Origin of the sequence: Phycicoccus sp. Root563 (assembly GCF_001427915.1) — a bacterium.
Taxonomy (GTDB): domain Bacteria; phylum Actinomycetota; class Actinomycetes; order Actinomycetales; family Dermatophilaceae; genus Pedococcus.
This window is the reverse complement of sequence record NZ_LMGM01000001.1, coordinates 2,878,863-2,971,359: the sequence shown is the minus strand read 5'-3', so window position 1 is coordinate 2,971,359 and position 92,497 is coordinate 2,878,863. Positions and strand designations below refer to the sequence as shown.

The 92,497-nt window shown below is 70.6% G+C and carries 84 protein-coding genes, 1 tRNA gene, 1 pseudogene and 2 riboswitches (1 of these 88 running past the window's edge); of the genes and pseudogenes, 40 read left to right on the top strand and 46 right to left on the bottom strand.

Annotation, left to right across the window (positions count from 1 at the left end):
- The 3 genes from ASD62_RS19845 to ASD62_RS14160 form a co-directional block, all read right to left on the bottom strand.
- Nucleotides 1-990 (bottom strand): LacI family DNA-binding transcriptional regulator (locus ASD62_RS19845; RefSeq protein ID WP_164488420.1); only part of this gene is annotated, 990 nt, incomplete at its 3' end.
- 27 nt (nucleotides 991-1,017) lie between these two features.
- Nucleotides 1,018-1,791 carry a matrixin family metalloprotease gene (locus ASD62_RS14165; protein ID WP_056916506.1) on the bottom strand — a complete coding sequence of 258 codons (774 nt, stop codon included), beginning with the start codon at nucleotides 1,789-1,791 and terminating at the stop codon, nucleotides 1,018-1,020.
- A gap of 250 nt (nucleotides 1,792-2,041) precedes the next feature.
- Nucleotides 2,042-2,920, bottom strand: coding sequence for a universal stress protein (locus ASD62_RS14160; protein ID WP_056917410.1), 879 nt, complete (start codon nucleotides 2,918-2,920; stop codon nucleotides 2,042-2,044).
- A gap of 309 nt (nucleotides 2,921-3,229) precedes the next feature.
- Here ASD62_RS14160 and ASD62_RS14155 point away from each other — a divergent pair, with 309 nt between their 5' ends.
- Both ASD62_RS14155 and ASD62_RS14150 read left to right on the top strand, forming a co-directional pair.
- On the top strand, nucleotides 3,230-4,009 hold the full coding sequence (locus tag ASD62_RS14155) for a hypothetical protein (RefSeq protein WP_056916505.1): 780 nt from the start codon (nucleotides 3,230-3,232) through the stop codon (nucleotides 4,007-4,009).
- Nucleotides 4,010-4,127: 118 nt separating this feature from the next.
- Nucleotides 4,128-4,203, top strand: a tRNA-Arg gene (locus ASD62_RS14150).
- Nucleotides 4,204-4,231: 28 nt separating this feature from the next.
- On the opposite strand, the gene ASD62_RS14145 is transcribed toward ASD62_RS14150, so the two are convergent.
- From ASD62_RS14145 to ASD62_RS14110, 7 genes and pseudogenes are all read right to left on the bottom strand, one after another.
- Nucleotides 4,232-5,368 (bottom strand): site-specific integrase, encoded by a 1,137-nt coding sequence (locus tag ASD62_RS14145; RefSeq protein ID WP_056916504.1) that lies wholly within the window; start codon nucleotides 5,366-5,368, stop codon nucleotides 4,232-4,234.
- Complete coding sequence (locus ASD62_RS14140) at nucleotides 5,365-5,568, bottom strand: AlpA family transcriptional regulator (protein WP_235530779.1); 204 nt, start codon at nucleotides 5,566-5,568, stop codon at nucleotides 5,365-5,367. The genes ASD62_RS14145 and ASD62_RS14140 overlap by 4 nt, the downstream gene beginning before the upstream one ends.
- A gap of 31 nt (nucleotides 5,569-5,599) precedes the next feature.
- A pseudogene (locus tag ASD62_RS21015) lies at nucleotides 5,600-6,947 on the bottom strand (replication initiator).
- A gap of 189 nt (nucleotides 6,948-7,136) precedes the next feature.
- Nucleotides 7,137-8,465: an FtsK/SpoIIIE domain-containing protein gene (locus ASD62_RS14125; RefSeq protein ID WP_056916500.1), complete on the bottom strand. Its 1,329-nt coding sequence runs from the start codon at nucleotides 8,463-8,465 to the stop codon at nucleotides 7,137-7,139.
- Between the two features lie 14 nt (nucleotides 8,466-8,479).
- The gene (locus ASD62_RS14120) at nucleotides 8,480-8,731 is read right to left on the bottom strand and encodes a hypothetical protein (protein WP_157581481.1); all 252 of its coding nucleotides are present in this window, start codon (nucleotides 8,729-8,731) and stop codon (nucleotides 8,480-8,482) included.
- Nucleotides 8,728-9,174, bottom strand: coding sequence for a plasmid replication, integration and excision activator (locus tag ASD62_RS14115; RefSeq protein WP_200956891.1), 447 nt, complete (start codon nucleotides 9,172-9,174; stop codon nucleotides 8,728-8,730). The genes ASD62_RS14120 and ASD62_RS14115 overlap by 4 nt, the downstream gene beginning before the upstream one ends.
- Nucleotides 9,175-9,272: 98 nt before the next feature.
- Nucleotides 9,273-10,049 (bottom strand): GntR family transcriptional regulator, encoded by a 777-nt coding sequence (locus ASD62_RS14110; RefSeq protein ID WP_056916497.1) that lies wholly within the window; start codon nucleotides 10,047-10,049, stop codon nucleotides 9,273-9,275.
- A gap of 52 nt (nucleotides 10,050-10,101) precedes the next feature.
- On the opposite strand from ASD62_RS14110, the gene ASD62_RS14105 reads away from it, so the two are divergent.
- From ASD62_RS14105 to ASD62_RS14090, 6 genes are all read left to right on the top strand, one after another.
- Entirely contained in the window at nucleotides 10,102-10,560 is a 459-nt protein-coding gene (locus ASD62_RS14105; protein WP_056916496.1) for an NUDIX hydrolase, read from the top strand.
- A 37-nt stretch (nucleotides 10,561-10,597) separates the two neighbouring features.
- On the top strand, nucleotides 10,598-13,363 hold the full coding sequence (locus ASD62_RS20185; protein WP_157581480.1) for a hypothetical protein: 2,766 nt from the start codon (nucleotides 10,598-10,600) through the stop codon (nucleotides 13,361-13,363).
- A 395-nt stretch (nucleotides 13,364-13,758) separates the two neighbouring features.
- Nucleotides 13,759-14,037 carry a hypothetical protein gene (locus tag ASD62_RS14100; protein WP_157581479.1) on the top strand — a complete coding sequence of 93 codons (279 nt, stop codon included), beginning with the start codon at nucleotides 13,759-13,761 and terminating at the stop codon, nucleotides 14,035-14,037.
- Nucleotides 14,038-14,274: 237 nt separating this feature from the next.
- Complete coding sequence (locus ASD62_RS20180) at nucleotides 14,275-14,742, top strand: hypothetical protein (protein WP_157581478.1); 468 nt, start codon at nucleotides 14,275-14,277, stop codon at nucleotides 14,740-14,742.
- Between the two features lie 330 nt (nucleotides 14,743-15,072).
- A complete protein-coding gene (locus tag ASD62_RS14095; RefSeq protein WP_056916494.1) occupies nucleotides 15,073-15,717 on the top strand; it encodes a hypothetical protein in 645 nt (214 codons plus the stop codon).
- Between the two features lie 99 nt (nucleotides 15,718-15,816).
- Entirely contained in the window at nucleotides 15,817-16,014 is a 198-nt protein-coding gene (locus ASD62_RS14090) for a hypothetical protein (RefSeq protein WP_056916493.1), read from the top strand.
- Between the two features lie 101 nt (nucleotides 16,015-16,115).
- Here ASD62_RS14090 and ASD62_RS14085 read toward each other — a convergent pair whose 3' ends face one another.
- Nucleotides 16,116-16,637 (bottom strand): hypothetical protein, encoded by a 522-nt coding sequence (locus ASD62_RS14085; RefSeq protein ID WP_157581477.1) that lies wholly within the window; start codon nucleotides 16,635-16,637, stop codon nucleotides 16,116-16,118.
- A 56-nt stretch (nucleotides 16,638-16,693) separates the two neighbouring features.
- A riboswitch (guanidine-III (ykkC-III) riboswitch) is annotated at nucleotides 16,694-16,754 on the top strand.
- Between the two features lie 11 nt (nucleotides 16,755-16,765).
- On the opposite strand from ASD62_RS14085, the gene ASD62_RS14080 reads away from it, so the two are divergent.
- The gene (locus ASD62_RS14080) at nucleotides 16,766-17,080 is read left to right on the top strand and encodes a multidrug efflux SMR transporter (protein WP_056916491.1); all 315 of its coding nucleotides are present in this window, start codon (nucleotides 16,766-16,768) and stop codon (nucleotides 17,078-17,080) included.
- A 61-nt stretch (nucleotides 17,081-17,141) separates the two neighbouring features.
- Here ASD62_RS14080 and ASD62_RS14075 read toward each other — a convergent pair whose 3' ends face one another.
- The 7 genes from ASD62_RS14075 to ASD62_RS14045 form a co-directional block, all read right to left on the bottom strand.
- Nucleotides 17,142-20,300 carry a hypothetical protein gene (locus ASD62_RS14075; RefSeq protein ID WP_056916490.1) on the bottom strand — a complete coding sequence of 1,053 codons (3,159 nt, stop codon included), beginning with the start codon at nucleotides 20,298-20,300 and terminating at the stop codon, nucleotides 17,142-17,144.
- Nucleotides 20,301-20,534: 234 nt separating this feature from the next.
- Entirely contained in the window at nucleotides 20,535-21,830 is a 1,296-nt protein-coding gene (locus tag ASD62_RS14070) for an AGE family epimerase/isomerase (RefSeq protein ID WP_082580828.1), read from the bottom strand.
- A complete protein-coding gene (locus tag ASD62_RS14065; RefSeq protein WP_056916489.1) occupies nucleotides 21,827-23,119 on the bottom strand; it encodes an ADP-dependent glucokinase/phosphofructokinase in 1,293 nt (430 codons plus the stop codon). Before ASD62_RS14065 ends, ASD62_RS14070 begins: the two co-directional genes overlap by 4 nt.
- A gap of 73 nt (nucleotides 23,120-23,192) precedes the next feature.
- Nucleotides 23,193-24,056 carry a ketose-bisphosphate aldolase gene (locus tag ASD62_RS14060; protein ID WP_056916488.1) on the bottom strand — a complete coding sequence of 288 codons (864 nt, stop codon included), beginning with the start codon at nucleotides 24,054-24,056 and terminating at the stop codon, nucleotides 23,193-23,195.
- A 52-nt stretch (nucleotides 24,057-24,108) separates the two neighbouring features.
- Nucleotides 24,109-24,954: a carbohydrate ABC transporter permease gene (locus ASD62_RS14055; protein ID WP_056917408.1), complete on the bottom strand. Its 846-nt coding sequence runs from the start codon at nucleotides 24,952-24,954 to the stop codon at nucleotides 24,109-24,111.
- A gap of 11 nt (nucleotides 24,955-24,965) precedes the next feature.
- Nucleotides 24,966-25,925, bottom strand: coding sequence for a carbohydrate ABC transporter permease (locus ASD62_RS14050; RefSeq protein WP_235530710.1), 960 nt, complete (start codon nucleotides 25,923-25,925; stop codon nucleotides 24,966-24,968).
- Between the two features lie 64 nt (nucleotides 25,926-25,989).
- Nucleotides 25,990-27,300: a sugar ABC transporter substrate-binding protein gene (locus tag ASD62_RS14045; RefSeq protein WP_056916487.1), complete on the bottom strand. Its 1,311-nt coding sequence runs from the start codon at nucleotides 27,298-27,300 to the stop codon at nucleotides 25,990-25,992.
- A 308-nt stretch (nucleotides 27,301-27,608) separates the two neighbouring features.
- On the opposite strand from ASD62_RS14045, the gene ASD62_RS14040 reads away from it, so the two are divergent.
- From ASD62_RS14040 to ASD62_RS14030, 3 genes are all read left to right on the top strand, one after another.
- The gene (locus tag ASD62_RS14040; protein WP_056917406.1) at nucleotides 27,609-28,427 is read left to right on the top strand and encodes a DeoR/GlpR family DNA-binding transcription regulator; all 819 of its coding nucleotides are present in this window, start codon (nucleotides 27,609-27,611) and stop codon (nucleotides 28,425-28,427) included.
- Between the two features lie 115 nt (nucleotides 28,428-28,542).
- Nucleotides 28,543-28,953 (top strand): ankyrin repeat domain-containing protein, encoded by a 411-nt coding sequence (locus tag ASD62_RS14035; RefSeq protein ID WP_056916486.1) that lies wholly within the window; start codon nucleotides 28,543-28,545, stop codon nucleotides 28,951-28,953.
- 130 nt (nucleotides 28,954-29,083) lie between these two features.
- On the top strand, nucleotides 29,084-29,332 hold the full coding sequence (locus ASD62_RS14030) for a hypothetical protein (RefSeq protein ID WP_056916485.1): 249 nt from the start codon (nucleotides 29,084-29,086) through the stop codon (nucleotides 29,330-29,332).
- 3 nt (nucleotides 29,333-29,335) lie between these two features.
- Here ASD62_RS14030 and ASD62_RS14025 read toward each other — a convergent pair whose 3' ends face one another.
- Complete coding sequence (locus ASD62_RS14025) at nucleotides 29,336-29,521, bottom strand: hypothetical protein (RefSeq protein WP_056916484.1); 186 nt, start codon at nucleotides 29,519-29,521, stop codon at nucleotides 29,336-29,338.
- 73 nt (nucleotides 29,522-29,594) lie between these two features.
- On the opposite strand from ASD62_RS14025, the gene ASD62_RS14020 reads away from it, so the two are divergent.
- Nucleotides 29,595-30,089 carry a MarR family winged helix-turn-helix transcriptional regulator gene (locus tag ASD62_RS14020; RefSeq protein WP_235530709.1) on the top strand — a complete coding sequence of 165 codons (495 nt, stop codon included), beginning with the start codon at nucleotides 29,595-29,597 and terminating at the stop codon, nucleotides 30,087-30,089.
- Nucleotides 30,090-30,186: 97 nt separating this feature from the next.
- On the top strand, nucleotides 30,187-31,053 hold the full coding sequence (locus ASD62_RS14015; RefSeq protein WP_056916483.1) for an alpha/beta fold hydrolase: 867 nt from the start codon (nucleotides 30,187-30,189) through the stop codon (nucleotides 31,051-31,053).
- A gap of 24 nt (nucleotides 31,054-31,077) precedes the next feature.
- Here ASD62_RS14015 and ASD62_RS14010 read toward each other — a convergent pair whose 3' ends face one another.
- A complete protein-coding gene (locus ASD62_RS14010) occupies nucleotides 31,078-31,299 on the bottom strand; it encodes a hypothetical protein (protein ID WP_056916482.1) in 222 nt (73 codons plus the stop codon).
- A gap of 168 nt (nucleotides 31,300-31,467) precedes the next feature.
- Here ASD62_RS14010 and ASD62_RS14005 point away from each other — a divergent pair, with 168 nt between their 5' ends.
- Nucleotides 31,468-32,784: a D-alanyl-D-alanine carboxypeptidase/D-alanyl-D-alanine-endopeptidase gene (locus tag ASD62_RS14005; protein WP_056916481.1), complete on the top strand. Its 1,317-nt coding sequence runs from the start codon at nucleotides 31,468-31,470 to the stop codon at nucleotides 32,782-32,784.
- A gap of 10 nt (nucleotides 32,785-32,794) precedes the next feature.
- Here ASD62_RS14005 and ASD62_RS14000 read toward each other — a convergent pair whose 3' ends face one another.
- Entirely contained in the window at nucleotides 32,795-33,010 is a 216-nt protein-coding gene (locus ASD62_RS14000) for a hypothetical protein (protein WP_056916480.1), read from the bottom strand.
- A 122-nt stretch (nucleotides 33,011-33,132) separates the two neighbouring features.
- On the opposite strand from ASD62_RS14000, the gene ASD62_RS13995 reads away from it, so the two are divergent.
- Entirely contained in the window at nucleotides 33,133-34,830 is a 1,698-nt protein-coding gene (locus ASD62_RS13995; protein WP_164488419.1) for an alpha-glucosidase, read from the top strand.
- Nucleotides 34,831-34,931: 101 nt separating this feature from the next.
- Complete coding sequence (locus ASD62_RS20495) at nucleotides 34,932-35,459, top strand: PLD nuclease N-terminal domain-containing protein (RefSeq protein WP_082580827.1); 528 nt, start codon at nucleotides 34,932-34,934, stop codon at nucleotides 35,457-35,459.
- Here the strand turns inward: ASD62_RS20495 and ASD62_RS13985 are convergent.
- Nucleotides 35,438-36,316, bottom strand: coding sequence for a DUF1028 domain-containing protein (locus ASD62_RS13985; protein WP_056916479.1), 879 nt, complete (start codon nucleotides 36,314-36,316; stop codon nucleotides 35,438-35,440). The two genes, ASD62_RS20495 and ASD62_RS13985, sit on opposite strands and share 22 nt — an antisense overlap.
- 90 nt (nucleotides 36,317-36,406) lie before the next feature.
- Here ASD62_RS13985 and ASD62_RS13980 point away from each other — a divergent pair, with 90 nt between their 5' ends.
- Both ASD62_RS13980 and ASD62_RS13975 read left to right on the top strand, forming a co-directional pair.
- On the top strand, nucleotides 36,407-37,504 hold the full coding sequence (locus ASD62_RS13980; RefSeq protein ID WP_056916478.1) for a calcium:proton antiporter: 1,098 nt from the start codon (nucleotides 36,407-36,409) through the stop codon (nucleotides 37,502-37,504).
- A gap of 14 nt (nucleotides 37,505-37,518) precedes the next feature.
- Nucleotides 37,519-38,049 carry an O-acetyl-ADP-ribose deacetylase gene (locus tag ASD62_RS13975; protein WP_056916477.1) on the top strand — a complete coding sequence of 177 codons (531 nt, stop codon included), beginning with the start codon at nucleotides 37,519-37,521 and terminating at the stop codon, nucleotides 38,047-38,049.
- A gap of 5 nt (nucleotides 38,050-38,054) precedes the next feature.
- On the opposite strand, the gene ASD62_RS13970 is transcribed toward ASD62_RS13975, so the two are convergent.
- From ASD62_RS13970 to ASD62_RS13955, 4 genes are all read right to left on the bottom strand, one after another.
- Complete coding sequence (locus ASD62_RS13970; protein WP_056916476.1) at nucleotides 38,055-38,732, bottom strand: DsbA family oxidoreductase; 678 nt, start codon at nucleotides 38,730-38,732, stop codon at nucleotides 38,055-38,057.
- Between the two features lie 158 nt (nucleotides 38,733-38,890).
- Nucleotides 38,891-39,655, bottom strand: coding sequence for a C40 family peptidase (locus ASD62_RS20390; protein WP_082580826.1), 765 nt, complete (start codon nucleotides 39,653-39,655; stop codon nucleotides 38,891-38,893).
- 2 nt (nucleotides 39,656-39,657) lie between these two features.
- Nucleotides 39,658-39,873, bottom strand: a riboswitch (cyclic di-AMP (ydaO/yuaA leader).
- A 180-nt stretch (nucleotides 39,874-40,053) separates the two neighbouring features.
- The gene (locus tag ASD62_RS13960; protein WP_056916474.1) at nucleotides 40,054-40,752 is read right to left on the bottom strand and encodes a metal-dependent transcriptional regulator; all 699 of its coding nucleotides are present in this window, start codon (nucleotides 40,750-40,752) and stop codon (nucleotides 40,054-40,056) included.
- A 44-nt stretch (nucleotides 40,753-40,796) separates the two neighbouring features.
- Nucleotides 40,797-42,020: an MFS transporter gene (locus ASD62_RS13955; protein ID WP_157581476.1), complete on the bottom strand. Its 1,224-nt coding sequence runs from the start codon at nucleotides 42,018-42,020 to the stop codon at nucleotides 40,797-40,799.
- Between the two features lie 88 nt (nucleotides 42,021-42,108).
- On the opposite strand from ASD62_RS13955, the gene ASD62_RS13950 reads away from it, so the two are divergent.
- Both ASD62_RS13950 and ASD62_RS13945 read left to right on the top strand, forming a co-directional pair.
- Complete coding sequence (locus ASD62_RS13950; RefSeq protein ID WP_056916472.1) at nucleotides 42,109-42,861, top strand: hypothetical protein; 753 nt, start codon at nucleotides 42,109-42,111, stop codon at nucleotides 42,859-42,861.
- On the top strand, nucleotides 42,858-43,604 hold the full coding sequence (locus ASD62_RS13945; RefSeq protein WP_056916471.1) for an SDR family NAD(P)-dependent oxidoreductase: 747 nt from the start codon (nucleotides 42,858-42,860) through the stop codon (nucleotides 43,602-43,604). Before ASD62_RS13950 ends, ASD62_RS13945 begins: the two co-directional genes overlap by 4 nt.
- 112 nt (nucleotides 43,605-43,716) lie before the next feature.
- Here ASD62_RS13945 and ASD62_RS13940 read toward each other — a convergent pair whose 3' ends face one another.
- From ASD62_RS13940 to ASD62_RS13930, 3 genes are all read right to left on the bottom strand, one after another.
- Nucleotides 43,717-46,092, bottom strand: a complete 2,376-nt coding sequence (locus ASD62_RS13940; protein WP_056916470.1) for a beta-galactosidase — start codon at nucleotides 46,090-46,092, stop codon at nucleotides 43,717-43,719.
- A 146-nt stretch (nucleotides 46,093-46,238) separates the two neighbouring features.
- Nucleotides 46,239-48,410 (bottom strand): glycoside hydrolase family 3 N-terminal domain-containing protein, encoded by a 2,172-nt coding sequence (locus ASD62_RS13935; protein WP_056916469.1) that lies wholly within the window; start codon nucleotides 48,408-48,410, stop codon nucleotides 46,239-46,241.
- A 1-nt stretch (nucleotide 48,411) separates the two neighbouring features.
- Nucleotides 48,412-51,825, bottom strand: a complete 3,414-nt coding sequence (locus ASD62_RS13930) for a GH36-type glycosyl hydrolase domain-containing protein (RefSeq protein WP_157581475.1) — start codon at nucleotides 51,823-51,825, stop codon at nucleotides 48,412-48,414.
- A gap of 301 nt (nucleotides 51,826-52,126) precedes the next feature.
- Between ASD62_RS13930 and ASD62_RS13925 the strand changes: the two genes are divergently transcribed.
- From ASD62_RS13925 to ASD62_RS13900, 6 genes are all read left to right on the top strand, one after another.
- Nucleotides 52,127-53,698: an ABC transporter substrate-binding protein gene (locus ASD62_RS13925; RefSeq protein ID WP_056916467.1), complete on the top strand. Its 1,572-nt coding sequence runs from the start codon at nucleotides 52,127-52,129 to the stop codon at nucleotides 53,696-53,698.
- Nucleotides 53,699-53,827: 129 nt separating this feature from the next.
- Complete coding sequence (locus ASD62_RS13920; RefSeq protein ID WP_056916466.1) at nucleotides 53,828-54,817, top strand: ABC transporter permease; 990 nt, start codon at nucleotides 53,828-53,830, stop codon at nucleotides 54,815-54,817.
- Complete coding sequence (locus tag ASD62_RS13915; protein WP_056916465.1) at nucleotides 54,814-55,746, top strand: ABC transporter permease; 933 nt, start codon at nucleotides 54,814-54,816, stop codon at nucleotides 55,744-55,746. The genes ASD62_RS13920 and ASD62_RS13915 overlap by 4 nt, the downstream gene beginning before the upstream one ends.
- Nucleotides 55,743-57,713 carry an ABC transporter ATP-binding protein gene (locus ASD62_RS13910; protein ID WP_235530708.1) on the top strand — a complete coding sequence of 657 codons (1,971 nt, stop codon included), beginning with the start codon at nucleotides 55,743-55,745 and terminating at the stop codon, nucleotides 57,711-57,713. Before ASD62_RS13915 ends, ASD62_RS13910 begins: the two co-directional genes overlap by 4 nt.
- Before the next feature lie 108 nt (nucleotides 57,714-57,821).
- Nucleotides 57,822-58,895: a LacI family DNA-binding transcriptional regulator gene (locus ASD62_RS13905; RefSeq protein WP_082580824.1), complete on the top strand. Its 1,074-nt coding sequence runs from the start codon at nucleotides 57,822-57,824 to the stop codon at nucleotides 58,893-58,895.
- Between the two features lie 52 nt (nucleotides 58,896-58,947).
- Entirely contained in the window at nucleotides 58,948-59,613 is a 666-nt protein-coding gene (locus tag ASD62_RS13900) for a malonic semialdehyde reductase (protein WP_235530707.1), read from the top strand.
- Nucleotides 59,614-60,075: 462 nt separating this feature from the next.
- On the opposite strand, the gene eda is transcribed toward ASD62_RS13900, so the two are convergent.
- Nucleotides 60,076-60,738, bottom strand: a complete 663-nt coding sequence (eda, locus tag ASD62_RS13895; protein WP_082553301.1) for a bifunctional 4-hydroxy-2-oxoglutarate aldolase/2-dehydro-3-deoxy-phosphogluconate aldolase — start codon at nucleotides 60,736-60,738, stop codon at nucleotides 60,076-60,078.
- Nucleotides 60,735-62,597, bottom strand: a complete 1,863-nt coding sequence (gene edd / locus ASD62_RS13890; protein ID WP_369818821.1) for a phosphogluconate dehydratase — start codon at nucleotides 62,595-62,597, stop codon at nucleotides 60,735-60,737. The genes eda and edd overlap by 4 nt, the downstream gene beginning before the upstream one ends.
- Before the next feature lie 210 nt (nucleotides 62,598-62,807).
- On the opposite strand from edd, the gene ASD62_RS13885 reads away from it, so the two are divergent.
- Nucleotides 62,808-63,341 carry a phosphate-starvation-inducible PsiE family protein gene (locus ASD62_RS13885; protein ID WP_157581474.1) on the top strand — a complete coding sequence of 178 codons (534 nt, stop codon included), beginning with the start codon at nucleotides 62,808-62,810 and terminating at the stop codon, nucleotides 63,339-63,341.
- Here the strand turns inward: ASD62_RS13885 and pdxH are convergent.
- Nucleotides 63,338-64,018 carry a pyridoxamine 5'-phosphate oxidase gene (gene pdxH / locus ASD62_RS13880; RefSeq protein ID WP_056916461.1) on the bottom strand — a complete coding sequence of 227 codons (681 nt, stop codon included), beginning with the start codon at nucleotides 64,016-64,018 and terminating at the stop codon, nucleotides 63,338-63,340. The genes ASD62_RS13885 and pdxH overlap by 4 nt on opposite strands.
- A gap of 47 nt (nucleotides 64,019-64,065) precedes the next feature.
- On the opposite strand from pdxH, the gene ASD62_RS13875 reads away from it, so the two are divergent.
- Nucleotides 64,066-64,461 (top strand): hypothetical protein, encoded by a 396-nt coding sequence (locus tag ASD62_RS13875; protein WP_056916460.1) that lies wholly within the window; start codon nucleotides 64,066-64,068, stop codon nucleotides 64,459-64,461.
- A 7-nt stretch (nucleotides 64,462-64,468) separates the two neighbouring features.
- Entirely contained in the window at nucleotides 64,469-65,389 is a 921-nt protein-coding gene (locus tag ASD62_RS13870) for an oxygenase MpaB family protein (protein ID WP_082581016.1), read from the top strand.
- Between the two features lie 133 nt (nucleotides 65,390-65,522).
- Here the strand turns inward: ASD62_RS13870 and ASD62_RS13865 are convergent, their stop codons facing one another.
- On the bottom strand, nucleotides 65,523-66,803 hold the full coding sequence (locus tag ASD62_RS13865) for an MFS transporter (protein WP_157581610.1): 1,281 nt from the start codon (nucleotides 66,801-66,803) through the stop codon (nucleotides 65,523-65,525).
- Nucleotides 66,804-66,861: 58 nt separating this feature from the next.
- Between ASD62_RS13865 and ASD62_RS13860 the strand changes: the two genes are divergently transcribed.
- On the top strand, nucleotides 66,862-67,731 hold the full coding sequence (locus tag ASD62_RS13860) for an NYN domain-containing protein (RefSeq protein ID WP_056916458.1): 870 nt from the start codon (nucleotides 66,862-66,864) through the stop codon (nucleotides 67,729-67,731).
- A gap of 3 nt (nucleotides 67,732-67,734) precedes the next feature.
- Here the strand turns inward: ASD62_RS13860 and ASD62_RS13855 are convergent, their stop codons facing one another.
- Nucleotides 67,735-68,325, bottom strand: coding sequence for a pentapeptide repeat-containing protein (locus tag ASD62_RS13855; RefSeq protein WP_056916457.1), 591 nt, complete (start codon nucleotides 68,323-68,325; stop codon nucleotides 67,735-67,737).
- 86 nt (nucleotides 68,326-68,411) lie between these two features.
- Here ASD62_RS13855 and ASD62_RS13850 point away from each other — a divergent pair, with 86 nt between their 5' ends.
- The 4 genes from ASD62_RS13850 (at nucleotide 68,412) to ASD62_RS13835 (ending at nucleotide 73,451) form a co-directional block, all read left to right on the top strand.
- Entirely contained in the window at nucleotides 68,412-69,509 is a 1,098-nt protein-coding gene (locus tag ASD62_RS13850) for a citrate synthase 2 (RefSeq protein ID WP_056917400.1), read from the top strand.
- Nucleotides 69,510-69,726: 217 nt separating this feature from the next.
- Complete coding sequence (locus tag ASD62_RS13845; protein WP_056916456.1) at nucleotides 69,727-70,719, top strand: type IV toxin-antitoxin system AbiEi family antitoxin domain-containing protein; 993 nt, start codon at nucleotides 69,727-69,729, stop codon at nucleotides 70,717-70,719.
- Between the two features lie 199 nt (nucleotides 70,720-70,918).
- Complete coding sequence (serC, locus tag ASD62_RS13840) at nucleotides 70,919-72,040, top strand: phosphoserine transaminase (RefSeq protein WP_056916455.1); 1,122 nt, start codon at nucleotides 70,919-70,921, stop codon at nucleotides 72,038-72,040.
- A gap of 103 nt (nucleotides 72,041-72,143) precedes the next feature.
- Nucleotides 72,144-73,451, top strand: a complete 1,308-nt coding sequence (locus ASD62_RS13835; RefSeq protein WP_056916454.1) for a lytic murein transglycosylase — start codon at nucleotides 72,144-72,146, stop codon at nucleotides 73,449-73,451.
- Between the two features lie 36 nt (nucleotides 73,452-73,487).
- On the opposite strand, the gene ASD62_RS13830 is transcribed toward ASD62_RS13835, so the two are convergent.
- The 3 genes from ASD62_RS13830 to ASD62_RS13820 form a co-directional block, all read right to left on the bottom strand.
- On the bottom strand, nucleotides 73,488-73,736 hold the full coding sequence (locus tag ASD62_RS13830) for a hypothetical protein (RefSeq protein WP_056916453.1): 249 nt from the start codon (nucleotides 73,734-73,736) through the stop codon (nucleotides 73,488-73,490).
- 153 nt (nucleotides 73,737-73,889) lie between these two features.
- A complete protein-coding gene (locus ASD62_RS13825; RefSeq protein WP_056916452.1) occupies nucleotides 73,890-75,191 on the bottom strand; it encodes an MFS transporter in 1,302 nt (433 codons plus the stop codon).
- A complete protein-coding gene (locus ASD62_RS13820; protein WP_056916451.1) occupies nucleotides 75,188-75,658 on the bottom strand; it encodes a MarR family winged helix-turn-helix transcriptional regulator in 471 nt (156 codons plus the stop codon). The genes ASD62_RS13825 and ASD62_RS13820 overlap by 4 nt, the downstream gene beginning before the upstream one ends.
- A 215-nt stretch (nucleotides 75,659-75,873) precedes the next feature.
- Between ASD62_RS13820 and ASD62_RS13815 the strand changes: the two genes are divergently transcribed.
- Nucleotides 75,874-79,002 (top strand): BTAD domain-containing putative transcriptional regulator, encoded by a 3,129-nt coding sequence (locus ASD62_RS13815; RefSeq protein WP_056916450.1) that lies wholly within the window; start codon nucleotides 75,874-75,876, stop codon nucleotides 79,000-79,002.
- Here ASD62_RS13815 and ASD62_RS13810 read toward each other — a convergent pair.
- From ASD62_RS13810 to ASD62_RS13800, 3 genes are all read right to left on the bottom strand, one after another.
- Nucleotides 78,986-79,843, bottom strand: coding sequence for an ABC transporter permease (locus tag ASD62_RS13810; protein ID WP_056916449.1), 858 nt, complete (start codon nucleotides 79,841-79,843; stop codon nucleotides 78,986-78,988). The genes ASD62_RS13815 and ASD62_RS13810 overlap by 17 nt on opposite strands.
- A complete protein-coding gene (locus ASD62_RS13805) occupies nucleotides 79,840-80,886 on the bottom strand; it encodes an ATP-binding cassette domain-containing protein (protein WP_056916448.1) in 1,047 nt (348 codons plus the stop codon). The genes ASD62_RS13810 and ASD62_RS13805 overlap by 4 nt, the downstream gene beginning before the upstream one ends.
- Nucleotides 80,887-81,042: 156 nt before the next feature.
- Nucleotides 81,043-82,554: an NCS2 family permease gene (locus ASD62_RS13800; protein WP_056916447.1), complete on the bottom strand. Its 1,512-nt coding sequence runs from the start codon at nucleotides 82,552-82,554 to the stop codon at nucleotides 81,043-81,045.
- Nucleotides 82,555-82,608: 54 nt separating this feature from the next.
- Here ASD62_RS13800 and ASD62_RS13795 point away from each other — a divergent pair, with 54 nt between their 5' ends.
- Entirely contained in the window at nucleotides 82,609-82,863 is a 255-nt protein-coding gene (locus ASD62_RS13795) for a DUF2530 domain-containing protein (protein ID WP_056916446.1), read from the top strand.
- Between the two features lie 164 nt (nucleotides 82,864-83,027).
- On the opposite strand, the gene ASD62_RS13790 is transcribed toward ASD62_RS13795, so the two are convergent.
- The 3 genes from ASD62_RS13790 to ASD62_RS20950 all read right to left on the bottom strand — a co-directional run bounded on the left by ASD62_RS13790 (nucleotide 83,028) and on the right by ASD62_RS20950 (nucleotide 85,294).
- Nucleotides 83,028-83,963 carry a type IV toxin-antitoxin system AbiEi family antitoxin domain-containing protein gene (locus ASD62_RS13790; RefSeq protein WP_056916445.1) on the bottom strand — a complete coding sequence of 312 codons (936 nt, stop codon included), beginning with the start codon at nucleotides 83,961-83,963 and terminating at the stop codon, nucleotides 83,028-83,030.
- A gap of 195 nt (nucleotides 83,964-84,158) precedes the next feature.
- The gene (locus ASD62_RS13785; protein WP_056916444.1) at nucleotides 84,159-84,896 is read right to left on the bottom strand and encodes a DUF3027 domain-containing protein; all 738 of its coding nucleotides are present in this window, start codon (nucleotides 84,894-84,896) and stop codon (nucleotides 84,159-84,161) included.
- A gap of 2 nt (nucleotides 84,897-84,898) precedes the next feature.
- On the bottom strand, nucleotides 84,899-85,294 hold the full coding sequence (locus ASD62_RS20950) for a cold-shock protein (RefSeq protein WP_056916443.1): 396 nt from the start codon (nucleotides 85,292-85,294) through the stop codon (nucleotides 84,899-84,901).
- 177 nt (nucleotides 85,295-85,471) lie between these two features.
- Here ASD62_RS20950 and ASD62_RS13775 point away from each other — a divergent pair, with 177 nt between their 5' ends.
- Nucleotides 85,472-86,785: an MFS transporter gene (locus ASD62_RS13775; protein ID WP_056916442.1), complete on the top strand. Its 1,314-nt coding sequence runs from the start codon at nucleotides 85,472-85,474 to the stop codon at nucleotides 86,783-86,785.
- A 3-nt stretch (nucleotides 86,786-86,788) separates the two neighbouring features.
- Here ASD62_RS13775 and ASD62_RS13770 read toward each other — a convergent pair whose 3' ends face one another.
- Together ASD62_RS13770 and ASD62_RS13765 are read right to left on the bottom strand one after the other, a co-directional pair.
- Entirely contained in the window at nucleotides 86,789-87,718 is a 930-nt protein-coding gene (locus ASD62_RS13770) for an aldose 1-epimerase family protein (protein WP_056916441.1), read from the bottom strand.
- Between the two features lie 44 nt (nucleotides 87,719-87,762).
- A complete protein-coding gene (locus ASD62_RS13765) occupies nucleotides 87,763-88,674 on the bottom strand; it encodes a hypothetical protein (RefSeq protein WP_056916440.1) in 912 nt (303 codons plus the stop codon).
- Between the two features lie 230 nt (nucleotides 88,675-88,904).
- Between ASD62_RS13765 and ASD62_RS13760 the strand changes: the two genes are divergently transcribed.
- Nucleotides 88,905-91,193 (top strand): helicase-associated domain-containing protein, encoded by a 2,289-nt coding sequence (locus ASD62_RS13760; protein ID WP_235529235.1) that lies wholly within the window; start codon nucleotides 88,905-88,907, stop codon nucleotides 91,191-91,193.
- 17 nt (nucleotides 91,194-91,210) lie between these two features.
- Here ASD62_RS13760 and ASD62_RS13755 read toward each other — a convergent pair whose 3' ends face one another.
- The gene (locus ASD62_RS13755; RefSeq protein ID WP_056916439.1) at nucleotides 91,211-92,152 is read right to left on the bottom strand and encodes a hydroxymethylglutaryl-CoA lyase; all 942 of its coding nucleotides are present in this window, start codon (nucleotides 92,150-92,152) and stop codon (nucleotides 91,211-91,213) included.
- 103 nt (nucleotides 92,153-92,255) lie between these two features.
- Between ASD62_RS13755 and ASD62_RS13750 the strand changes: the two genes are divergently transcribed.
- A protein-coding gene (locus ASD62_RS13750) for a hypothetical protein (protein ID WP_056916438.1) crosses the window boundary here: on the top strand, nucleotides 92,256-92,497 show its 5' portion. The gene runs 454 nt beyond the window's last position; 242 of the gene's 696 nt are visible here — the first part of the coding sequence; the start codon lies at nucleotides 92,256-92,258; its stop codon lies beyond the right edge, outside the window.

Here is a 92,497-nt window from a genome sequence, read left to right as displayed (position 1 = left end):
GACGACCTCGATGAGGTCGTCGCCCGTGGGCAGGCCTTCCTCGTCGCCACCCCGGAGCCCTTCGACCACGACGCCGGCGAGGTGGCGCGCCTGCACCTCCAGGGCCTGCGAGACGGTGGTGAGGGGCGGGACCGTGAAGGGGGCGGCGGGGCCGTCGTCGACACCGATCACCGCGAGGTCCCTCGGCGCCTGCAGGCCCTCGGCCCGCACGGCGGCCAGGACGGCGATGGCGACGTCGTCGTTGTAGGCCGCGACCGCTGTGGCGGCGGGGTCGGCGCTCCGCCAGCCACGCACCGCCGCGACCGCGGACTCGAGGGACGGGTCGACCGAGATCACCTGGGGCGCAGGCAGTCCCGCCTCGGCGCACTCGGCGCGGACACCCTCGAGGCGCAGCTCCACGAAGTGGGCGACGCGCGGGTCGGTCGCGGCGGCATACCCGATGACGCGGTGCCCGTGCTCGCGCAGGTGACGGGCCTGAAGGCGACCGATGCTGCGTTGGGAGGCGGTGAACAGGCCCGCCGCGCCGGGATCGTCGAGCAGGGTCCCGAGGACCTGCACACCGGCTCGGCGCAGCGCGTCGCGGTCGGCAGTCGAGAATGCCGTGAACCCCACGACGGCGCGCGGCGTCACGACCCGCAGCAGGTCGGTGAGGGGCCGCCCTCCCCGCTGGTGGTGGACGAGGAGGGACAGGCCACGTTCCGCGAGCTCACCCGCGAGGTGGTCGAGCAGCGAGTCGACGGCGGGCCCGAGGGGCCAGTCGGGCAGGACGTACAGCACCAGGTCGCTGCGGCCGGTCCGCAGCGTGCGGGCCGCGGCCGACGGCGTGTAGCCCAGGCGTTCGGCCGAGGCGCGGACGCGGGCCCGGGTCTGGTCGGAGATCGTCACACCCGGCGTGTCGTTGAGGACGTAGCTGACCGTCGTGCGTGAGACACCACTGTCCCGAGCGACGTCGGTGCTCGTCACAGATCGGGTCGGGGTGGAGGGGCGCACGACAGGAGGCTAACGCCGCGCCGTGCCCTAGCTGAGGTCGGTGAGCGGCATACCGGAGGTGTTGATGCAGCCTGCGGGCTTGCCGAGCCGGTAGAGACCTCCCCGGTCGCCGGTGGCCATGCCGTTGGGCGAGACGCTGGAGATGCTGGGGTACATCTGCTGGGTGTTCGTCGTGACGTGGGCCAGGCCGAAGGCGTGGCCGAGCTCGTGCAGGACGACGTTGGTGCGGCGCAGGCCGGCGCCGAAGCCGGGCTTGGTCTGGCTGAGGATCTGCGGGGTGTCGAGGACGACGAACCCGCGCAGCGCGGCCGTCGTGTACGTCGTCGTGCCGCCGGACGTCCGCGAGACCCAGGCGGCGTACAGGCCGCCCTGGCCGAGAACGGAACCAGCCAGGCTGTAGTTCGTCTTGCTGGGGGTGGTGTAGGCGATGACGAGCTCGGCCGACTGCTTGGGCATCGACCCCGACTGCGGGACCTCGGTCGTGGATCCCTTGTAGGAGAACGTCATCCCCGTGTACGTGGCGATCCGGCTGACCGCGGTCTTCGTCTCCGCCAGCACGGTCGCGCGCTGGGCGGTGGGCACCGCGGCGAGGTTCGCCTTCCACGTCACGGCGGCCTGGCAGCCGTTCCAGCGCAGCGGCACCTTCGTGCCGTTGGGGAGCGTGAGGTAGGTGAACTTGTACGTCGCCGTCGCGCCCTCCGCGGACTGCGGCGTGGCGGTGGTGACCGCGGTGGCGAAGGCGAGCATGGCGGTGGCCGCGGTGATCGCGGCGAGGGCCTTGCGAGGGAGGGGGATGCGCACAGGGTGTCCTTCGACGAGGTCGAGCGCTCCGGGGGATTGAGTCGCTCTGCGGGCAACGCTAGACCTCGGCCCTGTCCGGTTCGCGCACTCGGGAGGCGTTTGGTCCGTTCGGTTGAGCGCGCGTCGACCAACGGACCGAGCCGTGCCCCACGTTGCCTCCCTTGACCCGCCCTTGACCGAGATTCCGGTATGGCGCGTCGCCGCCCAGGTCGCGGCCGCGGCTGCGCCCCAACCCGCCGGGTCGCGGGGCTCAGCGGACGACCATCACCGGGCAGGATGCCTCGTGGATCACGGTGTGGCTCACCGAGCCGAGGAGGAGTCCGGCGAACCCGCCCCGCCCCCTGCTCCCCACGACGATCAGGCCTGCGTGCGCGCCCAGGTCCGCGAGCACGTGACCCGACTCCCCGAACAGGACCTCGGTCTCGATCTCGAGCCCTGGGTGCCGCTCGAGGGCACGCTCGCGAGCACCTTCCAGGATCGGTATGGCGTGCTCGCGGACGGCGTGCGAGTGCTCGGTCCCGGCCTTGGAGTCCTCGACGTAGGCCCATCCCTCGGGTGAGCGCAGCCGGCCGACGGTCACCAGTCGCAGGGTGGCGTCGGCTGTGGCAGCGAGCAGGGCTGCCGCGTTCACGGCGCGGTGCGAGGCCTCGCTGTCGTCGACGCCGACGACCACCGGGTGGTCCGGGTCGGGTTGGACCGTCGTCTCACCCCGGACCACGACGACCGGGCACAACGCGTGCGCGGCCACGGCATACGAGGCGGATCCGAGCAGACCGGAGGCGATCCGGCCGCGCCCTCGCGACCCCACCACGACCACGTCGGCGTCCTTGGAGGCGCTGACCAGCTCAGCCGCTGCGGTGCCGAGGACGAGGACCCCGGTCACGAGCGACGGGGTGGTGACCGCCTGCGCCCGCTGGACGCCGCGGTCGAGGGTGGCCTGCGCGTCGTCGCGCACCTCGCTGGGCAGAGCGGCGACGGACATGATCGGAACGATGGGTACGGCCCCCATCTCCACGCAGTGGAGGACGGTCAGCTGCGAACCCTGTCGGCGGGAGGTGGCGGCGGCCCAGTCGAGGGCGACCTCCGATCCGGGCGTCCCGTCGTAGCCGACGAGGATGCGTGCATCCATGGAGTCCTCCTTGTCGAGGACCCGGTGGGCTGGTGCGCGCAGGGTGCGCAGGCCCACCGGGTCCCCACCATCGTCTTGGTCGCGCTCCGGGCAGGTCAGGGTCCAAGGTCCCGGTGCGCGACATGCTCCTTCCGCGCACCGGCTTGGCAGCGCGGTGGTCCAACACCCTCACCAAGCGATGGGGCCGCCCGCTGACACCGGAACAAATCCACCGCGGGTACGCCGAATGGTGCATCCGCACCTGCCCTGTCAGCGAGACCATCTCCACAGCAGCAGCGGACGCTCGTCCGGCGCGCAGGGGAGGCAGCCATGGACACGAAGGTCCTGACGGACGCCAGAGTCCGCAGCCTCGTCGATCAGTACATCTCCGCACGCCGCGAGCTCGACGTGCTCCCGGATGCCCTCGAGAGGCAGATCGGCCTGGCCGCGTTGCGGGTGGAGTCGCAGCTGACCCTGGACCAGGCAGCGACGACCGCGAGAGTCGAGGGGCCGCAGACCTTGGCGCCGTTGCGCGACTTCGTCGACCACAACCGCGGCGGAGAGCAGCTGGAGAAGGCCTTGGCGAAGGCCAATGACAAGGCGGCCGCCGCTGCCGCCTCACTGTCGTCCTACGTGGCCACCGGCATCTTCACCGGTGTGTGGGTGTGGCCGGCAATGGCGGGCGTGCTGGGATTCGCCCTGTCGCTGACCGGGACCCTGGAGGCCATGGGACAGGCCGTGTCCGGCGTCGCCTTCGTCGGTGGCGGTCTGTGGATCCTGGGTCGTTTCGTCGCCGCGGCCAGCGAGAGCGCCGCCAATGCGGCGAACGGTTCGTGGACCTGGGCGCAGAGCCTGGGCACCACCGCCGAGCGCACCCTGTCCTCGGCGCGCGCGGAGCAACGACGGGTCTGGACCGAGATCGGCGGACGCGGCGCGAGCGACTCCCCCATTGCCAAGAGGGTGAGGGGGTGGGCGCAGCTCGGGGTGGCCGCCCTCGTGATCGTCTCGGCGGTCGGCGTCATCGCCATGGGCATCGGCTTCGCCAAGGGATTTGAAGAGCGCACGACGCCACCGCCACTCCCCCGGACCACGTTCAACTTCACTCCCTGAGCACCCGACGGCCGCCGGACGGCGATGCCCTTCCCGGGTGGGCTAATCTTCCTGTCGCACAGTTCGTCGCCTGCTCGCCACGCGCTGAACCTGCACTCGCGGCACGCAGTCGCACCCCGCCCTCGTAGCTCAGGGGATAGAGCACCGCTCTCCTAAAGCGGGTGTCGGCAGTTCGAATCTGCCCGAGGGCACCACCACGTTTTCGCAGTTCAGAGGCCATTTTCAGCCCTCGCCGCCACTTCCCGATTCTGACGAATCTGGGCGCTGGGTGCCCGCTGGGTTCCCAAGAGCCTTGTTGACCCGGTCCAGGGCAGCCCGGTCCGCGTCGGTCCCCATCAGGTGTCCGTAGGTGTCCAGCGTGAGCTTCGCCGTCGAATGGCCGAGCCACGACGAGACCGTCTTGATGTCCACCCCAGCCGCGATCCACAGTGATGCCGCTGTGTGGCGCAGGTCGTGAGGACGCCTCCCGAGGCCCGTCGTGTTCCAGTGAATCTGCCGCCGCCAGTTCTGGGCGTGGAGGTACCCGCCTTCGGGCGCAGGGAAGAGCAAGTCGTTCGGCTCCTTGCCCTCCGCCGCTTTCATCACCACCGGCAGGACCAGCTCTGACAGCGGCACCATCCGGGATCGGCCGCTCTTGGTCGTGGCCCGCTCGATGACCGCGCCTGTCAGCCCGGACTGCGGAATGGACCGTTTGACCACGATCCCTGGATAAGGAACCGACACCACGTCTCGGACCCGCAGCCCGCGCAACTCCCCGAACCGCAGACCGGTCAGGGCCAGGACCAATGTGATGTCGGCACCACCGGGCGATTGTTTCCGCTGGGTGTCGACCACATCGAGGAGTGCCGGGACGGTGAACGGGTCGACTTCGACGACCTTGCCTGTCCTCGAGTCCGGATGCGGGAGCGGCACGAGCTCCGCGGGCGAGACCTGCAACCGACGCGTCTTCACGGCATACCTGAACAGACCACGCAGGGTGGTTCGGACCCGAGCCGCTGTCCGCACCGACCGCGACACTGCCAGGTCGACCAGGAATCGCTCGACCAAAGGAGGCGTAACGGACGAGATGGGGAGCTTCCCGAAGGCCGGCACGATGTGGACCCGGAGAGCGCTCTCGTCCGACTCCCAAGCCCGCACCGAAACCTGACCCTTCCGTGCATCGCGGAACTCCTCGGCAAGCTCGCGCACGGTGATCCGACCCGCAGCGGGAGCCACGAACTCGCCCGAGTGCAGCAGCCGCTTCTGCTCGATCTCCCACCGCACCGCGTCGCCGCGTCGGTCGAAGGTCCGATCCGCGACGACGCGGCTGCGGTACTTGACCTGCACGCGCCACTTTCCGTTGGGGCGCTTGATGATCACGCCGGTTCCTTCTGCGACTCTAACCACGCCATCAGGTCGTGCGGCATCCAGAAACAGCGCTTGCCGATCCTGATCGCTGGAGCGAACCGCCCGTGGTACCGCAAATGATTCAGCGTTCCCACGCTGATGTGGCACCACTTCGCCGCCTCATCCGGAGACAGCAGGACCGGAGCCTGCACTTCGTCGACTTCCTTACTCATGACCTTCACCCCTCGATTGTTTCCTTTGTGGTCACTGCTGATTCACACGCTTCGCCTCCGCTCTGTGTTGTGCATACTCACGTGCCCGAGCGGCGGCAGCGCGGGCTAGTTCGACGTCGCCTTCGGTGTCCCACCCGATCCCAGCGAACGACCAGGACCCGATCACCAGCGTCGTTTCGTCCTCGTCGTCCGCGAGCAGCTGTGCTTCCATCGCCGCCAGATCGACGGGTATGCCTGTCCGCTGGGCGTCCGCCAACAGGGACTGGGCGCGTCGACGGGCACGGCGCAGCGCACCGAGGGTGATCGAGTACCGGCGTGACTTGGTGGCGAAGTGGCCCCGAAACCCCAGAGCGGTGTGCCACTTCCCGAGCAGCCCGTAGGTCAGTTCCTTGAGCTCGCAGGGCATGCCTGCGGCGACCCATTCGTCCTCGACGAGCGTGGCGAACTCGGCCGCCACCGCTTGGACGCGGGACAGGTGCGGGTTCGATGCCTCGCCGTCGACAGTGTCGGTGGCGGACTTGGTCGAGTACTTCGCCAGGTAGCCGGCGACCTGCTCCGGGGTCAAGGGTCCGTTTGGGTCGTCGGTGCGGTGCCCCACTTTCACCGGCTGTGAGTCGACCTGGGTCCCGAACGCCAGGACTCTCTCGCCATCGTCGCCGAACACGGGCGGTGCGGTGAACCGGACGGAGCGTGCGGCGTCCTCGACCATCTCGGCCAGGTGTTGCGCGGTCAACCACTCCGGTGCGGGAGCGAAGCCTTCGTCGGTCTTGGGGCCGTCGAGGCGGATCAGGGCGTGGAAGTGGATCAGCCCGCGGCGTTGGTACTCGGCCACCTTGGAGTACTGCACCGTGACGTGGTGGTTCAGCTTGGCCTCGCGAACGTCGAGGCGTTGGGCGAGCAGTCGTTTGAGGGCGATGGTGAGCCGGCGCCACAGCTCGGGGGCCCACCACTGCCACACGATGTGGGAGCCGTAGTCGTAGCACTCCCAGCACAGCGGCTGCCCCAACAACTGGTCCCCGTCCTCGTGCTTAGCCAGGCACGTCGCCGGCCGTCCGTGCTCGCACCGTGGCGACTTCGCGTGGGGGCGGCAGGCTCGTCCGTTGTCGCGTTTGCCGTGGACGTGGCCGAACGACGGTGCGGTCAAGGTGGCGAACACCAGCGGGTTCTCCCCCTCGCTCCGGGACGCCTTTGCCGCCTGCGACGCCGGCCCGGATGAGGTGGAACATGTCGGCCGCGTATACCCGGGAGCAGGAGGGGCACTTGTCCGACCTGCGGTTGCCACATCGAATGAGCGTCGTGCCCAACGGTTCGGAGTCCGAGGAGTACGACGACAGCAACTCCCCCGTTGCCGCGTCCACCCGGGTGGAGGAGCCGGTCAGGTGGATCGGGCTGGTGCACGACCCCACCCGAGCCACCGCGGCCGACCAATCCTCGAAGTCCGGTGACAGCAACCGCTTCACCACCTGAGCGGCGACGCGGGGTGAGGCCAGGTTGAGGTCCAGGCCTGCCTCGTCCCCGAACCCGGTGAAGGGTCGCGGTCGTGTCGTGGTCTGGTCGACGGGCATGGCTCAGGCGACCTGGGACCCGTTGCGGTTGCGCGGCTTGCGGGGCTTCCTGGGCTTGCGCCCCAGCCCGTCCCCCGTGGCTGTCGTCGTCGCCATAGGTCCTGGCGTGGACGTGGCCGTCGACCGGACGGCGTCTGCGGGAGCAGCTGGGCCCGGGCGCGGGGGCCAGGAGTCGAAGGGGTCGACCGGCTTCGGTGCACGCGGCGCCGCCAAGGCCGGGGATGCGGTCACCGACGAGGCGAGGTCGGCGATGTCGGCATCGGTCAGGTACGAGGCTCGAACGCGTCGGATGGCGCGGGTACCTTCGACCCGGATGAAGGCCACACCGGGGGTGCGTTCGGAGATGTGGTCGGCGGTGGCGCCCATGTCGCGGGCTCCGTCGCCGAGGACCATGTCGACCTGGATCGGGTTGTCCAGGCGCATCGCGACCCGGGTCGGGAACAGGTCACGCCAGCCGACGACGTCTTTGCCGGGGTCCTGCACCGCCGCCAAGACGGTGATGCCGACCGCTCGTCCCTTGGTGAGAAGCAGCCCGAGAGCCTGTTCGATGCGGCGCACGGTCGTGCGCTCGGCGAACGCGGTCAGGGTGGCCAGCTCGTCGATCACCGCCAGCAGGTGCGGGGAGTCGACCGAGGGTTGGTGCTTGCGGATGCCCTGTGAGGCGAGGGTCTTGGCGCGGGCGTCCATGACGGCGACGAGGTCTTCGAGCAGGTCGCACATCGTCTCGGGGGTGCCATCCTCGAACCTCGAGAACAGCCGCTGCCCGGGCCGGAGTTCCATGCCGCCCTTGGGGTCGATTGCCCACACCTGCACCGACCCCTCATCGATCGCCGCAGACAGCCCGCGCAGGAGCGACCACAGCACCGACCCCTTCCCCGCGCCCGTGGCCCCAGCGATCAGGACGTGGGTGCCCCACAGAGTGAACCGCCAGTCCGTGCCGTCCTCATGCCGCCCGACCGGGACCGCAGCAAGGTTCAGCTCGTCCGACGCCTTCACCGGCAGGGGTCGGACCGTGGCCGTCAGGACATCGGCGCGGTGCAGCTCGACCCAGACCGAGGAGGTCCCGGCCCGCGTCACCCGTGCTTCCCGGACCCCGAACGCGACCGCGATGGCTTCGGAGCGTCGGGCGTAGTCGTCCATAGCCAGCCCGACCGGAATGACGACCAGGGCCTTCACGATTCCGGACGGGGAGACGTGGACCTTCTTGAGCGCCCCGTAGGTGTAGCCGCTGCGCCGGCCTTCAGGTTCGGGGACGGGGAACGCGGCCCGGAACGTTCCCTTGACCATGATCGCGACCGGGTCGTCACTGCCGAACATCCCCCTGCTGGCCATCCCCCGTCACCCTCTTACGCGGTGCGGCGGGCGTCGGCGGCGATGGCCATCAGCTGGCCCTGGGCGGCACTCCACGCCGACATCGAGCGCCACAACGTGGCCCTGAAGTCCTGCTGCGGTGCGTCGGCCAGCTCTTGGTGCAGCTTGGCCATCTCGTGGCGCAGCCCGTCCATCCGTGACACCTCCAGACCGAGCACGGCCGGGACGTCCTTCACGTCCACGTCCAGGGCATCGGCCCACTGGACTGCCTCGACGGGGCGCATCACGCCGCACCCTTCTCAGACACGGCAGCCGGCCCCTTGCCCGAGGTGGTGACCTCGCCCGCCTTGGGGGCGCGCATCCCGTCCGCGCGGAACGACCAGGCGATGTTCGGACGGTTGCCCCGGTCATCGATCCACGCCGTGACCGTCAGGTTCTCGAACATCACCGGTCGGAACGGCAACCCCTCGATCTTCGGCGGCGGCACCGGCTGCTGGTCCGCGCCGATCTTCACCACGACCTCGGTCTGACCCTTCCGGGCCATCGAGTCACCATCGACCACCCGGACCTGCCAGACCCGCTTCTCGGTCACCTTGTCCCGGGTCTGCACATCCCCAGGCTCGCGACCCGCCTCCCTCGCCGCCCGGATCAGCTCGTAGTCCTCGACCGGCTCCACCTGTCCCACCACGAACGCCCCCTCCGGGAAGACGTCCTCGAACAGGACCCGCATCCTCTGCTGAATCGCCAGCTCAACACCTCTACTTGTCTAGAGCGGTTACCAACAGAAGCCAGTAAGGCACACTCCTCTAGACAAGCAACGGTTCTGGGTCAAACCGCAGGAAAGCGGTACTCCAAGACGTAGCTCGGCGCAGCCCTGACCGCGTCGGTCAACTCGACAGCAGCCCCTTCGCGGTCGAACGCGATGCGACGAACCGTGAGCACAGGCGTACCGGTCGGCAACCTGAGCCGACGACGCTCCTCAGGACTGGGCATCCTGGCCGCCACCTCCTCGGAAAACTCGGCCAGCTCGTGGCCCAACTCCTCCAGCCGGGCATAGATCCCACCAGGCCCGGTGTCCGCGTCGGCGATCTTGGTCCCGTTGGCAATTGCATGCGGGACGAATGACTGTGCGAGCTCGACCGGCTGACCGTCCATCAGGTAGCGGCGCCGGCGCGCGACGACCTTGGCACGAGACGTCAGGCCGAGGGCTTCACGCACATCCGTCGAGGCAACCTCGCTTCCCACCTCGATCTCGTCGACAGAAGGAGCGCCCACCCCCTCCGCTTCAGCCAGGAAGGCGGCCTGCCCCTGATCACGGTGACGCCGAGCGAAACGATCCGACGCCACCCGTCGAACGACAGGCCGATCACGAACGAAGACCCCACGTCCATGCTCGGCACGAAGCAGTCCCTCGGCTCGGAGATCGGCCAATGCCTGCCGCACGGTCATCCGAGCGACGCCGAACTGCTCCATCAGCTGCGCCTCGGATGGCACCTGGTCGCCAGGCTGCAGCCGGCCCAACGACACAGCCTCGCGGATCCCTTGAGCGATCTGTTTGAACGCAGGCGTGTCGGCAGTCTTGTCGACCTGGCCGAGATCCAACATGACTCCTCCAGTCGTCTGTACTGCCTACACTCTGACAGATGAGGAGGACGCCATGACAGACACCCCGCGCCATTCCGTGAGCGTCGCCGCCGCCATCTTCGACGAATCCGGCGAGAACGTCCTGCTCATCAAGCGCCGGGACAACGGCAACTGGGAGCCGCCCGGTGGCGTTCTCGAACTGAACGAGACCATCGAAGATGGCCTTCGCCGCGAGGTCCGGGAGGAAACTGGGGCCGAGATCGAGGTCGGCCCCCTCACCGGCGTCTACAAGAACATGACTCTGGGCATCATCGCCCTTGTCTTCAAATGCAAACTCGCGTCGACCTACTCGGAGAATTCCGATGAGGCGCAGCGCGTCGAGTGGCACAAGTGCGAACTTGGTTACACCCTTGTGGACCACGTCTACTCAAAGCGCCTTCTCGATGCCTCGACCGCAGGTGAGCCAGCGATCAGATCTCATAACGGCAGGAACTTCCTGCCGGCATTTATATCTCCACAGATTGATCCTTGAGGAAGACACTTCAACCCATTTCGGGAAAGGCAACAGAATGAGCGCACTCCTGACCTTCGCGGGAGCGATTCTGAAGCCATTCGCACCAACAATATTTCGCAAGATGTCCAGCTGGACAGGTATCGATCGATACCGAGTCACCATGACTGTTCGGTCCGCTACCGGCTTAAAATTCCCTGCGCGCGAGTTCCGCTCGTGGCTCAAGAAACTTGAGTTGCGCGACTTTGAAGAGCCCGTCGAGACAGCGGCACCGAGGCTAGCGCTATCACTTGACGACTCCCTCGCCCAGAGCGGAGATGTCTGGACGCGCCAACCCGGGCGAGCGTCAGCCTCGTTGAAGCTGGTTCGGGCAACCTATGGCGCCTTTCTGCAACTTGTAGACGATAAGAAGGCACGGGACCTTGCTGAACATTGGGCCGAGAACAGGAATGACGCCGTGCTTGCCCGCCTTGGTGACCTCACCCTTTCCAGGGGAGGATGGGGAAAGTTGGACGGTCCCGACCTCTCCTTCTACCTTCAGCGGCGCTCTTGGGAGCGACGTGCCATTCGACTCGAATCGGTAGGGGTGACGGGCGACTTGCGCCACTCGATAATTGAGATCTTGCAACCGGCCATCCCAAAAGTCCCTATGGGCGCGGTTCGCGTCCTGATAGGCCCCTACGGATCAGGCAAGACGGAGGTTGCGGAAGCTTGGCATTTGGCAGAGACGGAAGCGCTGGCCAACGGTTCTAGCGAGGCAATCCCGATCTGGCTATCTGCGCGCGACATCAGGCGCGAGACCGTCGAGGCGGCCGTCGAAGATGCGGTCGGTAGTCAGGAGTTGCTACACGCCAGAGGCGCCAGCATCGTTATCGACGGTCTGGACGAGGTCGACGGAGCAACCGCAGAGGCGATCGCTGCTGACGCGCGCGTTCTGGTAGCGGGAAGTCCCAGGTGTCGCGTTCTCGTTACCAGCCGGCCACACGTCCTAGTTCCATCACCCGAGGATTCCCACGTAAGTGAACTCGACGAAGATACGATCGGGCGCATCGTCGCGGCGATGGGAGGTAACGCTGTAGTCGTGCATACGTGGCCTGCGGCCTTGAGAACCAGCGCCAAACGACCATTCTTCGCCTTGGCTGCCGCAACCGCCGTTGGCACAGGCCACAGCTTTGGCGGGCAAGCCGGGCTAATCCGGCATCTAGTTGAACTTGCGCTCCAGCGAGGAACGGCGCAGACCGTGACCACCGCTAGCGTCCTCTTCGAAGCGCTAGTTCAGCTGGCGACCCAGATAACCAGCTACGAAGAACCAGAGCACCTTCCCTTCGCCCTGCGCCAACAACTCCTCAGCACCCGGCTTGTCAACGAATCCCCAGCGGGAATCCTACAATTCAGTCTCCCGATTTTTGAACAATGGTTCGCCGCACAACAGCTCGTCTCTGACTCACCCGACGTGCCTTCAGCCTTCACGGATCGAACCACATTTGATCGGTGGCGGTGGGCCGCCGCCATTGCACTAAGCGGAGCAGATGCACGTCTAGCAGATCAGATCGTCACCAGCGCTCTCCGACTAAATCCTGGAGCGGCCGGATGGCTACTCAGCCAAATTAGCTCCGGATTTTCGGTCAACCAAGAGAAGCCGGATGTTGACTTTGGCCGAGTTGGTTCACGGAAACTAGCTGCGACGCGTGCGTGGGTAGACTCCATCGGCCCATTGGCGGTCCGATGCTTCCCAATCGACGAACCTCAGACACCGATCCGGCTTGGTCTCAGGATTAGTCAGAATGGATCCCAGACGTGGGGATGGTCTACAGAGGGAACCGCGACGGGAGACGAAGTTGTCGCGCTGCCAGCAGACCTCACGCCGTTTGGTCCCCCCAAGCCAGGCTGGGCACGTGGGACCAGCGGGCAGCCACCGACAGGCTCCAGCTGGCCTTGGCTCGCCGTGCAACAAGATGTTCGCCATCTCACCCTTAAGATTCTTGAAAGCGATCAATTGCTGGGCGGCGACGTCGGCGTCTGGGCCACCGAGCTCATGTACTCCTGGTGCCGAGTGATTCTGGACGAAAGACGATTCACTCATCCACCCATGGACCGCAAACTTCTTCTCGCGAAAGTCGAGCAGCTGCTCGAACTCGTCGAGAATCCGGTGACGTCGAGTTTCGCCTTCGGCAGGCATACAATTCATGGGGAGAATCTTCTCGCCTTGCGCGACTGGCTGAAGATTCAGTCGGCAGAATTCATCAGACGCCCGGTTCCGGCGCCCGATACACCCCAGTCACAGGCTTCGAATTTCATCTGGGACGTTTACAGCGATCAACACCTCGTCAAGTTCGCTGCAGAAACATACGGCAACGCCTGCCAAGCGTATGGCGAAGTCGCAACGCATACCTTCGCCAAGTTCGGTTGGTCGCTAGGACGCTGCGCATACGCACCCATCGGCGTGCTGGGAACCGTGACGAGATCCCGAGGCACTAGCTTTAGCGATGGGCCTTCAGTCTCATATGTCCAATTGCCTCTAGAAGCCCTAGAGGACATCCCATCCTCTGATGGTTACGTCTTGAGTGCGAACGGGCGGGCCGCCATTCGATGGACGGATAAGGAGTACAACCAAGAGACCTACCAGCACCAATCTAGCCTCCTCCAGTCGTGGACCGACAGGCGACGGCGTACAACGGCGCCCTTCGGGAGTCTCCACTGGTCTAACGGCGTGCTCCATACGAACGGAGACCGTCTATCAAGCGATATCGCCGCCAACTGGCTCCACAGCGACTTGAAGTCCGTATCCCTCAGCGACGGGACATTCCCGCAGCTCAACCGTTGACGGGGTCAACCGTGCTTCATCCAAGAGCCGTGAGAATTTTCCTTACTGGCTCAAGCGCGGCTTCGCCGCGAGGCGCGGGCCCCCGCGATGGGGACCCCCGCGCTCCGGGCGCTTCGCGCCCTGCGCGCACCCCCACCGCACCCCCACGCCCGAACAACATGAAGCAGCGCCCCGGTTCAGTACCAGGACGCTGCTCTCAACTCGTGCATTCAGCGCCTTCAACTGCGCTGTGGACGGCAGGGGCCGGCGCGTGCCTGACTCCCGTACGCCCCAGCCGTCACGGACCAGCGATGTTCCGAACTCAGACCCGTGGGGCTAGCTTTCGCACCGGCATCGCAGCCGGTCACCATGCTGGGGCCTCCTCTCGAGGTCAATGCGCAGACCCGCCTGGTCGGGTGAACGTCACCCCATCGGGGTTGGCGGGCCGCTACCGTGCTGTCAAGGACCGGGCCCGGGGAGAAGCCATGCTCAAGCGCGATAAGCACGAGTACGAGATCAGCCTGCACAATCTCGGCTTTGGCTACGGGTGGGAGTACGTAATCACCCTCCATGGAAAGGTCGTCGGGCGTGGCCGGTCGCTGCTTCTCAAGTCGACGGCAAAGACCGAGGCTCGACTCCATGTGAAGCGGCTTGCCAAGGACGCCAAGCGCAAGACGTACAGGATGAAGGCCTAGGCCGGGTCCGTTTGGGCGGGCGATGAGGTTCTCAGAGCCCTCCACTGTCCCCCGCGCCACAGCGCACCACGGGCTGGTGCGCGCCTGGCCCTCATCATCCCCAGCCCTCACCGATGCCTGCGGTCGCCACGCCACACCCCATGTGCTGGCTCCCGTCTCCGCGTAGCAGCCGGCACGTGTCCAGGCGTCATCACGATGGCCGCCACATACGGCTACCGCAGGCAGGATGATCGAGACATGAGTCGCCAACTGCTCGATGTGCCGTTCGAACTCGCCGGGCGCCTTGATGCCGCTCGCGATGCCAACGGCAGCGTCCTGCTTGAGACGCCACATCTCCGCTACGCGAACACGCGAGGCCTGGGCCTGAACCGCTACGGCCTCGGGCCCTTCTCTCGGCTGAAGATCCCGTCTTTGCCAGCAGCTCCGGGCGTATACGCCCTGTTTATGGACGACGACCAACTCCAGTACGTCGGTCGGGCCCGTGACTCCCTCCGTGAGCGATGGGGCAGACGCGGATACTCCGTGATCGACCCCCGCAACCGCTTCGTGGGTGGCCAGAACACAAATTGCCACGTAAATGGGCTTCTCACGAGCGCCCTGCGGGAAGGCGCAACGTTCCACCTCTGGTTCCACGAGATCCCAATTCCAGATTCCCTGGAGCTTCTGCTCATCGCCGGTCTTCGACCTCCTTGGAACCTCCGCTGAAGTCGTTAGGATCAGGTACCCGAGAGGTGCCCACAGGGTCTGAAACAGCCAGAGCCACCCGGCATACAGCAACGCGGAAACCCTTGCAGCACAATGGAATCCGCGACGCCTCCCACCCCCGGGCTCGCTCCTAAAGCGGGTGTCGGCAGTTCGAATCTGCCCGAGGTCACCACCACGTTTCCGCAGTGCCAACGGTGCTGCCGTTTCGCCACCGCATCGGTGCCCGGTCCTCGCCCTTCCGCCGCCACCGGACCGCAACAGAGCGAGGGGCCTCTGGCGTGCGCCACTGACAAACCCCGCCCGAGACGTCCCCGGGCCTAGGCTGCCCAGGTGGCCAGGGTCGATGCGGACGACGACAGCATCCGGCGGTTCGTCGTCCGGCACTACCGGTACGACCCGGATCGACACGAGCGGCGCCATGTCGTCGTCGCAGCCTTCGACAACGAGCGCGAGTTCATGGCCTTGCTGGAGTCGATCCGGGACGACATCGAGAAGCGCCGAGCCGCAGGCGAACCGGTCGACCGCAACGAGCACGCCTCCGGCACGGTCCACGAGCCCGGGGATCGGCGACGAGCAGCCACCGGTCACCTCATCCGCAGGGCGATGGAGCACGGAGTGGATCCGAGGCCCTGGATCAACATGGACGACGTGCCGTCGAACATCGCGTTCTTGAGCCTGGGCGAGGAACCCAGGGCTCGCCCGGCGCGGCTGTCGGTCCGCGGCTTCCTCTTCGCCCGGTACCTCGCCATGGTGGCCTGGGTCGTCCTCGTGATGGCTGCGTACCTCGTCTACCGAACGATCTCGCCGAACATCGACAGCGACTTCCTGCGGTGGCTCCTCAACCTCGCGACCCTGGCCGCCTCGATCGCCCTGGGCCTCTTCATCCAGCGGCGCGCCCTGCGGTGGCTCGATCCGGACGGAGAGCTCCGTCGCCAGGTGGCGCACGACGAACGAGAGTCGCGGCGCGAGGCCTGACCGTCCTCGTTCGTGACCTCAGGTGGTCCGGTCTGTCCCTTGTCGCCAGGGTCGCAGTCGCAGGACACTGGAAGCTCGATCACCCCTACTCCGCAAGCGGTGATGACGATGTTCTGGACCGTCGCGTTCTGGATCCTGCTCCCCTTCCTGATCATGCTCGGGGTCCTGATCGTGATCTCGGCCATCGTCCGGCGCCGGCGCTACCAACCGACCGAGGACGACTGGCAGGACTGGTCGGCCAAGGCCGCGCGCCAACGACAGGGTGAGCACTTCGACCCCACCCACGGCGCCCTGTAGGCGGGTGAGCCCCGCCGAGCCCGCCCCGCCGAGCCCGCCCCGCCGAGCCCGCCCCGGCGAGCCCGCGCTACCGCCAAGCACGCCCGGCAGGCGAGCAGGAGTCAGATCCCGGTGGCGCCATACAGGTAGATCCGCGGGTCCCTGTTGACGCGCGTGCGGTAGCGAGCCGCGCTGGCATCCCCCACCCCGCGGGGGTCGAACCCGTCGTTCGGCCCGGGGTCCTCCACAGGTTCGGGTGACTCGCCGTCCCACGCGGCATACCCGTTGAACCGCCCGAACGATGCCTCGGTGTCGAGCACCCCCGCAGCCAGCCGCCGGGCGAACGTGCGGCCCAGGCTGTCCAACCACGCCAGCGGGGCTCGATGGGCGCCGACGGCGACGAGGTGGGCGACCTTGTCCGTCTCGGTGGCGTCCACGTGACGACCTGTCGCGAACGCGTCGAGCAACGCCCCCAGCACCCTCGCCCGGTCGGCCACGGACAGGCTCCCCATTACCTCGACGTGGATCCCCTGGAGTGCGTCGACCGACGCCGTCGTGAGGAGGTACCGGTACTGCCGCACGACGACGTCCTCGGCGACGTCCACTGCCGCGACTCGGTGCTGCGAGGCCCTCCCGGGTGCCATGGGGTCAGCCTAGGAACCTGTGGAGCCGGCGACCAGAGGCCGGCCTGTAGAATCTGGGCAAGCCTCAGCAAGGCTCCGGACGAGCGCGCCGTACCCGGTCGGACACGACGGTGCCCCGGAGGTAGGTCATGTCCTGGATCGCACTCGTCGTCTCAGGGGTCCTCGAGACCGTCTGGGCCTCTGCCCTGGCCGAGTCACGCACGCTGACGCGCCCGGTCCCCACCGCGATCTTCGCGGTCGCCCTGGTCGCCTCGATGGCAGGGCTCGGTTTCGCGCTGCGCACCCTGCCGGTCGGCACGGCGTATGCCGTGTGGGTGGGCATCGGCGCGGTGGGCACCGCCGTCTACGGCATCGTCGCGCTCGAAGAGCCGGCGACCGCGGCACGGCTGGTGTGCCTGGGCCTGATCGTCGCCGGCGTGGTCGGGCTCAAGCTCGCCCACTGACCTTGGTCACCGGGGTGACTCCACTGATCGTGGTCAACGGTCACCCCGGTGACGGAACCCGTCAGGGCAGCCCGGCGATGTGCGGCTGTGGCCTCGGCCGTGCGGTGGACCGCCGCGGTGCCCCGGGGATCCAGTGGCACATGCGCAGCGAGGTGACGGTCGCGGCATACCCGAGGCCGCGGTAGGCCTCGAACTCGAGGTCGCCGAACTTCTGCCGCGCCGTCGGCGCGCGCGGGAAGTCCTTGTTGTTGATCTGGAACGACTGCACGTTCGGCGGGAGCGCGGCGTTCCAGTCGACGCCGCTCGCCCCCGCGGCCGGTGGCTCGACGCGGACGGACTTCACCACCACCACCTCGAGGCCGCGGGGGTCGCGGTAGCAGCGCAACCACGGCGGCTCGTCCTCGATCATCTGCCGCTGGAGGTCGATGTCGAGGTCGGCCCGGACGACGGCGATGGCGTCGCCGACGGCGGACCACGACTGCGGCGGGTCGTTGCTCGCGTCGAAGATGAGGATCCGCCGGGCCGCATCACCACCCGAGGTGACGTGCTGGCGCACGCACTCGACCAGTCCTGTGTTGTCCAGGTGCCCACCGTCGCTGAGGTAGATCCACCGGTCGTCTGCCGACAGCCGCCCCGCGGCCTCCACCGCGATCTTCGTCAGACCGGGCTTGCTCGTGAGCCACAGCCAGCCCTTCGGCCGCTCCAGGACCGGGGTGTGGGTGTGGAGCGGGTTGCGCACCCACGTGCCGACGCGGAGGTTGAACAGGGTGAGCAGCAACCGGTACGGCGCCATCTGGATGCCGAAGCGCCCCATCAGTGGCGAGATGGCGGCGCCGCTGATCGCGACCGACGCCATCACGGACGTGCGACCGGCGCCGGCGAAGTCCTCGTACTCCCGCATCGGGACCGTCACCGTGGTGCCCTCCTCCCGGAAGACGCGGATCCCTTGTGGTCCGAACACGACCGGGAACCCGCCGCGCATCGTCGGCGCCTCGTTCGGGGCCTTGGAGTTGAGCGTCGCGACGATGTTGAGCCCGATGCCGTCGAGGTCGGAGTAGCGGTACACCTGCGCGGGTGGCAGCTCGACGGCACGGCCCGTGGTCGCGTCGATCCCCACGCAGAACGCGTCCGCCAGCCGCGCCCGGTAGAAGCCGTGCATCGAGGTCGCGTTGGCGTCGACGAGGTAGGCGAGCAAGCACGCCACGGCGACGAGCAGCGCGCTCCACGCCACGAACGTCGGCGTGAAGGGACCCTTGAGCTCGATCAGGTAGTGGAACATCCACAACAGCTGGAGGTACACGGCGACCAGTCCCACGATCGCGAGCGGAAGCCAGGTCAGCAGGTACCGCTTGACCCGCGCCATCAGATTCGCCTCGGCCGCCGCCTCGGGTGACGGGCCTCGCCGGAGCAGCCCGATGACCGCGAGGAACAGCCCCGAGATGCCACCGATCTGGACCGAGACGCGGGTGGCGCCGGCCAGGTCCCGCGCCGCCTGGTCGTCCCCTTTCAGCAGCACGTCGTTGGCGGGGTCCTTGTCGCCCTTGGTGACCAGCGTCCGGGTCACCTCGGTCTCGTACCCGCACGCCCCGGCATCGACACTGCGTGCCTCGTCGGGGCTGATCCGGGCCTCGAGGCTGACCTTGCTGACGGCCTTGGCGATGTTCTGCGATGCCGCTTCCTCGCAGATGCTGCGGGTCCCGAACCCCAGGCCGCTCAGTGCCGCCGCGCCGAGGGTGGTCGGCTTGTTGCTCGTGGTCAGGGTCGTCACCCCCACCAGGGCGGCCGGCAGCCCCGCGACGACAGCCAGCCAGACCGCGGCCACCCCGAGGACGAGGGGACGCCAGCGCGCCACCTTGTCTCGCGTCGCGATGGTCTCATCGCGTTGCGGCTGGTCGGGATCCGTGTCGTCGAAGACCGCCGTCCCCCTCCAGTCCCACACGGTCAGCCCGACCAAAACGACGAGGCAGGCGATGGGCACGCTGAGCAGGCCCAGCCACTGCCCGGTGCCCCACGAGGGAGCCAGCTGCAGCCCGTCCACCAGCACGACAGGGGTGTTGTCCACCACTCGTGAAACCCGATGGGCTGCAACGAAACCCACCGTCACGGCAAGAGTCGCACTGACCAACGTCGCGAACAGCAGCGTCAGGCCGACGACGATGACGTTGACCGATGCGCCGAGCACGAGGCTGACCAACCCGTCCCGCCATCGGGCCACTGGCTCGAACAGGTAGCGGGTGTGTCGACGCAGCCGCTCGATCTCCGACGAGTTCGGCCGGTAGCTCTGCGTCCACGGGATCGGGGGAACCGGCGAGCCGTCCCCGGCGAAGCGGCGCCGCAGGGCCAGCGCAGCGCCCATGTAGCTGCCACCGCTGACGGCGAAGATCGCCGGCTCGTCCTCGACCCGGTCGAGGCCGAGCTCCTTGGCGTGGTCCTGCAGCGCGTGCATCCCCCCGAGGGCGAACGCCGTCGCGCGGATGCCACCGCCGGAGGCACCGATCGCGAGCGGCCCGGCGTCTCGGGTGTCGACCACGGCGGTGGTCCCGGTGGGTGGGGCTCCGGCCGGTGGCGCACCTCCCCCGGTCCCGGGCAGCTCCCGGCGCCGGTCCGCGAGCCCACGGACGGTGAGCAGGTATGCCGCGGCGGCTGTGACCTCAGCGACCGCACCGATGACGACGGTGTGCCACCACGACAACCGGGCCCAGTCGATCCCCACCGCGGCGCCCACCAGGACGAAGAGGACCAGGCGCAGGACCTTGATCCGGGGCGGCGCCGGGGTCGCGCGGACCCAGCCGCGCAGGGTTCGCACCGACGAGCTGAACGACGGATGCTTCGCGGCTGGCTTCTCCACGACCCTGCGGGCCCCGACCCGTGTGCTCCCGGCGGTGTAGCGGTGCTCGACGACCAGCAGGACCAGGACGAACTGGGTCGCCACCTGCAGCAGGAGGAGGGCGAGCATGGCCCGGGGCCACGGGCTGTCGCCGTCCTCCACCGGCACGCGTGACTCGCCCTCGGCGAGGCGCACCTCCCCGAGCGGGAGGACTCCGGTCGCGCGGAGCAGGCTGAGCAGCAGCAGGACCAGGGTGAACGCCGCGACGACGGCCCAGACCTTGCGCGCTGTGCGGATCTCCACCTCGATGGCGCGGTCCTCGAGGGCCTTGCCGGGTCGACCGACGTGCAGCCAGTCGCGTTCGACCATCTGGGTCGGGTCCAGCGCGGGCATGCTCGAGGAGCTGCCCGAGGGTGACGGCGCCGGACCGGCCCTGCCCTGGCCACGGTCCCTTGGTCGAGGCGGACGGCGTGCCTCTCCCTCGCCCGAACCCTGCTCCTCGGCCATGGCATCCCCGCTTCGACGGTCCGACATGCGCCTGCCAGTGTCCCGCAGGCGGGGCAGCGGGCGTCTCCGTCAATAGAGTGAGGTTTGCGGCCGGTTGCGTGGATCGGCGCGCGACGTGCGTCAGCCCAGCCGGGCGGCGGCCACCGTCATGAACGGCCAGGCGGGGAGCAGCGGCGCCATGTAGGCGCCGGTCGCGTGGTAGACGTCCGGACGTCCCGGCCACACCACGAAACCCTCCTTCATGTCCTCGTCGAGCTCGTTGATCCAGCTGCCCGTGGTGTCGACGAAGTACGCCGCTGCGTGGTCCCACAGCCGGCGGTACCACTGCTCCCACTCGTCGTCACCGGTCAGCCCGCCGAGCAGCGCGGTCGCCTGGATGCCCTCGCAGATCGGCCAGTGCAGTCGGACGTCGGAGACCGGCTCGGACTCCCAGTCGACGGTGTAGACCAGGCCCTCACGGCCGTCGACTCCCCACGCGGACAACGCCTTTCGCGCCAACGCCTCGGCTGCCTCCAGCACCCAGGGACCGGTCTGCACGCGAGGTGAGGCGTGCAGGCCGCACAGCAGGCGAGCCCACTCGAGCAGGTGGCCGTACGTCGCGCCATACGGGCGGAAGGGGTCGTTGGGGTTGTCGATGTTGTAGTCGGGCAGCTCCTGCCACTGCGCGTCGTAGTGCTCGGGCAGCAGCCAGTCGCGACCACGCGCGTGCTGGTTCACGATGCGCTCGCAGATGCGCAGCGCCCTTGCGTGCCAGACGTCCTCGTCGAGCGCGTCACCGATCGCGAGGAACGCCTCGACCGCGTGCATGTTGGCGTTCGCCCCGCGGTACTCCTCGGGGTCGTCCCACGTCGCCGACCACGACTCGCACAGCGCACCCTCGTCCTCACGCCAGAACTTCTCCTCGACGACTCGGGTCACCTCGCGCGCCAGGGCCTGCGGGTCACCGACGGACGCGGCCCCCTGGGCCTGCGCGGCCAGCGCCGACGCCGCCGCCAGGACGACGTGGACGTGCTCGTATGCCGTCTTGCGCCCGGTCCGCTCCAGCGTCCCGAACCAGCCGCCGTGCGCCTCGTCACCGAAGGCGCCCTCCAGGGACGCCAGCCCGTGGGCCAGCAGACGCTCGGAGCCGGGGATGCCGAGCACCGAGGCCAGGCCGGCCACGTGGGTCATGCGGGCGGTGAGCAGCAGCGACGGCTCGCGCCCCGGCATCGGGGATCCGTCACCCCCGAGGTAGGCGAACCCACCGCCGGGCAGGACGCTCGGGCCGACGAACTCGATCATCCGCGCGAACCGCTCCTGCACCCAGAGCCGGTGCGCCGGGCGTTCGGCCCAGCGGGTGGTACCGGTGCCGCTTCCGACCTCAGCTGCAGAAGCGGCACCGGGGATGGTGGGGGTGGACGAGGTCGTGTCGCTCATGGCGCCTTTCCTGCAGCGGCGGGGTGCGACTGCTCGTCGACCAGTCTGGCGCAGGCTGCGAGGAACCCGCCGACGAAGGTGTCGCCGAGCCCCACGGTCGTCGGGTCCGGCACCTCGAGGGTGGGGACGGCCACGACCGTGACCTGCTCCCCCGCGATCTCCCGGATCCGCCGGGCGAAGGCCACCGCCGCCGGGTCGGGGCTCGCACCGGCGACGCTGGTGATGTGGTCGTGGGTGACGAGCTCGCCGTGTGCGTACCGCGCGGTGGCCAGAGCGGTGCCGGTGGCCAGGGCGTCCCGGTACCGGCCGGCCGTCGGGCCGAAGGCCAGCGCCCAGTGCCGGGAGTGGACCACCACCGTGGGGACTCCGAGTCGGGCGGCGAGCGTCGAGACGGCAGCGAGCACCGCATCGGCGTCCAGCAGGTCGAGCGCGCCAGAGGCCGCGACCGCGTCGACCAGCTCCTCGTCGCTGAGGCTGTACACGTCGACGACCCGCGCCATCCGGCTGCGGACGACCTCCGCGAACTCGGGCTGGTGGAACCCGGCGTCCTCGTACATGACGACACCCTCGGTGCCGGATGCACGGCGTTGCACGACAGCGGCCTCAACCACGTCCAGGCGTGCGCGCAGGGCCGGGAGGTTGCGCATGGCGTTGAAGCCAGAGACGAGGAAGACAGCAGCGCCGGCGACCGCGGACGGGAGTGCAGGACTCAGCGCGATCTCCTCGTTCGCCGGGTCGTTGACGTAGATCAGCCGGTTGGCCCGGGTCGCGACGAGTTCCAGCCGGTCGGTGACCACGCGGGCACCGGCGGGGTACTGCACGACGAGGTGCGGGTAGGACGGCAGGTCCACGTCGGGGACCAGTGCCTGCGTACCGGGCGGGAGGAGGCCGAGCACCTGGTCGCTCTCGAACGCGAGGTGCACCGTCGCCTGCTGGCCCAGCCGCAGCATCGCCGCCGCCGCCCGCACGCACGTCCCACCGATCGAGGCCACTCGGTCGAAGCGGGCGCAGAACTCCTCGATCACCTGCGGCTCGTCGACCCGGCGCTCCCCACCCGCGCTGCGGGTGAAGTAGCCCATGATCGAGACCACGAGGTCTCGTTCGGAACAGATGGGGCGCTGGCCGACCAGCTCGTCGGGGACCACGCCATACGACCTGGCGAGGTCGCTGAGGACGCTTGCATCCCAACGGATCTCGCAGTCGAGAGCCGCCCCGAAGCCCAGCACGACGCCGGATGCGGGGATGAGCGTCCGGCTCGTGCTGGAGGCCACCGTGGTGGGGTGGGTCATCGTCGGGGTCCTCCGTGGGCGACTCGGTCGAGGTGGGGAGACGTGCGGGTCGTGCGGCTGCGGCCGGGCCGGCTCAGTAGAGGGAGGCCTTGCCGTCGGCGTTGAACAGCTCGATCTTGTGGGCCGCCGCCGCTTTCATCGCCTTGATGCAGTCCGGCTGGATGGAGTTGGGCTCGCGCAGCTTCGGGTCGTTGGCCAGCATCTCGCGCATCTTCCCGTGGTAGGCCACCTTGATGTCGCTGGAGATGTTGATCTTCGCGATGCCGCGGGACACCGACTTGGCGATCTCCTCGTCGGGGTTGCCCGAACCGCCGTGCAGCACCAGGGGGATCGAGACCTTGGCCTCGATCTGCTCGAGCAGGTCGATCTTGATCTCGGGCTTCATCCAGTCGGGGTAGAGCCCGTGGCAGGTGCCGATCGCGACGGCCAGGCTGTCGACACCGGTCTCCTGCACGAACCGCACCGCGTCCTCGGGGTCCGTGTAGACGATGTACTCGGTGCCTGCCTCGGCTTCGTCATCGGCCTTGCCGATGGTGCCGAGCTCGGCCTCGACGCTGAGGCCCACCGCGTGGGCGGCCTCGACGACGCGCTTGGTGATCGCGACGTTCTCGTCGAAGGACACCAGCGACTTGTCGATCATCATCGAGGTGAAGCCCAGCTGGATCGCCTTGAGCGACTCCTCGTAGCTGGCGCCGTGGTCCCAGTGGATGGCCACCGGGACGGGGCTGCGCAGGGCCAGGTCGATCGCCGAGCGGAGGAAGCTGTCACCGACGTGCTTCTGCTCGTCGGGGTGGATCGCGATGATGAGCGGTGAGTTGGTCTCCTCGCTGATCTCGAAGATCCCCTTCATCATCGCGTAGTCGCTGATGTTGAAGGCCGGCACGGCGAACTGGTTCTCGCGGGCGACCTGCAGGAGGTTGACTCCGTTGACGAGCATGGGTGTGTCTCTCTCTGTGTGGGGAGGGGTTCTGGGCGTCGACGGTCGACGGTCAGCTCTTGACTGCACCAGCGGTCATGCCACCGATGAAGAACTTCTGGAAGAACACGAACAGCACCATCACGGGGATGCTCCCGAGCACACTCATGGCCATCATCTCGGTCCACTGGTACGAGTGCTGGCCCATGAGCAGCTGGATGCCGATGGGCACCGTGCGCATGTTGTCCGTGCGGGTCAGGGTGAGCGCGAAGAGGTACTCGTTCCACGCGATCATGAACGTGTAGACGGCCACCGAGACGATGCCCGGCAACGAGATCGGCACGAGGATCCGCCAGAGGGCGCCGAACGACGTCGTGCCGTCCACCCGTGCGGCCTCGTCCAGCTCGCGCGGCAGGGTGTTGAAGTAGCCGGTCATCATGACGATGGCGTACGGCAGGGTGAACACCATGTAGGTGAGCACCAGGCCCTGGTAGCTGTTGTAGAGGCGCAGCGCCACGATCAGGCCGAAGTACGGGATGAGCAGCGTGATCGGCGGGACGGCTTGGATGCCGACGATGATCACGTTGACCAGGCCCTTGCCGCGGAACTGGTAGCGGCTGAACGCGTACGCGGCCAGGATCGCGCAGACCAGCGTCAGCACCGTGACCGCGATGGCCACGACGTAGCTGTTGACGAAGAACCGCACCTTGGTCGGGTCGGTGAGGACGGTCGTGTATGCCGCGAACGAGAAGTTCTCGGTGATGAGCTTCGGCGGCCACGCGAAGATCTCGGAGTTCGACTTGAACGAGCTCGAGAGCATCCACAGGACCGGGAGGCCGGCGAACAACGCCCCGAGGATCAGGCCCGTCCAGGTGCCGGCCTTGAGGGCCGCCTTCTTGCGGGGGTTGGTGGTCGTCATGACGGTCATGGTCAGTCCCTCACTCGCTGGTGCCGCACGTAGAAGACGGCGAGGACCAGGGCGACGGCGAGCAGCATCACGGCGCTGGCCGAGGCCTGGGCGAACTGGTACTCGCTGAACGCGAGCTTGTAGGTGTAGGTGCTGAGCATCTCCGTGCGGTCCAGGGGGCCGCCGCCGGTCGTCATCCAGATCAACGGGAACTGCTGGGAGGTCCAGATCATGTCCAGCAGCGCCATGCTCAGGATGATCGGGCGCAGCGACGGCAGGGTGACGTGGAAGAACCGGCGCCACCACGACGCCCCGTCGACGGCCGCCGCCTCGTAGAGGTCGGCAGAGATGCCCTGCAGCCCGGCGAGCAGGCTGACCATGAAGAACGGGTAGCCGGCCCAGATGTTGATGAAGGTGACGGCCGGGAGGGCGAGGTTGAGGTCGGCGAGCCAGGCGATCGGGGTGTCGATGACGCCGCCCTGGATGAGCGCGTAGTTGACGACGCCGTTCGGGTCGAGCAGCAGGCGCCAGAGGATGGCGATGATGGCCACCGTCAGGAGCCACGGCATCACGAAGATGGTGCGGAAGATCGTCTTGGTCCAGCGGCCCAGCAGGGGCGAGTTGAGCAGCATCGCGAACCCGAGGCCGAGGACCAGGTGGGCCAGGACGCTGCTGCCGGTGAAGACCGCCGTGTTCTTGATGGCCGTGTGGTAGACCGGGTCGCTGAGGATCGTGATGTAGTTCTTCAGCCCGACGACCACTGAGGTCGGCGTCATGATCACGTTGTCCAGCAACGAATACCGGATCACGACGGCGATCGGCAGGATCATCAGGACGAGCATGAGGACGATGACCGGCGCGAGGTAGCCGTAGGGCTCCAGCTTGCGGATCACCTGCGAGCGCGGGCGCGGTGTCTTGCGTCCCTTGGCCTTCGCCGATCCCGGTAGCTGCTCCGGGGCGGTTGAGATCGAGGTGTCGATCACGGGGTACCTCCTGCGGGGCGGGTGGGCCGTGCGGCTGTCGTCGCGACGACCCACCCTCCTCCTGTCAGAACTTCGCGGACCACGCCTTCTGGGCGTTGTTCAGGGTCGTGTCGACGGGCTGGTTCTCCGCCAAGGTCTTCTGCAGCTCTCCGTCGAAGGACCGCATCAGGTCCTCGGCGGTCGGCAGGCCGGTGAACTCGTTGGCCGGGACACCCTTGTTCCAGATGTCGAAGGCCGTCTTGAACATCGCGTCCGACTGGACGAAGTCCGGCACGGACTCCTTGTTGCCGGGGAAGGCGTTGGCCACGGACGACAGCTTGGAGTTGGTGTCCTTGCTCATCAGGAACTCGACGAGCTTGAGGGCTTCCTTCTTGTGCTTGCTGTTCTCCGAGACGCCGATGCCCCAGGAGGCGTAGGGCATCCCGCGCTTGCCCGTGTAGCCGTCAGCAGCCGGGATCGCCGAGATGCTGAACTTGAGGTCCGGCGCGTTCTCCCGGATCAGGTTGATGTGGGCGAGGGAGTCGATCATCATCCCGACGCGGCCGTTGGTGAACTGCTCGACCTTGTCCTGCTCCTTCATCGTCAGCGCGCCGGGCGCGATCGCCTTCGCGTCGTTGAGCTGCTTGATGAACTCGACGACGCTCTTGACGGAGGAGTTGGTCAGGTCGGGCTGGCCGTCCTTGAGCATGGAGCCACCCGAGGCCCAGACCCACGACATCACGTCGTTCTGGATGCCGTTGGGGGCGTCCTGGGCGAGCGGGAGGATCCACCCCGAGTTGCCCTTGCCGGTGGCCGTGACCTTCTTGGCCGCGTCGACGAACTCGCTGCGCGTCGAGGGCGGGGCGTTGACGCCGGCCTTGGCCAGCAGGGTGTCGTTGGTGAACATCGGGTAGACGAAGTTCACGACGGGGATCATGTACGTGTTGCCGTCGACCTTGATCTGGCTGGCCAGCTGGGAGTCGTCGTAGCCGGACTCCTGCATCAGGGACGTCAGGTTGGTGATGGCCTTCTGCTTGGAGAAGTCGTTGACCCAGGCCCCGTCGAGGCCGACCACGTCGGCGAGGGTCTTGGAGGCCGCACCGGCGACCGTCTGCTGCTGGGTCGAGGCGTAGGGGGCGCTGATCAGCTTCACCTTGACGCCGGGGTTCGCCTTCTCGAACTCGTCCATCATCCCGCGCAGCGAACCCTTGGGGAGCTCGGGCTCCCACCACTGCGAGAACTCCAGGACGACCGAGCCGTCCGCCGCAGTGCTGTTGTCGTCGGCGTTGGCGCCGATCGGCGCACCCTCGCCACCCGCGCATGCCGCGAGGAGGCTGACCGCCGAGACGAACCCGACCACCGCCACCACCCGTGAAGCACGACTCTGTGCTCGCATTGCTGCTCCGTTCCTTGGCGCCATCGCCTGCGTGTAGTTGCTGTTTCCTGCCTGTTCCTGCGACATTAATCCGCAGGATGCGGCATGGTCAAGAGGTTCGACGCAGGGAAATCGTCCAGTGAGACGACCGCGCACCGAGCCGCCTGGCGGGCCGATCACCCACCGGAACACGTCGCTGAGCACGAATCCGCACACTCACGGCATACCCCACGGCGAACAGACAGTTCGCCCGAGAAGAGGGCACTTCGATGCGAGAAACCGCACCAACACGTAAGACAAAGCGCAAGAACGCACGTATGCTCCCCGCCATGGAGGACGACTCGACGCACCTGCCGGCCAGCCGCAAGGCCGCGATCGTCGCGCTGGTCGCGGACGCGGGGCAGGTCACGGTGCAGGCCCTGGCGGAGCGCCTGCAGGTGTCCGCCGACACGATCCGGCGCGACCTGGACCACCTCGACGGGGAGGGTCTGGTCATGCGCACCCGCGGGGGCGCGGTCGACCCCACCCGCATGCCGCGCATGGACCCCGGGCTCAACACCCGCATCCAGGTGCACCCCGACGCCAAGGAGCAGATCGGGGCCACGGCCGCGAGCCTGGTCACCGACGGCGACGTCCTCATCATCAACGCCGGCACCACGGCGCTGGCCGTCGCCCGTCACCTGCGCGAGCACCGCGGCCTGACCATCGCCACCAACAACCTCCGGCTCGCCACCGAGATCTCCCCCAAGTGCTTCCGCGACCTCTACCTCTTCGGCGGCGACGTGCGGCACGCGGCGCAGGCGACCATCGGACCTGTCGCCTTCCCGGTCTCGCTGGGGGGCCGTGACATGGACATCCGTTGCGACCTCGCCCTGGTGACCGTGGGGGGCGTGTCGACCGACGGCGGGTACTCCACGAGCAACCTCGCCGAGGCGGCGATGATGCGCGAGATGCTCGGGCGCGCAGGCAAGGTGGCGATCCTGGCCGACTCCTCGAAGTTCGGTCGACGGCTGTTCGCCCAGATCACCACGCTCGACGCGGTCGACTACTTCGTCACCGACCGGGAGCCCCCGGCCGACCTCGCGGACGCCCTGCGCAAGGGACACGTCGAGGTCCTCTGGACCCCGATCGCACCCTCCGGCCAGTAGCGCCGCCGGGGTCACCGGCTTCACTTCCACCGAGGAGTTCTGTTACCTCCTCCGACCGGCTGAGAACGCTCGAAACCCACCACGTGGGGAGCCGGCCTTGGGCACCATACGGGGCATGGAACTGGACCGTGAGGGTCGCACCGACCTCCACTACGCGGCTGCGGACGGCGACCTGGCCCTGGTGCGCCAGCTGCTGGCGCAGGGGTATGACGTGACGCTCGCCGACACCGGCGGGTACACCCCCCTGCACCTCGCCGCCCAGAACCAGCAGGCGGACGTGGTGCCCGAGCTCGTCGCGGCAGGGGCCGCCCTCGAGGCGCGCGACCAGTGGGGCAACACCCCGCTGTGGCGGGCCATGTCCTCCTCACGGGGTCGAGGAGAGACCATCCTCGCCCTGCTCGCGGCCGGCGCCGACCCGGACGCCGAGAACAACCACGGCACCTCTCCACGGATCGGGGCCCTGCGGATCTCGAACTACGACGTGGCCCAGTACTTCGTCGACCTCACGAGCAGCCGAGCCAGCTGACCGCGGTCGGGCGTTCCGAGCACATTCGGGGCACATTCGGGGCGCATTCGGGGCGCACCCGAGGCATCGCGCCGGTAACCTCGCCGCTCTCGCGCGACGCTCGCCGTGCGACGCCGACCCGGGGGGATCCATGAGCACCGACATCCAGCTCGCCCGACGCTCGTCAGCCGAGCTCATCGGTGGCGCCTTCGTCGCCATCCCGGCGGGCCTGTTCGTGCACCTCGTCACGCGCGGGGAGGACTCACGGTTCTACCCTGCGGCCGCGGCCCTCCTCGTGCTGCTGGGCTGGACGCTGCTCGGCGTCGGGCTGGTCCGGATCGGCGCCAAGGTGGACGACCTCTACCGCGCCAGGGTGACCGGGTCGACCCCCCGGGACTGACGCTCAGGCGTCGCGCCGAGCCGCGCGAGCAGCCTCGACCTTCGCCGCACGCGCGCGCTTGAGGCGCATGTGCGGGTCGGCGGCCTCCGTCAGCTGCGCGGGACCGAAGAGGTGCCACCCGACGTACTTCACGCCGTACGCGATCCGGTAGCCCACCGAGAGGCCTTCGTTCCTGCCCTTGCCAGCCATGCGTCCGCCTAATAGTTAGTACACGAATGATTTGATGCCTAACTGTAAGCCCGCATACGCATAGGATGAAATCGTGTCCCGCTCCCCTCGTACCGACCCGACCTCCGCAGCCCCCGAAATTGGCGGCGCACCAGACCTGCTCGCGCTCGACCGGCAGGTCTGCTTCGCCCTCGCGGTCGCGTCGCGCAACGTCATCGGGCTCTACCGGCCGCTGCTCGAACCCATGGGCCTCACCCACCCCCAGTACCTCGTGATGCTGGCCCTGTGGGAGCAGTCGCCCCTCAAGGTCTCCGACCTCGCGGCGCGGCTCAGCCTCGAGCCGGCCACCCTCTCGCCACTGCTCAAGCGGCTCGAGGCGAACGGCATGGTGGCGCGTGGCCGCGACCCGCGGGACGACCGCGCCCTGGCGATCACCCTGACGACGAAGGGCCGCCGGGCCCGGCGCCAGGCCGAGCGCATCCCGCCGGCGATCATGGCGCGCCTCGGCATGGGCCTGCCCGAGGTCGAGGACCTCCGCGACGGCCTCACCCGCCTGATCGACGCCGCCGACCGCGAGGGGTCTGCCTGACCGATGAGTTCTCGCGGGCGCGACGGTCTCCACTGCAGCCACCGCCGGGCGGTGCCCGCACGCGCCACCCCTGCCACCCAGGAACCGGAGCCCCGAGATGCCCACCACCCGCCACCTGAAGACCCCTGACGTCACCCTCGCCTACGACGTCCACGGCCCGCTCCCGACCGCGGACGGCCGCCCGCCGTTGTTCCTCGTCGGCGCCCCGATGGGAGCCGAGGGCTTCACGACGCTGGCGTCGCTGCTCGGCGACCGCACCGTCGTCACCTACGACGTCCGCGGCCTCGGCCGCAGCGAGCGCACCGACGGCTCACTGGTGCAGACCCCGGAGCAGAACGCCGCCGACCACCACGCCGTCATCACCGACCTCGGCGCCGGTCCCGTCGAGATGTTCGCCAGCAGCGGCGGGGCCGTGAGCGCCCTTGCCCTCGTCACCGCGCACCCCGAGGACGTCACGACCGTCGTCGCCCACGAGCCGCCGCTGCTGGCGGTCCTCCCTGACGCCGACGCCGCCTTCGCCGCGGAACGAGCGGTCCACGACGCCTACCACCAGCGCGGCCAGGGCGCCGGCATGGCCGCGTTCATCGGCCTCACCTCGTGGTCGGGCGAGTTCACCCCGGCGTATGCCGCCCAGCCCCTCCCCGACCCCGCCCAGTTCGGGATGTCCTCCGAGGACGACGGAAGGCGGGACGACCCGTTGCTGTCCGGGGTCTCCGATGCGATCACCGCCTACCGCCCCGACCTCGAGGTCCTGCGCGCCACTCCCGTGCGGCTGGTGCTGGCGGCAGGGGTCGAGTCGGCCGGCACGATCACGGCGCGGTCGACCGAGGCGCTGGCCACCGCGCTCGGTCAGGAGGTCGTCGTCTTCCCGAGCCACCACGGTGGGTTCATGGGCGGGGAGCACGGGTACGGCGGCCAGCCGGAGGCCTTCGCCGCGAAGCTCCGCGAGGTGCTCGACGCCTGACGCGACACGTCCACGGAGGAGGGGTCAGACGTTGGCCAGGAACGTCGCGTTGAACAGGCTGATGAGGAACCCGACGATGACGATCGCGTCGAGCACGCCGTAGGACATGAGGTGGAAGTTGGCGACCTTCCACCTCAGGGGCGCGTCGGCATACCCCCGTGGGCGCCAGCGACGGACGCGCTGGGCGTACCAGACCACCATGAAGACGCCGTAGCAGATGGCGCTGAACTGCCAGGCGGATCTCACCCCACCAGTGTGCGGCCCGCACGTGTGGCGCGCTCAGGGGGATCGTCCGTCCGGTCAGACCTCGCCGACATCGCCCCGGTCCCACCGTCCCCGCCGCTACCGTCCTCCCACGTCACAGGCGCCCCTTCCGCCCCCACGGAGACCGCGCCACGCCCCCGGAGGACGGTCATGACCCCATCCCTGACGAGCTCCACCCGCACGTCGCCGCCCCGCCGCACGCGGCTGACCCGGCTGCTTGCCTCCGGAGCGCTCGCGAGCGCCGTCGTCTCCGGCCTCGCGCTCTCCCCCGCCCACGCGGTGCCCATCTCGCCCGACCCGACCCGGCCGACGGTCGTCTTCCGTCCCGCCGAGCACCGTATGAAGGCAAAGCTGGACGTCCGGACGACGACCGCACGGTTCGGGTCGTCGTTCACGGGCGCCGTCGTCGACGCCGCGAGCGGTCGTGTCGTGTGGAGCAGGAACGGCACCACCGCCCTGATGCCGGCCTCCACCACCAAGCTCGTCACCGCGACCGACGCACTGCGCGTCTTCGGCTCCTCGCACCGGTTCGTCACCAGCGTCAAGCGTGGACCGTGGTCGGACCAGGTCATCCTCGTCGGCTCCGGGGACCCGGCGTTCAGCTCCGGCCAGCTCGCGGCCCTGGCCAGGACCACCGCCGCGACGCTCAGGTCCGCCGGCCGGACCACGGTCCGCCTGTATGCCGACGACCACCTCTTCCCCGCACCCACCCTCGCGACGGGATGGAAGTCCTCCTACATCCCCGACGACACGACCTGGTTGCGTGCCCTCGTGGTCGACGGACGGCAGAACTCCGACACGACCATCGACGCGGCGAAGCTGTTCGCCGCCCAGCTCAAGGCCAACGGCGTGACCGCCACGAAGATCGGCCGCGGGCGGGCTGCCGTCGACGCCCCCGTCATCGCGACCTCGGCCGGCCAGACCGTCGGGGAGATCGTCGGTCCGATGCTGCTCGACTCGGACAACGAGGACGCCGAGGCCCTGCACCGGCTCGTCGCCATCGCGACGGGGTACGGCAACACGTGGACGGCGGCCCGGAACGCCCAGGCGGCCCTGCTCGGCAAGGAGGGGCTGTCCGCGACCGCTCTCTACGACGGCTCCGGCCTGTCGCGCAGCGGGCGGCTGAGCGGGCTGCAGCTGGCCCGGATCGTGGCCAACGCCTTCGAGCCCGGCAACGCCACCCGGTTCGCGCTGCTGCGCTCCGACGCGGGACTGCCCGTCTCCGGTCGGAGCGGGACCCTCAGCTCGTCGATGGGGCGGTTCACGACGGCCGAGTCGAGGTGCGCGGTCGGACGGGTGCACGCCAAGACGGGCACGCTCAGCGACGCCGTGGCCCTGTCGGGCTGGACCCTCGGCGCCGACGGCCAGGTGAAGACGTTCGCGTTCGTGGTGAACGGCAAGGGCTCGACGCCGGCCCTCAAGCAGGGCCTGGACATGCTCGCCGCCACGGTGACCGGCTGCTACTGAGCCCCTGGGGTCAGTGCCCCATGCCACCGATCTGGTTGGCGCCGTAGCCGGGCGTGACCCTGGCCGAACCCGGCGCGAGATCGCCGTGCTCGTCCGCGCGACGCTCGTCCCTGGTGCGGTGGTCCCGCGAGCGCGCCACCACTGCCACCACGAGGCCGACGACGACAGCGACCGCCCCGATCGCGAAGATCCCGCCGAGCACGACTGTGAAGAACACGAGGAACACCCGTCCGATCCGAGCCCGCCGCCCCCCAGTGGGTACGAGTGGCTCGTCCCTGATGATCCGGCATGCGACACCTCCGGGCAATGGCTTTGCCGCACCACGCAACGGCGACCAGACTGCTGCCCATGACCGAAGCCCCGTGGTTCCGTGACGCCGTCGTCTACCAGATCTACCCCCGCAGCTTCCAGGACAGCAACGGCGACGGCATCGGCGACGTCCGCGGCATCATCGACCGCCTCGACTACCTGCACACCCTGGGCATCGACGTGCTCTGGCTGTCGCCGATCTACACCAGCCCGCAGGACGACAACGGCTACGACATCGCCGACTACCAGGACATCGACCCGACCTTCGGGACGCTCGCGGACGTGGACGAGCTGATCGCGCAGGCGCACGCGCGCGGCATACGCATCGTCATGGACCTCGTGGTGAACCACACCTCCGACGAGCACCCGTGGTTCGTGGAGTCGCGCTCGAGCACCGACAACCCGAAGCGGGACTGGTACTGGTGGCGCTCCCCCGGTGAGTCCGCGGACGGGTCCCCGACCGCCCCCAACAACTGGGAGTCGTTCTTCAGCGGTCCGGCCTGGGAGCTCGACGAGGTCAGCGGGGAGTACTACCTGCACCTGTTCAGCCGCAAGCAGCCCGACCTCAACTGGGAGAACCCCGAGGTCCGCGAAGCCGTCTACTCGATGATGCGCTGGTGGCTGGACCGCGGCGTCGACGGGTTCCGCATGGACGTCATCAACATGATCTCCAAGGTCACGTCCCTGCCCGACGGCGAGCCGATCCCCGGCAGCCCCGGGCTCGGCGACGGGACGCCGCACTTCCTGAACGGGCCGCGCATCCACGAGTTCCTCCAGGAGATGCACGCGTCGGTCTTCGAGGGGCGCGCGGAGAAGCTGCTCACCGTCGGCGAGATGCCCGGCGTGACGGTGGACGACGCCGTCCTCTACACCGACCCGGCGCGGCACGAGGTCGACATGGTGTTCCAGTTCGAGCACGTCGGTCTCGACCACGGCGACCACAAGTGGGACCGCCGCACCCTCGACCTGCGCGAGCTCAAGACGTCGCTCGGCCGCTGGCAGGAGGGGCTCGCCGAGACCGGCTGGAACTCCCTCTACTGGAACAACCACGACCAGCCGCGCGCGGTGTCTCGGTTCGGCTCCGACGCTCCCGAGCACCGCGTCGCATCCGCGAAGCTGCTCGGCACGGTCCTGCACCTGCACCGCGGGACGCCCTACGTCTACCAGGGTGAAGAGCTCGGTATGACGAACGTGCCGTTCGCGTCGTCGGAGGACTTCCTCGACATCGAGTCGGTGAACTACTACCGGATGGCCGTCGAGTCCGGTTCGGACGCGGCCAGCGTGCTGGACAACCTGAGGATCGGCAGCCGCGACAACGCGCGCTCCCCGATGCAGTGGGACAGCACCGGCCACGGCGGGTTCACCACCGGCACACCGTGGTTCAGGGCCAACCCCAACTACGTGGAGATCAATGCCGAGGCCGAGGTCGCCGACGACGACTCGGTGTTCCACCACTACCGCCGGGTGATCGAGCTGCGGCACACCGAGCCGGCCGTCGGCCACGGCGACTTCCAGATGCTCGCCGCCGACCACCCGACGCTCTACGCGTTCACCCGCTCGCACGAGGGCGTCGAGCTGCTCGTCGTCGCCAACTTCTCCGGCGACGAGCTCGCCCTCGACGTGCTCGACGACCTCGACGGCTGGGCCGGTTCGACGCTGCTGCTCGGCAACGTCGGTGAGCCGAGCTCGGTCACTGCGCCCCTGCGCGCCTGGGAGGCCCGCGTCCTGCGTCGCTGACCGCTCGCCAGCCCGGAGCGGGTAGGTGTTGCGTGATCCGGCAAGGGCGAGGTCCGGGGATTTCCGGGACGGATCCGGTGCGGGCGTGGCACCATCGCGGCGTGATTCGCGCAGAGCTCGGCTTGGGGGTCCTGGGCACAGCCCTGTGGATCTACTGCCTGCTCGACGTGATCATGACCGACGAGCACCGGATGCGGAACCTCGGCAAGGCGAGCTGGATCATGATCGTGCTGATCACGTCGGTCGTCGGTGCGGTCGCCTGGCTCGTGGCGGGCAAGCCCCAGTCAGCGCCCCGCGGGATGCCCTACAAGGGCAACACGGGGTACTCCGAGTACGACCGCCCCGGGCGGTTCGTGGCGACCGACCCCGAGGCCGACGAGGCGTTCCTCAAGCAGGTGCGCGAGCGCGCCGAGGCGCAGCGCCAGGAGGCGAGGCTGCAGCGACTGGCCCGCGAGCAGCGGGAGGAGCGCGAGCGCCAGGAGATCCGGGAGGCCCACGAGCGCCGCCGCCTCAAGCCGACGGAGCCGAACCCGTACGCGCAGCCCGGCCAGGTCGACCCCCTCGACCCCGGCCGCGCCGGCCAGAACGGCACGGCTCCCCAGGACGGTCAGCCCGGAGGGCCGGCCTGACCTTCCCGGCGCAGGTCGGCCGTCTCCGCACGGAGCGCCGCGAGCACCTTGGTGTCGATGCCGTCGGGGCTCATCCTCATCTCGTAGTTCGCCTCCGAGGCCCAGGACTCCAACGCCCGGCCGACGGCACCGTCCCCGCCGGTGTCCACGACCGGGTGCCCCAGCGCGGCCAGGCGGCTCCCGACCTCCTCGGCCAACGCGCCGGTGAGCGGCAGGACCTCTTCGGCCGTGCCGAAGAGCAGGTCGTTGACGACCAGCAGCCGCGCCAGCTCCTGCGGTGCCTGCGGGTGGTCGTCGACCCGGACGTCGGCGAGGACCCCGTAGCCGTCGTACCCCGCACCCGGTGCCACCGCATACAGCGCCGCTCCCTGACGACCACGCGAGTCGCCCCCGGCCGCATCCCCGGCGAGCAGGGCGGCGAGCAGTCGGTCGGTCAGCGAACCGCCCGACGAGGCGAGCCAGGCATGTTCCATCGCCTCGACGACGTCGCGACCGGTGAGGATGTTTCCCTGGATGGCGTACCCGCCGGTGGCCTCGCGCCCACTGACGCCACCCGCCCAGTCCATGCACTCACTGCCGGTGAACGTCGCCTGCGAGTCGACGCCGACGACGCCCAGCTGCCGGTGCTCCCGGCCGTCATCGGGCTGCGTGCACGCGGTAACCGCACCGTGCGCATCGGCTCCACCAGCCAGTGCTTCGAGGGCGGTGTCGCGGTAGGAGACACGCGCCATCGCCTGCGTCGCGACGGCTCCCACCCCGAGCCGGGCGGCAGGAACCACCGCCCCGACGAACGGGAACTTGCTCGCGACGGCGACCCCGAACGCGTCACCGACCTGACCAGCGATGGAGAACGTCATGGGTCGACGCTAGGCGCTACCGGAGAGGACGGCGCGGCGGACGGGCGTGGACGGTGCGGTGGGGGTTCGAAATCTCTGGGACAATGGAGCATGGCCGCGCGAACGACCAACCCCATGCTCACCTGGACCACCCTCTCTCCCGTCGTGGCACTCGTTGCCCTGGCCCTCACCTGGGGTCGCGATCTCGGCACCCTGCCCGTCATCGTCATCGCCGCCGCGCTCGCCGCCGCGGTGCTGGCCGCGGTGCACCACGCCGAGGTCGTCGCCCACCGCGTCGGTGAACCCTTCGGCTCCCTCGTCCTCGCCGTCGCCGTCACCATCATCGAGGTGGCGCTGATCGTCACGCTGATGATCTCCGGCGGCAAGGAGACCTCGACGCTGGCCCGGGACACGGTGTTCGCGGCGGTGATGATCACCTGCAACGGGATCGTCGGGCTGTCGCTGTTCGTCGGCGCGCGCCGGTACAAGCTCATCTCGTTCAACGCCGAGGGCACTGGCGCCGCGCTGGCCACCGTGACGACGCTGGCCATCCTCACCATGGTCGTCCCGACGTTCACCACGGGCGAGCCGGGACCGGAGTTCACGCCCGGCCAGCTCGCCTTCGCCGCGGTCATCTCGCTGGTCCTCTACGGCATGTTCGTCACCACCCAGACCGTGCGGCACCGCGACTTCTTCCTCCCCGTCGGCAAACAGGGCGAACCCCTCAACGACGAGCACGCCAACCCCCCGAGCACCAGGCAGACCTACCTCTCCCTCGGCCTCCTGCTTGCCTCCCTCGTCGCGGTCGTCGGCCTCGCCAAGGTCGAGTCGCCGGCCATCGAGTCGGCCGTGGCCGCGGCAGGCTTCCCGCAGTCGTTCGTCGGTGTCGTCATCGCCCTGCTCGTGCTGCTCCCCGAGACGCTGGCCGCCGTGCGGGCCGCCCAGCGCAACCGGATCCAGATCAGCCTCAACCTCGCGCTGGGTTCGGCGATGGCCAGCATCGGCTTGACCATCCCGGCGATCGCCATCGCCTCCATCTGGCTCGACGGCCCGCTGCTGCTCGGGCTCGGCCCGGTGCAGATGGTCCTGCTCGGCCTGACCGTCCTGGTCAGCGTGCTCACCGTCGTGCCCGGCCGCGCGACGCGCCTGCAGGGTGGGGTGCACATCGTCCTGCTCGCGGCGTTCGTCTTCCTCGCCGTCAACCCCTGAGGACGCGTGGAGGTATGACGCGCATCGAAGCGGTCCGGGGCGACATCACCCGCGAGCAGGTCGACGCGATCGTCAACGCGGCCAGCTCGGCCCTGCTCGGGGGTGGCGGTGTCGACGGTGCCATCCACGCCGTAGCCGGACCCCGGTTGCTCGAGGAGTGCCGCAGGCTCCGGAACACCACCCACCGCGACGGCCTCGAGGTCGGCGACGCGGTGGCCACGGGCGCCGGCGACCTGCCGGCGCGGTGGGTCATCCACACGGTCGGTCCGAACAGGCACCGTGGCCAGACCGACCCCGCCCTGCTGGCCTCGTGCTTCACGCGCAGCCTCGCCGTCGCCCGCAAGGTCGGCGCGCGATCGGTGGCCTTCCCTGCCGTCAGCGCGGGCGTCTACGGCTGGGACGCCGACGAGGTGGCGCGCGTCGCCGTGACAGCGGTGCGCGCGGATCTGGCCGCCCGGTCCGGCGTAGCGCCGGAGATCGACCTCGTCCGGTTCGTGCTGTTCAGCGACCGGCTGCTGGCCGCGTTCGAGGCCGAGCTGGGCTGACCGGCTCAGGCGTCGGCCGAGGCCGGCTCGTCGTCGTCGGCCGCGGCGGCCTCGATGAGCCGACCGAGGATCTCCACGGTGTGCACCCCCGACAGGCCCACCTTGTGGTTGCCCATGTAGAACGGCACCCCGGTGATCCCGAGCTCGCGGGCCGCCTCCTCGTCGCCACGGACCTCGTCGGTGTACTCGTCGCCGGCCAGCACCGCCGACACGCGTCGCCCGTCCAGCCCGGCCTCGGCACCGAGCCGCTGCAGGGTCTCGACGTCGTCGATGGCCTTGCCCTCGGTGAAGTGCGCGTTGAACATCCGCTCCAGGACCGCACCCTGCAGCGCCGGTCCACCCTGGGCCAGCCCGAGAGCGACGAGTCGGTGCGCGTCGAAGGAGTTGGACCGCAGCTGCTTGTCGACCTCGATGTCGATGCCGTCGGGGCGGCCCATCGTCGCCGGCCGCTCGGCCATCTCGCGGGCGCCGTCGAGGTCCGTGCCGTACCGCCCGGCCAACCACGCCAGGACGGTGTCACCCGTGCCCTTCGGCGTGCTGGGGTCGAGCTCGAAGGCGTGGTAGGTCACCGTGACCTCTGCCGGGTGGGCGCTCACGGCGATGGCCAGCTCGAGGCGCCGCTTGCCGAGGTAGCACCACGGGCAGACCACGTCGGCCCAGACGTCGATCTCCACTGCGTTCATCGCTCCATCCTCACACGACGCCCTGCGCGGCGTCACACGGGCGGGCGGCACCCCACATCAGGCACCCGGCATACCGGTGGGCGCACGACGAAGGCCCCCACCGCGGTGCGGTGGGGGCCTTCGTGGAGCCGGAGGTCAGCCTCGGTGAGCGCGCAGGCTCAGGGGCGACCGTAGGTCACGCTGGAGGACCAGATGTCGCGCAGGGCGACGGCCTTGCCGGTGCGGGGGCTGTCCCACATCTTGCCGTTCCCGGCGTAGATGCCCACGTGGTAGGCCGGCGAGCCGAAGAACACGAGGTCGCCCGGCTGCGGGTTGGACACGGGGGTGGTGGCCTGGCGCTGGGCCTCGGCCGTGCGCGGCAGGTTGATGCCGAGCTGGCGGAAGACGTAGGCGGTGTAGCCGGAGCAGTCGAAGCCGGCGGGGGTGGTGCCGCCGTAGACGTACATGATGCCGGCGTACTGCGCGGCGATGCCGAGGACGCCACCGACGGCAGGACCGGACGGTGCGGCCGGGACGGCGGAGCGCTCGGTCGAGCGGCTCGCCGCGGCGGGGGCACGCGTCTGGGCGGCCGGCACGACCACGGGGCGGGCCTTGGGCTTCGGCTTCGGCTTCGGCTTGGGCTTCGGCTTGGCGGTGGCGCTGAAGCCGATCACGCCGAACGCGTCCGCGGCCTGGGGCGCAGCGGCCTCGGGAGCCTTCACGGCCACGGGGGCGGCGGCGGTGGCGGCCGTCCGGGTCGAGGGCTCGGCAGCCGGGGCTGCGGAGGCGGGGAGGGCGAAGGACGCCACGAGGCCACCGGAGGCGGCGATCACGGCGGATGTCTTCACGGCGGGCTGAGCGGCCTTGGCGGCGATGTCAGCGAGCTCGGAGACGGGATTGAAACGACCGGGCGCGCGATGGCGACCAGAGCTGTGTGAAGCCACGATGGTTGAACCTCCAGCGCCTACGAGGTGAGCTGTCGGGTTCGGGTGGAGGTAGATCACCCGGCCCTCGCGGTTTGCCACCCGACCTTGCGGGCGCTCACACGAGGACTTCACCCCAAGGACCGTCCGGAGACGGCCCGAAATTGGGTCCCCCGCTCCTGCCAAGCGGTGTTGCTGGTGGACCCGGGCGTGGTGACAGGACTAGGCGTTTCCACATCGGGCCAGCCTCTCCGGGGGGCGAAGAGACCTCGGCCACCGTACACAAGGCCTCAGGGAATGTCACGTTCGGGTCACGGCGGGTCAAGAAAACCCCAAGAAAGCGGTCGAAACGTGCATCGGTCCGTGAGGGCGCGGCTGGAGTTCGTGCTCAGCACCCTCGCAGGGCTACCACGGATGGCTCAGATGAGCGCGCCGAAGACGTGCTGCGCGACGTCGTCCGGCAGGGACACCGCGGTGGAGTCCGGAGCATCCTCCCGGACGGCGACCACGCGGCCGTCGGCACGGTGGACGCGCACCCGCTCCCCGGGGAGCAACCGGGCCACGGTGAGCAGGGCCAGCGCCTCGTGGTCGACCTGCACGGGCTCGCCGATGCGGCGCACCAGGACGACCTCGGGGTGCTCTCCCGCGAGCTCGGTGAGCGTCTGCAGGCCGGTGCGGAAACCCTCCATGGGCTCCTCCTCCCCGAGCTCGTCGAGTCCGGGGATGGGGTTGCCGTAGGGCGAGTCGTGGTGGTCCTTGAGCATCGCGAGGATCTTGCGCTCCACCCGCTCCGACATCACGTGCTCCCAGCGGCACGCCTCGTCGTGGACGTACTCCCACTCCAGGCCGATCACGTCGACGAGGAGTCGCTCAGCCAGGCGGTGCTTGCGCATCACGCGGGTGGCGAGCAGGCGACCGTGGTCGGACAGCTCGAGGTGACGGTCACCCCCGAGGCTGAGCAGCCCGTCGCGCTCCATGCGGGCGACGGTCTGGGACACGGTCGGACCGGAGTGCCCGAGCCGCTCGGCGATGCGGGCACGCAGGGGGACGATGCCCTCTTCCTCGAGCTCGAAGATCGTCTTGAGGTACATCTCGGTGGTGTCGATCAGGTCCGTCACAGGGCAAGCCTCTCATCTGGAGGCGTCAGCCGGGGCCGCCCTGCTCAGCCGCGGCGGCGAACGGGGTCGAAGCGCGGCACCCAGTACCCCAGCCATCCCGTGCCGAGGAGCGCCAGCCCGCCCAGGGAGACGCATGCGGCGGCCAGCCCGGCCTCGGCGGTGACGAGGCTGATCAGGGCCGGGGCGCCGCTCCCACCGATCACCGACATGAACCGCCAGCCTCCGAGGAACTGCGACCGGCCCCACTCGGGGGCGCTGTCGGCGCCGAGGGTCATGACGATGCCCGACCCCATCCCGTTGCCGACGGCCGCGACGAGGGCGACCAGGGTCACCGCCACCGCGCTGTGGGTGAGCGGGAGGGCCAGCATCCCGATCCCCAGCAGCACGACGCACGGCACCGCCACCCAGATGCGGCCGAACCGGTCCATCACCGAGCCGGCGGGGTAGAACAGGAGCATCTCCACGCCGGCGACGATCCCGAAGATGATGGCCGTGGTGCTCGCCGAGAGCCCGACGTACTCGGCCCACAGGGGGAGCAGGACCACCCGGGAGGACCGGGCCGCACCGATGACCATGATCCCCAGCCCGAGGGTGAGGTAGGTGCGCCGGTGGTCCCACAGCACCGTGGCGGTGCTGACGCGCGTCCGGTCGCGCGACTCCTCCTTCGCCTGGGCCTCGTGGGCGGCCGTCAGGTCCGGGCCGAACTGCACCAGGGCCGCGGCGGCGAGTCCGGCAGCCACGGCGACGGCGAACCCGGCCCGTGGCCCCCAGGCGTGGATGATCGGTGCACCGACGAACGGGCCGATGAACATGCCGATCCGGTTGACCCCGCCCAGGGTCGACATGGCGCGCGCCCGCATCGAGGCCGGCACCGCGTCGATGAGGTAGGCCTGACGTGCGACGAGGAAGACCGACGAGGTGAAGCCCATCGCGAAGACGGTGGCCATCAGGACGGCCAGTGAGGGGGCCGTCAGCGCGACGAAGGCTGCCACGGCGTCGACGGCACTGGCCCAGAGCAGGGCCCGGCGCTCCCCCACGCGGTTCACGAGTGCCCCCGCCGGCACGGCGAAGAAGAGCTCCGCGACCAGCCCGAGCCCCGCGGTGAGCGCGGCGACCGACTGGGACGCCCCGAGGTCGAGGGCGCTGAGGGCCACGATCGGCACGATCGCCCCCGCACCGATCGCCGCGATGACCGTCGGCCCGTAGGCCGGCACCGCGATGCTGCGCAGGCTGACGGTCGGATCGGTGGTGGCCTCGGGTCGTGACATCCCGCCCATTCTCACCCGTGCCCGCGTCTGCGGCCCCACGGGTCGGTGCCCCCGGCGCACCCCACGGGGCGCACAGTAGGTTCGGGCCATGGCTTTCCTCGTGCCGGCGCGGTTCTGCGGCCCTCCCGAGTCGGGCAACGGCGGCTGGGTCAGCGGTCACTTCGCCGGACAGGTCCCCACCTCCCCGGAGCTCCCTGCGGTCTCCGTGCGCCTGCGGACCCCGCCGCCGCTGGACCGGGAGATGGCGACGCGCACGGTCCCCGGCGGTCCGGACGGCTCGACCACCGTCGTCGAGCTGTTCGACGGCGACCACCTCGTGGCGCAGGGGCAGGCCGTCCACGGACCCGAGCCGCGCGGCATACCGGGTCCGGTGTCGTTCGAGGACGCGCAAGCGGCCGGCGAGCGCTACGAGGGGCTGGCCGACCACCCGTTCCCCACCTGCTTCTCCTGCGGCACCGGCCGTTCCCGTGGGGACGGACTGCGGCTGCAGCCCGGACGGGTGGCGGACTCGGACACCTACGCCTGCGCGTGGGTGCCCGGCGACGACGTCGACCTCGAGACGGTGTGGGCCGCGCTGGGCTGTCCCGGCGGCTGGGCGTCCGGCATCGCGGGGCGGCCGATGGTGCTCGGCACCATGACCGCCCGCGTCGACACCCTTCCCGTTGCCGGTGAACCCCACGTCGTCATGGCGTGGCAGCGCGGCGAGGAGGGGCGCAAGCACCTCAGCGGCACGGCCCTGTATGCCGCCGACGGCACCCTCCTCGCGCAGGCCGAGGCCACCTGGATCGCCATCGACCCCGCCACCATCCGTCCCGCCAGCCCTGCAGGAGGCACCTCATGACCACCCGACCCCTCGCCGTCGTCACCGGAGCCAGCAGCGGCATCGGTGCGGCCACCGCGCGGCAGCTCGCCGCAGCGGGCTTCGAGGTCGTCTGCGCGGCCCGTCGCGCCGACCGCATCGAGGCCCTGGCGACCGAGATCGACGGCCGCGCCGTCACGTGCGACGTCTCGGACGCGACCGACGTCGCGGCGCTCGCGGCGGCCGTGGGCGACCGGCTCGACGTCCTCGTCAACAACGCCGGTGGTGCCCTGGGCCTGGCGCCGGCCGCGTCCACCGACGTCGCCGACTGGCGGGGGATGTTCGAGTCCAACGTCATCGGGACCCTGCAGGTCACCCAGGCCCTGCTGCCGGCTCTCGTCGCGTCGGGCGCCGGCACCATCGTCAACGTCGGCTCGATCGCCGGCCGGACCGTCTACGAGGGCGGGTCGGGGTACACCGCGGCCAAGCACGCCGTCGCCGTGCTGACCGAGACCCTGCGCCTCGAGCTCGTGGACCAGCCGGTCCGGATCACGGAGATCGCGCCGGGCATGGTGAAGACGGAGGAGTTCTCGTTGACGAGGTTCGGCGGGGACCAGGAGCGGGCCGACTCGGTGTACGCCGGGGTCGCCGAGCCGCTCGTGGCCGATGACGTGGCCGAGGCGGTCGTCTGGATGGTGCAGCGCCCGGCGCACGTCAACATCGACCTGCTGGTGATCAAGCCCCGCGCCCAGGCCGCGTCCTACAAGGTGCACCGCGAGCCCTGACCCCGCGTCTCGCCCTCACCCCTCCGCAAAGCGGGTGTCGTTCGGCGAACCGGGACTTATTTGTCCTGGTGTTCCCGAACGACACCCGCTTTGCGCGTCAGGGGCCGCGGGGTCAGGCGGGGGTGAGGGTCAGGACCAGGGGTGAGCCGGCGGGGGCCGTGAACGTCCGGACGTCCCCGTCCCGCGCGACGGCGACCTCGTCCGGGCCTGCCGTCGCGACGACCTCGGTGCCCGGGACCGTGTCGAGGACGACCGTGGTCCGACCGCCCAGCGGCGGCCCGAACACCAGCCGGTCGTCGCCGACCTCGATGAGCTCGGCGTTCGCCCACTCGACCCGGCCGACCGGGGTGTCGAGGCCGAGCGCCAGGAACGCGCCCGTCCGTGGCGGGACGACGAGGGCGCCGTCACCGAGCATCGTGCCGTCGAGGGTCAGCGTGACGGGGTTGTCGTGCCCGCTGATGTTCGTCAGGTGCAGCATCCGCTCACCATCGGCCGTCGCGGACGTCGTGGCGAAGATCCCCGGCACCGCGGCCGAGAACTCCAGCCCCGGAGCGGCACCGAGACGCCGGAGGGCACGCCCGAACAGGCCGACGTCCGAGGGCAGCTCGGCCGCCAGCAGGATCGCGCGGCCGGCGCCGACCTCGACGTCGATGCCGATCACGGCTCCGTCCACGTCGTGCAGGACCGCCTCACCGCGCTCGTGCTCGAGCGCCTGGAACCAGCCGACCCGGGTCTCGGGCCACGGTGCCGCCCAGCCACTGGCGACGGCGGACGGGTAGTAGTGGTCGGCCCCCCAGGTGAGGTCCCCCCCGGAGACACCCATCGCGTCGGCGAGGAGCGTGCAGGGTCGACCCTCCAGGTCTCGGTCGGGCACCCGACCGAGCAGGAGCAGGCCACCGCCGCGGGTCAGGTGGTCGACGAGGCCCTGCTGGACCTCCGGCGACAGGTGGCGCCCGGTCGACAGGGCGACCACCCCAGTGGGTTCGTCGCGCTGCAGGTGCACTGCCGGGAACCGGTACCCGCCGAGAAGCATCGACCGCACGAGCGCTCGCCGCGGGCCGGCGCCACGGTGTCGCTGCAGGTCGTCGACGACCTCGGTCATCACCGCGCTGTCGGGGTGGTGGTACTCCGTGGCGTAGGCGTCGAGGACCAGCCCCAGCTGCACGCCGTCGTGCTCCTCCTCCATGCGCGACAGCCAGCGCTCGTGGACCCGGACCGCGTGCACGACCCGCGCCGTCGCGGCATACGTCATGCCCTTCTGGCCCTCGGGGCCGACGGGCGCGGCGGTGCCGTGGCGCTCTCCGGTGAAGCTGATCCGGTCGTTCCCGTCGCCCACGGGCACCTCGAGCGGCGGGTTGATGCCGCCGGCGAAGAGGTAGTAGTTGATGGCGCGGTTGCCCTGCGCCAGCGAACGGCGGGTCTTGAGGTCGACCGTCGACGGGTCGTACTGGTTGTCGATGCCACCGCCGTAGTCGCCCGACCCGGCCTCGAACTCCAAGGACGTCGTCGGCTGGCCCGGTCCGTGCACCGCGTCCATGAAGGCGTTGATGACGTAGAGGTCGGTCGTCGTGTTGAGCGTCATGTCGCCCATGTAGTGGTCGGACCCGGACAGCATCCCCGGCACCCCGGCATACGTGTCGACGAGCTGGCTGACCCCGATGGGGAACGGCTCCCCGCTGCCGCCCTCGGTGCCGTGGATGTTGATGAGGAACGGCACGTCCGTCACCCCCTGCGCCTCGGCCATCGTGCGCAGCTCCTCGACGTAGCGCCGGAACCGGTCGCGCATGAAGACCGCGAGGTCCTGTCGCAGCACGCCCGCATCCTCCTCACCGGGTGTGCGGATCGCTGTGCCAGACAAGGGGTATGGCGCGTCGCCGCCGTGGCGCGCGACGGCCCACCGCGCGAAGTCGGCGACGAGGTCGTCGGTGAGGTCCGGGCTGTTGGTCACCCAGGCGAGCATCCCGATCTCGTTGTCGAGCTGGACCGCGATGACGTTGCCGCCGTTCGGCTGCAGCCGTCGGGCGATGAGCGGCAGGACGGCGCCGAACCACCGACGGCACTCGTCGAGGTAGGCGGGCGCGAGGTAGTCGACGGTGCGGCTGGGCGTCTGCTTCCCGTCCCAGCCGACCGGCACGATCTCGGGGTGGTCGGTGTAGAGGCGGAACGGCAGTCCCTCGTTCTTCAGCTCGGCCATGATGAACGGTCCCGGCCGGGCGACGAACCACAGGCCGTGCTCGGCGCACAGGTTGATGAACGCGCCGATGTCGCGCTCCGGCCGCGTGGCACCGGTCACGTCGATCGTGCCGTCGGGCAGCTCGTGCCACAGCCACGGGATGTACGAGGCGACGGTGTTGCAGCCCGCCTCCTTGAGCAGCAGGATGCGCTGCTCCCACTCCTCGCGCGCCACGCGGAAGTAGTGGATCTCGCCGGCCATCACCACGCGGGCCTCGCCGTCGATGAGGATCTGCTTGTCCTGGATCTGGATCATGACGCTTTCCGTTGGGGGGCAGGGGTTCTGGGGTTCAGGGGTTCTGGGGTTGAGGAGCTCGGTCGGCCCAAGGGATCCCGAGGGCCCCGAGGGGCCTGGGGACCACCGAGGCCGTCGTGGCGAGGTGCCACGACGGCCTGGCGTGCTCAGGGGTTGACGCGCAGGGACAGCCGGGAGCCGTGCAGGGCGTCGGGGCCGGCGACGAGGACGATCTCCCCCGCATCGACCCGAGTGGTGTTGTCGGTGCCGAAGTAGGCGAACTGGTCGGCCCGCACGGTGAACGAGGCGGTGCCCTTCTCCCCCGGCGCGAGGTCCAGGAACGCCCAGTCGACGAGCTCGACGAGAGGTCGGGTCACCTGGGCGACCGGGTCGCGGAAGGACAGCTGCACCACCTCCCTGCCGGCGCGGTCACCGGTGTTGGTGACATCGATCTCCACGACGACCTCACCGGCCCCGGACAGCTCCGTCCCGCCGACCGTGCGCAGCTCGCCGTACTCGAACGAGGTGTACGTGAGGCCGTACCCGAACGGCAGCCTCGGGAAGACCTGGTCGTCGAGGTAGCGGCCCTGCCGACCTTCCTCGTGCAGCTCGATGAGCCGACCGGTGGGCCGTTGGTGGGTGCTCGTCGGGATGTGCCCCGTGGTCCGGGGGAACGTCATCGGCAGGCGTCCGTGGGGTGCCACGTCACCGAACACGATGTCCGCCAACGCATTTCCTGCCTCGACACCGGGGTGCCAGACGACCAGCACCGCGTCGGCGAGGTCCAGGACGTCACCGAGCTCGAGCGGCCGACCGGTGTAGACGACCACGACGAGCGGCTTCCCGATCCGTGACAGCTGACGCAGGTGCTCGAGCTGCCCGGCCGGTAGGCCGATGTCGGTGACCGAGTTCGCCTCGCCGGATCGCCAGGGATGCTCCCCGACGACCGCGACGGTGACGTCGGCGTTGCGCACCTGCTGGACGGAGCGGTCGCTGAACCGGCCGTCGGAGACGAGCAGCTGCTCCCCACCCAGCCGGGCCCTGAAGGCGGTGGCCGGGGCGACGACGTCCTCACCACGGCCGTCGAGGGTCCAGGTCCCGAAGAGCTCCTCCGCGGCCTCGGCGTACGGACCGGTGAGGTGCACGGTCCCCGCACCGGGTGCGAGCGGCAGGATCCCGTTGTTGGAGACGAGGACGTGCGCCGCGTGGGCGGCGCGCAGGGCCGTCGCCCTCGAGGCGTCCGTCGGTGCGTTGCTGCGGATCGGCTCGCCGACGTAGGGACGGTCGAACAACCCGAGCCGGAACTTCAGGGTGAGCAACCGGCGCACCGCGCCGTCGACCAGCGCCTCGTCGACCTCGCCGGACTCCACGAGCTCGGCGAGGTGCGCGGCGTAGGAGCCCGAGCACATGTCGAGGTCGACGCCCGCCTCGATCGCCAGGAGCGCCGCCTCGCGCAGGTCTGCGGCAACACCTTGGTGGACCAGCTGCCCGATCCCGTTCCAGTCGGCGACGACGACGCCGTCGAAGCCCCACTCACCCTTGAGCACGTCCCTCAGCAGGTGCCGGTGGGCGTGCATGGGCGTGCCGTCGACGTCGTTGAAGGCAGCCATGATCGTGGCGACACCGGCGTCGACGGCGGCCTTGAAGGGGCGCAGGTGCAGGTTGCGCAGCGTGTTCTCGCCGACCGAGACGGTGTCGTAGTCGCGGCCGCCCGCGGAAAGGCCGTAGCCGGCGAAGTGCTTGGCGCAGGCCGCGATGTGGTCGGGGTCCGAGGGGTCGTCGCCCTGGAACCCCTTCACCATCGCGGCAGCCAGCCGCCCGCTGAGGACCGGCGTCTCGCCGAGCGACTCGGCCACCCGGCCCCATCTCGGCTCCTCCGACAGGTCCACCATGGGCGCGAACGTCCACGCGACACCGTCGACGACCGCCTCGGCGGCAGCCACGGCGGCGACCTCCTCGACGAGCCCCACGTCGAAGGACGCCGCGAGACCGAGCGGGATGGGGCACACCGTGCGGTGCCCGTGGATGACGTCCCGCCCGAACAGGACCGGTATGCCGAGCCGGCTCGCCTCGACCGCGTGGCGCTGGGCCGCGTCGATGTTCGCCGCCAGGACACCTTCGTCACGCTCGTTGCCACCCGTGGCACCGCTGGCGAACAGGCTGGAGCCGATCCGTCCTCCGGCGAGCTGCGCGGCGTCGTCGTCGGGGTGGATGTTGGCGACCTGATGGGTCTGCCCCACCTTCTCCGCCAGGGTCATCTGCGCCAGGAGGAGCTCGACGCGTTCGGTGGTGCTGCGGTCAGGGTCCAGCCAGGGCCGGGCGCTCTGGTCGGCAGTCATGTCAGGAGATCTCCACGGTGAGCTCGATGTCGTCGCCGGTCGCGCGCGCCAGCAGGTCCGTCCGGGCGACGCTGACACCCGCTCCACGGTACGGGTTCTGCAACGGGATCGACCGCAGCTCACGGCCGCCGGACGTCACCCGGGTCACCCCGGATCCCACTGCACCGACGCGGTAGGTGATCCGCAACCGCTTGTCCCCCAACGGGACTCGCGCGGTCAGTCCGTCCAGGCCGGGGTCGAGCACCGGGTCCAGCTCGACCCGGTCGGCACGGGCACGCACTCCGAGGAGGGTCTCGGCGAGCAGGCGCAGGTAGAGACCCGGTCCGGAGGAGTACACGCGCCACCCACCCTCGAGGTCGACGTCGCCCGCCATCAGCGCGGCATACCGCTCGCTCGCGTCGAGGCGGTCGTCGAAGGCGCCGTCCGAGGAGGAGTAGTAGGTGGTGCTCTGTCGCGGGCGGGCGTTCGGCACACGCTCGGTGATCCCGACCGGGTTGGCCTGGGCCAGAGCCGCGAACAGCCGCCGCGGCTCGCCGAACCGCGCCAGCGCCTCGGCGTAGCGCAGGTGGGCGTGCATGTACATGAGGCCGATCTCGCGACCCCAGAAGGTGCTCGCCTCGGCACGCTGGAAGACGCTCATCGGCCCGCCCCGGTACGCCACCGGGCGGTCGAAGAGCCGGGCGCCGTCGGGACCGAGCAGGTGCTCCTCGATCAGGTCGAGGTGGGCGCGGGCCTGGTCCGGGGTGAGCAGGTCGGCCGAGATCGCGTGGATCCACGGCAGCACGCCGTACGTGAGGCCGGTGCGGGTGTCGCGCGGGTGCACCAACGGCTCGGACGTGCCGTCGTCGTGGAGGAGGACGTACCCCGGCAGGACCCCGTCGACCATCAGGTCGGACTGGATGGCGTCGTCGGCGGCGTCCGCCGCCTCCCGCGCCCGGGTCACCAGGTCGTCAGCGGCACCGCAGGACTCGAGGCCTTCGGCGAGGGACCGCAGTGCCGTCACGAGCAGGACGGTGGTCCACGTGGAGACGAGGCGGGCCGCCAGGTGGGGGTCGGCCGGCTGGAGCGAGTCGTTCCAGTCCCCGTGCCCGTAGGCCGGCAGGGCCGTTCCGGGGACGCGCACCTCCGCCACGCGGTCCAGGGCCCCGCGGAGGTGGTCCTCCACGGAGGCCGGCACGGTCAGGCCGTCGTCACCGACGAAGGGGACCCCTTCGCTCAGCAGGGAGGCGTCTGCGGTCGCGCGCAGGTAGTCGCCCGTCGCCAGCAGCGGCCAGTAGACCACGTCACCATGGGCGTCCTGCTGGCCGCCCTCGGCCAGCGGCGGGAGGAAGTCGAAGGCCTGGGGCCAGTCCCCCCGGGCGTTCTGGGCGCGGAAGACGCGCAGCAGCACGTCGCGCTGCTCGTCGTCGCGCCCCAGTGCCGTGAGCAGCCCGACCGGTCCCTGGCAGACGTCACGCGTCCCCCACCCGCCGCCCGAGAACTGCTCGAGACCCCGCGGGGACAGGTAGTGCACCAGGGCGTTCTGGGTGAACCACGGCAGGACCGCGTCGATGCGGGCGACCTCGGCGGCGAGGGCGCCTGCGGGGTCGGACGCGGCAGCGACCGGCGTCCCGAGCCGCAGGCCGCGGGAGACCGTCGAGGTCCAGTCCGGCCCGAGGTGCTGGTCGGCCGTCGGACGCACCTCCAGGTCGGTCCGCGCGTCGGCGACCGAGAGGGTCAGGTCGAACCGGCTGCGCGCGGGGACCTCGAGGGTCACCCACGGGGTGCCACGCGTCGTGCCGTCGGCGAACAGGAGCTCGTCGCCGCCGACGGCGATCCCGCTGCCCTGCCAGTCCAGTCGCAGGGTCGTGTCGTCGTCACCGATGTCGAGGCCGCCGTCACGCTCGGTGAGGAGGTGGTCGGCGGGGTCGAGCCCGTCGTCGCCCGACAGGGCGACGTGCAGGGCCACGAGGACGCGGCGCGGGGCACCGGACAGCCACCGCACCGACAGGCCGAGCTCGTGGGAGGTTGTGGGGGCCGACGAGGTGACCTCGAGGGCGACGTCGTCGGCGCAGTACCACCAGGTGGCGGAGTCGGTGCGCAGCGACCAGGCGCTCGGGGTTTCGAGCAGCGCCCAGCCGGTGGCACTCGCGCCGTCCTCGACGAAGACCCGCAGGCCCTGGGCCCGCTGCACGCCGAGGTAGCCGCGACGGGTCGACAACAGCCGGTCGCGACCGACGTGGCCCCGCGTCACCTGCGAGTGGAAGCCACCCGTCATCCAGACCGTCGAGGTGAGTCCGCGGGTGTCCGGCACGAGGGAGTCGCCGGTCCGCAGGAGGTGGCCGTGCGGGCGGAGGACGGCGCGTTCCTTGGCCGCCGTGACGACGTGCGAACCGTCGCTGCCGAACCCGGCCAGCAGCTCGCCCTCGTCGTCGTGCTCGGCATGGGCGAGGTCGGTGTGACCCGTGATCTCGCGCAGGGTGTCGGGGTCGAGGTCCTCGCTCGCGAAAACGGGGGCAGCGCTGAAGAGCGCGCCGGAGCGGGCACCGGACCCGTGCGACGCCCCCTGCGACGCGAGGGCGTCCTCGAACCAGTCGACAGCGTCGGCCTCGGGCTGGGCCAGGGCGACGTCCGCCCAGTGGGCGTCCGAGTCCGAGGTGGCCTCCGGGTGGTCCTCGAGGCTGGTGCCGTGGAACCCCGTCAGGTGCCTCCCCCCGGGAGTCAGGCGAACCGGGGCGTCCTGGAGGACGACCAGGGCGTGCTCGTGCTGGAGCCGGTGCGAGGGCAGGACGGCCGTCGCGAGGGCGACAGGCTCTCCCGGCCGCTGCGCACCGCGCACCAGCTGGAGGGTGTCGGTCGCCCAGCCCGCGCCGCTGGCCAGCGAACCCACGAGCACCCAGGGCACCAGCTCGCCGGGCATGTTCTGCCGCACGGCGATCGCGGTGCCACGGCTCGTGGTCACCGGGGTGAGGTCGAGGTACTGGCTCACGTAGAACTCGTTGTTGCGGACCGCCCCGTAGGGCGCCAGGCCGGGGTCGTGCGTCAGGACGACGTCGACCTCGACCTCCGTGTCACCGGTGTTCTCGACCGCCACGTGCCAGAACCACACGGGGGCCGACGCAGCGAGGCGGAACGTCACGGCATACCGCAGCCCGTCCCACTCGCCGGTCACCGTGGGGACCTCCGCGGACCAGCTCACCGAGCTGGGGCTCGCAGGCCCGAGCAGTGGGACGTATGCCGCGTCGTCGCCGTCGAGGCGCCGCAACCAGAGGTTGAGCGGGCCGGCCTCGTGGGCGCTGGCGGGGTACATCAGGAGCGAGGTGTCACCGGCGTCGAGACGGGCCAGGCAGGCCTCGTCCGTGAACACCGCCCTCAGCCCTGCGTCGCTGGAGAGTTCATGGTGGCCACGCGTCATCGCGTTCGTCCGAAAAGACACCCCTGTTGTATAGCAGTGGCGCAAGCGCCGATGACAACCCGAATTCGCTTGTAAATAAATGAAACTCGATCACTGAGCACGAGCCGCGGCCATGAAAGTACTTTCATGGCCAGAACCGTTGACACGCCACTGCGGACCGACCCAAGGTGACAACACATTCATCACCCCGGAAGGTCAGTCAATGTCGACGAAAACCAAATCCGTTGTGGCTCTTGCACTTTGCGGAGCCCTGGGCCTCTCGGCCTGCGCGGGCAGCCGCTCAGCAGGAGGCGAGGGAGGTGGGGGCGCTGGTGGCGACGGCATGATCGCCCAGCTCAACTTCCCCTCCGACGCACCGGCGACCATCGGTGGGCTGGTGGACTACAACCCCTACGCCGTCAACGCGGTCACCAAGACGTGGCTCTACGAGCCCCTGATGATCCGCAACGGCATCACGTGCAACGTCACCCCCTGGCTGGCCACCGACTTCACGTGGGACGGCGGCGCGACCACGCTCGACTTCACCATCCGTGACGGCGTGAAGTGGAGCGACGGCCAGGCGTTCACGGCCAAGGACGTCGCCTTCACCCTGAACCTCGCCAAGCAGTACCCCGCCCTGGACCGCGCCGGCATCTGGACCGACGTGTTCGGGGCACCGGCGAAGAGCGTCACCGCCACGGGCAACAAGGTCCGGATCGAGTTCACGGGCAACGCCGCCCCGAAGTTCGACGAGCTCATCAAGATGCAGGTCCTCCCGGAGCACGTGTACGGCAAGGTCGGCGACCCCACGAAGTACATCGACAAGGCCCCGGTCGGCACCGGCCCGTTCAAGGTCGGCAGCTACAACGGCCGCCGCCTCGAGCTCGTCCGCCGCGCCGACTACTGGCAGGCCGACAAGGTCAAGGTCCAGAAGCTCGTCCTCGAGGGCAACTTCGAGGCCGCTCAGGCCGCCCTGAAGCTGAAGTCGGGCCAGCTCGACGCCTACCAGGGTGAGATCCCCAACCCGAAGCGTGCGTTCATCGACGCCGACCCCAAGACGAACCACCTGTACTTCCCGCCGAACGGCATGACCGTCTTCTCACCGAACGTCGAGAAGGCACCGTTCAACGACGTGAAGTTCCGCGAGGCCATCGCGCAGGGCTTCAACCGCCAGGAGATGTCCGACAAGGCGACCTACGGGATCATGAAGCCGGCCAGCCAGACCGGACTCAAGCTCCCGGCCGCGGCGAACCTGCTCCCGGAGCAGTACGCGGCGAACGGCGGCGCGAACACGGTGATCCCGTTCGACACCGCCAAGGCCAACCAGATGCTCGACGCCGCCGGCTACGCCAAGGGCGCCGACGGCAAGCGCACGACGCCGGACGGCAAGCCGATCAACATCACGTTCACGGTCCAGGCCGGGTACATCGACTACCAGTCGATGGCCGAGGTGATCGTCCGCGACCTCAACGCCATGGGCGTCAACTCCAAGGTGCTGGCCACCGCCCCCGAGTCGGTCGACGCGCAGAAGAAGAGCGGCGACTACCAGGCCCTGCTCGAGTACCTGCACGGTGGCTGCGAGAACGCCAAGAACATCGGCGGCAAGCTCGCGTCCAACCAGATCCCGACCAAGACCGCGATCCTCGGCAACGTCGAGCGCTTCCGCGACGCGTCGACCGACGCGACGGTCAAGGAGCTCAGCGCCACGGTCGACGAGGCGAAGCAGAAGCAGCTCGTCGGCACGCTGGTCGACACGATGATGACGAAGTACCCGGTCATCCCGCTCATCTACGCCCCGGCGCGCATCTTCTACCGCACGGACAAGGCCGTCGGCTGGCCGGACGAGGCGAACCCCTACGCCCAGCCCGCCGACGACCGGCTGCTGATCATCACGAACCTCAAGCCCGCCAAGTAACCCCGGCGACGCACAGGTCCAGNGGGAGCACCGACACCGGTGCTCCCGCTGGCCCCCCGGGGCCGTGAGGCCCGCCACGAGCTCGACGGTCTCCCGGCCCGAGGGCGCACACGGACAAGGAGGTCCGCCGTGAGGTACTTCGTCCGCAAGATCGCGTTCTTCCTCGCGACCCTCTGGGCCGCGATCACCCTCAACTTCATCATCCCCCGGCTCCAGCCCGGAGATCCTGCCGAGGTGATGGTCCAGAAGCTCGCCGGCAAGGACGCACAGCTCAACCCCGCCGCCGTCCAGGCCATGCGCGCCATGCTCGGCGCGCCCGACGGCAACCTGTTCACGCAGTACGTCAGCTACCTGGGGGCGTTGGCGCACGGCGACTTCGGCATCTCCTACACGTACTACCCCTACCCCGTCACCGAGGTGATCGGTCAGGCCCTGCCCTGGACCCTCGTGCTCGTGGGGGTCACGCAGATCCTCGCCTTCGTCATCGGCATCACCCTCGGTGCGTATGCCGCGTGGCGACGCAACACCCGCTTCGACAGCATCGTCACGCTCGGGTCCACGTTCATCGGGACGCTGCCGTCGTTCTGGATCGCGTTGCTGCTGCTGTTCGTCTTCGGCTACACGGTGGGCTGGTTCCCCACCAGCGGTGGGTACTCCGCCTCCACCCCGGGCTTCAACGGACCCTTCATCACCGAGGCCGTGTCCCACTCGTTCCTGCCCGCCCTGTCGCTGCTCATCACCGCGCCGATCGGCTGGATCCTGGGCATGCGCAACACCATGGTGATGAACCTGGGCGAGGACTACATCCGGCTCGCGAAGGCCAAGGGCCTCCCCGACCGCGTGGTTGCCCTCCGGTATGCAGCGCGAAACGCGTTGCTGCCCAGCGTCACCGGCTTCGCGATCGCGCTCGGCGGCGTCCTCGGCGGCTCGATCCTCGTGGAGCAGATCTACGACTACCCCGGCATGGGGCGCCTCATGGGTGAGGCCATCGGCAACCGCGACTTCCCGCTGCTGCAGACCTTGCTCCTGTTCATCATCGTCGGCGTCCTGCTGGCGAACCTCGTCGCGGACCTCCTCTACGGGGTGCTCGACCCGCGTGCACGGAGGGCGCAGTCATGACCGCAGGAATCGTCCAGACCGGCTCCGAGGAACGCCCCGGCGACGCCACCGACGAGCGGGGCGAAGGCGACGCCGGCTACAGCCAACAACGGTGGTGGCAGCTCCTGTGGAGCAACACGAAGGCCCGGGTCGGCATCATCCTGCTGCTGGCCTTCATCCTCATCGCGGCGTTCGCACCCCTGATCGCGCCCTACGAGGGCACGCGCTCGGACTTCGACGCGCTGCTGCCCGTCAGCGGCGACCACCTGCTCGGGACCACGAGCCAGGGCGCCGACATCTTCTCCCAGCTCGTCTACGGCAGCCGCGTCTCCCTGCTCGTGGGCCTCTTCGGCGGCCTCGTCTCCACCGCGATCGCCCTCGTCATCGGCATGTGGTCGGGCTACAAGGAGGGGACGGTGATCGACGACATCCTCTCGTTCATCACCAACGTCGCCATCGTCGTTCCCGTGCTGCCCCTCATGATCGTGCTGATCGCCTACAGCGAGGTGCGCGGCATACCGCTCATCGTGTTCGTCATCGGCATCACGTCGTGGGCCGGTCACGCCCGCGCCAAGCGGTCGCAGATCATCACCCTGCGCAACCGCGACTTCGTCACCGCGGCGAAGTTCGCCGGCGAGGGGTCGGGACGGATCATCTTCCGGGAGATCATGCCGAGCATGACCTCGCTGGTCGCCGCCGGGTTCGTCGGCGCCTCCACCGGCGCCATCGGGGCCGAGGCCGGCCTGTCCTTCCTCGGCCTGGGCGACCCGAACTCGATCTCGTGGGGCACGATGCTCTACCAGGCCGACTCCCAGGGTGCGGTCGGGCAGGGCCTGTGGGCGTGGGTCCTCGCGCCCGGGCTCATCCTCGCCCTCCTCATCACGTCGCTGACGTTCATCAACTTCGGCGTCGACCTGCTGTCCAACCCCCACCTCCGGGAGGACTCGTGACGACCACCGACGCCACCACCGCCGCCGCGACCACCGAGTCGGTGCCCACGTCGCAGACCCTTGCCGCCGACACCCGTCGCAACAGCCACCCGCTGCTGCGCGTCCGTGACCTGAGCGTCCGGTTCGAGCCGAAGATGTCACCGGCTCTCACGGCTGTGGACAAGGTCAGCTTCGACCTCCTCGAGGGCGAGTTCGTCGGCCTCATCGGCGAGTCGGGCAGCGGCAAGTCCACCCTGGCGATGGCCCTGCTGAGCCTGCTCGAACGGCCGGGACGGATCAGCAACGGCAGCATCGAGTTCGACGGCGAGGACATCGCCTCCATGTCGCAGGAGGACCTGCGGCACCGCCGCTGGCGCGACATCGCCACGGTGTTCCAGAGCAGCATGAACTCCCTCAACCCCGTCATGCGCGTCGAGGCGCAGTTCCGCGACGCCATCGAGGAGCACAGCGAGCTGCGCGGCGACGCCGTGACGGAGCGGGTCCGTGAGCTCTTCTCGATGGTCATGATCGACGAGAAGTTCATGAGCGCCTACCCGCACGAGCTGTCGGGAGGGATGAAGCAGCGCATCAACCTCGCGCTGGCCCTCTGCAACCGCCCACGCTTCGTCCTTCTCGACGAGCCGACGACCGGCCTGGACGTCGTCGTGCAGCGCTCGATCCTCGAGGCGGTGCGCCGGCTCCAGAAGGAGCAGGGGTTCGCCGTGCTGTTCATCAGCCACGACATCGGCACCGTCATGGAGCTGTCCGACCGGATCTTCGTCATGTACGCCGGCCAGCTCGTCGAGCAGCAGGCAGCCACGACGCTGGTCAAGGACCCGCTGCACCCCTACTCCAAGGGACTGCTGGGTTCGTACAGCAACCCGCGTGCCGACACGGTGCGGGTGACCTACATCCCGGGCCGCCCACCGGACCTCACGCGCCCGATCAGCGGCTGCCGGTTCGCCGCGCGCTGCCCCGAGGCCATCGAGCGCTGCTCCAGCGACGAACCGCAGCTGCTCCCCCTGGCCGGAGGTCGCGTGGCGTGCCACGTGGCGCACCTGCAGCGCGGGCCCTCGGAGGACAAGCCGGACGGCCTCCCGGAGCAGACCACGCGGTTCGCCGGGCCGGAGTTCGTCAAGACGGCCGAGGACAGCGATCGCGCCCGCCGTGGCGAGGTCTTCCTCGAGGTCGACTCGGTGACCAAGGTCTTCGAACGGCGACGTGGCCTGAGGAAGCAGCAGACCCTGGCGGTCGACGACGTCTCCTTCGCCCTGCGCAAGGGCGAGGTGACGGCCCTGGTGGGCCAGAGCGGCAGCGGGAAGACGACCCTCGCCCGCATGATCACCGGGGTCGACAAGCCCAGCAGCGGCACCATCCGCTTCACCGGCTCCGAGGGCACCATCGCGGTGGAGAAGCTGAGGACGCGCCAGCTGCGGGACTACCGCAAACACGTGCAGATGGTGTTCCAGGACCCCTACAGCTCGCTCAACCCGGCACTGACGCTGCGGTACACGCTGACCCGTCCGCTGCGCAACCACCGCGGGCTTTCGGCGCAGGAGGCCGATGCCGTCGCCGGCGAGCTCATGGAGACCGTGGCGCTCACCCCGAGCAACCGGTTCCTCGACCGCTACCCGCACGAGCTCTCGGGCGGCCAGCGCCAGCGCGTCGTCATCGCGCGCGCCCTGGCGGCCAACCCCGAGCTCATCGTCGCCGACGAGCCGATCTCCAGCCTGGACGTCTCCATCCGCGCCGAGGTGCTCGAGCTGCTGCAGGAGCTGGTCACCGGGCACGACATCGGTGTCCTCTACATCACCCACGACCTGCTCAGCGCACGGCTGCTGGCCGACGAGATCCTCGTGCTGTCGCAGGGCAGGGTGGTCGAGCAGGGCAACGCCCTCGAGGTGATCCGCAACCCGCAGGACGCCTACACGCGCACGCTGCTCGACGCCATACCGAACCCGTTCGAGCAGGTGACCACGACGTCCTGACCGCACCCACCCGGCCGCGGCCGCTCCCGAGGGGCGGACGCGGTCGGTGGCGTGCTTGCCGGTCCCCAGCCTGCCCGCAAGGATGCTCCCCATGGACAGGGCCCGACGGTGAGCGTGGAGGCTGACGACCGACCGGTGACGATCTACACGGTCGCCGAGCGGGCCGGGGTCAGCATCGCGACCGTCTCGCGGGTCCTCCAGGGCTCCGCGCGGTCCTCGCCGCTGACGCGCCAGAAGGTCCTGCGGGCCGTCGAGGAGCTCGACTACGTGCCGCTGCGGGCCGCGCGCACGCTGGACGTGAAGCGGCACGAGGCCCATGGGCTCGTCCTCCCCGGCCTGACCGGTCCGTACTTCGCCGAGCTGCTCGCGGGGTACGAGTCGACGGCCGCGCAGTACGGCCAGTCGGTCGTCGTCGTGCTCGCCGCCGGCATCGCCGACCTCGACACGACCCTGCGCACCCTCCTCGCGCGGGTCGACGGGCTCGTCCTCACCCACGGCACGGCGAGCGACTCCATCATCCGCACCCTGGCCACGAAGACCCCCACGGTCGTCCTCGCGCACGCCCCGATCGAGGGCTGTGACACGGTCCTCGTGGAGAACAGCGAGAGCGCCGAGGAGCTGACCACGCACCTGCTCGGGCACGGCCGCCGCAAGCTCGTCTTCGTCGGCGACCCGGAGACCTCCCACGACATCAGCCAGCGCTACGACGGGTTCGTCTCGGCCCTCGCTGCGGCGGGGGTCACGGAGGGGATGCCACCGCTGCGGGTCTGGTTCGAGGAGTCCTCGGCCCTCGAGATCGTCGAGACGCTGATGGCCGCCCCCGGCAGGGCCGACGCCCTGGTCTGCGCCAACGACGAGCTGGCCCTGGCCACGATGACGCTGCTCGCACGGCGCGGGGTGGTCGTGCCGCGGGACCTGGCGATCGTCGGGTTCGACGACATCATGGCGTCGCGGTACGTCGACCCCGGCCTGACCACGGTGAAGCAGCCGACGCACGGGCTCGGTCGCTGGGCGGCGATCCGCCTGCACGAGCGCATCCAGGGCCGCACCCGCGACGTCGCCCCCCAGATCCTGCCCACGCAGGTCGTCCTCCGCGGATCGTGCGGGTGCCCCTGGGAAGGCCCCGAGATCCGCCCGAGGCGCCAGCACCTCGGCGTCGACAGCCTCACCGCCCGCGCCTGACGGGGAGCTCCGGCGGCTCTGACCTGCGGCGGCGTGGTTGGGGAATGCAACCATGAAGTTGACTGTTCAACTTTCTATGACCCAGACGCATGATGACCTGACCGAGCTCGAGGCCCAGTTCGCCGATCACCTCGAGCTCGCGCCCGAGGCCGCCGACCTCCTGTTCCGCGCGGCCCGGACCGCCAACTCCTTCAGCGACGAGCCCGTCACCGACGAGCAGGTGCGCGCGATCTTCGAGCTGGTCAAGTGGGGCCCCACCGCCATGAACAACCAGCCCCTGCGCATCGTCCTGGTCCGCTCCCCCGAGGCACGCGGCCGGCTGGTCGAGCACATGGGCGGCAACAACAAGCCGAAGACGTCCACCGCCCCCCTCGTGGCGATCCTGGCGGCCGACGACGACTTCCACGACGAGCTCCCCACGGTGTTCCCGATCTTCCCGGGTGCCCGCGACATGCTGGCGGCCGACGACGAGAACCGTCGCACCACCGCGGACCTCAACGCCACGCTGCAGGCGGCCTACTTCATCCTCGGTGTCCGCGCGGCCGGCCTGGCCGCCGGCCCGATGACCGGCTTCGACGCCGCCGCCGTCTCCCGCGAGTTCTTCCCCGACGGGAAGCACCGCGCCCTCATGGTCGTCAACATCGGCCGCCCCGGCCCCGACGCCTGGTTCGACCGCCTCCCGCGGCTCGGCTACGACGAGGTCGTCACCTCCGTCTGAGGCCTGGACCGTGCACCCCTGCATCGTGGCCGTCGTCGCGACCCGGCGGCGGCCACGATCCGGACACCCTTCCTTAACCCGTTGCGGGACGCGCTGGGTGGACCTAGCGTCGAGGTACACGGAAGGGAGGTGGTCCAGGAATTGATTTCATATTGGACGCGTGAGGTGACTGCGCGCTAGGTGCGCAACGTCGACTGCTTCGACGGCGCATCCTGCGCAATCCCAAGCAGTTCACCGCAGCCCGCGGGCCGTGCAGGTCGTCCCCTGCACATGTCGAGCCGCTCGAATTCGGCGAGGCGAGGCCCGCGGGCTGTTCCATGCCCGGACGTGCGGACGCCCAGACCCCCGGATGGTCTCTGGCACAGCGGTGGACGGCGGCCTCAAGTCCCCCGACGAGGCCACCGCCCACCTGTTCGCGGGGCACCACACGATGCCGAATCGCCTGGTGACAGGCGCGATCCCCTAGGGACGCAGTGTGGCAGCCTCGGCCGCCAGCCGCTCGACCACGTCCCAGTCGCCGCGCGCGACGGCGTCCTTCGGGGTGAGCCACGAGCCACCCACGCAGCCGACGTTCGGGAGCGCGAGCCAGTCCGCCGCGGTCTCCCGCGTGATGCCGCCGGTCGGGCAGAAGCGCAGCTGCGGGCACGGCCCGGCCACGGCGGAGAGGTACGGGCGTCCACCGCTGGCCTCGGCGGGGAAGAACTTCATCGCCTCGAGCCCGGCCTCGGCCAGCGTCAGCATCTCGGTCAGCGTCCCCGCACCCGCGAGCAGGGGTAGTCCTGAAGCAAGAGCCGCCTCCAGCAGCCGTGGGGGCGAACCCGGCGTGACGATGAACTGTGCGCCGGCGTCCTGCACCTGCCGCACCTGCTCGGGCGTGACCACGGTGCCCGCGCCGACGACCATTCCCTCGACCTCCGAGGCCACGGCCTCGATGGCGCCGAGACCGGCCGCACTGCGCAGGGTCAGCTCGATGACCGGTATGCCGCCGCGGAGCAGCGCCCGCGCGAGGGGGACCGCCTGCTCGACGGAGTCGACGACGACCACGGGGATCACCGGCGCGAGGTCGAGGATGTCCGCCTCGCGGGAGATGACGGGCTTGGCGGGAACGGTCGTGGGGACGGTCATGAGATCTCCTCGGCGGGGATGACGGAGTGGTCGAAGGCGCGCCCCAGGCTGGCGAAGACGTGGGCGCCCTCGTCGGCGCGGCCCACTGCCGCACGCATCGGCGCGAACAGCTCACGACCCGTACCGACCCCCTCCTCGCTCACCCGCTGGGCGGGCAGCCGCGCGGCGAACTCGTCCTCGTCGACGAGGACGTCGAGTCGACCGGTGCGGGCGTCGACACGGATCACGTCACCGTCCTGGATCCTCGAGATGGGGCCGGCGTGGACAGATTCCGGCGTCACATGGATCGCGGCCGGGATCGCGCCGGACGCTCCGCTCATCCGACCGTCGGTGACGAGCGCGACGGCGTGGCCACGCTTCTGGAGGACACCGAGGGACGGGGTCAGCGCGTGCAGCTCGGGCATGCCGTTGGCGCTGGGACCCTGCTCGCGGATGACGACGATGACGTCACGGTCCAGCTCACGGCGCGAGAACGCCTGGAGGAACCCGACCTGGTCGGTGAACACCCGGGCCGGGGCCTCGACGACCTTGTGCTCGTCGGCGACGGCCGAGACCTTGATGACGGCGTGGCCCAGGCTGCCGCGCAGGACACGCAGCCCGCCATCGGCGGCGAACGGGTCGGTCGCCGGGCGCAGGACCGCGGGGTCGAGCGACTCCGCCGGGGCGTCGACGAACTCCAGGACGCCGTCGACGAGCTGCGGCTTGCGCGTGTAGTGGCGCAGGCCGGGCCCGGCGAGCGTGAGGACGTCCTCGTGCAGCAGCCCCGAGTCGAGCAGGGTGCGGACGAGGTAGGGCGTGCCTCCGGCGGCGTGGAAGTGGTTCACGTCCGCGGGGCCGTTGGGGTAGATCCGCGCGACGGAGGGGACGGCCGCAGACAGGTCGTCGAAGTCCTCCCACGTCAGGTCGACCCCGGCAGCGGCGGCCATCGAGATCAGGTGCATCGTGTGGTTCGTCGAGCCGCCCGTGGCGAGCAGGGCGACGACACCGTTGACGACGGACTTCTCGTCGACGACCTGGCCGATGCCGTACGGCTGCTCGGAGCCCGCGATCTCCGCGACGCGACGCGTGGTCGCCGCGGTGAGGGCGTCACGCACCGGGTCGTCGGGGTGGATGAAGGCTGCACCGGGCAGGTGCAGGCCCATGACGTCCATGAGCATCTGGTTGGAGTTGGCGGTGCCGTAGAAGGTGCACGTGCCGGGCGAGTGGTAGGACGCGACCTCGCTGGCGAGGAGCTCCTCGCGCCCCGCCTCGCCGGCGGCATACGCCTTGCGCGTCTCGGCCTTGTCGGCGTTGGAGCGCCCGCTCGCCATGGGCCCGGCGGGCACGAGCGCGGTCGGCAGGTGGCCGAACGACAGCGCACCGGCGACGAGGCCGGGGACGATCTTGTCGCAGACCCCGAGCATGAGGACGCCGTCGAAGACGTCGTGGGAGAGCGCGATCGCCGTCGACATCGCGATCACGTCGCGGCTGAACAGGCTGAGCTCCATGCCGGCCCGGCCCTGGGTGATGCCGTCACACATCGCGGGGACCCCACCGGCGACGCGCGCGACGGCACCGACCTCGCGGGCGGTCTGCTTCATGGCCTGCGGGTAGTGCTCGAAGGGCGCGTGCGCAGAGAGCATGTCGTTGTAGGACGTGACGATCCCGAGGCTGACCCCGGTGTCGGCAGCCATGGTGGTGCGGTCGCTCCCCCCGCACGCCGCGACGGCGTGGGCAAGGTTGGAGCACCCGAGGTCGGTGCGGGCCGGGCGCAGGCTCAGCTCGGAGGCAGCGCGGGACAGGCGCTGCAGGTAGGCCGTGCGGCTGGCGCGGCTTCGTTCGGTCACCCGGGCGGTGACCTCGGCGACGACGGGGTGGATGGCGGTGGCCATGGGGCTCCTGGAAATCGGCGGTCGAAGAAGGAGGACCGCGCGGACGACACCCTTGGCGTGCGCGTGTGTGATTCGTTTCACAAGTGTGCCGACGTCTCACGATTCATCAACGCCCATCCCGCCATGCGGACACGGCTGGCGGGGACCCGACGCGCGCTCAGGGTGCCGACCAGCGCGCCGTCGGCCACCATGTCCGTCATGGGCGAGTGGATCGAGCGGCTGATCGAGCAGGTCGAGAACGTCGTCTACCTGGCGGTGGCCGTCATCCTCTTCGGCCTCGCGGGAGTGGTGATCGGCAAGACCGCCCTGGCGTTCGGTGACCTCGGCAGCGGCGGTGTCATCGAGACGTCGGCCGAGATCCTCGACCTCCTGCTGCTCGTCTTCATCGTCGTCGAGCTGCTGTTCGCCGTCCGCACGACGCTGGCTCGCCGCGAGCTCGTGGCCGAGCCGTTCCTGCTCGTCGGCATCATCGCCTCGATCAAGGAGATCGTCGTGCTGTCGGTGAAGGCACCCGACCTGCTGGGCAAGCCCGAGTTCGCCGACACGCTGCGGCTCATGGGGCTGCTGACCGGGACCGTCATCGTGCTGGCGCTGGCGTCGTTCCTCCTGCGCCGCAAGGAGCGTGAGCCCAGCGAGGGAGCGAACTCCGGCAACGGCGAGGACGAGGTGGAGCGGGACGTCGACGGCCAGGACGAGAACGCGCGCGAGAAGCGGGCGTCGTTGCAGCCCTAGGGCTGACGGCGGGACAGGCTCCAGCTCGCCGGGTCGTCGAGGGTGCCCTCGCCGGTACGGGTGAACACCAGCCGGTCGTGCAGCCGGTTGCGTCGCCCGCCCCAGAACTCCACCTCGTCGCAGTGCACCCGCCACCCGCCCCAGAAGTCGGGGACGGGCACGTCGTCGGCCTTGCCCCGGTCGGGGAACTGCGCGGCATACCGGTCGTAGGCGGCCTCGAGGTCCGCCCGGCTGCCGACGGGCTGGGACTGCTGCGACGCCCACGCCGAGATGCGCGAGGCCCAGGGGCGGGAGAAGAAGTAGCCCTCGATCTCCTCGCGGTCGAGCTCGACGGCCCGGCCACGGAAGCGGATGGCGCGGAACATCGACGGCCACGTGAGCGCCGCCGCGATGCCGCCGGTGGCGGCGATCTCCCGACCCTTCGCCGACACGGTCGCGGTGACGAAACCTGGGCCGCGGTCGTCGAAGAAGCGCATGAGCACGGTCCGGACGTTCGGCCGTCCGTCGGCGTCGACCGTCGCGATGGAGATGGCCGTCGGTTCCGGCACGTCGTCCTGCGCCTCGGACCGGGCGATCGCCTCGTCGACCCAGAGCCGGGCCTGCTGCCAGGGCGTGTCAGCCACCTCGTCCTCGGAGAGCCCTTCGCCGGTGTAGTCCACGCGCCGCGCAACTGTCATGGTCCGAGATTAGGGTGGGGAGAACGAGCCAGCGACAGGGAGGCACGATGCCAGGCAAGGGCAAGGCCGTCGGCAGCATCATCCGGTGGGGCGTGAAGTACGGCCCGCACGCGATCGTGCTCGCCCAGCAGGCCAAGGAGCCGGCCATGGCTGCAGCGCAGAAGGCCCTCGACCGGCAAAAGGCCAGGCGCCGGGCCATCGAGCACGCCGGGACCGTCCGCGACGGGTCCGTCCTCAAGACGTTCGACCCGCGGGCCGACCACGGCGAGGCGGTCTGGGTCGTCTTCTCCGGCGAGGACCCCATCGCCGCGCACCCGACCACCACGACGCCCATCGGGGAGCTGATCGCCAACAGCGACCTGTCGACGCGGGTCCGTCCCGCCGACCTGCCCACCCCCGCCGAGCGCCTCAAGCAGCTCCCCCGCCGTCGCAGCGGTCACTGAGGTGGCCCTGCTCGACCCGATCTCGAACGGTGCCGGCGCGCTCAGTGCGGGCGCCCGTCGCCAGCTCGCGCACGCCCTGCGCTCCAAGGTCGCCGGCAACGACGCCCAGGTGAAGGCCGAGCGCATCTGGGGTGCGGAGGGTCCGCGGTGGTTCACCCCGCAGGACCCGATCTGGCGCGTGCACGCCGACGCGTCGATGTTCCCCGCCGGGATCCGGGCGCTGCTCCTGCAGTCCCTGCACCCCCTGGCGATGGCCGGCGTCGCCGGTCACTCGGGCTACAAGGGTGACCCGTGGGGACGCCTCCAGCGCACGAGCGAGTTCCTCGCGACGACGACGTTCGGCACCATCGAGGACGCGGAGGCGCTGATCGCGCGCATCCGCGGCATCCACGAGCGGGTCCGCGGCAAGGCGCCCGACGGCCGCCCCTACTCCGCCAGCGACCCGCACCTGCTGAAGTGGGTGCACGTCACCGAGGCCGACAGCTTCCTCACGGCCTACCAGCGGTACGCCGTGACGCCCCTCACCGACGCCGAGGCCGACCGCTACGTCGAGCAGAGCTGCGTGGTCGCCGAGGCCCTCGGCGTGATCGACCCGCCGCGCACCGTCGCCGCCCTGCGCCAGACCATCGAGGACTACCGCCCAGAGCTCGAGTCCACCGAGGCGGCGCGCGAGGCGGCCCGGTTCCTGCTCGTCCACCCCCCTCTACCGTTCGCTGCGCGGGCCGGCTACAGCGCGTTGGCCGCCGGTGCGGTCGCGATGCTCCCCCGCTGGGCCCGTATGCCGCTGCGGCTGCCCTGGCTGCCCGTCACCGAGCGCTACCTCGGCCGGCCGATCGGCGGCTTCGCGACGGCGACGGTCCGCTGGGCCATGCAGGACCCGGACGACGTCCGGCGACGGGCCCTCGCCCAGCGCGACGTCGTCGCCTGACGGCCCGGGAAGCGAAAGCCCGGGCACCGGAGGCCCGGGGACCGGCGGTCGGCGGCCCCGGCACCGGGTGCCTGAGGGCCGCGCACCGGGTGCCTGAGGGCAGTGAACCGGGGGTCGGGCGCCCGGCCGCCGGCTAGGGCGTGGGGTGGCGGGCGTCGTAGCGCAGGAAGCCCGACTGCACGCGGGCCAGGACGACGATGGCGAGCACGCACGCCATACCGCCGATCACGGCCGTCCACGCCTCACCCACGCCGGTCGACAGGAAGCCTCCCGCCATCTCCCCGAGGCGCGGTCCACCGGCCACCACCACGATGAACACGCCCTGCAGCCGCCCGCGCAGGTGGTCCGGCGTCGCGGCCTGGAGGATCGTCGTGCGGAACACCGAGCTCACCGAGTCCGCCGCCCCGGCGACCGCCATCGCGAGCAGGCCGAACCACAGCGCGTGGCCGCGGCTGAGCACTCCCCCGGCGGCCAGCATGGCCGCACCGAAGCCGGCGATCGCGAACCCCCAGCCGACGATCGACACCATGATCGCCAGCCCCTGCCGTCGCACGTGCCCGAGCCGTCCCGAGAAGAACATCGCGACGATCCCGCCGACCGCCGCCGCCGCGCTGAGGGCGCCGACGGTCCTGGCGCCGCCGCCGAAGATCACCGCGCCGGCGGCGGGGAACAGCACCCGGGGCTGGGCCAGCAGCATCGCGGCGATGTCGGCGACGAACGTCATGCGGACGTTCGGGCGGGTGGCGAGGAACGCGAATCCGTCGAGGACAGAACGCAGTCCGGGCTTGCTCGGTGTCGCGCCCTCCTCCGTCGGCTCGGGCGGGAGCGGCGGGAGCTTGGCAAGACCCCACAGGGCCGCGGTCGTGATGACGGCATCGGTCGTGTAGGCCGCCTTGAACCCGCCGGCATCGACGAGCACACCGGCGAGCAGCGGGCCGACGGTCATCGAGGCGTTCATCGCGAAGACGGACAACGCGTTGGCCGCGGGGAGCTGGTCGCGCCGCAGGATGCGTGGGTAGATCGAGCTGCGGGCGGGTGAGGAGACGGCGAACGCGCCGTTCCACACCGCGACCAGGAGGTAGAGGACCCACACCTGCGTGTTGCCGATCCAGGCCTGCAGGGCGCAGAGCAGGCTCGTCACGAAGGCCACCCCCTGCGCGACCAGCCCGACGACCCGGCGGTCGTAGTGGTCGACCAGCGTGCCGCCGTACAGGCCCATGAACACCAACGGCACCAACGCGCAGAGGCCCACGATGCCGACCGCCGCGGTGCTGTGCGTGAGCGAGTAGACCTGCAGGCCGATGGCGACCACCGCGAGCTGGGAGCCGACGTTCGAGAGGGTGAACCCGGCATACAGGCGGCGGTACGGCGCGTTCTCCCGGAGCGGGGCGAGGTCGAGGAGCAACGGCACCAGAGGACTGTATGCCGCGTGGCCCGCGCCCCGTGCCGCGGTTCGGGCGTAGCGTCGCGGCATGGACCCCCGCGCACGCATCGCCCTGCTCATCGATGCGGACAACTCCTCCGCCAAGAAGCTCGACCTCATCCTCAGCGAGCTGTCCAAGCTCGGGGAGACGAGCATCCGCCGGGCGTACGGCAACTGGACCAAGCCCGGTCTGCGGCCGTGGACCGAGGTGCTGCATGCCAACGCCATCCAGCCGATCCAGCAGTTCGACTACTCCCGCGGCAAGAACGCCAGCGACATGGCGATGGTCGTCGACGCGATGGCGCTGCTCTACAACGACCACCCCGACGCGTTCGGGATCGTGTCCTCGGACGCCGACTTCACCCCGCTCGTGATGCACCTGCGCGCCAAGGGGGCCCAGGTGTACGGGTTCGGCGAGGCGAAGACGCCCGAGCCGTTCCAGACCGCCTGCACGAAGTTCCTGCGGCTCGACCAGCTCTCCGAGCCCGAGGAGGAGGTGGTCGAGCCAGTTTCCGCGGCGGCCGAGCCCGTTGCCGAGCCCGTTGCCGAGCCGGCTGCCGCCGCGGCCCCGACCACCAAGCGGACGACGGCACGCAAGAAGGCGGCGACCGCCGCGGCTGCGGCCGCCAGCAAGACCACGGACGCTCCGTCCTCGTCGCGGCGCAGCCCCGCCGACCTCAAGGGCGACGCGCGCCTGGTCCGGATGCTGCGCAACGCCGCCGAGGGCGCTGCCGACGAGGACGGCTGGGCCAGGGTCAGCACGATCGGGCAGTACATCTCGAACCAGTCGTCGTTCGACTCGCGCAACTACGGCTACGGCTCGTTGATCAAGCTCCTCAAGGCGATCGAGCTGTTCGAGATCCGCGACGAGGGCAAGCAGAGCCTGTCGGTCCGGGACAAGCGCCGCGCGAAGGGCTGACCCTCAGTCGGTGACCTTGAGGTTCAGCTCCACGGCGAACGCCTCGGCAAGGTCGATGAGCTGCAGGCGCGAGATCGTCGCGCCCGCCATCCCGGTGATCCCGCGTGGCGCGCTGACCACCGACGAGCTCAGGTCGACGTCCTTGAGCCGGGCGCGGGAGAAGTCCGGGGCGATGACCCGGCCACCGTCCACCTGGACCCGGGTCAGCTCGGCCTCGGCGAGATCCGGCTCGACGAGCTGGCAGTCGACGAACTGCACGTCGACGAGCTTGGCCCCGCGCAGGTTGAGGAACTCGATCTTGCAACCCTCGAAGCGGACGCGGCGCAGCTGCGCGCCATACAGCTGGACGGCGCCGAGCCGGGCACCGCGGACGGTGCAGTCCTGCCACGTCGTCTCCGAGAGGTCCACCCCCGCCCCACGCACCCCGGTGAGCCCGCACTCGCTGAACCGCGCACGCGACGCCCGCAGCGACGACAGGTCCGCCTCGTCGAACGTGCACTCGAGGAACCGCGCGTTCTCCGCGGAGGCTCCCGAACCGCCCCCGAGGTCGCCCGTGAACGTCTCGCCGTCGTAGTCCTCGTCCGCGATGAGCATGGCTCCATGGTGGCGGACGGCGCCGACGGTGCAGAATGTCCCGAGCCTGACCATCGCCAGTGTTGACGAACAAGATCGGGGACCCGATGTCCGACAGTGACTTCAAGCCCGGGCTCGAGGGTGTCATCGCCTTCGAGTCCGAGATCGCCGAACCCGACAAGGAGGGCGGCTCGCTCCGCTACCGCGGGGTCGACCTCAAGGACCTGGTCGGGAAGGTCAGCTTCGGACAGGTCTGGGGCCTGCTCGTCGACAACTCGTTCGAGCGCGGGCTGCCGCCGGCCGAGCCGTTCCCGCTCCCGGTGCACACGGGCGACATCCGCGTCGACGCGCAGTCGGCGATCGCCCAGCTCGCACCGCTGTGGGGGTTCAAGCCCCTGCTGGACATCTCCCCCGAGCAGGCCCGGGACGACCTGGCCCGTGCCTCGGTGATGATCCTGTCGTTCATCGCGCAGTCCGCCCACGGGCAGAACACCCCGATGGTGCCGCAGGCGCGGGTCGACGAGGGCAGGACGATCGTGGAGCGGTTCATGATCCGCTGGCGCGGCGAGCCCGACCCGGCGCACGTCGAGGCGATCGACGCCTACTTCACGTCGGCGGCCGAGCACGGCATGAACGCCTCGACCTTCACCGCCCGGGTCATCGCCTCCACCGGCGCCGACGTCGCCGCCTGCCTCTCGGGCGCCATCGGAGCACTGTCCGGGCCGCTGCACGGTGGTGCGCCGTCCCGCGCCCAGCACATGATCGAGGGCGTCGAGCGGACCGGCGATGCCCGGGCCTACGTCAAGGACGTCCTCGACCGCGGCGAGCGCCTGATGGGCTTCGGGCACCGGGTCTACCGGGCCTACGACCCGCGCGCCGCCGTCCTGCGCGACACCTGCAAGCGGCTCGGGGCTCCGCGCTACCAGGTGGCCCTCGAGCTCGAGCAGGCCGCGCTCACCGAGCTGCGCGAGCGCCAGCCCGACCGCGTCCTGGAGACCAACGTCGACTACTGGGCGGCCGTGCTGCTCGACTTCGCCGACGTCCCCGGCCACATGATGACGCCGCTGTTCGTCTCGGCGCGCACCGCCGGCTGGTCCGCCCACGTCCTCGAGCAGAAGAAGACCGGGCGCCTGATCCGCCCGTCGTCCCGGTACGTCGGCGAGGGCCCCCGCGGCCTCGACGCCGTCACCGGCCACCGCGCCTGACCCCCGCGCCATACCCGCCAGGGGCACTCTGCCCTTGACTGCCGCTGACTGCAGCTGACTGCAGCAACCTCTGCTAGCAGAGGTTGCTGCAGTCAGCACAGGGTGCTCCCTGCCCCTTGGGCAGCAACCTGTGCTGGGTGGGGCCCGGACTGGCCGAGGTACCGCGTTGTCCACAGGCCCTCCGCGAGGAACGGGTCATCTGCGACACCCTTTCGCGATGGAACTCCACGACCTGGCCAAGGACGGCATCGTCTCGGCTGCCGAGGCCGCACAGATCGGCATCGGTCCATCGGACCTCCGCCGACTGAGACGACTCGGCTCCGTCACGCGCCTCATCCGCGGCTGGTATGCCGTGCATCCGCCGAACGCTGACCGTCCCCCGTGGGAGGGGGTCGACCACTTCGACACCGAGCGCCGGCGACACAGCCTCCTCACGCTCGCCCTGATCCGCTCGTTCGACGGACGGGCGGTTGCGAGCCACCAGTCCGCGCTGGTGCTGCACGACGTACCCCTCTGGAAGTCCGACCTCAGCACGGCTCACCTGTGCCGCGTGCGCGATGACCACTCCAGGCATCGGCCATCGGCCCTTCTCCATCCCGCCTTCGGTGGCGACCCCGTCCTGTGTCCGCGTGGCTACCTCACCGTTCCCGTGGCTCAAGCCGTGGTGCAGGTCGGCCTCGTTCCGTCGCGGCCAGGTCATTGTCCGTTCCCGTTGGAGACGCTCGTCGCTGCCGACGCCGCCCTCCGTCGCGGTCTCGCGACGCCCGAAGAGCTCGACGCAGCCGTCCGCGCCCATGGCCGACACCCCGGCATCACAGCCGTCCGCCAGCTCCTGAAGCACGCCGACGGTCGCCATGAGTCCGTGGGAGAGACCCGCCTGGCGCACACCCTGCGCGTCCTGGGCTACCGCTTCACCCCGCAGGTCTGGGTGCAGGCGGAAGGGCGACGGTGGCGGGCCGACTTCGAGCTCGATGACGAGCCGGTGGTGATCGAGTTCGACGGGATGGCCAAGTACTCGGGCGACCTGGTGAACCCCACGGCCGATCAGCTGAGAGCTGCCCTGGCGACGGAGAAGTGGCGCGAGGACCGCCTGCGCGATGCCGGTCGCGAGGTCACCCGATTCGTGTGGGCGGAGGCTGATGACCTCCGCCTGGTTCGCTCACGCGTCGACGCGGCCATCCTGCGCGCTCGGCGGCGCGTCCGTTTCTGACGTCGATCAGAGCGCACTCAGCACAGGTTGCAGCACCCGACACAGGTTGCTCCCTGTCCGTGGTGCAGCAACCGCTGCTAGCAGAGGTTGCTGCACCACAACGCCGCGGAGTGGGCGGAGAGGACGGTATGGCGCGGGGCGGAGTCCGGACGGTGGACCTGACGTCCCACGCCTCGGGACGGGGTGCGACACTGGGCGCGTGACTGACAACGCCGCCCAGACGATCCCCGCCGACCTCCTGCCGAAGGACGGCCGGTTCGGTTCCGGTCCCTCGAAGGTGCGCTCCGAGCAGGTCGACTACCTCGCGAGCCTGGGGTCCACCCTGCTCGGCACGTCGCACCGCCAGGCACCGGTCCGGAACCTCGTCGGGGCGGTCCGCGAGGGCCTGTCCGACCTGTTCAGCCTGCCGGAGGGGTACGAGATCATCCTGGGCAACGGCGGCTCGACCGCGTTCTGGGACATCGCGGCCTTCGGGCTGGTCCGCGAGCGCGCGCAGCACCTGGCGTTCGGCGAGTTCTCGTCCAAGTTCGCCTCGGTCACCCAGAACGCACCGTTCCTCGGCGACTCCACGATCATCAAGGCCGACCCGGGCAGCCTGGCCACCGCACGTGCGGAGGCGGGCGTCGACGTCTACGCCTGGCCCCACAACGAGACGTCCACCGGTGTCATGGCCCCCGTGAAGCGCGTCGAGGGTGCCGACGAGGGCGCCCTGGTGCTCGTCGACGCGACGTCGGGTGCCGGTGGACTGCCGGTCGACGTCTCCGAGACCGACGTCTACTACTTCGGCCCGCAGAAGTGCTTCGCCGCCGACGGTGGCCTGTGGCTGGCGGCGTTCTCCCCCGCGGCCCTGGCCCGGGTGGACGAGATCGCCGCGAGCGGCCGGTGGGTCCCCGACTTCTTCAGCCTGCCGACAGCCGTGTCCAACAGCCGGCTCAACCAGACCTACAACACCCCTGCGCTGTCCACGCTCGCCCTGCTGCGGTCGCAGATCGACTGGATCAACGGCCACGGTGGCCTCGACTGGGCCGTCGAGCGCACCGCGGACTCCAGCGGCCGCCTCTACGACTGGGCCGAGCGCACGAGCTACACCACCCCGTACGTCTCCGACCCGGCCGCCCGCTCGCAGGTCGTCTCCACGATCGACTTCGACGACGCGGTGGACGCCGCGGCGATCGCCAAGACCCTGCGCGCGCACGGCGTCGTCGACGTGGAGCCGTACCGCAAGCTCGGCCGAAACCAGCTGCGTGTGGCGACCTTCCCGGCCACCGAGCCCGAGGACGTCTCTGCCCTGATTGCCTGTATTGAGCACATTGTCGGCTGATCGGCGCGCGTCCGCGGCAACCCGCGCGTAACCTCGGCTCCGAATCCTCGTTGTTCCCGGTGTAAGCCCCGGGGGTGGGGAGAACTGGACCGAGGAGTCGACGATGACCCGCGTGACCCGCGTGAACTGGCGCACCATCGCTGCCGCCCTGCCCGCGGTGGCCCTGATCGGCAGCGGGCTGGTCCTCGTGGCCACCGACGGCAACCCCAGCACGGACGTGGTCGCCGACTCGAGCCCCCTGGTCACCGTGCCGAAGGACGCCGTCCAGCGGCCCGAGTCCCCCTCCCTGCCCGAGCTCCCGGCCCCGCCGGAGGCCACCGCGACCCAGGTCGCCGACGCCGCGGGCCTGCAGCTGTCGGGGAGCGCCAACGGCATCCCCGCCGCCGCGCTCGCGGCATACCGTCGCGGGGCGCAGCTCGTCGACGCGGCCGACGCCGAGTGCAACATCGACTGGGCCCTGCTGGCCGGGATCGGCAAGGTGGAGTCCAACCACGGCCGGTACGGCGGCAACGGCGTCGACGCCAGCGGCACGGTCCGCCCCGGCATCTACGGCATCCCCCTCAACGGCACGAACAACACCGCGGTCATCCGCGACACCGACGGGGGCGCCTTCGACCGCGACACGAGCTTCGACCGCGCGGTCGGGCCGATGCAGTTCATCCCGGGCACCTGGCGCTCGGTGGGCGTCGACGCGAACGGCGACGGCCGCAAGGACCCGCAGAACCTCATGGACGCCGTGACCGGCGCCGCGGTCTACCTCTGCTCCGGTCCGGGCAACCTCGGCACCGAGAGCGGGGCCCGCACCGCCGTCCTGCGCTACAACCAGAGCGACGCGTATGCCGACGAGGTCCTCGCGATCGCCCGCGCCTACCGCGGTGGTTTCGCCGTCGTCCCCGACGGCACGCTCTCCGACGCCCAGCGCACCGGCCAGCCCTTCCTGCCCACGGGCAACGAGGTCGTCCAGCCCGGACCCGCGGCCGGCGTCGCCGCAGGCAGCAAGCCGTCCGCGTCGTCCACGTCGAAGCCGGGCGCCAACGGGTCCGTCCCCTCGCCCAGCAGCACGTCCGCCGCGGGCGCAGGATCGGGCGGCTCCGGCGCGGGTGGCTCGGGGACCGGCGGTTCGGGTGCGGGTGGCTCGACCCCGGCTCCCTCGACCACGGCCGGCGGTGGCCTCGCCGGCACCGTCGGTGGTGTCGTCGGAGGGGTCGTGGGTGGGGTGACCGGCCAGACGCCGAGCTCGACCTCGTCGACCCCGAAGCCCTCCTCGTCCAGCAGCACCTCGAAGCCGGCCCCGACGCCCAGCACGACCAAGCCGCCGCTGACCCTCCTCCCCAAGGACGGCAAGTGCCCCGCCGGCTACGACCCCGAGGTGAACCTCCTCGGCGTCGTCATCCTCTGCCGACTCAAGTAGGGCGGAGGAGCCCTCGCCGCACCCAGCGGCCCGCCCTCACCCGTCGCGGCGGCTGAGGGCGGCGAGGCTCCCGGAACCCACGGGGCTCTCCTCGACGACCATCCCCTGCTCGTCCAGCAGGGTGACCCGGCCGCCCCCGCAGTCCGACAGGTGCAACGACGCCCAGCGGCGCGCGCCCTCGAGGGTCGCGCAACGGCGGGTGACGCCGCAGCCCGACACCTCCCAGGTCCCCGGGCCGAGCGGGCGGATGGTCAACGCGCCCGGCGGGGGCAGGTCGCCTGCCATGGCTCCAGCGTCCCGCGGGCCACGGAAGCGCGCCTCGGTCAGATGGACGACCGGGCGCTGCGGTAACCCGTCAGCGCACGAGGCTGGCGAGGACCGCCACGGCGACGACGATGGCCAGGACGGCGATGGTCACGCGCCGGCGGAAGACCGGTGTCATCGCACAGCCTCGGGAACCGGCTCCGAGACCGGCGTCGGCGCCGGAACGGTCCGGATCCGCAGCCGCGGGCGGCGCTTGGTCTCGTAGGTCACCTGGACATTCTCGTGCTTCGCGAGCCAGACCGACACCACCACGGTGACGAGCCCGACGGCGATGGTGCCGATCCCGATGGTCCAGCGCGGGCCCCACACGTCACCGATCCAGCCGATGACCGGAGCGCCGAGCGGCGTCCCACCCATGAAGATGGCCATGTAGAGCGCCATCACGCGGCCACGCATCGCGGAGTCGACGGTGAGCTGCACCATGGCGTTGGCGGTGGTCAGCGCCGTCAGGGCGGACAGCCCGACGGGGACCAGCGCCAAGGCAAACAAGGTGTAGGTCGGCGCGACCGCGGCGAGCCCGCTGGAGATGGTGAAGCCGACGAACGCGAGGAGCAGGATCCGCAGCCGCGGGCGGGCGCGTCGGGCCGACAGCAAGGCTGCCGACAGCGACCCGATCGCCATGATGGAGCCGAGCAGGCCGTACTCCTGCGGGCCCTTGCCGAACTCCCGGGTCGCCATGAGCGCGGTCGTGATCTGGAAGTTCATCCCGAACGTCCCCAGCACGAAGACCAGAGCCATCACGAGCATGATGTCGGGCCGACCGCGGACGTACCGGACGCCCTCGCGGATGGCGCCCTTCCCGCGTGACAGCGTCGGGGCGGGCTTCAGCTCGGAGCGGGTCATCGACCCCAGGGCGATGAGCACGGCGACGAACGTCAGCGTGTTGAGCAGCAGCGTCCACCCGGTGCCGAACGCGGCGATGGTCAGGCCGGCGACGCCGGGGCCCACGAGTCGGCCGGCGTTGAAGCTGGCGCTGTTGAGCGACACGGCGTTGGCGAGCCGCTCCCGCGGCACCATCTCGGAGACGAACGTCTGGCGGGCCGGGTTGTCCACGGCCGTCGCGACACCGGTGAACAGCGCGATGGCGTAGACCATCCACAGCTGCGCGGTGCCCGTGACGACGAGCAGGCCCAGGGCCAGGGACGACAGTGCGAGTGCCGTCTGGGTGATCGCGAGGATGACGCGCTTGGGGTAGCGGTCGGCGATCATCCCGGCCCACGGCGCGAGCAGGAGGAACGGCAGGAACTGCAGCCCCGTGACGATGCCGAGCGCGGTGGACGAGTGGTTCGTCAGCTCGGTCAGGACCAGCCAGTCCTGCGCGACGCGGCCCATCCACGTGCCGATGTTGGAGATGAACGCGCCGGTGGCGTAGATGCGGTAGTTCCGCACGGACAGGGAGGAGAAGGTCGGGCTCATTCGTTGGCCACCCTGGTGAGGATGACCGCGGCCTGCTCGAGGATGTCCTGCTCGGCCGGCGTGAGGTGGCCCACGCGCACCGACATCCAGGCGTCGCGCTTGCGACGGATGTCGCGCAGCAGCGTCAGGGCGTCGGGCGTGAGGGACAGGATGACCTGTCGGCGGTCGGAGGGGTCGGCGGTGCGCTCGACGAGACCGAGCTCGACGAGTCGTCCGACGGTGCGGGTCATGCTGGGGGCGCTCACCCGTTCGATCTCGGCCAGCTCACCCGGCGTGCAGGGAGCTTTCTCCAGGCGGTTCAGGACCGAGAACTGGTGCGGCGCGATGGCGTCGGTGCTCTCGAACCTCACGCGGCGCGAGATGCGCATGCACGCGAGTCGGAGCTCTCCGGCGAGCCGCGAGACCGCTGCGGGGGTGAGACCGGCCTCAGCGGTGCGGCGCGGTGAGCGCGCAGGCGGTGGGGTCATGATGGTCTCCTTGGTTCAGGTACTTAGCATAACTCATTACCTGTGCTAAGTATTTCCAGCGTGCCCCTCCGCCCGCGAGGCCGAGTGCCCGAGCAGGGACCCAGCGCGTGCCCCGGCGCGGATGGCATGTGGTCGAGCAGGGAGGCCGCGCGTGCCCGACCCGGTATGCCGCGTGCCCGCCCGCCGCAGCCCGCCAGCGTCCTAGGGTTGGCGGGGTGACCGCCCGGCTGCGCCTCCTGGACCGTGTCACCTGGGACGACCGAGTCATCCCCGGTGACCGGCCGGCAGCGCTCCTCGCCCTCCTCGCCGCGCACCCCGCCGGCCTGGGCGACGACCGCATCGTCGAGGAGGTGTGGCGCGGCGACCCTCCCGAGAAGCCGACCAAGGCGCTGCAGGTCCTGGTGTCGCGGCTGCGCTCCGTCGACCGTTCCCTGGTCGAACGTCACGACGGCGGCTACCGGCTGGGCCTGCCCCGTGCCGCGGTGGACGCCTGGCTGCTCGACGAGCTCGTGGACGGTGCCGAGCAGGCGTGGCGGTCCGGAACCGCCGAGCAGGCCGAACCCGCCGCCCGCGCCGCCACCGAGGTGGCCGTCGGCGACCGTGGCAGCGGTCCGCTCGCCGACCTCCGCGCGGACGCCAGCCACCGGGTGCGCGCCGCCGAGCGCGTCCTGGCCCTCTCCCTGGCCGGCACCGCGCGGCATACCGAGGCCCTGCCGCGGTTGCAGGCACTGGCGGCCACCACGCCCGACGACCCCGAGGTCCTCGTGGCGCTCCTGCGGGCCGAGGCCACGGTCCACGGCGTCCCCGCCGCGCTGGAACGCTACGAGGTCTACCGGCGCGACCTTGCGGACCGGCTCGGGGTGGACCCGGACCCGGCGGTGCGGCGCACCCACCGTGAGCTGCTCGCCGCGGACGACCCTCGGCGCACCGGTGTGCGGTTCGACGCCGAGGAGCTCCTGGGGCGCGAGGAGGACCTGCGGCGGCTGCGGGCGGCGCTGGCGACGGGTCGGCTCACGACGGTGCTGGGGCCCGGGGGGATCGGCAAGACCCGGATCGCGCACGTGCTGGCCCGCGAGGCGACCCAGCCGAGGGTGCACGTCGTCGAGCTCGTCGGCCTCGGGTCGGGGGACGACGTCGTCGCCGAGGTCGGGGCGGCCCTCGGGATCCGGGGGTCGGTGACCGCGCGGCACTCCCTGACACCGGCCCAGCAGGCCGACGTGCGCGGGCGCATCGCCCAGGAGCTCGACAGCGGTCCGGCCCTGCTCGTGCTCGACAACTGCGAGCACCTGCTGGAGGCGATCGCGGGGCTGGTCGCGTTCCTCCTGGCCACCACCCGCGACCTCAGCATCCTCACGACGAGTCGGGCCCCCCTGCGGATCGCCGCCGAACGCGTCGTGCCGCTGACCCAGCTGGCGCCCGACCACTGTGCCGACCTGTTCGTCCGTCGCGCGCAGGCGGTCCGTCCCGGAGTCGCCCTCGACCCCAGCACGATCGAGGCGGTCGTGGCCCGCCTCGACGGCCTGCCGCTCGCGGTCGAGCTCGCCGCGGCGCGGGCGCGGACCATGTCGGTCGAGCAGATCAGGGCCGCCCTGGACGACCGGTTCGGCCTGCTGCGCAGCCGCGACCGGGGAGCCCCCGAACGGCACCGCACCCTCACCGCCGTCATCGAGTGGTCGTGGGACCTGCTGACCGAGGACGAACGGGTCGCGGCCGCCCGGATGTCGGTGTTCCACGACGGGTTCGACGCCGGTTCCGCGACCGCCGTGGTCGGTCCGGGCGGCATGGACCTGGTCGAGGCCCTGGCCGACCAGTCGATCGTCACGGTCGAGGAGATCGGCGGGGCGACGCGGTTCCGGATGCTGGAGACGGTGCGCGAGTTCGCCGGGCTGCGCCTGCTCGAGCACGGGGACCACGAGGTGGCCCTCGAGGCGCAGACCACCTGGGCGCTGGACCTCGTGGCGGCGGTCGGTTCGGTCTTCTTCTCCCCCGACCAGTACGCCACCGTCGACGCCCTGCTGGTCGAGGAGAACAACCTCACCGACGTGCTCCGCCGGGCGCTGCTGGGCGGCGACACGGGCACCGTGGCCCGGCTCATGGCGACGTTGAGCAGCCTGTGGACCATGACCGGCAACCACGCGCGCATCTTCGCCCTCGCCGACGCGACGCAGAACGTCCTCGCGGACTGGGACCCGCGCGACGACACGGAGCGGTCGGCGGCGTTCGAGACCGCGGGCCTCCTGCTCATCCACCTCAGCTGGATCCGCGGGCGGGACACCTCGGACCTGCGCCGGGCCATGCTGCGGTGGGGGCCGTCACGGGACCCCATGGCGCTGGCCGCCCACGCGATGTTCGTCGAGGGCGAGGGTGGCGACGTCGCCTCCCGGGTCGTCGAGCTCACCGCCGACGAGCCCGACCCCGGCCGCGTCGCGATGCTCCTCCTCTGGGCAGCCATCTCGGCCGAGAACGTCGGGGACGTGGCGGCAGCCGTGGCCCACAGCCGGCAGGCGCTCGCCCAGGACGGCCTCACGCCATACCTCGAGGCGTCGCTGCACACCGAGCTGTCCCAGCTCGCGATGTACGTCGGGGACCACCACGTCGCGGCCCACCACGCCGAGCTCGCGTGGCCGGTGCTGCTGCGCCTGCACGCGAACGACGACGCGAGCTCGATGCGCTTCACCTCGGTGGTCTCGCGCCTGCTCGACGGTGACGTCGACGGGGCCGCGGCGCTGATGGACGAGATCGGCGAGCTGCCGGACGGCGGCCAGCTGGGCTCACGGATGGTCCTGCACGCCGCGCGGGCCGAGCTGGCCCTGGCCCGCGGTGAGACGCAGGACGGCTTCGCGCACTACGAGCGCGCCCTGGTCGAGGTGATGGTCGACATCCCCGGGTGGACCGGCGGGCCGACGCCCTGGGTCTCCATCGCCGCCGGCGCCGGCCTCACCGCCCGGGTCCACCACGGCCCTCCCGGACCCGACCCGCGCGCCGACGAGCTGCGCGACCTGCTGCTCGGCGCCTCGGCCAGGTCGTCGGGCGGATCCACCACCAGCGCGCCCATGGACGACCTCCCCCTCAGCGGGGTGATGCTCGTCGCGATCGGGGCCTGGGGACTTCGGTTCGGCGACCCCACGCTGACCGACGACGCCGTGCGGCTGCTCGCGATCGCCCGCCGCTGGAACTACAACCGGACGCTGCCCTCACTGGCCTGGGAACCCCTGGTCGCCCTCGCCGACGAGGTCCGGCCCGGACTCCTCGGCCAGCTCCTGCAGGAGTATGGCGCGCGGCCGGGTCCGGACCTCGTGCCGGACGCGTCGGAGCTGCTGCGCCGGTTCACATCTTCCGGTTGAAGCTCCGCACCGACAGCGGGGCGAAGACCGCGATGACGACCGCGCAGCCGAGGAGGGCCCAGCCGACGTGGCCCGTGACGGCACCGTCGTTGGCGAGGTCGCGGATCGCGGTGATCACGAGGCTGACCGGGTTCACGTCGGCGAACGCGCGCAGCCACGACGGCATGGTGGCCGTCGGGACGAACGCGTTGGACAGGAACGTCAACGGGAACATCACCATCAGCGAGACGCCCTGCACACCCTGCGCGGTCTTCCCGATCGTGCCGAACCACGTGAAGATCCACGCCAGCGACCAGCCGGCGACGATGGCCAGGAGGATCGCGCCGAGCACCCCGAGCACCCCACCCCCGGGTCGGTAGCCCAGGGCGATGCCGGTGGCGAAGGTCAGCGTCGAGGCGATGGCGTACCGGATGAGGTCGGCGACCATCGGTCCTGCCAGGGGGGCGATCCGGGCGATCGGCAGCACCTTGAACCGGTCGAACACGCCCTTGTCCATGTCCTCGCGGAGCTGGACGCCGGTGGCGACGCAGGCCGTCAGGACGGTCTGCCCGATGAGCCCGGTGATGATGAGCGGCAGGTAGCCCTTGACGCTGCCGCTGATGGCGCCACCGAAGATGTAGGCGAACATCGCCGTGAACAGCAGCGGCTGGATCGTGACGTCGAAGAGCTGCTCGAAGTTGCGCCGCATCTTCATGGTCGAGCGCCAGGCCAGCGTCATCGTCTGGGCGACGGTGTCGCGCAGGGAGACGTGGGTCGACAGCTGGCGGTCCAGGACCGCGGGCCGGTCGGCGCCGGTGGGTGTCGTGGTCGGGTTCGCACCGGGGTTGGTGGTGGTGGTCATGATGCGGCCTCCAGCTCTGACGTGGTGGTGGACGTGGTGGAGGACGCCGTGCCGGACGTGCCGGACGTGCCGGACGTGCCGGACGGGTCGGACGGGTCGGTGCCGTGGCCGGTGAGGGCCATGAACACCTCGTCGAGCGAGGGCTTCTGGACGGTGAGCGACTCGATCCCGACCCCCTGCTCGCGGAGGGCGACGAGCACGTCGACGGCCTGGTCGCTGCGCTCGAGCGGGACGGCGAGGCGCCGCGACTCGGGTGAGGGCACCGGCTCCTCGCCGACGAGGCGGCGCGCGGTCTCGGTGGCCGCCTGGAGGTCGGCCGGGTCGGCGAGGTGCAGCACGAGCGAGCTGCGGCCCACCGAGGACTTGAGCTCGTCGGACGTGCCCTGCGCGACCTTGACGCCCCGGTCGATGACGGCGATGCGGTCGGCGAGCTGGTCGGCCTCGTCGAGGTACTGGGTCGTGAGCAGCACGGTGCACCCCTCGGTCACGAGCTCGCGGATGGTGTCCCACATCTGGCCGCGGGTGCGCGGGTCGAGCCCGGTGGTGGGTTCGTCGAGGAAGATCAACGGCGGCCGCGTGATGAGGCTCGCGGCGAGGTCGAGCCGGCGCCTCATCCCGCCGGAGAAGGCGCTGATCGGCTTGGCCGCGGCCTCGGTGAGGTCGAACTGCTCGAGCAGGGTCCCCGCCCGCCGCCGGGACTCACCACGGCTCAGTCCCTGGAGGCGACCGAACAGCAGGAGGTTCTCGGTGGCTGTGAGGTTCTCGTCGACCGAGGCGTACTGCCCCGTCACGCCCAGCAGCTGCCGCACGACGTGGCCCTCCCGGCTCACGTCGTGACCGAAGACCTCAGCGGTGCCGCCGTCGATCGGCAGCAGCGTGGCGAGCATCTTGAGCATCGTGGTCTTGCCGGCACCGTTGGGCCCGAGGACGCCGAAGACCTCGCCACGGTGGACCTCGAGGTCGATGCCGTCGACGGCGCGCTGGTCGCCGAACGTCTTGACCAGGCCCTGCGCGCGGACGGCGAGTGTGTTGGTGGAGTTCATGGCACCAGCATGCGCGACGACGCTTTCACCGCGGTTTCACGACGCCTTCGCCTCCCGGTGGGCGGTCGCACCGCCCCACACGCACGTATGCCGCGCGGCCCCCTCGCGGGGCCACGCGGCATACGTGGTGGTGCGGGTGCCCGGACCCGCGCCCGGTCAGACTCCGAGCAGCTCCTTGATCGGGGTGATCGCGAAGTAGATGACGAAGAGGACGGACACGGTCCACAGCAGCGGGTGGATCTGGGCGGCCTTGCCGCGGGCCGCCTTGATGAGGGTGTAGACGACGAAGCCGGCACCGATGCCCGCGGTGATCGAGTAGGTGAACGGCATCAGGACGATCGTGAGGAACGCGGGGATCGCGATCTCGAGGTCGTCCCAGTCGATGCCCTTGACCTGCTGCATCATGAGGAAGCCGACGACGACGAGCGCGGGTGTTGCGGCCTCGTACGGGACGACCTTGACCAGCGGGGCGAGGAACGTCGCGAAGAGGAACATCACGCCCGTGACGACCGAGGCCAGACCCGTGCGGGCGCCCTCGCCGACACCAGCGGCCGACTCGATGTACGACGTGTTGGACGAGACCGAGCCGACACCACCCGCGATCGCGGCGACCGAGTCGACCATGAGGATCTTGTCGGAGTTCGGCGGGTTGCCGTTCTTGTCGAGCAGCCCGCCCTCGGCGCCGACCGCGACCATCGTGCCCATGGTGTCGAAGAAGTCGGCGAGCAGCAGGGTGAAGACGAGCAGCACCGCGGCGACCACGCCGATCTTGCTGAACGAGCCGAGGATGCTGAAGTTGCCCAGCAGCGAGAAGTCGGGCACCTCGACGATGGTCTTGGGCAGGGTCGGGACGTTCAGGCCCCAGCCGGCCGGGTTGACGAACTTGCCGGTCGCGTCGAACTGTCCACCGATGTTGCCGATCGCCTCGACGATGATCGCCAGCACCGTGCCGCCGACGATGCCGTAGAGGATCGCGCCCTTCACCTTGCGGACCATCATGAGGATGATCGCGAGGACGCCGATGACGAAGACGAGCGACGGCCAGCCGTTGAGGGTGCCGCCGATGCCGAGCTCGACCGGGACCGGGCCCGTGCCGGTGCGGCGGATGAAGCCCGCGTCGACCAGGCCGATGATCGTGATGAACAGGCCGATGCCCACGGAGATCGCGGTCTTCAGCTCGGCCGGGATGGCGCGGAACACCGCCTGCCGGAACCCGGTCAGCACGAGGACGAGGATGATCACGCCCTCGATGACGATCAGGCCCATCGCGTCCGCCCACGTCATGTCGGGGAGCTTGGCGATGCCGAACGTCACGAACGCGTTCAGCCCCAGGCCGGTCGCGAGCGCGAGGGGGTAGTTCGCGACGACCCCCATGAGCAGGGTCATCACGCCGGCGACGAGCGCCGTCCCGGCAGCCACGAGGGTCTGCGCCTTGACGATGTCACCGCCGCCGAGGAACTGGCCGGTGCCGTCCTGCTGGGTGCCGATGATGAGGGGGTTCAGCACGACGATGTACGCCATCGTGAAGAACGTGACCAGGCCACCGCGGATCTCCCGCGGGATGGTCGAGCCGCGTTCGGTGATCCGGAAGAACCCGTCGAGTCCGCTGGTGGGGGCACTGGCGGCCGAGGCCGTCGCAGGCTTGGAGGTGGGTGAGGACTTCGCCATGGGCAGCAGAGTAGGGCCTGCGTGTTGCGGCGGTGTGAAAGATAGGCTGCACGCATGAGCGAGTCGCACCGGCACCCCGACTCCCCCGCGTCGGACGAGCTCCAGCCGCTCTCGCTGAGCAGCGCGACCGTCACCCTGTGGGGCACCGTCGCGTGGCTCGTGGCACTGGTCGTCACCCTCGTCGTCCCGGCCCTGCACCAGGGCGACCGCCACTGGTGGCCCTGGACCTGCGTGGCCGCGATCGTGCTCGGCCTGCTCGGCTTCTCCTACGTGAGACGCGGCCGCGGCAACGCCGCCGGCGCCGAATAACCCCTCCTCTCCGCGAAGCGGGTGTCCTTCTGCAACACGGGACTTATTTGTCCCGGTTTTGCCACACGACACTCGGTTTGTCGGGTCAGTGAGGCCCGGGGCACGGCTACCGGGACGACGGTATGGCGCGCACGTCACCCGTGCGCGGCGTGCTGGCGAGCAGGTCAGGCGGCGCGACGCAGGAGGGCAGCCCTGATCTGGGCCAGCATCCGCGCAGGATGGGCGAGGTCGGCCCAGGTCAGACGGACCACCTCGTAACCGAGGGACCTCAGCCGGTCCTCGCGCCTCTTCTCTGCGACGAGGCCGTCCCGACCGTCGGCGCCGCCGTACTTCACCGCACCATCGAACTCGACGACCACGCGCCCGGCGACGAGGAAGTCGACCCGGCCGACGAACCCACCCTGCTCGTCCCGGACGACCACCTGCGACTCGACGGGGAGCCCCAGGGCCGACAGCACCAGTCGGGTCCGGCTCTCGCCCGGCGACTCTGCCAGCGGGTCCATCGCCGCCAGCACCCGTCGAACCCGGGCCCGTCCACGCAGCCCGGGCAGGAGCCGGTCGGCGGCGGCGTGCAGGTCGTCGGTGGTGGCTGCCTGTCCGTGCAGGGCTGCATCGGCGGCCACCACGCCCGCCTCGACCGACCCGGAGCCCGTCGTCACGACCGCGTCTGCGAGCGCGAGGGTGGGCAGCCCGTCGACCTCGACCACCGAAGCCATCGACCGGAGCGGCATGACCCGAAGCCCTGCCACGGTCGTGGACTGCTGCACGTCGCCGCTGAGCACGACGAGGCGGCGGTCGACGTGCCACAGGGGCAGTCGGTGGAGAGCGAGTGCGGCCTGGTGACTGGCTGCCTCGACCGCGCCGGCCGTTCCGTCCAGCCGTGAACGCATCACCGCCATCACCGTCATGCGGTACTGCTCGTCGCCGTCCGCGTCGTCCCATCGGCGGCCGGCGACGAAGGCTCCTCGGCGTACCCGGCGCAGGTAGCCGCGCGCGACCCAGCTCTGCACGTCATACGCGGGGATGCCCAACCGGGCGAGCTGGCCGGCACCGACGACTCCACCCTGCGCCTCCACCAACGCGGTTGCCTGCGAGTCCATGCCGAGAGGGTGGTGCCGTCACCGGCCGTGGCCAACGGACGCCAGCGGCAGCCGTGGACGGCGGTCCCACGAGTGCGCGCCTGTGGAAACCGCCGACACGACGAAGCGGGTGTCGTTCGGCAATGCCAGGACAAATAAGTCCCGTGTTGCCGAACGACACCCGCTTTGCGGAAGAGGGCGGAGGGGGGACGTCCCTCAGACGAGGTCGTAGCTCAGCTCGTCGACGATCGGTTCCCCGGTGTGGACGTGCTCGGCGGGTTCGGCGTCGACCTCGGAGTGGGCGCCGCAGCCGTGGTCAAGACTCACGACGCGACCGTCGGAAGGCGACCAGGCGTTGGCGCACACGCCGAAAAAAGACCGGAGGGCACCTGCCATCGGGAGGAAGTACCCGCAGGACGAGCAGGGCGAGGAGGCCTTCTCGGCGACCTCGGCGTGCGGGCCGTTCTCACCCTCGTACCAGCGCTGGGCCGCTGCCTCGCGGCCCTCGGCGGACAGCACGCGCTTGCGGCCGAGCCCGAGCTCGTACGTCGCGAGCTCGTCGACCTCCTCGTCACCCGTGGCCTCGAACCCGGGCTCGAGCAGCGGGTCGTCCTCCTTGTAGGGCAGGACGTCGCCGGCACCGAGGTCTCCTGGGGCGATGCGGTCGGCGTACGGCAGCCACTCCGGCGACAGCAGCGCGCCGTCACCGGGGACGAGGTTGGTCTCGCACACCGTGGCCGACTTGCCGCGCGGCACCCGGGCGACGGTGATCGCCCAGCGCCAGCCGGGGTACGCCCGGGCCGTGCACGCGAAGTAGTGGGTCCCGAGGCGCTCCTCGTCGAGCTCCATGCCGAGGTGCTCGCCGACGGTGCCGGCCTCCGCGATGGACTCGGCGGCCTCACGGGCCAGGTCGACGGCGCCCTCGAGCACCGGGTCCTTCTTGGGGGTGGCCATGCTCACGGCTCCAGCTGGTCGGCGAGAAAGCGCAGGACCGCGGCGACCTTGGTGCCGTGCTCCTTGTCGAGGCGGCGGCCCCGACGCAGGGAGTTGCTGGTGCTGTCGAGCAGCTTGATGGCGTCCTCGACGAGCGGGGCGAGGTCCTCGGGCGACTTGCGGTTCTGCTCGCGCTTGCCGGCCGTCACGCTCGGCGCCGGCTCGAGCAGGGTCACCTGGAGCGCCTGCGTCCCACGACGGCCCTCGGCCACGCTGAACTCGACGCGGGCACCGCCCTTGAGCGTGCTCGCGCCCTCGGGCAGCGCGTTCGCGTGGAGGAACACGTCGCTGCCGTCGTCACCGGAGATGAAGCCGAAGCCCTTCTCCGCGTCGTACCACTTGACCTTGCCAGTGGGCACTGGTCCACCTCTACGTCGAAAGTTTGGGTGCGCTCTGTGCGCATCGCAAGGCTATCGGGTGGTGCCAAATCCTTTCCGGGTATGCCGCGTGCCGGGTGGCCCTGCGCGCGTCACCCGGGCCCCTCGTGGCCGGAAAACCGGTTCGGGACTGTCGGTGCCGTGCGCGAGGATGGAGCCGTGAGTGAGTCCTCGAGCCAGCGGCAGAGCGTGCGCCAGTTCTGGGGAGACCTGTCGGTCGAAGGTCGCTGGCTGCTGTCGACCGTGGCCGTCCAGACGCTGGGGCGCGGCCTGACGCTGCCGTTCACCGTCATCTACCTCAACGAGGTCCGGGGCATCTCGCTCGACCTCGCCGGCGCCCTGATGGCGTTCATCGCCGTCGTGGCGCTCGCGGTCACCGGCCCCGGTGGCGCCCTGACCGACCGGGTCGGGGCCCGCCGGATGCTCCTGCTCGCCACGAGCGCCCAGCTGGTCGGCTGCGTCGTGCTGGCGTTCGCGACGACGCCGTGGACGGTGGCGCTGGCGTTCGCGTTCCTCGGCTTCAACTTCGGGGTGTCCTGGCCCGCGTTCAACGCCCTCGTCGCGGCCGTCACCACCGGTCCTGCGCGCCAGCAGTACTTCGGCGTCAACTTCGCCCTGGTCAACCTCGGCATCGGCCTCGGCGGGGTCATCGGTGGCCTCTACGCCGACGTCCACAACCCCACGTCGTTCACCGTCATCTTCCTCGCCGACGCCGCGAGCATGCTCGTGCCGATCGGCCTCCTGCTCGGCCCCCTGCGCCACGTCCACGGCCGCGCCGAGAAGCCGGAGGGCACCGAGGGGTCCGGCGGCTCCTACCTCGACATCGTCCGCCAGCCGGCCGTCGTGTGGATGACCGTGCTGACGTTCCTCGGCACGTTCGTCGGGTACGGCCAGATGGAGGCCGGGTTCCCCGCCTTCGCCCGTCAGGTCAGCGAGGTGCCGACCGAGGTGATCGGTTTCGCCTTCGCCCTCAACACCGCGGTGATCGTGGGTCTGCAGTTCGCCGTCCTGCACCGCATCACCGGTCGCCGCCGCACGCGGGTGCTGCTCGTCATGGCCGCCCTGTGGGCTGCCGCCTGGGTGGCGCTCGGGCTCACCGGGTTCGCCCCTGGCACCCTCGTCGCAGCCGGTGGGGTGCTGGCCTTCCACGCGTTGTTCGCGCTCGGGGAGACCTTGCTGCAGCCGACCATCCCCGCCATCACCAACGACATGGCCCCGGACCACCTGCGCGGTCGCTACAACGCGGTCAGTGCCGGAGCGTTCCAGGCCGGCACGATCCTGGGACCTGTCGTCGCCGGGTTCATGCTCAACCACCGGTGGTCAGCGGAGTTCATCGCCATGCTCGTCGTCAGCTGTGGCGCCATGGCCCTGCTCGCCCTTGCCGTCGAGCGCCGGATCCCGCCCGAGGTCAACGGCCTCACGGGTGACCAGGTCGTGCCGGTCGTCGACCCGGCAGGGGCCCGACCCGTCTGAGGCTCAGGCGAGGTGGCTGGGGTTCATGCCCCAGGTCGCCGACCAGTCCTGACCGGGTTCGAGGACCACCAGCCCGTCCCCGGAGTTGAACGCGTTGCTCGGGCACGACATCGGCTCGACGGCGATGCCGCGGGTTCCCTTGACCCCGGTGTCGGCGCCCTTGGCCGTGAACACCTGCACCCAGTCCAGCGCCCGGTCGCCCCAGACCCGCACCTCGCCGGTGGCGAGCCCGCCGACGACGACCTCCCACCCACCGTCCGCGCGGGTCCGCGCGAGGTCCGTGTATGCCGTGTCCAGACTCGTGCTGCCCAGAGCCCGCCCCTCGCGGAAGTCCGTCTCGGGCCGGACCGGTTCGGTGGCGACCGGGATCATCTGCTCGTCGACGAGCACCTCACGCGTGGCGGGGATGGTCAGCTCGACATCGGCGAGCCGGGTCTCCCCGAGGGCGACGTAGGGGTGCGCGCCATACCCGAACGGTGCGGGCGAGCTCCCCACGTTGACCGCGTGCGCGCTCACGGTGAGGCCGTCGTCGTCCAGGACGTAGTTGACGCTGAGGTCCAGGCTGCCGTCCCACCCCGGCGAGGGGTGCAAGCGCGTGCGCACGGTGAGGGCGGACCAGTCGTCGTCGTGCCAGTGCAGCTGCCACGGCAACCACCGGACCAGGCCGTGGTTGGAGTTGGAGAGCGGGATCTCGGTGAGGGCCAGCTGGTGGTCGACGCCGGCGAACGTGTACCGCCCACCCCGGATGCGGTTGGGCCAGGGCATGAGCACCTGCCCACGACCGGCGAGGCAGAACTCGTCCTCGGCGTAACCGGCGACCACGTCGACCCCGTCGACCGTGTAGGTCCGCAGCCCGCCGCCCACCTCGACGACGGTGGCCTCCTGACGTCCGTTCCGGAGGGTCCACTGCTCGCCGCTGGGAGAGGTGCTCACGGGCTCACGCTACTGGCCCGGCAGCGGGTCCGCCGTTGCGGTGGTCAGGCGCCGCGGACGACCCGGACGGACACGGCCTTGCTGCCGTCCTTCCGCGCGAGGACGAGGACCACGTCGTCCTTGGCCAGCGCACCGGCACGGCCTCGGGTGGTGTCGTCGATGACGTAGGTGGCGCTGAAGCCGTCGGCGCTCTTGACGGTGACCGACGTGCTGGACGCGGCGGTGACCGTGCCCCGCTGGAGGGTCATGACGACCGCCTTGCCGGTGGCGTCCTGCACGGTGAACTCGCCGTGCTGCACGTCGCCGAGGGCGGCTGCCCCACCCATCATCGAGCCCATGCCGAGGCCGCCACCAAGGCCACCACCGAGACCGTTGCCGTTGCCGTTGCCGTTGCCGTTCGGCTTGCCCTTGCCGTTGCCGTTGCCGTGGCCCTTGCCGGGACCGTCCTCGGTGCCGGGCAGCTGGCCGCGGCCCATCGGGCCGTTCTCGAGGCGGCGCTGCTGGCCCGGGGCGCTGTCGCTGCGGCCATGCATCTGGCCCATCCGGTCACCGTCGTGCCCGGCCACCGTCCGGACGACGGCCACCGCACCGACGCCGAGCACGCCGACCACGAGAAGCAGGGTGAGCACGGAGGCGACGATGAGCGCGATCGTGCCGCCGGTGGTGGAGGTGGCCTGGCGCCAGAGGTTGGGTCCCTTGGGCGGCGTGGGACCGGTCGCCCCGGCGGTGCTGGTCGGCCCGGCCGTGCCGGTTGGTCCCGCGGGCCGTGCCGGTGCCGCGTGGGCCGCCTCGGACGTGGCCGACGGGAACGACTCCTGCCGGGACGCCTGTGCTGGCGGCTGGCCCTGTGCCGGCGGCTGCCCCTGTGCGGGCTGCTGCCCCGGGTGCGGCGTGGGCATCGGCCGGGTGGGATCGACCGGGTCAATGGGCCCCGTGGGTCCGGTGGGCTCCGACATGGCGGCTCCTCTCGCTCTGTGCATCATCCCTCGGGAACCTGTGGTTCAACTGGGAATCGCGCCAAACTCGACCCCGCCCCGGAGCCCGCCTCGGAGCCCGCCCCGGACCCGGCACAGGACCGGGCCAGGACCAGGCGGAGCCCCGGCACAGCACCCGGCCGGGACGAGACCCACACCCGGCCCTCGGTCACGCGGTACGCGACCTCACGGCGGCCGACTACCGTGGTCCGGTGCCCCCGAAGTCCCGCCCCCAGCCCACGGCCGTCCGGTCGATGGCCGACGACGTCCGGGGGCGCACCGATGACGAGCTCCGCGCTCTCCTGCACCGCCGGCAGGACCTGGCCCGCCCGGCGCCTGCGGACCTGTCGGCCCTCGCGGCCCGGGCGAGCACCCGCGCCAGCGTCCAGCGCGCCGTCGACTCCCTCGACCTGGCCCACCTCCAGGTCCTCGAGGCGGCCCTGACCGCTCCCGCGACCAGCTCGTCGCCGGTGCAGCCGTCGACCGTCGCGGCCCTGCTCGGGTCGACCGCGGCCGAGGTGCAGCCCCTGCTCGACGACCTCTGGACGGTGGCCCTGCTCTGGCGCAGCCCCGAGGGCCTGCGAGTCGTGCGCACGGTCGGCGAGGTGCTCGTCCACCCCGCCGGACTCGGCCCCCGCGCGACCGACCTGCCCGGCGCGGCCCCCGCGCCGCCTGCCGACGCCGTGGTCGCCGCCGTCTCCGACGCGCCACCGGCCGCCCGTGCCATCCTCGACCGCCTCACCTGGGGACCGCCGATGGCGGTGCTCCCGACCGGGACCCCGGACCGCGTGGCCGAGGGTGCGCGCTGGCTGCTCGAGCACCACCTCGTGCGTTCGGTCGGCGGTGAGCAGATCGCCCTGCCGCGCGAGGTCGCCCTGGCGCTGCGCGGCGGCCGCAGCCACGCCGAACCCGCCCTCACCTCACCCGACCTCCACGGCGAGGACCGCACCCCGGACGCGGTCGACGCCGCCGCCGGTCAGCAGGTCACCGACCTCCTCGCCCTGGTCGACGAGCTCGCTGCCGAGTGGGGGCTGCGACCGCCACGCGTGCTGCGGTCGGGTGGCCTCGCCGTGCGCGACCTCAAGCGGATCGGCTCGGTCCTCGACGTCGACGAGACGCGGGCGGCCTTCGTCGTCGAGCTCGCGTATGCCGCCGGCCTCCTCGCCGACGACGGCTCGCTCGACCCGTCGTGGGCTCCGACGCCGGCGTACGACGAGTGGCAGCAGCAGCCCGGCGACCAGCGCTGGGCAGTGGTCGCGCGGGCCTGGCTCCTCACGACCCGCGCACCCCACCTCGTCGGCACCACCCCTGCGGGCGCGTCGGGCACCGTGAACGCCCTCGGCCCGGACGCCCACTGGCCACCGGCCAGGGGTCTTCGCCGGGACGTCCTCGACCAGCTCGGCGACGCCCCCACCGGGCTGGCCCCGGCACCGGCGTCCGTCGCGAACGCCCTGCGCTGGCGGCGGCCCCGTCGCGTCCCCGGCACCCTCGAGGCCGTCATCGCCGCCACCCTCCGCGAGGCCGAGTGGCTGGGCGTCACCGGACGCGGCGCGCTCTCCACCGCGGGGCGGGCCCTGCTCGAGGGGCGCGACCAGTCCTCCCTCGCCGCGGCGATGCAGCCCCACCTGCCCGACCCCGTCGAGCACGTGCTCCTCCAGGCCGACCTCACCGCCATCGCACCCGGTCCCCTGGCCGGAGGCCTCGCGACCTTCATGCGTCTGGTCGCCGACGTCGAGTCGCGCGGTGGCGCGACGGTCTACCGCTTCACCCCCGACTCGGTGCGGCGCGCGCTCGACGCCGGGTGGTCGGTCGACCAGGTGGTGGGCACCCTCAGCGACGCCAGCCACACCCCCGTCCCGCAACCCCTCGACTACCTCGTCCGCGACGTCGCACGACGCCACGGCCAGGCGCGGGTCGGGGCGATGCGCGCCTACATCCGGTGCGACGACGAGACCACGCTGGGAGCCATGCTCGCCGAGCGGGCGCTGTCGCCCCTCCAGCTGCGCAGCATCGCCCCGACCGTCCTCGTCTCCCCCGTGGCGGCCGAGACCGTCGTGGACTTCTTGCGGGAGAACGGTTTCGCCCCCGCGGCCGAGACCCCGGACGGCGGAATCGTCGTCCCGCAGGCGGGACGGCACCGGACGCCACTGCAGCGACGCACCTCCCCCGTCACGGCCACGGGTGTCGACGACGAGCTCGTCACCACCCTGGTCGGCGCGCTACGGGCCGGGGAGGCGGCGGCGGACTACCACCGCGAACAGGTGGCCACGCGCCCCGGACCCAGCCTGCCGAGCACCGACCCGACGACCACCCTCGCCGTGCTGCGTGACGCCGCCGCCGACCGTCAGGCCGTCTGGCTCGGGTACTCCGACGCGGACGGTCGGGTCCAGCGGCTGCTGTTCTACCCCGAGCGGGTCGAGGGCGGCCGCGTCCACGGGACCACCGAGGGCCTGAACCGCACCCTGTCGATCCACCGCGTCACCGGCGCTGCCGTCGGCTGACGCCCGACCGGCGCCGGTCAGTCGCCCCCGGCGAGTGCCTTCACCACCCGCGACGGAGACGGGCGCCCGAGCTGCTCGGCCATCCACGTGCTCGTCTCGACGAGCGACGCGAGGTCGACCCCGGTCTGCACCCCCGCACCGTCGAGGGCCCAGACGAGGTCCTCGGTGGCGAGGTTGCCGGTGGCGCTCTTGGCGTAGGGGCACCCGCCCAGGCCGCCGGTGGAGGCGTCGACGACGGTCACGCCGTGCCGCAGCGCCGTCATCGTGTTCGCGAGCGCCTGGCCGTACGTGTCGTGGAAGTGCACGCCGACCCGGTCGGCCGGTATGCCGCGGGCCTGCAGGGCGTCGAGCAACCGGCTCACGTGCCCGGTCGTGCCGACCCCGATGGTGTCGCCGAGGGAGAGCTGGTCCGCGCCGAGGTCCATCAGCCGCACCGCGACGTCGGCGACCTGGTCGACCGACACCGGTCCCTCCCACGGGTCGCCGAAGCACATCGACAGGTAGGCGCGGACCCACAGGCCCGACTGGCGCGCCCGGTCGACGACCGGCGCGAACATCGCGATCGACTCCTCGACCGTGCGGTTGAGGTTCTTGCGGGCGAACGTCTCCGTGGCGCTGCCGAAGATCGCCACCGCCCCGACCCCGGCCTCCAGGGCCCGGTCGAGCCCTCGCTCGTTCGGGACCAGGACGGGGCGCTGCGGACCCTTGCCGGCGTCGCCGAGGAGCGCGAGCACCTCGGTGGCATCCGCCAGCTGCGGGACCCAGGCTGCGGGGACGAACGACGTCGTCTCGATCGTCCGCAGTCCGGCAGCTGCGAGGCGCCGCACGAACTCCGCCTTCACCTCGGCGGCGACGACGGTCTTCTCGTTCTGCAGCCCGTCGCGCGGACCCACCTCGTAGATGGTCACGGCCCCGGGCAGGTCGGTGGCGGGCTCGAGCTGCGGCAGTCCGGTGGTCACGTCCCTGATCCTGCCACTGCCCGGATTCGTGGTTGCCGGACACCGGGTCCGGCGGCGCAGGTTAGATTTGGGCGCAGTACCGGACCCGGCTGAAGGACATCGCATGAGCGACACCCCCAGGAACGACAGCACCGAGGACCGCGGAGACGACATCTTCCGCGACCCGACGGCTCCCAGCGACGCGCCGTCCTACGGCTCGCCGTCGTCGGCCGGAGCCACGGAGCACACCGAGCAGCTGCCGACCGGTGGTGACACCCAGCAGGTCCCGACCGAGTCGTCGGTGCCCCCGCCTCCCGCGGCGCCCCAGAGCCCGTACAGCGCCCCGCCGGCGGCGGATGCTCCGCA

Excerpts from the sequence above, each read along its gene's own strand:
- ASD62_RS14160 (WP_056917410.1), bottom strand. The coding sequence starts at position 2,920 with ATGGATGCACGCATCCTCGTCGGCTACGACGGGACGCCCGGATCGGAG.
- ASD62_RS14155 (WP_056916505.1), top strand. The coding sequence starts at position 3,230 with ATGGACACGAAGGTCCTGACGGACGCCAGAGTCCGCAGCCTCGTCGAT.
- ASD62_RS14140 (WP_235530779.1), bottom strand. The coding sequence starts at position 5,568 with ATGAGTAAGGAAGTCGACGAAGTGCAGGCTCCGGTCCTGCTGTCTCCG.
- ASD62_RS14125 (WP_056916500.1), bottom strand. The coding sequence starts at position 8,465 with ATGGCCAGCAGGGGGATGTTCGGCAGTGACGACCCGGTCGCGATCATG.
- ASD62_RS14115 (WP_200956891.1), bottom strand. The coding sequence starts at position 9,174 with ATGCGGGTCCTGTTCGAGGACGTCTTCCCGGAGGGGGCGTTCGTGGTG.
- ASD62_RS14110 (WP_056916497.1), bottom strand. The coding sequence starts at position 10,049 with ATGTTGGATCTCGGCCAGGTCGACAAGACTGCCGACACGCCTGCGTTC.
- ASD62_RS14105 (WP_056916496.1), top strand. The coding sequence starts at position 10,102 with ATGACAGACACCCCGCGCCATTCCGTGAGCGTCGCCGCCGCCATCTTC.
- ASD62_RS20185 (WP_157581480.1), top strand. The coding sequence starts at position 10,598 with ATGAGCGCACTCCTGACCTTCGCGGGAGCGATTCTGAAGCCATTCGCA.
- ASD62_RS20180 (WP_157581478.1), top strand. The coding sequence starts at position 14,275 with ATGAGTCGCCAACTGCTCGATGTGCCGTTCGAACTCGCCGGGCGCCTT.
- ASD62_RS14085 (WP_157581477.1), bottom strand. The coding sequence starts at position 16,637 with ATGGCACCCGGGAGGGCCTCGCAGCACCGAGTCGCGGCAGTGGACGTC.
- ASD62_RS14080 (WP_056916491.1), top strand. The coding sequence starts at position 16,766 with ATGTCCTGGATCGCACTCGTCGTCTCAGGGGTCCTCGAGACCGTCTGG.
- ASD62_RS14075 (WP_056916490.1), bottom strand. The coding sequence starts at position 20,300 with ATGCCCGCGCTGGACCCGACCCAGATGGTCGAACGCGACTGGCTGCAC.
- ASD62_RS14070 (WP_082580828.1), bottom strand. The coding sequence starts at position 21,830 with ATGAGCGACACGACCTCGTCCACCCCCACCATCCCCGGTGCCGCTTCT.
- ASD62_RS14065 (WP_056916489.1), bottom strand. The coding sequence starts at position 23,119 with ATGACCCACCCCACCACGGTGGCCTCCAGCACGAGCCGGACGCTCATC.
- ASD62_RS14060 (WP_056916488.1), bottom strand. The coding sequence starts at position 24,056 with ATGCTCGTCAACGGAGTCAACCTCCTGCAGGTCGCCCGCGAGAACCAG.
- ASD62_RS14055 (WP_056917408.1), bottom strand. The coding sequence starts at position 24,954 with ATGACGACCACCAACCCCCGCAAGAAGGCGGCCCTCAAGGCCGGCACC.
- ASD62_RS14045 (WP_056916487.1), bottom strand. The coding sequence starts at position 27,300 with ATGCGAGCACAGAGTCGTGCTTCACGGGTGGTGGCGGTGGTCGGGTTC.
- ASD62_RS14040 (WP_056917406.1), top strand. The coding sequence starts at position 27,609 with ATGGAGGACGACTCGACGCACCTGCCGGCCAGCCGCAAGGCCGCGATC.
- ASD62_RS14035 (WP_056916486.1), top strand. The coding sequence starts at position 28,543 with ATGGAACTGGACCGTGAGGGTCGCACCGACCTCCACTACGCGGCTGCG.
- ASD62_RS14030 (WP_056916485.1), top strand. The coding sequence starts at position 29,084 with ATGAGCACCGACATCCAGCTCGCCCGACGCTCGTCAGCCGAGCTCATC.
- ASD62_RS14025 (WP_056916484.1), bottom strand. The coding sequence starts at position 29,521 with ATGGCTGGCAAGGGCAGGAACGAAGGCCTCTCGGTGGGCTACCGGATC.
- ASD62_RS14015 (WP_056916483.1), top strand. The coding sequence starts at position 30,187 with ATGCCCACCACCCGCCACCTGAAGACCCCTGACGTCACCCTCGCCTAC.
- ASD62_RS14005 (WP_056916481.1), top strand. The coding sequence starts at position 31,468 with ATGACCCCATCCCTGACGAGCTCCACCCGCACGTCGCCGCCCCGCCGC.
- ASD62_RS13995 (WP_164488419.1), top strand. The coding sequence starts at position 33,133 with ATGACCGAAGCCCCGTGGTTCCGTGACGCCGTCGTCTACCAGATCTAC.
- ASD62_RS13985 (WP_056916479.1), bottom strand. The coding sequence starts at position 36,316 with ATGACGTTCTCCATCGCTGGTCAGGTCGGTGACGCGTTCGGGGTCGCC.
- ASD62_RS13980 (WP_056916478.1), top strand. The coding sequence starts at position 36,407 with ATGGCCGCGCGAACGACCAACCCCATGCTCACCTGGACCACCCTCTCT.
- ASD62_RS13975 (WP_056916477.1), top strand. The coding sequence starts at position 37,519 with ATGACGCGCATCGAAGCGGTCCGGGGCGACATCACCCGCGAGCAGGTC.
- ASD62_RS13970 (WP_056916476.1), bottom strand. The coding sequence starts at position 38,732 with ATGAACGCAGTGGAGATCGACGTCTGGGCCGACGTGGTCTGCCCGTGG.
- ASD62_RS13955 (WP_157581476.1), bottom strand. The coding sequence starts at position 42,020 with ATGTCACGACCCGAGGCCACCACCGATCCGACCGTCAGCCTGCGCAGC.
- ASD62_RS13950 (WP_056916472.1), top strand. The coding sequence starts at position 42,109 with ATGGCTTTCCTCGTGCCGGCGCGGTTCTGCGGCCCTCCCGAGTCGGGC.
- ASD62_RS13945 (WP_056916471.1), top strand. The coding sequence starts at position 42,858 with ATGACCACCCGACCCCTCGCCGTCGTCACCGGAGCCAGCAGCGGCATC.
- ASD62_RS13940 (WP_056916470.1), bottom strand. The coding sequence starts at position 46,092 with ATGATCCAGATCCAGGACAAGCAGATCCTCATCGACGGCGAGGCCCGC.
- ASD62_RS13935 (WP_056916469.1), bottom strand. The coding sequence starts at position 48,410 with ATGACTGCCGACCAGAGCGCCCGGCCCTGGCTGGACCCTGACCGCAGC.
- ASD62_RS13925 (WP_056916467.1), top strand. The coding sequence starts at position 52,127 with ATGATCGCCCAGCTCAACTTCCCCTCCGACGCACCGGCGACCATCGGT.
- ASD62_RS13915 (WP_056916465.1), top strand. The coding sequence starts at position 54,814 with ATGACCGCAGGAATCGTCCAGACCGGCTCCGAGGAACGCCCCGGCGAC.
- ASD62_RS13900 (WP_235530707.1), top strand. The coding sequence starts at position 58,948 with ATGAAGTTGACTGTTCAACTTTCTATGACCCAGACGCATGATGACCTG.
- eda (WP_082553301.1), bottom strand. The coding sequence starts at position 60,738 with ATGACCGTCCCCACGACCGTTCCCGCCAAGCCCGTCATCTCCCGCGAG.
- ASD62_RS13885 (WP_157581474.1), top strand. The coding sequence starts at position 62,808 with ATGGGCGAGTGGATCGAGCGGCTGATCGAGCAGGTCGAGAACGTCGTC.
- pdxH (WP_056916461.1), bottom strand. The coding sequence starts at position 64,018 with ATGACAGTTGCGCGGCGCGTGGACTACACCGGCGAAGGGCTCTCCGAG.
- ASD62_RS13875 (WP_056916460.1), top strand. The coding sequence starts at position 64,066 with ATGCCAGGCAAGGGCAAGGCCGTCGGCAGCATCATCCGGTGGGGCGTG.
- ASD62_RS13860 (WP_056916458.1), top strand. The coding sequence starts at position 66,862 with ATGGACCCCCGCGCACGCATCGCCCTGCTCATCGATGCGGACAACTCC.
- ASD62_RS13855 (WP_056916457.1), bottom strand. The coding sequence starts at position 68,325 with ATGCTCATCGCGGACGAGGACTACGACGGCGAGACGTTCACGGGCGAC.
- ASD62_RS13850 (WP_056917400.1), top strand. The coding sequence starts at position 68,412 with ATGTCCGACAGTGACTTCAAGCCCGGGCTCGAGGGTGTCATCGCCTTC.
- ASD62_RS13845 (WP_056916456.1), top strand. The coding sequence starts at position 69,727 with ATGGAACTCCACGACCTGGCCAAGGACGGCATCGTCTCGGCTGCCGAG.
- ASD62_RS13835 (WP_056916454.1), top strand. The coding sequence starts at position 72,144 with ATGACCCGCGTGACCCGCGTGAACTGGCGCACCATCGCTGCCGCCCTG.
- ASD62_RS13830 (WP_056916453.1), bottom strand. The coding sequence starts at position 73,736 with ATGGCAGGCGACCTGCCCCCGCCGGGCGCGTTGACCATCCGCCCGCTC.
- ASD62_RS13825 (WP_056916452.1), bottom strand. The coding sequence starts at position 75,191 with ATGAGCCCGACCTTCTCCTCCCTGTCCGTGCGGAACTACCGCATCTAC.
- ASD62_RS13820 (WP_056916451.1), bottom strand. The coding sequence starts at position 75,658 with ATGACCCCACCGCCTGCGCGCTCACCGCGCCGCACCGCTGAGGCCGGT.
- ASD62_RS13810 (WP_056916449.1), bottom strand. The coding sequence starts at position 79,843 with ATGACCACCACCACCAACCCCGGTGCGAACCCGACCACGACACCCACC.
- ASD62_RS13805 (WP_056916448.1), bottom strand. The coding sequence starts at position 80,886 with ATGAACTCCACCAACACACTCGCCGTCCGCGCGCAGGGCCTGGTCAAG.
- ASD62_RS13800 (WP_056916447.1), bottom strand. The coding sequence starts at position 82,554 with ATGGCGAAGTCCTCACCCACCTCCAAGCCTGCGACGGCCTCGGCCGCC.
- ASD62_RS13795 (WP_056916446.1), top strand. The coding sequence starts at position 82,609 with ATGAGCGAGTCGCACCGGCACCCCGACTCCCCCGCGTCGGACGAGCTC.
- ASD62_RS13790 (WP_056916445.1), bottom strand. The coding sequence starts at position 83,963 with ATGGACTCGCAGGCAACCGCGTTGGTGGAGGCGCAGGGTGGAGTCGTC.
- ASD62_RS13785 (WP_056916444.1), bottom strand. The coding sequence starts at position 84,896 with ATGGCCACCCCCAAGAAGGACCCGGTGCTCGAGGGCGCCGTCGACCTG.
- ASD62_RS13765 (WP_056916440.1), bottom strand. The coding sequence starts at position 88,674 with ATGTCGGAGCCCACCGGACCCACGGGGCCCATTGACCCGGTCGATCCC.